We start from the raw sequence: 112,528 nt of genomic DNA, 5'->3' as shown, positions 1-112,528 counted from the left end.
CAGGCACTTATTGAAGAGAAGCCCCGAGCACAGTGTGTTCGGGGCTTTTTGTTGTTTATCAGGTCAGGATTTGTGTCAAAATGCAGTGCTCAAGGAGGAAGACTATGGCACAGATGCACTGGGATCGGCTGCTTTCCCCGCAGCGGATTCACGATAAACGTTCTGGAAGTACGCGGGAAAAGCTTTTCATTAGCGCTTAGGCGCTTGGAATGTGTGGCTTGGAGAGCGAGAGGGGTATCTATATTAAGCGGAGGCGTTAATGCGGCCTGGTTGAGCATCATTGCGCCCATCAGGCTTATAGAGAGTTTTTTCGGCAATTTGTCGGATATAGTCCAACATTTCTTGATTGTGTTTCATCCGAAGTGAAAGCATCTGTCCTGTTAGCATGTTCATTCGGGCGGCGCGCTCACTTTTTTCCAGTAGAGTTTCCCAGGCAGCTTCGCAGTTTGCATCAGTGGCGGCAGTGATCGCTCCAGTGGCACCGTCACTGTAACCGAGGCGCTTCTGTATGCCACGCCGCAGCGTTTCAATACGCTCCAACTCGTTGAGCAAAGCCTGCTTTTTTTGTGCTATCTCAGTGAGCACTGCACCATCAATATCCCCTTTCGTCAGCTGTGCTTGCTCGCTGGAAAGTAGAGATATCAATTCATCAAGGCGTTGCTGTTGGTCAAAAAGCAGACGAGAAAGGCCCATAACTGGTCTCTTAAGACTCTTTTAAATTAGCAATTAGGCTGTCCGCAATGCGCTCGGCACGTATTTCAAGCCGTCCTTCGCGAATAGCATCACGTATCTCTTCAACTTTCGCCATATCAATGTCTTGGGAGTCATCAACACGCGACTGGCTAAGTTGCGTGGACTCTTGTGTACTGCCTGGCTCAGGTGGCTTTGCTCCGCTCACCTTCTGTGTATCATCATGCTGATGCGCTTGATTGGAGCGTAACAGTGGATTGATGTTGTCAATTTTCACTTTGTGTGCCTCATCGTCAACGTTGGGGCGTCATGCGCTATGGATATTAACTATCGGCCTGAACGGGGAAGACTTTAGGCAACACGTCAAAAATCTACCATTAGAGTACCTTGGCCGGTAACGCGCGCCGATACTATTTCACGGGTATCGAAACGTACCCGAATGCGTTCGCCCTGGGCGCCATTCTCAAGGGCCTCCCCTTCGCGTGATACACGAAAACCTGCCCCTTCTGCAATGACAGTAACACGCTGCCCTCGTTCCACAAGATGGGGGGCTTGAAGGAAATGAGCCTGGAAGGTACTGCCACTTCTAATTGGGCGTTGAGCGACCATGCCAATAATTTCCTCCTGGCTGGTCAGGGCTTGGGCGGCGAGATCTCCAAGATTCCCTTCACGCTGACTAAGCATGTCACTCGTTATCACTGTGCCTCTATTTATATCCCGACTGGCGACCATATAGCTGCCAATGATATCAATTTGTGCCTGGATATATCGAACCTGTCGACGGTTTTCACCACAACGAACGCCTACAGAGACCCGCCCAATAGGTGATTGGTTCGCATTAGGGAAAAAGGGCTCTGGTTCTATACAGGTGGGTAAGTGAGGAGAGGGTGGGGAGATATCGATGAGTACCTCTTGGCCGACTGCCTGGGACTCCTGATAAAGAAACTGGTGTACGGCCTCCACAAGTGCCTGGTCATTGGCTTGCGCGGGCAGGGTGGTGAAAAAACAGAGAAGGCAAAAAAGCACAAAATGCTTGAAGATTGCCAAGCAGCATAATGCTGGACGCGGCAAGTAGGGCATGGATGAGTCGCTCAATCGAAAGGCAGATGATAAACATCGGTTATAAAGTCTAATGCAAAAGCACCTTGAGCATCATATGAAATACTGGTGTAAACGGCGGTTGTTCCATGCTTTAGGCTGACGTAGCGGTGTCTATTATTCATTATCAACAATCTCTGTTTTGTTTTTGCCTCTCAGCGAGCGAGGGACGGCATGATTGACCAACTCGAATCCGCCTTTAATTTTCACCAGCAGGCGCTGAGCTTGCGGCAAGCGCGTCATGAGGTCCTGGCTGCCAATATTGCTAATGCCGATACGCCGAACTATAAGGCACGCGATATCAATTTTGCCAGTGAACTAAAGAAAGCAGTAAATAATGGTCAGGCAGAGTCCGGGAAAAGTGGTGGAGTAGCATTGGCGCGTACCTCAGAACGCCACCTGGCTGGCCAGGGGCCCGCCTGGCGTAGTGCAAGCAGTACGGATCTACTCTACCGGATTCCCGATCAGCCAAGCTTGGATGGCAATACCGTCGATATGGATCGTGAACGAACGCAGTTTGCCGATAATGCCGTTCGCTACCAAGCTGCGTTGACGATTCTAAATAGCCGTATTCAGGGACTGAAAAACGCGATGCAGTCTGAATAACCTTGCAACAGGAGACAATGATCTATGTCGATGTTTTCAGCCTTTGATATTGCCAGCTCTGCGATGAGCGCCCAGGCGCAGCGAATGAACGTAACGGCTAGCAATATGGCCAATGCCGATAGCATTGCAGGCCCTGATGGAGAAACCTATCGGGCCAAGCAGGTTATGTTTCAAACCCAGGCACAAAATAATCGTTACGGTGTTGGCGGTGTTCGTGTTACAGACGTGGTGAATGATGATTCTCCGCTGCGCCTTGAGTATATGCCAAATCACCCTGCTGCCGATGAAGATGGTTATGTTGCCAAACCTAATGTCGAGCCAGTTCACGAAATGGTTAATATGATCTCTGCCTCGCGCTCTTATCAGGCGAATGTTGAAGTGTTCAATACAACGAAGCAGATGATGATGCAGACACTGTCACTGGGTGAGGGCTGAACATGAATATTGATACCAGCGTATTGAATAACGTCAATGGCGGTGGCAGTACGCTTTCCGCGCGTCAATCTGATGAGTTGCGCGAAAGCTTTATGACGTTACTGATCACACAATTGCAGAATCAGGACCCGCTTAATCCGATGGAAAATGCGGAGATGACTTCTCAATTAGCCCAAATCAATACGGTCAGCGGAATCGAAGAATTAAATGACACGCTGAACGGAATTACCCAGCAAATGGATGCTGCAAAGGCGCTTCAGGCGGCAGGTCTTATTGATAAGGCCGTGTTGGTACCTGGTAATAACGTTATGGTGAGTAACGATGCTGAAAACGGTGTTTATGCCACTCCGTTTGGTATCGAGCTAGCCGAGCCGGCCGAAAAAGTAGAGGTCATTATTACCAGTCAGTCGGGTGAGGTAGTGTATACCAACGATCTGGGAGCGGTATCTGCAGGGGTTGAATCGTTCAGTTGGGGAGGCATTAGCAATACTGGAGAGGCTGTGCCAGAGGGAGCTTATCGGGTGAACTATCAGGCATTCGATTCGGAAGGAAAAGAGCTTGATACTCAGACCCTGAATTATGCATTGGTACAAGGGGTGTCGCCCGGCACAGGAGGTGATGATGTGCGCTTAGATCTTGGGGCAGTATATGGTCAGGTGTCACTTGATCAAATTAAACAAATTCTCTAATTATTCGCTAAACGTAATGTTAAGCAGGGGGTAGCATGAGTTTTTCGCAGGCACTCAGCGGTTTAAGCGCACAGCAGCAGAAATTGGGAGCGATTGGCAATAATATCGCTAACTCTCAAACCGTCGGATTTAAAAGCTCTGATGTTCAGTTTGCCGATGTATTTGCTACTTCTCGTATCGGGCTGGGGGTTCGTACATCAACAGTGCTGCAGAACTTTAATCAGGGCAATATTGAGTCTACCAGCCGCAACTTGGACTTAGCCATTGCTGGCGAGGGCTTCTTCCGCTTCCAGCAGACCAACGGTGAGATTGGCTATTCACGCAATGGCCAGTTAACGATGACCGCAGATGGCCGCCTTGTAAATGCTCAGAGCGCACAAATCATGGGTTATCCGGCGGATGCAGAAGGCAATGTTCAGGTAGGTGGCAACGTAGTGCCTTTGCAGATTCCACCTGGTGATTTAGAGGCCAATGCTTCAACGCAGCTTAACGTGTCGCTGAACCTGGACGCAGGGCAGCCTGTTATTACGGCATCATTCGATGCCAACAATGCCAATACTTACAATTATTCTACTAATGCCACGGTATTCGACTCACAAGGCAACGCACGTAATTTATCCATTTATTTTACGAAAACTGCCAGTAATGAGTGGGATGTAAATGGCCGGTTATCCGGTGGGCCTTCCGATGGTGGAACCTATGATGTTGATTTAGGCAGCTTGGTCTTTACCCAAAATGGTACCTTGCAGGCGGATAATACGGTACCTGCGCTCTTCAACACGGACGAGTTTGGTGATGGGAACCCCTTGGCTACCTTGGATATTGATTTGAGCTTTGAAGGCTCAACACAGTTTGCAAGCCAGTCAACAGTCAACGATACCACCCAGGATGGCTATACCTCAGGCGCATTAGTGGGCATTACCATCGAAGAGGATGGAACCATCATGCGTAACTACTCAAATGAAGAATCCCGGGCAGCAGGTCAGGTGGCGCTCGTTACTTTCCGTAATCCAGAAGGCCTGCGTCCTGATGGTGATAACCTGTGGGCTGCCACTGGAGCATCTGGTCAAGAACTAATAGGCGCTCCAGGAGCTGGTCTGCGTGGATTGATCCAGCCTAGTGCTATTGAAACATCCAATGTGGATATGGCAAGCGAGCTGGTTGACATGATTATTGCCCAGCGCGCTTATCAGGCGAACTCGCAGAGCATCAGCACTCAGGATGAGCTTCTGCAGACCATTATTAACCTTTAATAGTGGCGCCTCGCCTAAGGAGTAAGTTTTGGATCGGATGCTGTATACCGCCATGAGCGGCGCCAAACATACGATGGATCAACAGGCAGTGGTCAGCCAAAACCTGTCGAATGTATCCACAGCGGGTTTCCGCGCCCAACTGCAAGCGGCACGTTCCGTGCCGGTGCAAGGCGATGGGGCACTTGCTACGCGTGTATCGGCGGTTACTACCACGCCCGGCACGGATTTCTCGCAAGGCCCGATTGAGCGTACTGGTCGTACGCTCGATATCGCCATGCAGGATAATGCATGGATGGCTGTATTAGCTGATGACGGTACCGAAGCTTACACACGAAGAGGCGATCTTCAGCTGGATAATGATGGTGTGCTATTAAGCGTTGGTCGGCCAGTGATGGGTGAAGGTGGCCCGATAGCACTTCCCCAGGGGGCACAAATTTCTATTGGTGCGGATGGTACTATCAGTGCCATCCCCCAGGGCGAAGGGCCTGCCGCTTTGGTGGATGTGGGGCGTATTAAGCTCGTTACACCCGATGAGCAGATGTTTTCACGGGGTGATGATGGCCTATTTCGGGCGCCTCTTAATGAAGAAGGTATAGCCGTCCCGCTACCGGCAAACGAAGAGGCGCGGATGGTTAGCGGGGCACTTGAAGGCAGTAATGTCAGCGCTATAGACGCCATGGTCTCCATGATTGATGTGGCCCGCCGGTATGACATGCAGATGAAAGTGCTCAGTACGGCAGATGAAAACGCTCAGCGGGCTAATAGTATTCTATCCATTCAGGGCTGATAGCAGCCTCTCAGTTTAAGGGAACACGAACATGATTAAGTCTTTGTGGACCGCTAAGACGGGGCTGGAGTCTCAGCAAACAAAACTTGATGTTATTTCAAATAACCTGGCCAACGTCAGTACCAATGGTTTCAAACGTTCCCGCCCGGTGTTTGAAGACTTGCTATACCAAAATATGCGCCAGCCGGGTGCGCAGAATAATATTCAGGACAGGCTCCCGTCTGGTATGCAGATAGGCACTGGCGTGCGTGCGGTGGCCACGGAACGTTTGCACACTCAGGGAGGCCTTGAAGAGACTGGCAATTCCCGGGATCTGGCCATTAATGGAGAAGGTTTTTTTCAGGTGCTGCTGCCTGATGGCACGGTTGGTTATACCCGGGATGGTAGTTTTCAGTTAAATGAAAATGGCCAGATGGTGACAGCCAATGGCTACCCTCTAGAGCCTGCTATCTTTATTCCGTCCAACGCCCTTTCTGTCACCATAGGTGAAGATGGCACGGTAAGTGTTCGCCAACCTGGTATTGCCCAGGATGCTGACATTGGCCAAATTAATGTGGCCTCGTTTATTAATCCAGCGGGCCTGGAAAGTATCGGTGGCAACCTGTATCTGGAGACAGGTGCTTCAGGAGCGCCTAATCAGGATGTACCAGGTAATAATGGTGCTGGCAGGCTGTTTCAGGGTTATGTGGAAACATCAAACGTGAATGTAGTTGAAGAAATGGTCAATATGATCCAGACCCAGCGTGCTTACGAAATTAATAGCCGTGCAGTCTCTACAAGTGATGAGATGTTGGCGCGCTTAAGTCAGCTCTGACACAGTTAACAAATAGGGCTTACTAATAGGTTGTATCATGCCGGAATTGCACACTATGTATCGTCGTTTAACGCTAGTTGGTTTGGCATTGTTTATTGTGCTAGCGGCAGGGTGTGCGCAGATTCCCCGTGCTTCTGTGGTGGGTGAGCAAGAGCAGATCAATATTGTTGATCGGCCGCCTCCCATCCCCAATGGCTCTATTTATCAGGCACGACACGGCTATCAGCCACTGTTTGAAGATCGTCGCCCTCGTTCAATTGGCGATATTCTGACCATTGTGCTTGATGAAGAAGTTAGTGCCAGCAAAAGTTCGCAATCCAATGCTAACCGCTCGGGTTCTGCGGGCCTTGATGTTGCTCAGATCCCTGACATTATCGATTTCCTTGAAGACTTCGGTTTTGATGTCTCATCAGAGAATATTTTTTCTGGTGGCGGCGGATCACAGGCCAGTAACTCATTTACAGGCACCATTACGGTCTCCGTTCTTGAAGTCATGAATAACGGTAATTTGCGGGTGCGTGGTGAAAAGCAGATTGCGATCAACCAGGGAACAGAGTTTATTCGCTTCTCTGGTGTCGTGAATCCTCGCACGATAACCGCACAGAACACCGTGCCCTCTACCCAGGTGGCTGATGCGCGTATTGAATACGTTGGTGATGGTTATATCAACGAAGCGCAGCATATGGGGTGGTTGCAGCGCTTCTTCCTAAATGTGTCGCCGTTCTAGGCGCGTTTCAAGGCCCGGCATTAGAGGCTTAAAATGGCAATGCAGTTAAGCGGTGATCAAATATACAAGCGGTGGGCGCTGCGATTGGTAATACTGATTGCACTATGTTTGTTGGCCACAACAGCCGCTGCCGAACGTGTGCGTGAGTTAGCCAATTTTGCAGGTGTGCGTGATAACCAACTTGTCGGCTATGGCTTGGTGGTTGGTTTGGACAGCACCGGTGATCAAACCACTCAGGCGCCCTTTACCAGCCAAAGCCTAACCAACATGTTGTCGCAATTAGGGGTTACGGTGCCGCCAGGTACTAACCTGCAGTTGCGCAATGTTGCCGCCGTTATGGTCACGGCCGATTTGCCCCCTTTTTCGCGTCCGGGGCAGCGCTTGGATGTGGTGGTCTCTTCCATCGCTAATGCTCGGAGCCTGCGTGGTGGAACGTTATTAATGACTCCGCTGAAAGGGGCGGATGGCGATACCTATGCGATTGCTCAGGGCAATATGCTTGTGGGCGGCGCTGGTGCTCAGGCCGGCGGCAGTAGTGTTCAGATCAATCAGCAGGCCTCGGGGCGTATACCCAATGGCGCGCTGGTCGAACGCGAGGTGCCCCTTAATTTGGGTGGGAATGGGGGCTTATTGGAGCTACAGCTCAATGACTCTGATTTTGGAACAGCGCAACGTGTGGTAACCGCCATTAATAACGAGTTTGGACAATCGGTTGCCTATGCGCGCAACGGGAGGGTGATTGCGCTGGATGGACCCATGGATGCCAATGAGCGAGTAAGCTTTATGGCTCGGGTGGAGAATGTTCAGGTGACACCCATGGAGGCTGCCGCGCGTGTAGTGCTCAATTCCCGCACTGGCTCTGTGGTAATGAATAGTGCTGTTACGCTACGCCAGGCAGCGGTTGCGCACGGTAACCTCTCAATTATGATTAACACCCAGTTTGGGGTTAGCCAGCCTGCTCCCTTTGGGCAGGGTGAAACGGTGGTGGTGCCTGATACGGATATTGAAATTGAGCAGCAGGAGGCTTACCTTCAAATAGTCGAAGGTGCTCAGCTCAATGAAGTGGTCAATGCACTTAATGCCTTAGGCGCAACTCCTCAAGATTTGATGTCCATTCTAGAAGCGCTCAAAGCCTCTGGTTCGCTGCGTGCTGAACTGGAGGTTATTTAATGAGCATGGGTGATATGACCAGCCAGTTTGCTTTGGATATGAGCGGTTTTCAGCGACTACAACATAGTGCGCGTGTGGACCCGGAAGCTGGCGTACATGCTGCTGCACAACAGTTTGAAGCATTATTTATCCAGATGATGGTAAAGAGCATGCGTGATGCCACACCTACCTCTGGATTATTAAACAGTCGCGATACGAACTTCTATCAGTCCATGCTTGATCAGCAATGGTCACAGGTGATGGCTTCCAGGGGTATTGGCTTGGCGGATGCGCTGGTGGAACAGCTCCAGCGGCAAGGAGCGATAGGTGATGCGGCTAGTAACGCGGATCAGGAGCTGCAGGCGCTAATCGCTGGCATCCCGCGTGGAACACCGCGGGTATTGGATGGCGCGCTACAGCCGCAGGATGAGCGTGTCGCGAACTCGGTAAAAGGGCATTTCCTGTCGGAGCTGGAAACGATAAGGCAACAATCCACAGCTGAAACAGACGGGCCGACAGCCTCAGAGTTTTTAGCTGCCAACAAAGCGCCTGACCATGTTAAACGGTTCATGGCAACACTGACTGCACCCGCCCAGGCTGCTAGCCGGGCCAGTGGCGTGCCTGCTGAGTTGATTCTTGCGCAAGCTGCGCTGGAAACGGGCTGGGGGCGCCATGAAATTGCCACCCGTCAAGGGGGTAACAGCCACAACCTTTTTGGAATAAAAGCAGGTAGCTATTGGCAGGGTAAGACCACTAATATTGTCACTCATGAATATATTAATGGTCGTCGAACCCAGTTGGTTGATACATTTCGTGTCTATGACTCTTTTGAGCATGCGTTTACTGATTACGCCAACTTGATTGGTAACAACCCTCGTTATGCAGGTGTTGTTCAGGCTGCCAGCGCGGAACAGGCTGCTTACGAGCTGCAGCGAAGCGGTTATGCTACCGACCCTCTGTATGCCGATAAGCTGGTCGCTGTCATGAATACCATGGGGCTATTAGATGCTGGGCACGGACTCCTGGCTGATGCACGTTAACGCAATTGGGGATTCAAGTTCTTCTGCGCACTGCCGATAATCTCATTATCGGCCAAAGGAAGTGAACCATGAGCATGTTTTCGATCGGCTTGAGCGGCCTTAATGCGGCGCAGAATGCCCTCAACACCACCAGTAATAATATTAGTAATCTTTATACGCCCAGCTACAATCGGGAGCTGACTCAACTGGGTGAAGGTCGGGTAGGGGGAGGCGTTAGCGTTGATGCCATCGAACGTCAATTCAATACTTATGTCGCCAACCAGCTCAATAATGCCAAAACTCAATCGAGTGCACTGGAGACCTACAATAATCAGGTCTCGCAAATCGATAACCTGCTGGCCGACCGGGCGGCTGGCTTATCGCCGTTGATGCAAGAGTTTTTCTCTTCGCTAGAAGATTTGGCTAGTTCACCTTCGGATCCGGCTGCCCGTCAGGGGGTTTTGGGTACGGCAAGCACGTTAAGCGCACAGTTCCGCTCTTTTGATGGCTATTTGCAAGATATGCAGAGCAATATCAATAGCCAGATTGAAGATGAAATAACTCAGATCAATAACACCGTTGAACAGATTGCGGGTCTGAACCGTGAGATTGCCCTTGCCCGTGCCCGTACGGGGGAAGCGCCCAATAGCCTGCTTAACCAGCGCGATTTCTTGGTTTCTGAACTCAATGAGCGTATGGATCTGCGCTTAAATGTGCAAGATGGTAAAACCTATAATATCAGCCTGCCCAACGGCCAGCCGTTAGTTACTGGCACCAACTCCTTTAAGCTGGAAGCCATGCAGGCGGATAATGATCCCCAGCGTACCATAGTGGGCTATCGGGATGGCGGTGGTAACTTGGTAGCATTAGACGAGTCAACTATCCAGGGGGGCACTTTGGGAGGGTTGATGTCTTTCCGTTCCGAAACACTCGATAAGACACAGAACCAGATTGGTCAATTGGCGGTGTCACTTTCCGTTGCGTTTAACGAGCAGCATCGCCAAGGAGTGGATCTGGATGGTTTACAGGGCGAGGACTTCTTTAGTGTACGTGCGCCCCAAGTTTATAGTTATGAAGATAATAGCGCTGTGACCATTGAATCCGCTGCGTTTGACGCTGATACCATCGACCAACTGCGTGCGACGGATTACACCGTTAGCTTTTCTGGTGGTAACCCGGTTGTAACGCGCAATGATAATGGAGCGACAGTGGATATTGGGGATGGTTGGGACGCAGGAAATAATACGCTGACGTTTGGAGGTATATCACTGACGTTCAGCAATATACCTGCTAATGGTGACCGCTTCGAAATCCAGCCTGTGCGCCGAGCGGCGAGTGGTATGGACGTAAACATTGCCGACTTGGATAAGATTGCTGCCGGGCAACCTGTGAATCCTGATGATGGCCCCACCGACTGGGTGGCAGCAGGTGCTGGCGATAACCGTAACGCGTTGGCGCTTCAGGACCTGCAAAGTAAAAACATTGTGGGTGGTAGCGCGTCGGTTAGTGGTGCCTATGGTGCCATTGTGAGTGATGTGGGTAATCGTACCAACATTACCCAGGTCAATTTAGACGCACGCCAGGGACTCACCGATCAGCTACGTGCCGTTCAGCTGTCGGAGTCGGGTGTTAACCTGGATGAAGAAGCCGCTAATTTAATTCGTTATCAACAGTTCTACCAAGCGAATGCCCGGGTGATTGATACGGCGGGCGCTATTATGGACACTATCTTAAACTTACGGAATTAATGAGGAGCTCAGGCGATGCGTGTTAGTACAGTCACCATGTTCGAGCAGAGTACGGCTTCTATTAACCGTCAGCAGAATGAGTTTTTGAAAGTAAGCCAGCAAATTGCCAGTGGTCGTCGGGTGGTGAATCCTTCGGATGACCCGCAGGCGGCTTCTCGCGCAGTGGGCGTGGATCAATCCAAGGCCATGACGCAGCAGTATGCCGATGCACGTGTCTCTGCTCGCAATTCGCTTGCGCAAACGGAAAGTATCTTAAACAGTATTAGTGACGCGGTGACCAGCGCCAAAGCGCTACTCATACAAGCCTCCAGCGATACGCTAAGCGACGCGGATCGTGAGTCGATCGCCAGTGAGCTAAAAGGGATTTACGAAACCATGCTGGGCCAGGCGAATGCAACGGATGGTAATGGCCGCTATCTGTTTGGTGGCTACAAGGATAACGCCCCTCCGTTTGTCAAATCCGCCGATGGTAATGTGGAATACACTGGCGATGTGAGTGCCAGAGAGCAGCGTGTCGACTCCTCCCGCTTGATGCCCGTTAATGAAAATGGCGTAACAATTTTTCAAAGTGTACCGAGTGGCGCCGGTTACATTGCTGAGGCGAGTGTCGATAATCAGGGTAGTGTGACCTTCAGTGGCCCACAAATTGTCGATGTTAACGACGCTGGCTATGGGGAAAGCTATCGTATCGTCTTTAATGAAGATAATACAGTGGAAAGCGGCTTTAGCTATCAAGTGCAGCGCTTCGAAGATGGCGCCTGGCTGGAAGATGATGCTGATCTGGTGGCTTCGGGTGAATACACCGGTGAAGGCCAGCAGCTCAATTTTGGGGGAGTTAATGTCACCCTAAGCGGCACTCCGGCAGAGGGTGACGAAATATTGATTACCCAGGCGGGCAGCGATGAGCGTGGTGCGGATCTTTTCCGCACCATGGAAGCCGCTATCCGTGTACTGGAAACACCAGCGGAGAATGATACTCAGAAAGCCGCGCTGCGCAATACGCTTAATACCTCAATGCGGGATCTTGATAACGCGTTGGATAACGTGCTTACAGTGCGCGCATCTGCGGGTGCCCGCCTCAATGAGCTGGATGTTATTGATGCAGTGGGCAGTAACCGCATGCTCAACTATGAGCAAACATTATCAGACTTAGTGGATCTGGATTATGCTGCCGCTATTTCTGAATATAGTTTACGTCAAGTGGGATTACAGGCAGCACAACAGGCGTTCGTGAATATTAAAGGTATGTCTCTGTTTAATTATATGTAAGCGCTACCCTTAAATAGCACTAATGAGAAGCCCCTGTGCCGCTTAGGTGCAGGGGTTTTAGCTTAATGGAGCCATGGTTTCAATTAAGCTTTGCATAAAGGCTAGCCCCTGACTGAACAGCCGCTGTAAAAAGCGGCCAATATCGGTCATTAACACCATTAACAGGGTTAGACCAACAGTCAGCGAGGTAGGGAAGCCGATATTAAACACGGTGAGCTGAGGTGCTGAGCGGTTGAGAATGCCCAATGACAGGCTAATAATCAGCAGTGAGCCGGCTAGTGGCAGGGCCATCAACATTCCCGAAGCGAAAATGGTGCCTGCATAGCGTGCCAAAAGTTCAAAGGCATTGGGGTTCAATGTGCCGATGCCAATTGGTAGGGTCTGAAAACTCATGACCAGCGTTTCAAGCACCATCAAATGACCATTGAGGGCAAGAAACATAAGCAGTGTAATCATATAGAGGATACGTGATAACACCATAATGTTGGTGCCGCTGGAGAGGTCAAAAAAGCTTGCAAACGCCAATCCCATCTGTAAACCGATAAACTCCCCTGCTGCCTGCACCACCGCAAATATAATATGCATGACCAAGCCGATTGCCAAGCCAATCAGCAATTGTTCAACTATAATGCCGACGCCCGCCCAGGACATAATGGGCACATCCGGCATCGCTGGTAACAAGGGGGCAATGACAATAGCGACCAATGCCGCAAGGCCTACCTTCGCCTGGTTCGGAACGCTTGAGTGGCCCCAAAGCGGCGAGGCCGCCATAAAGGCTGTAATGCGCGCAAAAGGCCAGAGGAAGGCCACTAGCCAAGCGTGTAACTGGGCAAACGTAACCTCCACCATCGATTACATTACCATGTTAGGAATATTGGTAAACAAACGATGGGTAAAATCTGTAATGAGGCCTAACAGCCACGGCCCAGCCAGGACTAGAACGGCAAACACGGCCAATATTTTGGGGATAAAAGTCAGCGTCATCTCATTAATTTGCGTAGCCGCCTGGAATAAGCTGATCAGAAGTCCTGTAAAGAGCGCTGCAAGCAGCATGGGGCCAGCAAGGAAAAGCGTTACACGCATGCCCTGGTAAGCAATACTCATTACCATTTCAGGGGTCATGATTTTCTCCTGGTCGCTAAGGCGACAATTAAATCATGTAAAAACTTTCTGCTAATGAACCAATAATCAACTGCCAGCCATCCACAAGTATGAACAGCATTAGTTTAAAGGGAAGAGAGATAGTAATAGGAGGAACCATCATCATCCCAAGTGCCATCAGTGTACTGGCAACCACCAGGTCGATAATTAAAAAGGGAATAAATATAGTAAAGCCGATCTGAAATGCTGTCTTGAGTTCACTGGTAACAAACGCAGGCAGTAATACTCGCATTGGCAGATCTTCAGGGCCTTGCATGGGACCAACGTCGGCTAAACGTACAAATAGTGCCAGGTCCGGCTCCCGGGTTTGTGCCAACATGAACTCGCGGAATGGCTCCTGGGCGAGTAATAAAAATTCTTCGAAGTTAATGGCTTCGTCTGTCAGAGGTACCCAGGCCGTGTCATACACTTGGGCAAGTACCGGGGACATAATAAAAAAAGTGAGAAAAAGCGCGATACCTAAAAGCACTTGGTTAGGAGGTGTTGCCTGGGTTCCCATCGCAGTTCTAAGCAAACTCAGCACAATGATGATGCGTGTGAAGCTGGTCATCATCAGCAGCAGCGCGGGAAGAAATGCCAGTGAGCTTAAAAATAGCAGTGTTTGCAGCGAAAGTGACCACTGCTGGCCCCCGTCCTCTAAGGGCTGTGATACCAAACCAGGGAGCTGTTGTGCATGAACGGGAGCCGCCGCCAATAAGCAACAGACAAGAAGGGTACCAAGAAGCCACCCACGGTGCTGGTTAAGCCAGGCGAGGTGCATCGCATATCTCATGGTGTTTGATGTGGATCGGAGGAAGAGTCTTCACTGCGCTGTTTGCGGCGGTTGTTGGCCAAAGCGTGTGCCAAACGCTGTGAAAAACGTGAAGGTGTTTCAGGTGGCGGTGAGGTTGGGCGCCCTTCCGGTGCGGGCCGCTCATGTAATTTGGTAATTCGACCACCGCTGACGCCCACTACCAGCCATGTGTCCTCAATTTCAACCACCACGATACGCTCGCGGCTACCCACTGCGGTGTTTCCCACAATACGCAAATGGGCACCCTGGTGGTGGCGTATATTTTGCCAGCGTTTTAGCACCGCCGTGCATAGCAAAATAATCGCTATTACCAGCGCCAGCGCTGCTGCTGTTTTGCCCAGCACGGCCATACCAATCAGAGCATCGCCGCTGCTGCCCAGGGCGTCAATAGACGTACCCTGTGTGGAAGGGGTCGCGACGCTCATCGGTTGAGTTTATGAATGCGCTCAGAAGGAGTAATGATCTCAGTGATACGAATGCCATACTTATCCTCGACTACAACCACTTCACCCTGGGCGATTAAATAGCCATTGATCAGAATATCCATGGGTTCACCAGCGAGACCTTCCAGCTCAATGACAGATCCTTGGGCAAGCTCCAACAGCTGTTTAATCGTGAGCTTGGTGCGGCCCAGCTCCACGGTTAGCTTAACCGGGATATCCATGATCATTTCGAGATCGCGGGACGGGGCAGTGCCTCCCTCAGAGCTCAGAGGACGAAAGACTTCATCACTTGCTGATTTTGCAACAGGGGGCTCCTGTTCGGAGGTTTTTTCACTTTCCTCTTCTGTCTGTTCGGCAGCCTCTTGTTCAGCCATAGCCGCCGCCCACGGGTCTTCTTCATTAGCATCCTCAGCGTTGGGCATCGGCTCTTCTTGCTCAGACATGGCATCCGCCCAATCATCATCTGAAACTTTTTGATCGGGTTTGTTAGGATCAGTCATGCTTTGGGTTCCTTGGCTTTCTGTCGCGTTGAACCTTTAATAAAGTCCTTGGACGATACGTTATTCAGAGCGGCATGGTCGATCATACGCAGCACGCGTAAAGCGCGCTGTTGACGTTGGTTGCCGTACTCGCACTCCATCACAGGGACTCCATCTACGCGAGCGGTGATCGTATTCGGAATGTCTATGGGCAGTACATCACCCTTTTTCAGGCCCATTACGTGGGCAATACGGCTGGGTATCTGGGCAAACTCTGCTACCAGCTCAATTTCTGACTGGCGCAACTCACTGGCCATGCGTCGTGACCACGTGCCGTCATGGTCATGATTGCTATCGTTGATAGGGTTGGCCAGCAGGTCGCGTAGCGGCTCAATCATTGCGTAAGGCATACAGATCTGAAAATGACTGGAAAGATTGCCAACTTCAATATTGAACTTAGTGTTCACCACGATTTCATTGGGTGAATTGGTGATATTGGCAAATTTAGACTGCACCTCAGAACGCACAAAATTGACCTCCAGAGGATAAACAACTTTCCATGCCTCCTGGTAAGCATCAATAGCCAGATTGAGTAAGCGATGGATAATACGCTGCTCGGTATTAGTGAATTCACGACCATCGGATTTGGTGACAAAGCGACCATCACCCCCAAACAGGTTATCCACCACCATAAAAACAAGGTTGGGTGGGAACACTACGAGGGCAGAGCCTCGCAAGGGCTTCATCGACACAATATTCAAATTGGTTGGTACAGGCACATTGCGTGAAAACTCACTGAAACTTTGATAGCGGACAGACTCAACGGTGATGTCGGCACTACGCCGAATCAGGTTAAACAAGCCGTTACGAAAGTGGCGTGCGAAGCGTTCGTTAATAAAGTCAAGTGCGTGTAAACGCTCACGTATGACCCGGTGCTGCGTGGTGGGGTCATAGGGGCGAATACGTGTTTCATCTGGAGAATGAGACGTTGAGGGTGAAGGCTCATCATCTCCACTGACGCCTTTCAGTAAGGCGTCAATTTCTTCCTGGGACAGTAGATCGTCCTGCGACATGAACGGCTCCAGTTCCCGAGGTTATTGCACAATGAATTCAGTGAATAAGACTTCACGTAAATCAAGCGGCGGCTGATTTTCTGTCAAAGGTACACTAAGCCGATTGATAATCGCCTGAGCAAGCGCTTCCTTGCCCTCAACAGAGGTCAGTTCACTGGCCTGCTTTCCGGATAAAAGAATCAGTAGGCGACTGCGCACCTGAGGCATATGTTCTTCAATAATGGCTTTACTTTGCTCGTTACCAACTCGGAGGGTAATGCCTGTATAGAGTAGGCGAGAACCGTAGCGATCATCTGCCAAATTGACGGTAAAAGGGTCAATACGGGTAAATACCGGCGCAACATGTTCAACTACCTGTTGAGCTTCGTTGCCTTCAGTGCCTCCGCGTTGGTCAAGCACCATGTAAATAGCTGCCGCCGCGCCTGCAGACGACAGCACTACCAGAATAATCATTATCCAAAGCAGTTTTTTGGATCCGCCGCTTGATTCTGCCATTTGCTGTTCCCGTGATCTTTATGCATGACGCTAGCCAAGCATTATGCCTAACGCGAGTGCTGATGATGAAGTGAACAGGCTCGATTGGAGAGCCTATCTTTTGGTTTAGCTAACTCATACCCACGGTATCAGCGCTATCATACTGGCGCTCAAGGCGCGGTTTACGCATATAGATCGACACGTCCATCAAGTGTTAAAAGGTCGCTATCAGCCGTTGAAGGGGCAGCTGTTTCCCCCTGGTCCTGAATACCGTTATCACTATTGGTGGAAGCCCCAGAGCCTTGCTGGGCAAAAGCCTGGTCATGAGGGTTGTGCTGTTCACCAACAGAGGTTTCACCGAGTGATATTCCTTGTTCGGCGAGGGCCTCGCGTAACTGAGGAATCGCCAGTTCAATCACCTGTCGTACTTGGGCTTGGGCCGATAAAAAATGTGCTTGTGTGCCTTGTTCACTAACTTTAAGTGAAATGGACAGGGGGCCCAATTCAGCAGGATGTAGCTGCATTTGAACATGTTGCTCACCACCGCGCTGGGCAAACTGGACCAGTTGTTGACCAAGCTGGGAGGGCCAGGCGGGGCTGTTCACTGGCGTACTTAGCGCTGCTGTTGTGGTCATCACGCTGGCTACTGTTGTCGAAGATGGTGGCGTGGCAAGAGGAGTCAAGGGGGACTCTCCACCTCGGCTGGGGCTGGAAACCGCCTCAGTGACTATTCCTGGGGCAGGAGGAACCTCGCTACCCAGCTGGATTGAACCGGTGCTTAGATTAAGTGGCAAGGGGGTACTACTGTTTCGTGATGCAGTGAGCAGTGAAGGGTCTGTGGAAACCAGGGGTGCCCTATGCCTATTTGTCTCGTCTGGTGAGTGAGCCAATGGGGATAGCCCATCACGCAGCACATTGAAGGTATTGACTAATTCGATGACGTTACTGGTGCTGATATTGAACTGTTTGGCAATAGCGCCTATTTGTGGTGCTGATTGCAGATCTATGGGAGCGGCGGAAACAGCAGCCGGGGGATCAGAAAAGGATGCAACCAGCGATAAACGCGCTGCAATTTCATCAAGCGGTGAGAGAGGGGTCTCAGTCAACTCATCAAGATCAACATCTGGGTGTGCTGATGGCTGTCCGACGCTCTGCAGTTGCACCATTAATTCAGCCAACGCTTGATCATCAAGTTCAATACCTAACGATGTTAGCAACTCAGTTAAAGTGCTGAGTTGACCGGAGGCGGAGTCATCAGCAGGCATGTCTTTTAACAAACGTGGTGGTGCATCAGCTGCCTGTATCAGTGCTTGTCGGAAAGTGTCTTGCGACACACTCTGTGAGCCAGAGATTTGCTGGTATGGCAAGGAGGTGGAGCCTTGGCTCTGAGTTGCTGATAGCAACAGCTGAATATTCATAAGTACAGTTCCCCGGCGCGACGCTAATTCGGTTTATCAGTCGATTGGCGAGCCAGACGGCTGGTGACAAACTCATCACTGGCTTTTTGCTCATGACGCTCTTGGCGGCGGTGCTCCTCTAATAACCGGCGCGATGCCAGTGTATCGTAGGAAGAGAGTTTACGCTGCTCTTGTTGCCAATGTTGCTGGCTTTGCTGTACGCGTTTCTGTTGGGCGGCCAGCGCTTGTCGGGCGCGGCTAAGCGCAGCATCAAGCGAGGCTAGAAACTGCTGATAGTTATACATTGTAGCGGGGTCGATACCATCACGCATTGCCTGCTGTAAACGTTCAGCATACTCTGCGCGATATCGGTTGAGCGATTGTAGTTGCGCTTCTGTCTGCTGCTGGGTTTGGCGCTCTTCCGCCAGCAGTTTGCCTGCTTGATCTCTGGCATCGCGGGCTAAGCCGGTCAGCATATCGAGCTGTGAATGACTCATTGTTAGCCTCCCACTACTGCGTACAGTGCTTGGAGTGAATCTTCAAACGATGCACATTCATCAATATTTTGTTGAAGGAAACGCTCCAGCTCAGGAAAACGATTAACCGCCTCATCCAGCCTTGGGTCGTGCCCAGGGCTATAGGCACCTACACTAATGAGGTCACGATTGCGCTGGTAGCGTGAAAAAAGCTGTTTAAAGGTGCGCGCTGCCTGCAGTTGCTCCGGTGTTGCTATGGCCGTTATTGCCCGGCTGATTGATGCCTCAATATCGATGGCGGGATAGTGACCCGCCTCAGCAAGATTACGTGATAACACAATATGACCGTCTAGAATTGCCCTCGCGGAGTCCGCAATAGGATCTTGCTGATCATCGCCTTCGGTCAGCACCGTGTAAAAAGCAGTGATGGAGCCGCCTCCTCGCTCTGCATTACCTGCTCGCTCGACCAGGCTGGGTAGCTTGGCAAACACGGAGGGTGGATAACCTTTTGTGGCGGGTGGTTCGCCAATTGCGAGGGCAATTTCACGTTGTGCCATGGCATAGCGGGTTAATGAGTCCATGATGAGTAACACATTGCGACCAGCATCACGGAACCCTTCCGCGAGGCGCGTTGCATAAGCTGCCCCCTGAAGACGTTGGAGTGGTGAGGTGTCTGCCGGTGCCGCCACAACAACCGAGCGTCTTCGACCTTCCGATCCTAATATATTATCAATAAAATCCTGTACTTCTCGGCCCCGTTCGCCAATCAGGCCCACCACGATCACATCCGCCTGAGTATAGCGCGCCATCATTCCCAGCAAAACGGATTTACCGACTCCTGAGCCTGCAAACAGCCCCATACGTTGCCCCCGGCCAACACTCAGCAGTGCATTAATAGCCCGGATACCAACATCGATCTGTACGTCAATCGGCGCGCGGGACAGAGGGTTTAAAGGCGTTGCCTTAAGGGTTGCCCGTGGTACCTCATCAATACTTTCCCGGTCATCAAGCGGGAGGCCATTGCCATCCAGCACCCGACCCAGTAACTCATCGCCAATAGGAAAGCGGCGAGCGCTATGGCCCTTACCATCAGTGAGGGGGGATACTCTGGCACCTGGCATTAACCCTGAGATCTCTTCCAGTGGCATAAGGAACAGTTTATCGCCAGAAAAGCCCACGACTTCCGCCTCTGCATGCCGGTCACTGTCATTTAGCCGTCCATCTGCTCCTGGCAATTCGATACGGCACGTACTTCCCACGGCTACCCGTAATCCCACCACCTCAATCACCATACCAGTCGCACGAATGACTCGGCCACTTTTCCGGTGATGGGGCAGGCAACTGACGCGTTGTGTCGTGCGATGCAGTGCTTTACGCCAGCGGTGTTGGTGTGGGCAGGTTGCGTTGCTCATTGCATTACCTACGAAGAAGGCGAAGTGTTGCTGCTATGATGTCGCTTACGCAGTTGGGCACAGACAGTCTGCCAGCGGCTTTCAAACGTAGCATCCAGTTCGCCCTGGGCGCTGGTAACACGGCAGCCACCACGGGCTAACTGGTCGTCAGGCTGGAGCGTCCAGTTGGCGGCGCTAAGCTCGCTGCCCATGTGCTCTTGTACCAGTTCATGGTCTTTTGGGTTTAACCATAAGCGCTGCTGCCCAACCAGTGGTGGCTCGGTATGCAGAAGGTCGCGCACAATGTCCAGAATTTGCTCCGGGCTTTCCTGGATAGCTTTGGCTGCCAACTGCTTGCCCGTGGCAAGAGCAAGCTCAACCAGGTCGTGGGCAACAGTGTCATCAATTCTTTCCAGTGCATCCGAGAACTGTTTCGCTAATGAGTGCAGCGGCGCGACGGTTTGGCGAACTTGCTGTTTAAGCTCTTCTTCTGCCTGGGCATGACCCTCTTTAAGGCCTTGTTCAAGGCCCTCCTGGTGCCCGCGGGCCAGGCCTGCCTGATAACCCTCTTCTTCTGCTTGCTGACGAATACGCTCATAAAGCGCTTGGCGCTCCTGTTGCTCACGCTGGCGTGCCTGTTCAGCAGCGCGTTGCGCGGCAGCCACTTTGCGCTGTTGGGCAGAGGGTGCGCCTGAGTGAGGGCTAGCGCTGTCTGCCGCCAGCTCATCCATCTGCCAGCGCCGCCAGTTGCCATGACGGTCAAATTCAGGTGCATGAGTATTAGACATACTCATCGTCTCCACCCGCCAGGACAATTTCACCAGAATCCGCTAAGCGGCGAACCACCTGCAAAATGGCTTTTTGCTCTGTTTCCACCTGAGAAACCCGTATAGGACCCCGGGCTTCCATATCTTCGCGTACAAGATCCGCTGCCCGTTGAGACATATTACGTAGGAATTTGTCGACCAGAGCATCCTGGGCACCTTTGAGTGCCACCACCAGAGAGTTGGTCTCAACTTCTTGAAGCACCATTTGAATCGCGCGGTTGTCCAGATCGAGCAGATTCTCGAACAGGAACATTTCGTCGATAATTTTTTGGGCAAGATCTTCGCTGTGAGAGCGAACGGTTTCGATGGCCACTTCTTCCTGAGCAGAGTTCATCAGGTTGAGAATTTCGGCAGCCGTTCTTACGCCGCCCATTTTGCTGCGCTTGAGGTTCTGGCCATCCAGCATACTGGTAAGCACTTCGGTGAGCTCTTGCAGTGCTGCTGGCTGAACACCACTAAAGGTTGCAATACGCAACACCACGTCGTTACGTAGTTTTTCCTCAAACAGCTCAAGAATATCCGCAGCCTGATGTCTGTCCAGATGTACCAGAATAGTCGCAATGATCTGCGGGTGCTCATCACGAATCAGTTCCGATACCATGGACGCTTCCATCAGGTTCAGGGTGTCGATACCTGAGTTCCCACCTGTGCTTTCAAGAATATCTTCAATAAGACTGGTAGCGCGTTCGCTGCCAAGTGCCTTGGTAAGCACGGAGCGAATATGTTCGCTTGAGTTGAGGTTAAGGGCCACAAACTCTTCTGTCTCTTGATGGAATGCCTCCAGTACGGCTTTCATATCTTCATGAGATACTTGATGCAGGCGCGCCATTTCCATACTGATTTCTTGCACTTCATTGGCGCTGAGAAACTTAAACACCTCCGCGGCGCTATCCTCATCAAGAGCAAGCAGGAGAATGGCGCTTTTACGGGCGCCGGTCATTTCGGCAATCAGGCTACTCATTTGCATTCATCCAGCTGCGAATAATCATCGCGACCATACGGGGGTCCTCCTGAGCCATTTCCCGTAAATCGTTAAGATTGTGTTCGTATAAAGACGTCTTACGTCGCCGCGTGGGTTTGCTGCTATAAGTATCCTCTTCCTCAACAGAGTCTGCGACTTCCTGATCATCCTCTTCGCCGCCGATCTGAGTGCTGAAAGTGCCGCCAGGCATAGCCGTTGCCAGGGCAGGAGGCTGTGTGTAGCGCTTGATAAGTGGGCGCAGAATCAGCAAGTAAAGCAGTAGTGTTGCAATCGCCACGACTAGGTAGCGCCCCAGTGTTGACGCAATGGACAGTGTATCGGGCTGTTGCCACCAAGCGGGTTCTGAGCTGTCATCGTCTATGCTGGCAAAAGGCGTATTAACAACTTCAACCTGGTCACCCCGCGCTTGGGAGAAGCCCATGGCTTGCTGTACCAGGCGCTCTAGCTGCGCGACCTCTTCATCAGTGAGGGCAACTTGCTCAATTTCGCCTTCGTCATTGATAATACGACGGAAATTGACGACGACGGCTGCAGATAAGCGCTGAATCTGCCCAAGCCTATGTTGGATGTGCTCAATACTGCGGTCAACCTCGTAGTTAATAACATCATCCTGGCGCAGGTTACGTAGTGCGTTATCGGGTACCTCTGTGTCTCCATCCTCCGTCTCTTCCTGATTAATAGGGGAGGGGGCCGCGCCTGGGGGGGTATTACTCAAAGCCCCGGGTATACCGGTTGCCAGTGGGTCTTCGCCATCGAATGCAAGGCTTAGCTGGCGGCTGCGCACAGAGGATTCATTCGGTGCCTGATTAGGGCCGTAGCGTTCAGAGGTTTGTTCACGACGGGAAAAATCGATTTGGGCTGCGACCTGTGCACGAACATTTTCACTGCCCAAAATGGGCGAAAGAATGTTCTCTATACGGCGCTGGTAAGAGCGCTCTACCTCGGCTATATACTCTAATTGAGTGCCATCCAGATCATTGCCCTGACGGGACTTGACAGAAAGCAATCGACCATTTTGATCGACGACGGTGACATCTTCGACAGAGAGTTCAGGAACGCTACTTGAAACCATATGTACAATAGCGCTGACTTGACCTTCACCCAATATCCGGCCAGGTAAGAGTGTCAGTACCACAGATGCCTTGGCAGGCTCACGGTCGCGGATAAAGACAGAAGGCTTGGCCATTGAAAGGTGGACACGCACCCTTTCAACCGGGCCTAGGGATTCGATAGAACGCGCCAGCTCGCCTTCCAGGCCACGCTGGAAGTTCACCTGCTCCGCAAACTGGCTGATACCGAAGGCCTGATTATCCATCAGCTCAAGGCCAAGATTGCCACCGCGAGGTAATCCCTGTTCGGCAAGTTGCAGCCTAAGCATATGTACCTGATTGCTTGGCACTAAAAGTGCCTGTCCGCCCTCGCTGAACTGGTAAGGAATGCCTCGGTTATCCAGTTCGGTGATGATGCGCCCGCCATCGGCCTCGCTTAGATTGCTATAAAGAACGCGATATTCCGGGCTACTGGCCCACATGAATAGGGCTGCAATAATTGCGATGGAAGCAGCTGCAGCGATCAAAAGCACCACTAATGGATTGCCACGCAGCTGTTGAAGCACGCGCTCAATCGTCAAGGTGCTTTTTGAGTCACTGTCTGTTGTGCCACTGCGTGGGGCTTTTGGGGGCGTACTGTTCTGACGGCCTGCCGTAGCACCAGTTTCACTCATGCGCTCCTCCAGGAGAACAGGCAAAACCGATGTCGGCCCAGGCGCATCACCAAAGAAGGCATAGGCTATATCCGTCAATCGCGGTTATCCGCAGAAAAAATAAAGCGGAATTGTGATGAAGATCATTATCCCGGCGGACGTCGACCATAAATGAACGAAAAGCTTGGCTTTTCGTGTCTATTTGTTCGTATGAGTCTTGTGCAACCAGTGGTAGGCTGTTGGTATTATTTTACTTTTATGCGAATGAGGCATGCGTATGAGTTCACCTTCCATACAGTCAGCGCTGCAGCAAATGCAGGGCTTGGCATCCCAGGCGGCTCAGCCTGCTAAAGGCGAGCATGTCTCTACCACTGTTGGTCAAAGTGGCTTTGGTAGTGAGCTTCAGGCCTCAATTCAACGTATTAACCGCTTGCAGCAAACAGCGAATTCGAAAGCGATGGCATTTCAGGCGGGAGAGCCTAACGTCGAGTTAAATGACGTGATGGTGGATATGCAGAAAGCGAGCGTTGCCTTTCAGATGGGCCTGCAAGTGCGCAATCGCCTGGTTACTGCGTATCGTGATGTCATGAATATGCAGGTGTAACTTTCGCGAGCGTGTTACTCCGCGTGGAGTGGATCTCATGCATGAGAGTGGCGAACGCTAGCGGAATTCATCACTTGCTTTCCTGCTGAGTGTGGGGTGCTTTTAAGCGTTCGCTCGCAATTGACTGTTTATTTTGATTATGCCTCCAGCGAGATCAAGCGACCCTGTATTTCTTCTAACCGTTCGGCGACCAGCAATACCTCTTCTGCTGGTATTTGGCGAATGACATCTCCTGTTTCCCGATCAATTACCCTGGTAATAATGCGTGCGGATTGTTCGCTGATATCAAACTCAAGGCCGCGGGGGCGCAAAACGTCATTAATACGCTGTACTGGCTCAACAAGTTCCGCTTGCGTTATTGCGCTGTTGGAAGGCGCCGGTTGTTCCTCTGTCACTAAGAGATTGAGTTTGTTCTCAAGCTCCTGGCGTAAGGAGAGAGTTGTTGGCGAAGATGTTGGCAGCGTTGTAGATGTGCTGTCTATTGGCAGTGGGCCCATAAATGACGTTCCTCCAAAGATAAGCCTGATGGCTAGGTAGCGTAGCAGGGTGCAAAGGCATAGAGACCGACAAGTGCTTGGACATGGAAAGGGGGTCTCTCCATAGCTATCGGCGGATGCATGACAAACTTTATTTTTTGCTTTCTTGGATGGACTCTATAACTATAGCAGCAGTATCGCCAGGGCGATGCTGTATCGCTTCAATGATAAATAAAAAGAACAGCGTGATTAGGTCTGCGGGTGTAACGGCTTGTGATAAGCACTTAGTATGCTCTGACGCTTTGTGGTAGGCGTCATACAATAACTGTGGTAGGGGACAGAGAGGCGAGCATGTCAGTCCAGCAAGGTGAATATGAACGCGTTACTAGCCCCGTGGCAATCAGTACTCTTTTGAGGGTCATGATTGAGAGTGGTGGGGTGTCGCTTTGTTTGGCATCCATGGAGGGGCGTCCAGAACCTGTTGTATTGATGGAGCAGTACGAAGGGGAAACCCTTGTGATGGATTTATCTTCTGTCAACTATCTTTTGAGTCGCCTGCAGCAGGGAGAGCAGTTTTTTTTACGTGGTCAGTCGCAGGGCAAAGTTGTGCGCACGTCGCTACTCTCTTTGACAGAAACGCGCCGCTCGGGTGGGCGCTTTCTATGTTGTAGTGACTATCCTGTTTCTGTCGATGTGTTGCAGCGGCGTGAGTCGTTTCGAGCAGAGCTGCGTATGGGAATGGTGGTTTCCACTGCAGTTTTTAGCGAAAGCGATAAAAGTATTTCAGGTGAACTGCGCGATCTTTCCCAGAATGGCTGCCAGATTGAGCTGCCCTTGATGGCAAGTGGCGTCCTTGCTGAGGCGGATCAGCCGCTGAAACTGGCGTTTACCTTTCCTAACGGCACTTACTTTGAATTGAGTGGGGTAGCCCGTCACCAAAAGATGGATCCTGAGCGACACCTTCTGCGCGTTGGGTTTCAGTTTGTTAATGGTACTGTCGAGCAGGCGCGGCAGATCTGGTACTTCGTGTGTGAAATAGAGCGCGAAGCAGCACGCTATAAAAAAGAAACGCAAGATGACCGACACTCCTCACCGCTTTTTGAGCAGCCTGGCAAGCGAGCCGCTGACACTGAGCGCTTGGGGCGCCGCGATATAAGGCGATACGCAACTTCCATGGCGCGGCGCCTTGTGAAGGTAGCGGCTTACTTGGATGCTCAGTTGCTGTTGCTACAGCAGGGTGGCGATATTGATTCGCGACAGCTTTCGCGTAACGCAGACCGGTTGCTGGCTCTCCACGAAGAAGATCGCCAGGCATTGCTGTTTGCAACGCGCTGTCTGGCGCCGGAGCCTCTGCTGGTACGCCACGGCATTGCGGTTGCAGTGCACTTGCTTGATCTGGTGGGAGATAATATGCCCCATGATGTTCGAAAAGCAATTGTGGCGAGTGGCCTGATACATGATTTAGGTAAAGCACTTGTCCCTCAAGTGATCTTTAAAGCCCCTGATTTTGAGGCCAGCCATCGTCAAGCGATGAGCGAGCATGTGACATTGCTTATGAGTCGGCTGCAAGGGTGCCAATGGCTCTCTGCCACGATTGTCCAGGCGGTTATCGGTGGAATAAACGAGCGATTGGATGGCAGTGGTTATCCAGCAGGTTTAACGGGGAGCGATATTAACGAGCTGGCTAAAGCCAGTGCAATTGTCGATGTAGTAGAGGCGATGCGCCGCGACCGCGTAGATCGACCGGCAAGAACCATTCAGCAGATTTATCGGCATTTGCTGAGCCATTCCCATCAACTTGACCCGCGTTGGATCAAGCGTTATATCGAGCATTTTAAAGCACTGCCGGTAGGTTCGCTTGCTCACTTTTCGAGCGCACAGTTAGCCTGGGTAGTGCGTCTTGACGGCACTGGAGCTCCGTCTGAGGTAGTGCTTACGGAGCGGGCTGAGCCGCCTATGCGTGATACGCTGGGTGCGACCGTAAGCGGCGATGTTTTTGAGCGCTTGGGGAGGCCTATCAAGGAAGTGGCTGTGTCTACGTAGGAGGCAGTGAGTTGGGAAGGCATTTTTTCTCCATGAAAGCGTATGCAAACGTTAAAGTCTGCTTCTCAGGCGCCGATATACATGGGTAGCTGAGCTTACAAAGCTCATTTTTGAATCGAAAACAGCATGTGTTGGCTGTGCTGCCTCAGCTGTTGTTTTATCACTGAAGGATGCCCGCTTATGACATACTCTCGCGGTAGCGCAGCCTATGGACGAGGTGCCAAGGCCTATGCGCGTGTTGGCGTAGAAAGTGGCGTTATGTCGGCTGACCCTCACCAGCTCATTGTTATGCTATTTGATGGTGCCCAGGCGGCCGTCCGTGCAGCGCGTATACATATGCAGGCAGGCCATACTGCCGAGAAAGGCAAGTCGATTTCAAAAGCGCTGGATATTATCAATAATGGCCTGGCAGCGGCGCTTGACCAGGAAAAAGGTGGGGCGATTGCCGAACGACTCGCTTCACTTTATGACTACATTGCTCGCTTATTATTAACCGCTAATCTGCGCAATGACGAAGAGAGTCTGGATCAGGCAGAGCGGCTTCTGGAAGATATCGCCTCTGCATGGCGTGAAATCGGTCAACAGCAAAGTGCGTGAGGCAATACATGTCGGCTTCTGAAACTGCCCGTGAGAAGGCCCAGCAAACGCTGTTGGAGGCATACGCTAAGTTACTCGCTCGTGCTACACATATGCATGAGCTGGCCAAAGCAGAGCAGTGGGCAGAACTCATTGAGCAGCGCACCCAGTATGTAATGCTGGTCGAGGAGCTTCGCGAGCTGGACACGCTTGTGGAGCTGGATACTAGCGGCAGAAAGGGTAAGTCTGACCTGCTTGAGAGTATTCTGGAGCACGATGTGGAGATTCGACGGTGTTTGGTGGCAAGGCGCGATGAACTGGGCAAGTTGATTGGTGTTTCGCAGCGGCAGCGTGACTTGTATCGTGCTTATGCGCCCCAGCAGGGGAATTATGAAATGTTCAATGTGAACGGTTCCCCTGATGAGGGGGCTACGTGAGTGGCATTACGCCGCTTATCGACACCCTCTTGCATCAGGTGCTTGGGCGTCAGGGGGAGGTGTCTTTACAGCGTTCCCTGAATGCGCCCATACAGCCAATCCCTCCTGGTGAAGGGCCTCGAGCGCTACAGGGTGATGCTAAGCTGGATGGGCGCCCAATGGCGCTGCCGTTAGACGACTTAAAGCGCTTACCACCCTCCCCTGACGGGCAGCGATTGCCTTCGCAAGGCGGCCAGAACGGAGAGGCTCCTGGTTCAACACAAACTCATTTTAGTCCCGCCGCACGCACTATTGCAGACGTTTTGCTGCGCTTTCCTGCACCACCCGCCGTTTTACGCCCTGAAGTGCCGCTGATGAGTCATCAGGACGCGCCTTCTTCCTCTATTCTTGCCAGTCGCCTGGAAGCCAGTATCCGAGATAGCGGACTCTTTTACGAATCCCATTTAAAGCGTTGGTTCCAGGGTGATGCGTCGCGCCAACAGCTGTTGCGCGAGCCGCAAATGCAACCAGGCCCCAGGCCCTTGTTGCCCCCCAGTGCGATCTCAACTGCTGTATCTCTCACTCCCGCTTCGCCATCCGCTTCTGCTGTTGGCAACATGTCAATTTTGCCCAATACGCTGCTGGTGCCCGTCACCAGCGACAGGCCGGTACCCGAACGCACTGGAGGGGGAGCTGGCAATATGTCAAATACGAATACCTCGCCACTTGCGGAAGTGCGAGCATCAGGGCAGGCAAGTGTTGAGCTTAACGGAGCGCGTGAACTGGCCGAAGTAGCTGCTATGCGAGGACGGCGTGAAGTTGTTCATGAAAATTTACAAAGTCTGGTGCGTCAGCAGCTTGAGATGTTGGTAATGCCGGTCATACGCTGGGAAGGTGATGTGTGGGCTGGTATTTTTCTGGCGCTAGTCATTAACTTGCCTGCCCGGGAAGAGGGGCGGGAAGATGGCAATGACGCGGATTCCGAGCGAGGGTGGTACTCTGAAATGCAGCTAGAAGTACCCAATGTCGGGGCTTTTAGTGTTTCTGTAAGGCTTTATCAGTCAGTGCTAAATATTGATCTGGCGACAGATAGCCTGTTTACACATGGGCAGCTAGAGCAGGGGCTGGGCGCTCTTGAGCAGCGCTTGAGTGCTTTAGATTTTCGTAAAGTACAGTTAAGGGTCAGGCATGTGGCACTGGAGGAGCATCATGACGGTGTCGGATGAGCGTCGCCGCCAAGCTGTCGCACTTGCCTATCAGGAGGGGGAGCGGGCGCCCCGTGTCGTGGCTAAAGGTTATGGGGAGTTAGCGGAGCGCATCATGGCGGAAGCTCAGCGCCAGGGAATTTATGTGCATGATGCTCCTGAACTGGTGGCTTTGCTCATGCAATTGGATCTAGATGATGAAATCCCTGCCAGTTTGTACCAGGTAGTCGCTGAGCTGCTGGTTTGGGTATTTGAGCTATCGGTGGATGGGCTGAATCAGCGTGAAAAGCTCAAGTAGCCAATGCATACGTTGTATGCAACCATGATGCTGGGTAAAAAAGTCATCAATGGCGTCAGTACAATGGTCACAAAGTAGCGCCTGTGCCGTTCAATGGGAAACTATGAGTCAAACAAGCTTTCTCGATGAAATTCAAGAAATTAATTTGGCGTTTCTACTTCTCGCCCAGCGTCTGCTTAGTGAAGATCGTGAGGCGGCCATGTTTCGCTTGAAAATTGATAGCGAACTTGCAGATTTGCTCGCCTCACTCAATGCACGGCAACTGACGAAGCTTGCGCGTACCAATCAGTTGGTATGTCGGTTTAGCCAAGCCAGTGGTCAACGACTGCGACAAATCATGGAAAATCCCAGGGATCAGGGGCTTTCAGGATTGCACGCATCGCTGTTATCAGCTTGCGAGCAGTTCGAGACATTACCAACAGGAGAGGCGGAGTGAGCCAGAAGAGCTTGGTTGATGAAATGCACCAAGTACAGCTGGCAATTGAGCTGATTGAATTAGGTGCGCGTTTACAGGTACTGGAGACTGAAACGGATTTAAGCCGCACTCGCCTAATTAAGCTTTATAAAGAGGTGAGGGGCATGTCGCCACCAAAAGGTATGTTGCCTTTTTCGACCGACTGGTTTGTTACCTGGCTGCCGAATGTGCACTCATCACTTTTTTATAATATTTATGCAAGTTTACAAAAGGATACCAGCTGCGAGCGTATTGATGCGTTTGTAAAGGCGTACCGCCTGTATGAAGAACAGATATCGCTTGAGGGTGTGGAGCCGGTGCTGGGCCTGACACGCGCATGGACATTAGTGCGCTTTTTTGAAAGTGATCTGCTGCAGCTTAACGCGTGCACACGCTGTGGAGGGCGTTTTGTAGCACATGCGCATAGCCCCATGCATGACTATGTGTGTGGCATCTGCCAACCGCCTTCGCGTGCAGGGAAGACACGTAAAGCACAGCGCTGAACCCTTGCAATTGTCGCACTCGCTTCGGGTAGGCACAGAATCAATAAAATAATCTTTTTAACGCATAGATAACGTTAAAAGGCGGCGGTACTTTTCAATTAAACACTGCCTACGCCTTAGTATGATATTGCTAAGCTGCGTTTGGGATGGGGCTTTCCTGTGTCTTCATAATGAAGCAGAGGGTGAAGTTCCGTTGATAAAAAAACTGATATCGCAAGGACACTGCTTGTGCTGATTCCCTTAGGTTATGTCGTCGTACTGCTATCTGTGTTCGGCGGATTTGTACTGGCAGGCGGCAGTTTGGGTCCGCTATTCCAGCCAACAGAGCTGTTGATGATTGGCGGTGCTGGGGTAGGGGCGTTTATTGCAGCCAATAATGGTAAAGCGATTAAAGCAACCTTTAAAATATTACCCAAGCTTAAGCGGACTAAGAAATATAACAAAGCGCTATATATGGAACTGATGGCGCTTCAGTACAAGCTGCTGTCGAAAATTCGTCGCGAAGGTATGCTGGGCATTGAGCGTGACATCGACAACCCCCAAGACAGCTCCCTGTTCCAGGAACACCCGACGGTTTTATCTGATCCCCACATTATGGATTTCCTGACCGACTACCTGCGGCTGATGGTGAGCGGTGGCATGGAGCCCATGGAAATTGATGAGTTGATGCTGCATGAAATTGAAGCGTTTGAGCAGGAGGCTCATATCCCTATTGATGCGATAGCAAAGGTGGGTGATGCGATGCCTGCATTTGGTATTGTCGCAGCGGTAATGGGGGTGGTGAAGGCACTGACATACGCTGATGCAGGTCCAGATCAAATGGGCGAGATGATCGCCCATGCGTTGGTAGGTACCTTTCTGGGGATTTTGATGGGCTACGGATTCATTAGCCCTATTGCCAGCTATGCGGATCGCCAGGCCAAGGAAGCAGAAAAGATGCTCCAGTGCATCCGCGTCACTCTTCTGGCGAGCTTACATGGCTATGCGCCTCAGCTAGCTGTGGAGTTCGGACGTAAAGCACTGCATACCGCTGAGCGGCCAAGCTTTTCAGAGCTGGAAGAGTACGTGCGCGGTGCAAAAAAGGCCGATAATGCATGAGTAAAGGCAGTGATAAGCGCCCAATAATAATACGGCGCAAAAAAGTGGTCCATGCCCATCATGGTGGCGCATGGAAAATTGCATTGGCTGACTTTATGACAGCGCTAATGGCGCTGTTCCTGGTGTTGTGGATTTTGAGCGCGGCGAGTGACGAGCAGCGCCGTGGTGTAGCCGAGTATTTCAGCACGCCGCTGATCACTGCGGTTACCGGTGGCGATCAATCCGGGAGCACCAGAGTCATTCCAGGTGGTGGTGCTGACCCGACCCACAGCGAAGGTGAACGTGCACGGATAGATATATCGCAGCATACGCGTCCAAGTATGCAAGAGCGGCGATTCTTTACTGATTTACAGGCACGCATAGAAGGTGCTATTGAGATGGATCCAGAGTTGCGCCAGTTACGTAATCAAATGCGGTTTGACCTTACCCGCGAAGGATTACGCATTCAGTTGCTGGATACGGATCAGCGTCCGATGTTCGAGCTTGGCAGTGACCAGGTGGCGCCCTATATGCGCAACTTGCTGAGGACGATGGCCCCTTTGTTGAACGAGCTACCCAATGACTTAAGCATCAGTGGACATACTGATAGCGTTCCCTATGCGGGCGGGTATCGGGGTTACAGCAACTGGGAACTCTCCAATGACCGTGCCAATGCATCGCGTCGGGAGTTGGTGGCGGGAGGACTTGATCCAGGTCAGCTATTGCGCGTATCAGGCTTTGCTGACCGTGTCTTGCTACCTGACACTCCCCCCACTGACCCTATTAATCGACGTATTGAGCTTGTTGTCCTACTGCCGGAAATTGCCGCTGCAATACGTAACCCAGGGACTCTTGGCGCTGATGACCAATCGCCCGACGACGAAGCGTTAGAAGAGGCTTTACCACAAACTATGCCACAGGCCGACGTAGTCGAATGAGCAAGGCTTGTCACTAAAAATATGACGTTAACGTGGAGCGTTGCATGGATATAGCGGATTTTTTTGACACCTTTTTTGAAGAGGCGGAAGAGCTGCTGGCCGATATGGAGCAGCACTTATTGGAACTGGATGTCGATGATCCGGATAGCGAGCAGCTAAATGCTATTTTCCGCGCGGCCCACTCTATAAAAGGCGGTGCAGGAACCTTCGGATTTAGCGTGCTACAGAAGACCACGCATATTTTCGAAAACCTGCTGGATCATGCGCGCAAGGGAGAATTGACGTTGCGTGCTGACCTCGTTGATACCTTTTTAGAGGCTAAAGATATCATGCATGAGCAACTCAATGCCTATCGCAGCGACGAGGAGCCGAACCAAGAGGCGTATGAGCGGATCTGCCAGACACTGCAGCAGATCGCGTTGGAAGAAATAGGCCAAACCCTTGAGGCTCCCGTGACGCCCGCTCCGGTGGTTGAACAGCCAGCGACAGTCACTGATAACGGAGAGACCCCCGCAGCGGATGAAGCGCATCTGTTGGTTACCTTGCTAAATGTGGGTGAGAAGGACCGTACACTGCTGGTCGAAGAGCTTGAGCAGCTTGGTGACATCCAATCGCAGTCAGGGGATGAGAAGTGTTACGAAGTTATTCTTAAAGGAAGTGTCAGTGCTGACGATATTGAAGCCGTGATGTGCTTCATTATCGAACCGGAACAAATCAACATCAGCGAAGTGGCGGCAAAAGCCCCTGTTGAGAAAGCACCCAATCCCGCCGCCGCCCCTACAGCAGATAGTGTTGCCTGTGAGGCTGACGTTGCCACTGTCACTACCCCTCCCCCGCAGGGCGAGAAAAACACCCCGGTACCAGCCAAAGAGAAGCCTGCCAGGGCAGCCTCTAAAAAAGCAGCGAGTGAGTCCTCCTCAATCCGTGTTTCTGTCGATAAAGTCGACCAAATTATCAACTTGGTGGGTGAATTGATTATCACCCAGTCGATGTTAGATCAAACGGTCAGCGATCTTGGCGACCAATCGGTTGGTAACAGCTCGCTTCAAAACGGTATGAGTCTGTTGCAACGTAACGCCCGTGACCTCCAGGAAGCGGTCATGTCAATTCGCATGATTCCGATGGAATTTGTATTTAGCCGTTTTCCTCGCGTAGTACGTGATACTGCAGGCAAGCTGGGTAAAGAAATTGAGCTGATTACCGAAGGCAAGTCGACTGAACTGGATAAAAGCCTGGTTGAGCGTATTACTGACCCGCTGACGCATCTGGTGCGTAACAGCTTGGACCACGGCATCGAAATGCCGGATGAACGGGAGGCGCTTGGTAAGCCCCGAATGGGCAAACTGGTACTGTCAGCCCGCCACCAGGGGGGCAATATCCTCATTGAGGTACGCGACGACGGTGCTGGGATGGATCGTGAGAGACTGTTGGCCAAAGCCCGTGAAAACGGTCTTAACGTCTCCGATACCATGTCTGATGAAGACGTTTATCAACTGATTTTTGCGCCCGGTTTCTCGACAGCGAAAGAAGTTACCGATGTCTCGGGGCGAGGCGTTGGAATGGATGTGGTGAAACGTAATATCCAAGGGATGGGCGGGCGTGTCGAGATACAGTCCAAAAAAGGTGAAGGTACCAATACGCGTATCGTACTGCCGCTGACCCTGGCTATTCTTGATGGTATGTCGATTAAAGTGGGCAGCGAAACCTTTATCCTGCCGCTTTCCACGGTACTTGAGTCACTCCAGCCCACCAAAGATGATATGTACGCCATGGCGGGCGACGACGTCGTACTCAAGGTCCGCGACGAATACCTGCCAGTGATCGCCATCCATGAAGTTCTGGATGTCGAAAATGCAATTACCGATCCCACCAAAAGCATTGCCGTTATTGTACAAGGTGAAGGGCGTCGCTATGCCATGCTGGTTGATGAGTTGATCGGGCAGCAGCAGGTCGTTGTCAAAAACCTGGAAGATAATTACCGCAAAGTACCGGGTGTGTCGGCAGCTACTATCTTGGGGGATGGTAGTGTCGCATTAATTTTGGATATCACTGGCTTGCATCGCTTGAGCCGTGCCAAAAAAGAAGCAGGGAAAGTAGTGAGCAATCCACATCTCTCTTATTACAAGGAGGCTGAGCCGTCATGAGTCAAGCAACCAATGAGTCGGTGCTAGCCGCTGCAGAAGCGGAAAATCGCGAATTCCTGGTGTTCTCTCTAGGGGACGAAGAGTACGCTATTGATATCCTCAAGGTGCAGGAAATTCGTGGTTATGAAAATGTCACCCGCATTGCCAATGCCCCTGATTTTATTAAAGGGGTCACCAATCTGCGTGGCGTTATTGTGCCCATTGTCGATCTCCGCATTAAGTTCCACCTTGAGACGGTTGAGTATGGCGGTCAAACCGTTGTGATCGTGGTCAATGTTGCCGATCGTATAGTAGGTATTGTGGTGGATGGTGTGTCAGATGTAATGACGCTGATCCCCGAGCAAATCAAACCAGCGCCGGAGTTTGGTGTAACGCTTTCCTCTGACTTCCTCAGTGGGCTGGGGAGTCTGGATGATCGCATGCTGGTGTTGGTGGATATCGACAAGCTTCTAACCAGCGAAGAAATGGCATTAGTGGATAGCACCAGCAACCGCTGATGGATTTCCCGTCAGGCACAGGGAGTGTGCTTGTTTCGAACCAACAACAAACTCGCCACTGTGCGCGATGGAGCGCATCGGTTAGCAGTACTGCGTGGAGTAATGCGTGTGTCACAGTTAGTACGGCAAGTGATGGGCAATATGACCGTTCGACTAAGTTGGGGGCTGGTACTCGCCACCTTTTCACTATTGGTTGTTCTGGCCTGTAGTATTGGCCTCTATGCGCTTCATTATGGTGCAGCCATCGTCCAGGCAGCCAACGATTTACAGGAACAGCAGGCAGCATTTACACAGTTTGCAGCCCATATACGCTGGGTCTTAATTGGTGTGGTCATTATGACGGTGCTCACTGTCGCTGTGGTGATGTGGGGAGTGACGGTTAATGTGCTGCGCCCCCTTGACCGCCTGGTAGGGTACTTTGAACGGATGGCCCAAGGGGACTTGAGTCAGCGAATTAGTGCACCGGGTAATAATGAAATTGGTCGGCTGTATAGTGCCATGGCGCATATGCAGGACTCACTATCTGAGACTGTGGGGGTGGTGCGCCAGAGCGGCACATCCATCTTTGACCGTTCCCAGCATATTGCCAGTGGTAACAATGACCTCTCCTCACGCACCGAGCAGCAAGCCTCTTCACTGGAGGAAACCGCCTCCAGCATGGAGCAACTCGCTTCCACGGTGAGTCATAACGCAGAAAATGCGCTCCAGGCTAGTCAACTGGCAGGAGATGCTACTTTAACGGCACGGCGTAGTGGTGAGGAGGTGGGCAACATTGTTGAAACCATGCAAGATATCAGTGCCAGCTCGCATCAGGTGGCCGACATTATAACGGTCATCGACAATATTGCTTTCCAAACCAATATTCTGGCTCTGAATGCGTCTGTTGAGGCAGCCCGTGCCGGTGAGCACGGTAAAGGGTTTGCTGTGGTGGCCCAGGAAGTGCGCAGTCTGGCCAGCCGCAGCGCGAATGCGTCGAAAGAGATCCGGTCGCTTATCGATATGTCGTTAGGAAAAATCGATATGGGAACGCGACGGGTTAATCAGGCAGGGCAAACCATGAATGACCTGGTCGCAGCGGTGCAGCGCGTCAGCGATATCATGGATGAAATTGCTGCGGCCTCTGAGGAGCAAAGCAACGGTATTAGCCAGGTCAACCAAGCCGTTGCCCAAATGGATCAGGTCGTTCAGCAAAATGCTCAGCTAGTGCAGCAGGCTGCACGGAGTGCCAATGAGCTGGAGAGTGAGGCGGCGCGTTTAAGAGAAGCGGTAGAACGCTTCCGGGTTGCGGGGGTTGGTGGAGCCTCAACTACTGCCAAAGCCGCTCTACCCAGCGCTACTCATCGCTCCTCTAGCTCAGTTACACCTAAATCAGCAGTAGAGGAGTGGGAAGCTTTTTAAAAACAGTTTACTCATTTGGCTAATTCAGCGGCTCCAGCGCCCCAAGCACCGTCGTGATGAAATTGGTCTGCTGCTGGACCCGCTGAATACCATGCGCAAAAGCCTGGGTAGCAATTAGCGATGTGAAAAGCGGGGTTAGTGTGGTCACTGCTGTTGTGCAAGGCATCGCCAACGGTAATGAAGAGCTGTCATCCCGAATAGAACAGCAGGCTGCATCGTTGCAACAAGCCGCTTCCAGCATGGAAGAGATGACGACGACTGTGCGTCAAAACAGCAATAACGCTCAAGAAGCGCGCCGCCTAGCCGATAATAATACAATACATGTTACGCAAACGGGCGATCTTATGGCGCAGCTGGTCGACAACATGCAGCGAATTACCCAGAGTTCGCAGAAGATGGCCGACATTATCGATGTGATTGACTCGATTGCATTCCAGACCAACATCCTCGCATTGAACGTATCCGTGGAGGCGGCCAGAGCGGGAGAGCATGGGCGTGGCTTTGCGGAGGTGCATCAGGCTGTTACGGAAATGGATCGGGCGACACAGCAGAACACTGCCCGGGTTCAGGAAACAGCGCGGGCAGCGGCTGTACTGGAACAGCAGGCAGGCTCACGGGCGTTATTGGTTGAGGCTAATAGCCAAGGGGCGTTACAACCCTCCATGGCCCCACATGCGACTCCAATCGCTGCGCCTTCGTCCGCCGCGCAATCAAATAATGCCATACTGCCAGCGTCACCAGTGAAGCGGCCAGTGGCCTCTATAGAGGAGTGGGAAGAGTTTTGACCGACCAACGCGAACGGGGGGATGCCAGCCAATGGGCGTCTAGTGGTCAGATTGAACGTGATCTGGTGCTGACCGATGCCGATTTTGCACGAATCAGAGAACTGATTTACCAGCGTGCCGGTATCGTGCTGGCCGAGCATAAGCGTGAAATGGTCTACAGTCGGTTGGCGAAGCGGTTACGCCATCATGGTATGACGCGCTTTACCGACTATCTATCGCGACTGGAGCGTCAGCCTGATGCTAAAGAGTGGGAGGCATTTACCAACGCTCTTACCACCAATCTCACGGCTTTTTTTCGTGAGGCTCATCACTTTCCTCTCTTGGCTGACCACCTCAAGCGCAAGCAAGAAGCTGTCGCCGTTTGGTGCTCAGCAGCATCCACTGGCGAAGAGCCTTACTCGATTGCCATGACGCTGCTGGAAACCCTGGGTCCAAAAGCCTCGCAGGCCAAGGTGATTGCGACAGATATTGATACGGATGCATTAAGTAAAGCGCGGGCCGGTATCTATCCCCTGGAGCAGGTGCGCAAACTGGATGAGGCGCGGGTGAAGCGTTTTTTCCAGAAAGGGACCGGCAACCATGCCGGGCTGGCGCGCGTACGTCCAGAAGTATCGGCATTAGTGGAGTTTTTGCCTCTTAACCTGCTGGCGCCCCAATGGCCGGTCAAGGGGCCGTTCGACGCTATTTTTTGCCGGAACATCATGATTTATTTTGACAAAGAGACCCAGGCAAAAATTCTGCAGCGGTTTGCACCGCTCATGAAGCCAGATGGGCTGTTATTTGCAGGGCATTCTGAAAACTTCTCGTATATCAGTGATGCGTTTAAGTTGCGTGGGCAGACGGTATATACCCTCGCCAAAAAATAAATCGGTTTACGTGCATTTAGCTCCGTTGTATGGCGACCGCCGAACGGCAGCGAGATAGCATACCAGGTAGCTACCGCAAGAGGAGGTGTGCTTTGAGCGCCGCCAAGATCAAAGTGTTATGCGTCGATGACTCGGCGCTGATTCGTGATTTGTTGACTGAAATCATCAACTCACAGCCAGATATGGAAGTCGTGGCCGTAGCGCCTGATCCTATAGCTGCCAGAGACCTGATTAAGCAACATAATCCTGATGTACTTACTCTGGATGTGGAAATGCCGCGCATGGATGGGCTGGATTTTCTTGAGCGGCTTATGCGCTTGCGTCCTATGCCGGTGTTAATGGTCTCCTCCCTGACCCAGAGCGGCTCAGAAATAACCTTGCGGGCATTAGAGTTGGGGGCCTTGGACTTTGTGGCCAAGCCGAGTCTGGGGATTCGCAGCGGTATGATGGAATATGCTAACGAAATCGCTGAGAAGCTGCGTGCCGCAGCGCGCTCCCGGCCACGCCAGGCGCGCCATAAAAACACACCGCCACCCACGCAGCTGAAAGCTCCTCTGATCACCAGTGAGAAGTTGATTATTATCGGCGCCTCCACTGGGGGGACAGAAGCAATACGAGCTGTACTTGAACCCCTGCCAGCCAATGCGCCTGCCATTTTGATTACACAACATATGCCCGGCGGCTTTACCCGCTCCTTTGCTGAACGGCTGGATAGGCTGTGCCGGATTACCGTCAAGGAAGCGACGGATGGCGAGCGGGTTCTGCCTGGGCATGCCTATATTGCACCGGGGGATCAGCACCTTGAGCTTGCCAGGAGCGGTGCCAACTATGTTGCACGTTTAAACGATGGTCCCCCCGTTAACCGGCATCGCCCATCGGTAGATGTGTTGTTTCATTCAGCGTCAAGGCATGCGGGTAAAAACTCCATTGGCGTGATTTTAACGGGCATGGGTAAAGATGGTGCTGCGGGGCTGCTGGAAATGCGCCAGGCAGGTGCACCTACCATCGCGCAAAACGAAGAAACCTGTGTGGTATTCGGTATGCCCAGAGAGGCGATAGCGGTAGGGGGGGCGGTTGAAATTGTGGCTCTGGACGAGATTCCATCGCGGCTTATGGCGCTGGTTGCTGCTTCTGGGCGTGCCCAGCGGGTATAAAAATGACAAACGATAATAACGTTTGAAAGGGGAACTGACATGGCACGTTTGTTGCGTAATTTAAGTATTCACATCGCCGTTATCGCCTCGCTCATTAGTTTTGTTTCGCTGATATTAATGCTGGCAGGGATTAGTTTTGTGGGTGATCGGAATGCACAAGACAATCTAGCCGCGCTAAATCGTATTAGTAATGAACAGTTAAACGAGATGAATCGTGCAGACTCGTTACTTAATCAGGCGATGCTGGCGATGGAAACGGCGTCAAATTTTTTGATGGTAGGCCAGACGAGTCAATACAATGAGCAGGTGGATGTTGCTGTCAACCGTATTGAGCGCGCCGAGCGTCGCTTTGAGATTTTTTCTCAAACGCTGCATGCGTCCCAGGAGGAAATGCCTGGTAATACCCTGGTTGAAGACTTTCGTTTGGTATTGGATCTGGTGAAACAGCAACATGCCACATTTGAATATATGGATATCACGGCTTATAACCGGCTACGGGAGGAAATGATTGAGCCCATTAGTGCTCTGGCCGAAAGTACCACCGCGTTTACTGCCTTTGGTTTTCAGCGGGTGGATACCATTCGTGAGAATGCCGAGTCACAAGGCGATGTTTTTGCTTTAATCAATATCGTTGCCGTTGGGTTTGCGCTGCTGGTTACTCTGGTGCTTTACATTGGGCTGCGACGTACTGTGATTGCACCGCTAAACGATGCGGTACGTCGTTTGGATAAAATTGCCGATGCGGATTTAACCGAGCCATTACCTGCCGCAGGTAAGAATGAAGTGGGCCGCCTCTTTACTGCCATGGAGACTATGCAGCAGAACCTGACCGCTATCGTGGCCAGAGTGCGCGAAGGCAGCAGTGAGATCCATCATGGTACCCGTGAAATTGCCAGCGGTAATGCGGACCTCTCGTCGCGCACCGAGCAGCAGGCAGCTTCTATTGAAGAAACAGCTGCCAGTATGGAACAGATGACGGCGACGGTTAAACAGAACGCGGATAATGCCCGTCAAGCCAGCACACTCGCCGCAGATGCATCGACCACCGCAGAACAAGGTGGCCATGTTGTAGAGCAGGTAGTGCAAACCATGCATGGAATCTCCACCAGCTCCCAAAAAGTGGCAGATATTACCAGTGTGATTGACTCCATCGCATTTCAAACCAATATTCTCGCGCTTAATGCCTCGGTAGAGGCCGCACGGGCTGGTGAACAAGGACGTGGCTTTGCCGTTGTGGCTGGTGAAGTGCGTAACCTTGCCAGTCGTAGTGCCGATGCTGCCAAAGAAATCAAGACTCTGATTGATGAGTCGGTTACGCAAATCAAGCAAGGATCGACGCTGGTAGAGCAGGCTGGGACGACGATGACCGATGTAGTAAAGGCCGTTCGTCGGGTAACCGATATTATGGATGAGATTTCTGCAGCATCTCAGGAGCAGAGTGACGGCATTGAGCAAGTGAGCCAGGCCGTTGGCCAGATGGACCAAGTAACCCAGCAAAACGCCGCTCTGGTACAAGAAGCCTCGGCGGCGGCCTCCTCGCTTGAAGAGCAGGCAAACAGGCTGGAGGAGGCGGTCGCCGTGTTTAAACTGCTAGGCATTCAGGAGCAGCAGCGCCATAGCCTGCCGCAAAGAGCAGTGCCTTCACCAACGTCGGTTGCTCCGCCTGCGGTATCGACACCGGCTGTACGAAAGGGGCAACAGCCTAGCCACCAAGACGAGTGGGAAGAATTTTAGTACTAAAAACCCTGACTGAGTTTCCAGTCGCCCCAAGCCATGTATTTGATGAGAGGATGACCAATGGCCGATAAGAACATGAGTTTCCTGGTGGTTGACGACTTTCCCACGATGCGTCGGATTGTGCGCAGCCTGCTAAAGGAGCTTGGTTTTACCAATGTAGATGAAGCAGAAGATGGGCAAGATGCGTTAAACAAGCTACGGGCTGGTAACTTCGAGTTTGTTGTTTCCGACTGGAATATGCCTAATCTAGATGGTTTGGAGATGCTGAAAGAGATCCGTCAGGACGAGGCGCTGAAAGATTTGCCGGTACTGATGGTGACCGCAGAAGCCAAAAAAGAAAACATTATTGCGGCCGCACAGGCGGGCGCTAATGGCTATGTCGTCAAGCCATTTACTGCCGCTACTCTCGAAGAAAAGCTGAATAAAATCTTCGATAAGATGGGAAAATGAAGTGGCTGAGTCCAGGTGCTCGGTTAACGAGGAGACAACACAATGAGCCAGAATGAGCAGGCGGATTCTGCCCGACTGTCTGAAGATGCCGCAGAAGACCTTATTCATCGCATCGGCAAGCTTACTCGCATGCTGCGCGACAATATGCGGGAGTTGGGCTTAGATAAAGAGATCGAAAAAGCGGCGGAAGCCATTCCGGATGCCCGTGATCGTTTGCACTATGTGGCAACCATGACGGAACAGGCTGCGGACCGTGCGCTGAATGCCATCGACCGTGCTCAACCGCTTCAGGATCAGCTTTCTGACCGCGCTGAAGCGCTGGATAAGCGCTGGGATGAGTGGTTTGAAGCGCCTCAGGAACTGGACGAAGCAAAGGCGCTGGTGAAAGAAACCCGTACTTACTTGAGTGATGTGCCAACGATTGCCGCAGCGACGCAAAAAGAGCTGCTGGACATCATGATGGCGCAGGACTTTCAGGATCTCACTGGCCAAGTGATCAAAAAAATGATGGATGTGATCCGCGAGATCGAACATCAGCTGGTACAAGTGCTCATTGATAACGTGCCTGGTGCCCAAGCGCGTGAAAATATGCAGCGCAAGGCCGAAGATCAGTGGAAAAACGATAACGCACGGCGTAACGAAGAGCTTTTGAATGGCCCGCAAGTGAAGGAAAATGCCCCTGATATCGTGACGGGCCAGGACCAGGTAGACGACTTATTGGACGAATTGGGCTTTTAATGCGTTGTTATTAAGACATTGTACAAGGCGTCATCTGGCAATATGGGTACTTCGTTCAGCCGTCCTTTGGGGCGGCTGAATTTATGGGAAGCCGCGCACGACTAGCCGGATGGCAGCATGGCAGATAACGACAGCGATCAGGAAAAGACCGAAGAAGCCACACCCAGACGCCACGAAAAAGCGCGTGAAGAGGGACAGGTGCCCCGATCCCGAGAACTGACTACATTTCTGCTGCTGCTAGGTGGCGTGATCGGGTTGTGGAGTATGGGGCAAATGCTCTATGACCAACTGGGTATGGTAATGGAGCAGGCGTTTTTGTTTGAGCGTCGGCAGGTGATGGAAAGCACCCCCATGCTGGTTAACGCGCTTGATCTTGGCCAGCGCACACTGTTTGCAATGATGCCGCTATTTTTATTGCTCGCGGTGATTGCCTTGGTGGCACCCGCCCTGTTGGGTGGCTGGTTGGTATCGGCAAAATCGATGCAGCCCAAGTTCTCAAAGCTAAATCCGATTAAAGGAATCAAGCGCATATTCTCCTCCCAGGCACTGATTGAGCTGGCAAAAGCGATTGCCAAGTCAGTATTGGTAGGAAGCGTTGCGGCAGCATTTTTATATTTTAATATCGGCAGGTTTTTGGGGCTGATGGATCAGCCCGTGCAACAGGCGCTGGCCAGTGCACTCAATATGGCGGCATTGGCGGCAGGGCTGATCATATTGTCGTTAATTGTGGTTATTCTCATCGATGTTCCTTTCCAGCTGTGGAGCAACGCCAAAAAGCTGCGTATGAGTAAGGAAGAGGTGAAGCGGGAGCATAAGGAATCGGAAGGTGACCCTCATGTGAAAGGCCGAATTCGTCAGCAGCAACAGGCAATGGCCCGGGGCCGTATGATGAGCAAAGTCCCTGATGCCGACGTGATTATTACTAACCCTACCCACTATGCGGTGGCCCTGGTGTACCAGGAAGGGCGTATGGGTGCCCCTCGGTTAGTGGCCAAAGGGGCTGATGCCGTTGCAGCGCGCATACGTGAAATAGCGGTGGAAGCTGGTGTGCCGCGATTGGAGGCAGCGCCGCTGGCCCGTGCCCTGTATCATCATGTGGACTTAGAGGCTGAAGTACCTGCAGAACTGTATACCGCCGTGGCTGAAGTCATGGCCTGGGCGTATCGCTTAAAGCATGTTGCTCAACAAGGAGGCGAGGTGCCCCCAACCCCTGATAATTTGCCGGTTCCTCCGGAAATGGATAGTCCTGGCCGCGGTGCCGGTGGCAGTGAGGCGCAATCATGAAAGGCTTAAGCCAATTGATCAATCAGCGCGACTGGATGAGCGATGTACGCATGAAGCTGCTCGCTGGGCCGCTGCTGATTCTGATGATATTGGGCATGATGATCCTGCCCTTGCCTCCCTTCGCGCTAGACTTGCTTTTCACCTTTAATATTGCGTTGGCCATCATGGTACTGCTGGTCAGTATGTTTGCGGAAAAACCGTTGGATTTCGCGGCTTTTCCTGCTGTTCTGCTGTTCACTACCCTGCTACGCCTATCGCTCAATGTTGCTTCTACGCGTGTGGTGCTGATGGAAGGGCATCAGGGGGGCGATGCGGCCGGTAAAGTCATCGAAGCCTTTGGCACCTTTCTGGTAGGGGGGAATTTTGCCGTTGGTCTGGTTGTCTTTTTGATCCTGGTCGTTATCAACTTTATGGTTATTACCAAGGGTGCTGGCCGTATCGCCGAAGTGGGCGCACGCTTTATGCTTGATGCCATGCCTGGTAAACAAATGGCGATTGACGCGGACTTGAATGCGGGATTGATTGGCGAAGAGGATGCCAAAAAGCGCCGTGCAGAGGTGGCCCAAGAGGCGGATTTTTACGGCTCAATGGATGGTGCCAGCAAATTTGTGCGCGGTGATGCCATGGCCGGTCTGGTTATTATGGTGGTCAATCTTATTGGTGGCCTGCTGATCGGCATGATGCAGCATGGAATGGGGTTTGGTGAAGCTGCCCGTACCTATACGCTGCTCACCATTGGCGATGGTTTGGTAGCTCAAATCCCTGCGCTGGTGATCTCCACAGCGGCAGGTGTGACCGTATCCAGGGTAAATACCGAACAAGACGTTGGCCAGCAGATGATCAGCCAGCTGTTCGTTAACCCTCAGGTGATGATTTTAGCGGCTATCGTGATGGGGCTGCTTGGCATGGTGCCGGGCATGCCTAACCTCGTATTTCTTATCTTTACAGCATTACTATTAGGCTTGGCCTGGTTCCTGGTGCGTCAGAAGGATCAAGCGCTGGTGAAGGAGGAGATCTCAGCGGCACCACCACCGCTACAGGAAACGCCTGAAGCGAGCTGGGAGGACGTACAACTGGTGGATACCCTGGGGCTTGAGGTCGGCCACCGGCTGATTCCTCTCGTGGACTCCCGGCAGAAAGGCGAATTGCTTGGCCGCATTAAAAGTGTGCGCAAGAAGTTTGCCCAGGAAGTCGGCTTCCTTCCCCCCGTGGTACATATACGTGACAACCTGGAACTTCCACCCAATACCTATGTGCTGTCCATGAAAGGTGCAGAGATTGGGCGTGCCGAGGCGCAGCCAGGCAAGTGGCTGGCCATTGACCCAGGGCAGGTGTCCGGTGAGCTGCAAGGGACCCCAACCCAAGACCCCGCCTTTGGCCTGCCAGCCATTTGGATTGAAGCCAGCCAGCGGGAGCATGCCCAGGTCTATGGCTACACGGTGGTTGACGCCAGTACAGTGATTGCCACTCACTTAAATCACTTGCTGCACCGGCATTCGCCGGAAATGCTGGGACGCCAGGAAGTGCAGAAGTTGCTTGATAAACTTGGTGACGATCAGAAATCGCTGGTAGAGGAAGTGGTTCCGAAGGCGATTTCTCTGACGGTCTTGCAGCGCATACTGCAAAATCTGTTGGAAGAGGATGTCTCTATCCGTGATATGCGTACCGTGCTGGATACGCTGGCAGAGTTCGCGGGACAGCAAAAAGACCCTAACGAGCTCACTGCGCTAGTACGCATTGCATTGGGCAGAGCCATCACTCAGCAATGGTTTGCTGGTCAGGAAGTATTGAACGTGATGGGGCTGGATGCCCAACTGGAGCAAGTGCTGGTTCAGGCGATGAACGGCAATGGGGCTATGGAGCCTGGCTTGGCGGATACGCTCATGAGTCAGGCCCAACAAGCGCTGGAGCGCCACGAAACCAGTGGAGAGCCTCCTGTATTGGTGGTACAGCATTCGCTACGCGCGGTACTATCCCGGTTCCTGCGCCGCCGTATGCGCCATCTGGTGGTGATGTCCCAGGCTGAAATTCCTGACGACCGGACGCTGAGGGTTTCGACGTTGGTTGGTGGGCGATAATGAGTGTTTGCGGAAAACATGGTAGCCATTCAAGCAAGAGGCAAAAGGTAAAGCATGAGTGTTAGACGTTTTGTCGGAGCGAACAGCCGTGATGTAATGCGCCAAGTGCGTGAGACGTTGGGTGATGACGCCCTGATTCTTGCAAACCGTCGTACAGAAGGAGGCGTTGAAATTTTGGCCATGGCGGATGAAGCGGTTGATCATTTTGATCCTTCCTCCGCACCCGTACCGCCTGATACATCTTCCTCTGTATTCTCATTGCCTGTAAAGGACCCGCTTGAGGCAATGAGTGAGCGCTTACTTCGTGAGATGCAGGATATGCGGGAACTGCTGACTCGCCGTCAGCCAGCGCCTGCCGTTGAGCCTGAACACGCCAGTGATACGCCTACACGTCTATACCATTTGCTACTGAGCGTGGGTTTCAGCGAAGAGCTGAGCGGGGAAATCCTTGCAGGCCTGCCAGCATCGCTGACGGAAGCGGGTGTTGACAGTGATCAGCCCCTTGCCTGGTTACGCGAGCAACTTATGGCGCGTCTTGCTGTGCTAACGGAAGAAAGCAGCTTTTTTGAACAAGCGGGCATTGTCGCTTTGGTTGGTCCAACCGGAGTGGGTAAAACGACGACGACAGCAAAGCTGGCAGCCCGTTTTGTGATGCGTCATGGCACACGGCCGGTGGCGCTGGTTACCACGGATAGCTTTCGGATAGGCGCTCATGAGCAGTTGCGTATCTATGCCCGACTGCTCGATACACCTATGTACGCACTGGATCTTGAGCAACCTATTGATGACCTGTTAGGACGTTTACAGGGCAAACAGTGGGTGATTATTGATACCGTGGGAATGAGCCAGCGGGACCAGCGTGTTATTGAACAAATCGCTCAGCTTCAGGGTGGTCGATCGACCGTACGCCTGGTACTGCTGCTAAATGCCGCCAGTCAGCCTGAAACTCTCGAAGAGGTTGTTCTACGCTATCGGCAAGCGGCCCGGGCAGCGGGTGCGGAACTTGACGACTGTATTATTACCAAGCAGGACGAAGCTGGGCGATTAGCGCCGGTACTTGATATCGTAATGCGTCATGGCATGCGCGTTCTGTTTGGTTCCCACGGTCAGCAGGTACCCGAAGATATGGCGGTTGCCACTCCCGCCGGACTTATCGACCAGGCGCTCAGCAGCCAGCCTTCGCCGACTCATCGATCTGCCGCTGCACCGGTAAGTCTGCCACGCTGGTCTCGGGATGTGCTTGGCCAGGGGCGACGGCTCTCGTCAGTGCTCACCCGCCTGCGTCAACGTGTGGCAGGTTTTGCCCATCTGGAATCCATCTGGGATATCGCTGCTCTGCCTGGTGGGATACAGGATGAGCGTCTGGACCGCTTACTTGATGATGTCCGCTCGGCAGACCACGCTTTGGGAATGGCGTGGTCTGCCCGGCGTAACGAGCGCGGCTGTGATTGGTCAATGCCGGATGTTGGGTTAGACGCAGACGGGGCCTGGGTGGCGCTACCTCACTTGCAGCACCGGCACCCCGCCGGCTGGCAACCTCGTCTGGCAGCCCAAAGTGATGCACATGGCATTGCCGTACACCTACTGCCTTCTCTTCCTGAACCCGATGTACTGGCATGGCTGGAAGCGCAGCATTTGACATGGGTCAGTCTTGTGTCGGCCAGTCAGCGGGTATACTTTCAAGGAGAACGTTATACCCAGCGCCAGCTATTTATCGATAGTACCTTAACGCATCACATTAGTGTGCGTTTTCGTGGGCAAACCATGCAGTTATGGAGTGCTTACGCAGAGGTTCAGGACACGGCAGGCAATGCGCTGCTGGCCTGGTACGGTGAGATTCGTGACCCAGAAAGTGCCAAGCGGGTGGGACGACGCTACTGGCTGACGCCTGCACGGCTGGGGACGGATGTCATTACCTTATTGGTCACGCAACTGCAAAGCGAAGGCTTGGCAGCGTTAACCAAGCGTGCCTGGCAGCAGCTAAAAGATGCCGACAGTGGTGACGTCAGCACGGAAATACGCTTGCTTATGGCCAGCGGCGCGGCAGCGGTGGCAGGACATTTGGATACTATCGATGACGATGATGCTTTGGCCCTTCGTACTGACTTGGTCAGGTTGCTAGGCACACAACGAAAACGGCGTGACACGGCCTTACTGGATGGGTTGGTACATGTTTTTATGGCCCGTGATGCTATTCGGCAGCTAAGTAGTGTGAGCCGTGAGGGGCTGCTATGAGCGGCCAGGATCAGGCTGCGGGATTGCGTAAGTGGGCGGATCTGCAACGCCAGCAGCGGTTAGAGGAGCCAGAACAGGCACCAGCAGTGGAACCATTCACCGCTGCAACGACTACACTTCACCAGGATGACGCCTTGGCGCCAGGCGTCACTCCATCAGCAGCGACAGCAACACTCAAACCGCTAATGGTCGTTGGCCTGCCGACACAGCATCGCCACGTGGATAAGGTAAAGCGCCGGTTAGAGCAGTGGTCAACCCTTGGCCGCCGCTGGGCTGGTGCTCCTGATGACTGGGACATCCAACTGGTTGACGTTGCCCGGGAAGACCTTGCTCAGTTGGCAGCGCACACCGCGCGCTGGGCACTGTGGGTCAATAGTGATGCGGAGGCTTTCATTCACATGTATCGGGTTTTGCGACAATTACATGATAATGGCGGTCCGAAGCGCCTGCTGGCTTTGCATGAGCCGCACTTGCCCCGGCAAGGATTACTCGATAACTTGCGGGAAGCAGCCGCGGGTTATTTGGATATAGAACTACTGTTACTGGCCCGGTGAATGAGCAACACTACGAAGAGTGATACGGGTTGTAGTGGTAGTCAGCACTCGCTTTGGAAATACTAATGCACTTATTCAGCTGGTGTAAGGGAGCCGTACTCGCCATTGTAATAGGCAGCTCCGGTGGCCTGCAGGCGGCAACCGGCAGTTGGAGCAGTCAAGTGCCCAGCGTGCTTGTGGTGATGAGTGACCGGCCTATCAGCAGTCGTCCGGTTGTTGCTCCGCCTGGGGCGGCGAATGTTGAAAATGCGGTTATAGAGCGTGTCCAATGGCGTTTTGAAGCACCGCCAGCAGCGCTGGTCAACGCTTGGTTATGCCACCCTGAACAATGTGTATCCCTAAGCAGTATGCGGGGTACGACAATGGCACTGGCCGGTAAGCGTGCAGATCTACCCCTGCACTTTCGTTTTGCGCTAGCCCCTGGCATACGGCCTGTGCGGGTACAGGGGCTGCAGGTGATAGTGAACTACCAGTGAAGAATGTATAGCCGCGAGGCATGAGGATGTATACAGCACAAGGCAGGATCAAACAAAGTGAGCTGTTAACCCAATACATGCCATTGGTGAGACGCCAGGCCCTAACGCTGCAGGTAAGGCTACCCGCGAGCATAGAGCTCGATGATCTTATTCAGGCGGGTATGGTGGGTTTATTGGAGGCCCTTGGACGTTTTGATGCAGCTCAGGGCGCGACATTTGCCACTTTTGCGAGTCAGCGTATCCGTGGTGCCATGATGGACGAGCTGCGTACGCGAGACTGGCTTCCCCGCAGTGTGCGGCGCTCAGCGCGCGCAATGGATGATGCTGTTCGGCGGCTGGAGCAGCAGCTGGGGCGCCCTCCTGAAGAGGGTGAAATTTCCCGTGCGCTGGGCATACCGCTCAGTGAGTACCAACAGCTGCTCAACGATACCAACAGTGGACATTTGCTACCGTTTGAAGAGCTTGTGGCCGATAGTGGCGAGCCCGCTCCTGAGGATACAGCTAACCTGCCGTTCGAACAGTTGTTGGATACTCAGCAGCGCCAGACGCTCATTGCCGCGATAGAAGCGTTGCCTGAGCGGGAAAAGCTGCTCATGGCGTTGTATTACCAGGAAGAAATGAACTTAAAGGAAGTCGGCGCTGTGTTGGGTGTTACTGAATCCCGCGTATCGCAGATGCATAGCCAGGCCGTTAGCCGTTTACGCGCCCGCTTGCATGACACTGCGTAATGTCCGTCTCAATCACTTGCAACCGGCGAGGAGCCGTTGATGAATCCATCTACGCTGATCGGTATATTTGCCAGCATGCTGCTGCTGGTAAGCGTGCTGTTTTTTACCGCAGAGTCCCCAGAAAGCTTTATCAATTTCCCCGGCCTGGCGATTGTCATCACCGGTACTCTAGCGGCTACGTTTATCAGCTATCCGCTGAAAGAAGTCGTACGTGTGGTACGTTTGGTAGGTTTGGTATTTCGGCGTGAAAACACTTATGTAAGGGACGATATTAACGAACTCGTCTCCATGTCCCGCCTTTGGTTCAAAGGTGATGTTCGAGCGGTGGAAAAAGAACTTGAGCATACCCGTAACCCTTTTCTGCGCACGGGTATCCAGTTAGTGATTGCCAACACCAAAGAGGATGAAATTTTTGATATGCTGCGTTGGCGTATCGCACGGTTAAAAGCGCGCGAACATGCAGAAGCGCAAATCTTCCGCACCATGGCGACCTACGCTCCTGCCTTTGGCATGATTGGAACGCTGGTAGGGCTGGTCAATATGCTGGAGGTGATGGAGGCTGGCGATCTGGACGTGATAGGCCCCCGTATGGCAGTTGCACTGCTGACAACGTTCTACGGTATTCTGCTCGCTAATCTGGTATTCAAGCCCGTTGCAGTAAAGCTGGAGCGGCGCACAGAAGAGCGCTTAATTACCATGAATATGGTGCTTGAAGGTATTTCACTGATCACCAAGCGCCGCCTGCCGTCCTTTATTGAAGAAACGCTGAACTCCTTTGTTGCCAACTATCATGATGAAATACGGGATGCCACTGTAAAACCTCGGCCATCGGCCAGCTCCTCGGTAAAAGGGTAGTGTGATGCTGGATCGTGATTCCCGGCAGGCTCTGGAGCTTCCCGCTGCTGCAGGGGAGGGTGATGAAGGATGGCTGACAAGCTATTTAGATGTTTTAACGCTGTTGATCACGCTCTTTGTACTGTTGCTTGCCTTAACGCCGCCGGGTGGCGGTGCAGCCTTTGATAGTGACAGAATGCGTACAGCAAGCGCCATTACGTCACTCCCTCTGGCTAGTCTGGCCACGGGTATACACCCACGCCATAGTGGCTTGCAGCCGCAGATGACGGAAGTGAATATCCCAGGCGTCAGCGTCTCCCAGGGGCAGGAAGGGGTGACGTTACGCATTGATGATAGTCTTTTGTTCCCAAGTGGTGATGCAGTGCTAACGCCCCAGGGGCAAGATGTGTTAGAAAGCCTGATATCAGTATTAGAGGCCTTTGATGGTCAGATTTCAGTGGAAGGGCATACGGATAATATTCCCATCTCTACTGCCCGGTTCCCGTCTAATTGGGAGCTCTCGGTGGGGCGCGCAATAGCCGTTGTGCGACACCTGGAGCACCAGGGGATTGCTATTTCACGCATGCGGGCGGTCGGTTATGCCGATACCCAACCCATGGAAAGTAACGCTACATCGGACGGGCGAGCCGCCAACCGACGCGTTGAACTGTTGCTCAGGCAACAGGTCGAGGGGTGAATAGATTTATCGAGGCTATCTTCGTGTCGAAGCATCACCCGCTACTGCAATCGTTTGGCGCCTTGATGGTGCTTGATGCCGATAGTCGGCGCATCCAGGCAGTCAGTAGCAACTTTGCTGCATTACTTGGCCTTATAGTAACCGAAGAGGGTGATCAGACGCTCTCGGGCTTACTAGGCAAGCGCTTAAGTCAGCGTGTGCGCCGTGAATTACAGGGGCAGCAGCGCTTGCCTGGTCCACTGACTTTCTCCCGCCCTTTTAACGCTACCCGTTTTCAACTCCATGCTTATCGAGCGGGAGCGTATGTGGTGATTGAAATTGAACCCTTGAACCCCTTGGGTAAACGACGCTTGTTGGGCACCGTGAACGAGCGGCTGATGCATCTCGCAGAGGCGACCCATCAAGAAGAGCTACTCGATAATCTGGTGACAGCGGTTCAGGAGTTAACCGGTCACGACCGCGTTTCCATCTGCCACTTTGACAGTGATTGGCACGGGCTGATCGTTGCGGAGGCCCGTGGAGGGCGCCTGGCACCTCTGCTGGGGCAGCGCTTCCCTGCCAGTGATTTCCCCCTGGCGCTACGGCGCGCATACGAACGCCATCCGGTGCGGCTCATTCAAGATGTGTCAGGGCCTACCGAGCGGTTAATTCCAGATGACTGTAGCGTGGCACTCAATGATAGTTTCCTGCGTGCGCCAGCCTCAGAGCAAAGCCATTATTTACAGCGCCTGGGCGTACGCGGTGCATTAAGCATTGCCATGCAGGGAGATAGCGGACTTTGGGGGCTACTGTTTTGTCACTCGGCCATGCCACACCCGGTGACACCGTCAGTACGGGATGCGGTGCGTACTCTGGTACAAATGGCCACTCAGCGTTTATTACTGCTGCGGGCGCGCCAGGAGGCGCGTTATTTGCAGCGTGTGCAGGATAGTCTGGTGCTATCCACCAATGCCCGTTTTGAGCCACAAAGCCCACATCAGCTACTATTTGAGCAGGCGGATACGTGGATGGCGCTATTCAGGGCTCACGGTGTCGCACTATGGTTGAAGGGAAGTATTTATCAGTCAGGTAATACGCCTACTCCAGAGGCGATCAGTCAACTCATTATGCGGCTGGAAAAAGCCCATGTGCATAGTGGCCCCTGGTGTACCCGGGATGTGACCAAAGAGCCGCTGACCGCATCTCTGGCCATGCCTGAGCAGTGTGGTGTTCTGGCGGTGCCGCTACCAATGAGTTCTGCCCAGCGTGGGTGGTTGGTTTTTTTCCGCCCAGAGCAGGTCGAAACCCTCTATTGGGCCATGCAGCCAGCGACGGCTCACCAGCCTGGGATGATGGCGTCACCCTCTGCGGCATGGTATGAAGAAGTGATCGGTAAAAGCGAGGCTTGGCAGCGGGTAGAGCGTCTCGCAGCGATGGATTTAGGCGAAGACCTGACATTGGCAATCTCCGCTTACGAAATCAGCACGCTTAACATGCATCTGGAGCGCGAACGTAAAGCGCTGGCTGAGGCGAATCAGCGCCTGGAACAGCTGGCACATTTTGACCCCCTGACCCAAGTATGGAACCGGTACCGTATTGAACAAGCTATTGATGCAGAGTTAGTGGCTGCAAAGCGCTATGGTGCGGCCTTCGCGCTGCTGCTGTTTGATGTGGATCACTTTAAACAGATCAATGATACCTATGGGCATTCCCTGGGTGATGATGTTCTGGTATCTCTGGCGCGCCTTGTTGAAAGTTCTCTACGGGGTTGCGATAACCTGGGGCGTTGGGGAGGTGAAGAGTTTGTGGTATTAGCCACTCACTCTGATCTGGAGGCTGCCGTGGGGCTGGCGGAGCGGTTGCGTAGCCTGGTGGCTACGCTTCATGTGAACGGTCTTGAACAACTGATAACCGTTAGTATTGGGGTAGCAATATGGCGCCCAGGCGATAGCTGTAAAAGCTTAATGGCCCGTGCTGATGCGGCGATGTACCGGGCAAAACGCAGTGGACGCAATCGGATTGAAATAGCCGTCGAGCAAATGCAATAAACCAAGTCCCTCAGCACCCAGGTATGGATGGGCTACTCCCTTTCTGGAGCATTACACAGTGTTTGCATACGTTCGATAGCTTTATCTGCGCCTGCCAGACTAAACGTCATATACCAAGGCTCTCTGTCTTGCTGGTCGAAGCCAATAAACAGCTGTTCGCCCTGGCGCATGTCGCTCATCAGCGTTTGTATATCGCTGAGATAGAAGTGAGTGTAAAAACCATCATCACCGCGCTCGGTAATAAATTCAGCCATGGTATCTATCATTGGCTGCTCATCCACTCTCAGTCTGGTCGGCACCAGATTAATCGCACGGCTTTTACTCTGTTGCTGATCCAGGGTGACCCGCATCTCCAGCCAGGGTAAATCACACACGCCTTGAGTGGCATTAAGGCTCAAAGTAGCATCCGAGTAACTCTGGATCTCAACGGCACGGAAGTGACGTTCATTACCCAGCGTCAGCACCAGCGACTGCCAGTGATCATGCTCTTCGATCTGGTCGGTGTTAAAAGTAACCGCGACTGCTATGGGTGCCGCTGCCAATAAGGCGCAGCCAATGGCGAGATAAGATAAACGTTTAATCGTCTGCATAAAGCCGTACCGCCTAGGAAAACCCATAGCCTATAGCGAGTTTGACGCCAGCAAAAGGGTAACGCGCTGATTTTCCTATATCTGGTAGTGGATTCGAAAAAAAACGCCGCATATAGTGTGAAGTCAAGTCTATACTTCGTGTTGGCACGGCGTATAATCGCACTGTTTTGGGCGCCACATTCACCCCGTTGTGAAGGAGTTTTGTGATATGAGCACCGCTGAAAAGGCTATGAAAACCTCTAACGATGTCCCGCTACAAGCTCCTTCTCGGGAGATATGGGATGCCAAATATCGTCTAAAGGATCGCCATAGTCGCCCTGTTGATCAGGACGTCGGTGCTACCTTTGAACGCGTTGCGCGGGCGCTGGCTGCCGTTGAGGGCGATAAGGCCAATGAGTGGTTGCCCAAATTCCGCTGGGCATTGGAAAACGGCGCTATTCCCGCTGGGCGGATTCTATCCAACGCGGGCGCTGAAGAGTACAAGCCTGCTGTAAGCCTGATTAACTGTACGGTATCCCGTACTATTCATGACTCCATGCGCGATATTTTGGGCTCAGTTGTCGATGCCGGTATGACGCTGAAATCCGGCGCGGGCATTGGTTACGATTTCTCGACGCTACGCCATAAAGGTGCCTTTGTATTTGGTGCCGGTGCTGGCACCAACGGCCCACTGGCGTTTATGGATATTTTCGACAAGATGTGCTTTACCGTAGCATCTGCAGGTGGTCGCCGTGGCGCTCAAATGGGCACCTTTGATGTGGGGCATCCGGATGTGCGTGAGTTTATTCAAGCCAAACGGGAAGCCGGCCGCCTGCGCCAGTTTAACCTTAGCCTGCTGATCACCGATGAGTTTATGGAAGCGGTGAAACACAATGCTGACTGGCCATTGGCGTTCCCGCTGCATCCCGGCGAAAAAGACGATGTCAACGCCGAGGATCTGATTTACCGTGACTGGCCGGTAGTGGAAGAGGGCTATACGGTTGATAACGAAGGTCGCGTTGCCTGCCGTATCGTTGAAGTGATTAAAGCGCGTGAGCTGTGGGACACCATTATGTCCTCCACTTACGACTACGCCGAGCCGGGTTTTATTCTGATTGATCAGGTCAATCGCATGAACAATAACTGGTTCTGCGAAGATATCCGTGCCACGAACCCCTGCGGCGAGCAGCCGCTGCCACCAGAAGGCGCCTGCCTGCTGGGTTCAGTGAACCTGACCAAGTTTGTGATAGAGCCGTTTGGCGATAAACCGCGTTTTGACTGGGAACGCTATAAGAAAGTGGTCGCAATCTTTACCCGCATGCTGGATAACGTGGTAGAAATCGCGGGTTTGCCACTGCCCCAGCAGCAGCGTGAAATCGAAGCCAAGCGGCGCCATGGTATGGGCTTTTTAGGGCTTGGGTCGACGCTGACCATGCTGAAGATTCCCTATGGCTCCAAAGCGTCGCTGGCATTTACCGAAGAAGTCAGTCGTCACCTTGCTCTTGAAGGCTGGAAGCAGGCGCTGGAGCTTTCCAAAGAGAAAGGCATGGCGCCGGTACTCGAACAAGAGCACACCATCACACCGAAAATGATGCGGGAGCGCCCTCAGCTTGCTAAAGATGGCTATGAAGTAGGCGACAAGGTACCAGGGCGTATTTTACATGCCCGCTATAGCCGGTACATGGAGAAAGTGGCTGGGCTTGAACCTGAGTTGGTGGCGGCGCTTTCAGAGCATGGGGCGCGCTTTACGCACCATAGCTCTATTGCGCCCACGGGGACTATTTCACTGTCATTGGGCAACAATGCCTCTAATGGTATTGAACCCTCGTTCTCGCATCGCTACTTTCGTAACATTATCCAGTCAGGTAAGAAGACCAAAGAGCAGGTAGAGGTTGTGTCGTTTGAATTGGCTGCTTACCGCCACTTTATTGCGGCGGAAGCGGTGGAAAGCGACCTGCCGGACTATTTTATTACCGCTGACTCGGTCACACCTGAACAGCACGTGGCTGTGCAGGCTGCTGCTCAGCAGTGGATAGACTCGGCGATTTCCAAGACCGTGAATGTGCCTACTGACTTTCCATTTGAGCGGTTCCAGGATCTTTACCTGCAGGCATACGACAGCCGCCTGAAAGGCTGCACTACCTTCCGTTTTAACCCTGAGGCTTTCCAGGGTGTACTGGTGCGAGAGGATGACCTTAAAAACACAACGTATGTGTTTGAGTTGGAAAATGGCGAAACCCTGGAGCTTTCCGGTGATGAGAAAGTGGTTTACGACGGTGAGGAGCACAACGCTGCTAACCTGTTTGATGCACTAAAAGAGGGCACCTATGGCAAATGGTAAGTATGGGCAACCTCTTTGAGAACAAAGCACATACACCTTTGCTAAATGGAGAACGTTATGGCCGTTGAAATTACCTCAAAAATTGTTGGTTATCGCATCAAACAGCCGGAGCAGGCTGTGGTTGCCCCAGAGCTGGCCGAAGAGAATCCACTGACGGTAAGGATTCCTTCTCGCCCTGAAGGCACTCTGGAAGCTGTTTCTGAAAAGATCTCTTATGTCGGCGCGGAAGGGCGTAAGAAAGTCTATCTGCTGGTCTCCTTCATGCCCGTTGAAGGTGTGATCAGTGGTCAGCGCGTTGTTATCGAACGCCCTGTCGAGTTTTTCTTTCCCTCTGGACAGCTTTCCAGTGAACACCAGTGGATTACTGCCACCATGCGCAGCCTGTCGTTGGCGGCACGTGGTGGCTATGTGACCCAGGCGGTAGCAGACCTGCGTAAAGTGGCCTGGGATAAAGGCCTGGTACGTTGTGGTATGAATCGTTGGAACAAACCGATGTTCCATGATTCAGAGGTGGCGGCCATTGCCTGGTCTATCCAGCAGATTCTCTATCGACGTGGTTTTCTTGATCAGGATGGTAATCAGGTACCTGTAGAAACACTGGTAGAGCGTTATGCGCATCGTATGCAGCACGGCTATGCGTGGCAGCCAGATGAGTCAGCCCTGAGCGATGCCATGGAACAGGGTGCTGTCGAACCGATTGGAGGAGCAGACACCACCGCAAAAAAGACACAAGGCAGTAGCCCTGCTTCCGTGGGAAACTGCCCTGAGTGCCGCGGTGAGTTAATTATGATGGATGGCTGCCCCACCTGCTATGCAGGCTGTGGCTGGTCTAAGTGTGGTTAGCTACAGCGCCTAGCGTATAAACGCCGCGTCAACCAAACACGCGGCGTTTTTTATGAGGAGTGATCACGCAGTGGCCTGACGTTATCGGTTAGATAGCAGTCGTCAAACTCCCCTTCAGCGGCGAGTGCTTTCAGGTTTGGGATAGTGACATGGTGGCGGTCCCGGAATACCAAGCCGTCTTCGCTGAGCGCACTAAAGGTACGGCTAACATGTACCGGGCTCAGCCCCAGAATATCTGCCAGCTGTTCCTGTGAAAGCGGTAAGCGAAACTGCCCGCTGATGTCATCGCTGGTCTGGCGCAGACGCAGGTACATTTCGTGTAAAAAGTGCGCCATCTTCTGCCGGGCGCTACGTCGGGCCAGGTTGACCAACCGTTCGGTCAGCAATGCCTGTTGTCGGCTGCTAATGGCAAATAGCACCGACGTCAATGTCAGTGACTGCTGGAACAGATCAAGCATACGTTTATGAGGGAAGTGGCATATCACTCCATCGGAGATCATACGCACACTTTCCAACCGCTGTGCAAAGGCAAATTCACGCAGACCAATAATGTCGCCGGGCAAAAAAACTTCCAATATCTGCCGATCACCATTCTCAAGATGACGGTAGGAGTATGCCCATCCGCTCTTAAGTGTACAGAATTCATTAGCTGGGTCGCCCATTTCCCAAAGTAACGAGTTTGCTTTGATCTCGGTCGGGCTGTCTTCCAGTGAGTTCAGTAATTGTTTTTCTTCTTTGGTCAGCGAGCAGTAGTGGCTAAAATGCTGAATAATGCAGCTTTTCTCCTGGTTCACAGCGTCCTTTCTCCTTGAGAGTTAACAACAATTATTAAACTACAATGCAGATTAATATAAACAGAACTGGCAAGTGTTGCCTGGGCAAGTGGCAATAATATGCCAAGTTGCCCAGGCGAGCAGTGCTCTGTACTCAACTCTCTGAGCTAGGCGTTGGCTTTCTGCGCCACACGATTACCCCGGGCCAGCAGTGGCGCTAGAAAGTGCCCTGTGTGTGAGACCTGCTGTTTGGCGATTTGCTCGGGGGTGCCTTCGGCAATGATTCGCCCACCGCCGGAACCGCCTTCTGGGCCCAGGTCAATAATCCAGTCAGCGGTTTTGATGACATCCAGATTATGTTCGATCACCACAATAGTGTTGCCATGGTCACGCAGGCGGTGTAGCACCGTCAGCAGTTGACGAATATCTTCAAAGTGCAGGCCGGTGGTTGGTTCGTCCAAAATATAGAGCGTTTTGCCGGTGTCGCGCTTGGCCAGCTCGCGGGCAAGTTTCACCCGTTGCGCTTCGCCCCCCGATAGTGTGGTCGCACTTTGCCCCAGGCGAATATAGGAAAGCCCCACATCCATTAATGTTTGCAGGCGCCGGGCGATGGCGGGCACGGGGCTAAAGAACTCCAGTGCGTCTTCCACCGTCATTTCCAATACTTCGTGGATAGTTTTGCCCTTGTAGTGAATATCCAGTGTTTCGCGGTTGTAGCGTTTGCCTTTACACACATCACAGGGCACGTAGATATCGGGCAGGAAATGCATCTCCACTTTGATCATGCCCTCCCCCTGGCATGCCTCACAGCGTCCACCCTTCACGTTAAAGCTGAAACGCCCAGGCTTATAACCTCGTGAACGTGCTTCCTGGGTGCCTGCAAACAGCTCACGAATCGGTGTGAAGATACCGGTATAGGTGGCAGGGTTGGAACGTGGTGTGCGGCCGATGGGACTCTGATCAATATCAATCACTTTATCGAGTTGGTTCAGCCCTTCAATTTTTTCATAGGGGGCTGGCGTCAGCGTCGTCGCTCGGTTCAATTCCCTCGCCGCAATCGGCATTAAAGTGCCATTGATCAACGTTGATTTACCAGAGCCAGAGACACCGGTAACCGCGATGAACAGGCCCAGTGGCAGGCTAAGGGTGACATTTTGCAGGTTGTTGCCCGTTGCACCGCGCACCACCAGTTGCTTTTCCGGATTACCTGGGATGCGGTAGGGAGGTACGGCAATTTCCCGCGTACCGGACAGATATTGGCCTGTGAGAGAGTTGGGGTTATCCATCACCTGCTGGGGGGTGCCCTGGGCCACAATTTCACCGCCGTGCACCCCCGCTCCAGGGCCGATATCCAGTACGTGATCAGCCGCGCGAATAGCATCCTCGTCGTGCTCCACTACAATCACGGTATTGCCCAGATCCCGTAGCCGCTCCAGGGTTTTAAGCAACCGGTCATTATCGCGCTGGTGCAGGCCAATGGACGGCTCATCCAGAATGTACATCACACCGACAAGACCGGCGCCTATTTGGCTTGCCAGGCGAATACGCTGAGCTTCGCCTCCAGAGAGTGTATCGGCGCTGCGCTCCAGGTTGAGGTAATCAAGCCCGACATTGACCAAAAACTCCAGGCGGGCATGAATCTCGTTGACGATTTTATCGGCAATTTCCCCTTTGCGGCCAGGTAGGCTCAAGTCGGCAAAGTAGCGCCAGGCGTCACCAATAGGCAGGTGTACAAGATCAGCGATATTGCGATCATCCACGTATACGTGGCGCGACTCCCTACGCAAGCGTGATCCACTACAGGTGGTACAAGGCTGAACGGCGATATATTTGGCAAGGTCATCGCGCACCATGTTGGACTCGGTTTCCCGGTAGCGACGCTGCATATTGGGCAGTACGCCCTCAAAGGAGTGTTCTCGAGTTACCTTGCGGCCACGGTCGCCCACATAGGTGAAGGGAATCTGCTCGTCACCGCTGCCGTTTAAAATAATTTCCCGTTCGTGGCGGGCAAGCTCCGCCCAAGGCGTTTCCAGCTCAAAGCGGTAGTGTTTGGCAAGGGCCTGCAACTGGGTAAAGTAGTAGATGTTGCGGCGATCCCAGCCCTTGATTACACCTTCGGCCAGCGATAGTTCGGGGTGGCTAATCAGCTTTTCAGAATCAAAGTATTGCTGTACCCCCAAGCCATCGCAGGTAGGGCAGGCACCGGCAGGATTGTTAAACGAAAACATGCGCGGCTCAAGCTCAGAGAGTGAGTAGCCACATACCGGACAGGCAAAGCGTGCCGAGAAGGTAATATCCTCCTGTTCACCGTCCATAAAGTGAATCATTGCCGTGCCGTCAGCCAGATTGAGTGCGGTCTCAAATGATTCGGCCAAGCGCTGGGCAAGATCCTCACGCACTTTGAAGCGGTCAACAACGACGCTGATATCATGCTTCTTACGCTTATCCAGCGGCGCAATATCGTCCAGCTCAAGTACCTGGCCATCAATCAGTACCCGGACAAAGCCCTGGGCGCGAAGTTCGGCCAATAGCTGCAGATGTTCACCTTTACGGCCTCTGACTACTGGTGCCAGCAACATCAGTTTGGTGCCCTCGGCCAGGTTCATTACCTGGTCGACCATTTGTGAAATGGTTTGGGCTTCAAGGTCTTCGCCATGCTCCGGGCAGCGCGGAGTGCCCGCCCGTGCAAATAGCAGGCGCAAATAGTCGTAAATTTCGGTAATGGTGCCAACGGTGGAGCGAGGATTGTGAGAGGTGGATTTCTGCTCAATAGAAATAGCTGGCGAAAGCCCCTCAATGTGATCCACATCAGGCTTTTCCATCATGGAAAGAAATTGACGCGCGTAGGTGGATAGCGATTCCACATAGCGGCGTTGCCCTTCAGCGTAGAGCGTGTCAAACGCCAGCGATGATTTGCCTGAGCCGGAAAGGCCCGTAATGACAATCAGCTTATCCCGCGGCAGTTCCACATCGATCTGCTTGAGGTTGTGGGTGCGGGCACCCCTGACCAGAATGCTGTCCATCAACACCTCGAATCGCGTGGCAAAAGCGTAATTATACGTTTGCTGCCCCCTCCACGGCAAAACTGCCTGTAGTAGGTGCTGGTGTTTGGTTGTTGCCTGACGTTTCCAGTATGAGCACAAAGCGCTAGAATGGACGGTCATCTCAGGCTGTTCGGCCTAACCACCAAACACAAGGGCATTATGCGCAAGGTTTCCGCACTGCTGCTGGCCGCTGAACGCCGTGCCATTAGTGGCCTGGCCGGGCTATATGCGTCTCGTATGCTGGGACTCTTCATGGTGTTGCCGGTATTGGCGCTGTACGCTGATGCACTGACGGGGGCTACACCACTGCTGATAGGTGTGGCGCTAGGTATCTATGGGTTAACCCAGGCGGCGTTACAAATACCGTTTGGCCTGCTTTCTGACCGCATAGGTCGCAAGCGTGTTATTGCCATGGGCTTACTCATTTTTGCCCTGGGTAGCATGGTGGCGGCAATGGCTGACTCTATTGCGGGCATTATCATAGGGCGTGCCCTGCAGGGCAGTGGTGCGATAGCAGCGGCCATCATGGCGCTACTGGCTGACCAGACCCGCGAGCAGGTACGCACCGCGGCGATGGCGACCATTGGGCTATCCATTGGCGTGTCTTTCGCGATTGCCATGGTGCTTGGGCCATGGCTGGCCGCATGGGCAGGGCTTTCAGGAATATTCTGGTTTACGGTTATACTGTCGATGGTTGGGTTACTGGTGCTTTGGCGCTGGATCCCTCCGGCGCCTCGCCGCTTGCGCCACCGTGATGTAGGCATGGACCGTCGGCAGTTTAAAAGTGTGATCACGCGCCCCGACCTGTGGCGCTTGGACGTTTCCATCTTTGCCCTGCATCTGATGCTCATGGCGATCTTTGTCGCCATCCCTTTTCGACTGCTCGATGCCGGGGTGGTGGCTGAATATCATGGGCTCGCTTACCTGGGGGTGATGGCCTTATCGTTTGTGGCCATGATCCCACTGATCATTGTCGCCGAGAAGCGCCAGCGTATGAAGCTGATCTGCCTGCTGGCCATAGGGGCCATTGTGGTCAGTTTGGGTAGTCTTGGCTTGCCACTCTCCCAGGGGAACTGGCTATTTGTATGGCTATTTGTATTTTTTACCGGGTTTAATCTGCTGGAAGCGACCCTGCCTTCCATGCTCAGTAAATTAGCGCCTGCCGGTGCCAAGGGCACTGCCATGGGGGTTTACTCCACCAGTCAGTTTTTAGGGGCGTTTTTAGGCGGCACCCTGGGTGGCTTGCTGGCTCATACCTGGGGGCTTAACGCTGTTTTCATCGGTTGCGCTATGCTGGCCCTGGTATGGTGGTTGGCTATGCTGCGTATGCCATCGCCGCCACCATTATCCAGTGAGGTGGTGGCGCTGCATGACACGCAGCCAGATGCACTGGACCTTTTGATAGAGCATTTAGCAGATGTTGTGGGCGTTGAAGATATCATGGTGGTGCCTGAGGAACGCCTGATGTACCTGAAAGTGAACCGTCAGCAGCTTGATCAGGCGGCATTGATGAAGTTGATTTCGCCCCCCAAGTCTTGATAGCGCTACGCCGCTTGGTATCAAGCAACTGGCAACGAAGTTGGTGATGCTGATGGTCACCGATATATGATCGATTATTAAAGGAGCAACCTATGGCGCGCGGAATTAACAAAGTCATTTTGATTGGTAACCTGGGGCAGGATCCAGAAGTAAGGTTTACGCCTTCAGGCACCGCAGTGGCTAATTTAAACCTGGCCACCTCCGACACCTGGATGGACCGTCAAAGTGGTCAGCGCCAGGAGCGTACTGAGTGGCACCGAGTGGTGTTGTTTAATAAAACCGCTGAAATTGCCCAGCAGTATTTGAAAAAGGGATCCAAGGTCTATATTGAAGGCCGCCTGCAAACCCGTAAATGGCAGGATCAGAACGGGCAGGATCGCTATAGCACCGAGATCGTGGCCAACGACATGCAGATGCTGGATAGTCGTGGTAGCGATTATCAGGGCGGTAATATGCCCCAGGGGGGATACCCGCAGGGTAACAGCCCACAAAACAGTTATGGACAAGGCAATCCTGGGCAGACTGCGCCTGCCCAGAGTGCCCCTCAGCCGTCAGGTGGTTACCCGCAGCAGGGTGGGGCGCCTAGCAACTACGGTAATGCAGCCCCTCCGCGTGGGCCTCAGCCTGCCCCTGCCCCCCAACAGCACCAGCCCGCGCCAAATAACCAAAACAGTAATTACGGTGCGCCTGATCCAGGCAACTTTGACGATTTTGACGACGAAATCCCGTTCTAGCGTGCTGGTGCGACTGCAAGCATGTTACTGGGGTGAGGGAGAGAGCCTGTCGTGAAATTGCTAATATTAGATGCAGGGCACTGCTTGAGCCTGGCTTTGGCCCGAGAGGCGAGTCGGCGTACGGATACAGAGCTTGTTATCGAGCAGGGCAGCACCGTCACGACCGAGCAACTACAGGCTATCACGCCAGATGCGGTGATTATTCCCCCTCTGGCGCATCCGTTAAGCATGACGCCAGCGGAGGTGAAAGCCCATGCGGATGCGGTGGATGTATGTGTGGATGCCTGCCAGGCCCAGGAGGTGGCGCTGGTATGGTGTGTCTCCGACCAGCTCTATGAAGAAGGGTTTGATATTCCCATTGATGAGCATGTGGTGCCCGCCCCGCGGGATGAGTGCCTGCGCCGCCTTGTACAAACGGGTGACCGTATCCGGGCTGAGTACCATCGGCATCTGATTGTGCGGCTGGGTCCCCTGTTTGCCCTTGAGGGCAGCCATGCCTGGTTAAGTGAGATTATCGACAGTCTCATTACGGGACACAGTGTTCGGGCAGCGGAGGATGTCATCTTTTGCCCAACATCAGCGGATGCTGTTGCCAGGGCATTAATTGGCATGTTGCAGCAGCAGACCTGCGGTGCCGATGCCTGGGGAGCGTATCATTTGGCAGGCACTGAGCCGGTCAGTGCCTTTACTTTTACCTCAATGGTACGGACGCAGTTGGCGACCCATTTAGAAGGGCGTGGTGAACACATCACGCTTGGCGATGTGCAGGCGCTCAATCATCATCACGATGCCAAGTTGCGCCGGGTTTTAAACTGCCGTCGTGTACTGGAGGTATTTGGTGTGCACCAAAAGCCGTGGCGACTGGAAGTAGGGCGGATGCTGGATGTGTGGTGTTTAACGCGTGACCACCAAAGTGGTATTGGGACAGGAGAAACGGCTTGATCAATGTGGTTCGCAGCCTGGTGTTTTACATCGGTTACTTTTCCGCCATGCTGATCATTGGCGTACTGTTTTTACCCATTGCACCTTTTCTGCCTCTCGCCGCCCGTTATCGGTTGCTCAACCTTTATAACTACTTTTTGATCATGTGGTTTAAAGTCGCCTGTGGTGTGCGTTATGACATACAAGGCCGGGAAAATATTCCAGACGAACCCTGTGTGATTCAGGCAAACCATCAGTGTGAGTGGGAAACGGTTTTTCTGCAGGTGATGAAACCTCCTGTGTGTACGGTTCTCAAGCAAGAGCTATTGAGGATTCCTCTGTTTGGCTGGGGGTTACGCCTACTGCGGCCCATTAGCCTGGATCGCTCGAAACCTGCCCGAGCCATGAAGCAGGTGCTTACCCAGGGGGTAGCGCGCCTGGGCGCTGGGCTTTCGGTGCTGATTTTCCCAGAAGGCACCCGTGTGGACCCAGGCATCCGTAAACGCTATAACAAGAGCGGGAGCGTGGTGGCCTGCCGGGCAGGCGTGGCGGTACTGCCTGTCGCCCATAATGCAGGCGAGCGCTGGCCGGGACGACATTGGGTAAAGCGTCCTGGGGTGTTAAGGGTGCGTATAGGAGCACCGATACAGACCTCTGGACGTACGCCGGATGAAGTCCTGGTCGATGTGGAAGCGTGGATTGAAGGGCAGTTGCAGGAGATCTCGGATATACCTCGGCCGGCAGTGTGAATAAGTGGCTCATCAAACATAAAAACAGCGCCAGATGGCGCTGTTTTTAGTCATGCTGGCGGCAGGCGTTTAGCTGTTGAAACGCTGGAACACCAGGCAGGCATTGGTGCCACCAAAGCCGAAGCTATTGGAGAGTATCCGCTCAAGAGTGACATCATGACGGCACGTGGTAACGATGTCGAAGCCATCTGCCTGCTCATCCAAATGGTCAATATTAGCGGAAGCTGCGACAAAGTTGTGTGTCATCATCAGTAGCGAATAAATCGCCTCCTGAACCCCCGTCGCCCCCAGTGAGTGCCCGGTGAGTGACTTGGTCGAACTCATGGCGGGGGTTGAGTTACCAAACACCTCACGAATTGCTTTGAGTTCAGCCACATCACCAACGGGGGTAGAGGTGCCATGGGTATTGATGTAGTCAATATCCCCTGACACAGTCGCCAACGCTTGATGCATACAGCGCTTCGCGCCTTCACCAGACGGCGCAACCATATCGTGGCCGTCAGAGGTGGCACCGTAGCCCACCAGTTCACCATAGATCCTGGCGCCACGGGCCTTGGCGTGCTCCAGTTCCTCTAGCACCAACATGCCACCGCCACCCGCAATAACGAAACCATCCCGGGCCTGATCGTAAGGCCTGGACGCTTTGTCTGGTGTTTCATTGTAATGGGTTGAGAGGGCACCCATGGCATCAAACAGGCAGGAAAGTGTCCAATGTTCTTCCTCGCCACCTCCGGCGAACACGACATCCTGCTTGCCGAGCTGGATTTGCTCCATAGCGCTACCGATACAGTGGGCAGACGTCGCACAAGCGGACGAGATAGAGTAATTGACACCCTTGATTTTAAATGGCGTCGCCAGGCAAGCGGAGACCGTGCTGCCCATGGTGCGCGTTACGCGGTAGGGGCCAACGCGGCGTAAGCCTTTTTCACGCATAACGTCTGCGGCCTCCACCTGGTTGGCGCTTGATGCGCCGCCAGACCCCGCGATAAGGCCAGTACGTTCATTGGAGACTTGTTCGGGGGAAAGCCCCGCATCTTCGATCGCTTGGGCCATGGAGATGTAAGCATAAGCAGCGGCGTCGCCCATAAAGCGGCGCAGTTTGCGGTCTATCAGTGCATCAAGGTCGATATCAACGCTACCCGCCACGTGGCTACGGAAACCACGCTCAGCGTACTCTTCCTTAAAACGAATACCGCTACGCCCGCTTTTGAGCGCATCCAGGACCTGAGTCTGGTCGTTGCCTAAGCAAGATACGATACCAAGGCCGGTGACTACCACTCGTCGCATGGGAGCCTCCTGTTAGAAATTCGCAGTGGAGGTGAATAGGCCGACGCGCAGGTCATTAGCCTGATAGATGTCGCGTCCATCGACGGACACTGTGCCGTCGGCTAAGCCTAGGATAAGCCGACGGGTAATGACACGCTTTATATTAATGCGATACGTGACTTTTTTAGCGTCGGGCATAATCTGGCCGCTGAATTTCACTTCGCCGCAGCCAAGGGCGCGCCCGCGTCCAGGATGGCCAAGCCAGCCCAGGTAGAAGCCTACCAGCTGCCACATGGCATCGAGACCTAAACAGCCGGGCATCACGGGATCACCAGGGAAGTGGCAATCAAAGAACCACAGGTCAGGGGTGATATCCAGCTCGGCGATCAGTTCGCCCTTGCTATGCTCCCCACCTTCTTCGTGAATGTGCGTGATGCGATCAAGCATCAGCATGTTAGGAGCCGGAAGCTGTGCATTTCCGGGGCCAAATAGCTCGCCGCGCGAGCAGGCCAGCAGTTCTTCGCGATCAAAGGAATGTTGCTTGGTCACTGAGTCGTTCCGAGTATCAAGATGGTTGTTGGCCGCGTGCGGCACCAAAAGCCGAGGCATAGCACCGGAGCATAGCGCCGAGGCACGGCCCGCAAGGCCAAGCCTAGTCTACTTCCCGAAACCTCTGAATGCACGTTGTTGACCACTTATCGTGTATTTCTACAGCTTTTTAACTAGATGCCGATAACGCGTGTTAAGGCATTGCGATGCTATGAGTAGCGAATTTGCACAATAAACGCCTTATTGACGTAATATGTAGGGTGCAAGTATTTAAAGCGGCATGGTGCGTATGTCTGCTACGCATTTCCTACCAAGTTCATTTATAGGACACAATAGATTTCCATGTGGCTGCCTGTTTCTCTTAATCGCCCGCTGGTCTGGATGGCGCTGATGGCGCTTCCTGCCTGTGTTTGGATATCCGATGCTGCACTGCGAATGGTGGCCGCCAGCATAGTGGCGTTTGGTTTATGGGATGCGTGGAACCAGGTGCGCCAGCAGCGCTTACGCCTGCGTCTTTCCCAGGATGCGATAGGGCTTGCAGGTGATGCCATGGTGATTAGCGATGTGCATAATCGCATCCTGGCTGTCAACCCTGCGTTTACGGAGATTACCGGCTATGACAGCCAGGAGGTGATTGGCCGCAAGCTGGAAACGCTGGCGGCTCCGCGCCACGATAAAACATTTTATCAAACTTTCTGGAGTACGCTGAAAGCGACTGGCCGCTGGGAAGGTGAGATGTGGAATCGTCGTAAACATGGCGATGAATATCCTGAGTGGCTTAAAGTGCGGGCAATCACCGATCAGCGTGGCAAAATCACCCATTTTATCAGCCTGTTTACCGATATCTCGGCGCAAAAAGCCCGCGAGCGTGACCTGCGCCGCATTGGTTATGAAGACCCTCTGACTGGTCTGCCAAATCGGCGCCGGTTGCATGACCTGATGTCGTCACGGCTGCGTCATCTGCGTGCGGGTGAAAGTCTGGATATGGCGTTAATTGATATCGATGGCCTGAAATCGGTAAACGATAGCCTGGGGGTTGAACAGGGGGATCGGTTGCTGGCGCGCTTCGCTCAACGCCTGGCAGGCTATATGGCGGGTAGCGTTGTAGGGCGTTTAGGGGGGGATGAGTTTATTGTGATTCGCACCACCACCTTTAATGATCATGATAAGTGGGTAGCTACCCTGCGCGATCATATGTGCCGACCGTTTGAAATTCATGATCAGTCATTGCGCCTGGGGTTGACGATTGGCAGCTGCCGGGCGCCAGAAGATGGGCGCGATTCAGGTGTGCTCTTTCAGCGTTTGGAGTCCGCGATGTATAGCGCCAAGCGGTTAGGGCGCAATCATAGCCAACGTTTCCGACCCGCGCTTGATAAGCAGGATAACCCACAGCTTGCCCTGGTAAGTGATCTTCGTGCGGCGCTGATTTCAGGTGACCAGTTGGAACTCCACTATCAAACCCAGCACCATCCCGGCAGCGGTGCATTGATGGGTATGGAAGCGCTGTTGCGCTGGCGCCATCCCCAGAACGGCATGATTTCTCCTGGGGATTTTATCCCCTTGGCAGAGCGGCACGGCCTGATGGCAGAACTGGGCAGCTGGGTGATCGAAAAAGCCTGTGCACAGCAGGCCCACTGGCAGAACAGTGGCATGCCGAAAGTCATCGTCTGGATTAATATCTCAGCACTCCAGCTTTTCCAGGGAGATTTGGAAGCCCAGCTAGCCACCTGCCTGGAGCGCTACCGGCTACGGCCCGCGCAGATTGGTCTGGAACTGACCGAGTCAGTGTTGCTGGATGAGCGGGCAGGGGATATGGGGCCACGGTTGCAGGTTCTGCGTGATTTGGGTTACACCGTTGCCATTGATGATTTTGGTACCGGCTACTCATCGTTGGGCTATTTAAAGCGTTTACCGGTAGATAAAATTAAGCTGGACCGGGCGTTTATTCGCGAGTTGCCCCATGACAAGGCTGATGCTGCCATTGTAACCGCTGTACTTGCCATGGCAGCAGGCATGGGCCTTGAGGTGGTGGCTGAAGGTGTCGAAACCCAGGAACAGTGCCAGTTTCTGATTAATGCGGGCTGTACGCTAGTACAAGGCTACTACTTCGCAAGGCCACTTCCCGCCGACGAGTTGGAGCAGCTTTGGGCACCACTGCCATTAGCCGAAGGCGCCAGCTGACGGGAAGTATATTCATAATAAGAGTTGTGTAGCCGCTCAAGGCCCCGCAAGAACAGCCCAAATAGCTGCTTGGGTTGGGGTTCGTAGGCTGTTTTACAAAACTAGTTGCTGAGTGCTTGAAAAGCATCTAAAGCGCGCTGGCGGGCAGCTTTGTGGTCAACGATAGGTGCTGGGTAATCAAGTTGAGTCAGCATGTCCTGAGGCGGCGCGTGGCGGGCTTTTGCCGGTAGGCTGTTAAGCTCAGGAAGCCAGTGGGCGATAAATTCACCCTCAGGGTCAAAGCGTGTTGACTGGGTGGTCGGGTTAAAAATACGAAAGTAGGGGGCGGCGTCGGTGCCGGTTGAGGCGGCCCACTGCCAGCCGCCGTTATTGGCGCAAAACTCGCCGTCTATCAGATGGCGCATGAAAAAGGCTTCGCCACGCCGCCAGTCGATGAGTAAGTGCTTGCTTAGAAACATCGCTGTCACCATGCGCAGGCGGTTATGCATCCAGCCAGTATTGACCAGTTGGTGCATTGCGGCGTCCACCAATGGATAGCCGGTGCGCCCTTCGCACCATGCCTGAAAGCCCTCATCATCGTTACGCCATTTAAGCTGCCTGGTATGCTCCTGAAAAGGCTGGTGGCGGCACACCTGGGGGAAACCTACCGCCACGTGCTGGTAAAACTCTCGCCAAATCAGCTCATTTACCCAGGCGGATAGGCCGGCATCGCCATCGGCCAGATGACCTCCGTTTTCACTTATCACGGCCTGTAGGCACTGACGAAAAGAGATCATTCCCATGGCTAGATAAGGGGAGAGCTCACTGGTGCCGCACACATTAGGGAAGTTACGCTGGTCTTGATAGTGTCGCCCGCGAAAGCGCAGGAAACGTTCGAGTCGGTCACTGGCAGCATCCTCACCCGCAGGCCACAGCCGTTCGTCAACCGGCGTGCCTTCCAGCGCTGGTAATGCGGGTAACGTGTCACTCTTGATAGCGAGTGGTGACTGCACCTCAGGTGTATCGCGCAGCGCCAACTGCCCCTGGGTGATCTGCTTGTGCCAGGCGTTGGAAAACGGTGTAAACACACCGTAATAATCGCCTTTGCCGGTTAATAGTGTGCCGGGAGGAAAGGCGATGGCATCGTGGTGGCTTTGGGCAGCAATGCCATGGTGCTTGAAGGCAGCCAACACTGCCTGATCACGGCGGCGCTCGTTCAGTGGGTACTCCACGTTGAAGTGCAGTTGTTCAATCTGATGCGCACGGGCGATATCGAGCAGCACGTTGGGGACTTCGTTATAGGATGCGATATCACGCAGCAACAAGGGGATATTGAGACCGTTGAGCGAGGTTTTGATGGCCGTCACGCCGCGGTTCCAGAAGTCGATTTTGTTGGCGCCGTGGCCATGGGATTGCCACTGCTGAACGCTGCGTAAAAAAACCGCCACCACGGGGCCTTTGGCAGCCGCCGCCGCGAGGGCTGAATTGTCATGAATACGCAAATCACTGCGCAACCATACGAGCTGTAAGTTCATTGCGCCTCCTGCACCGTGCTAAAAAATTGACCGCTGCCCCAATGGGTAAGCGGCCATATTCACTGCTGCTATCCTATACTACAGAATGCCCGATTCTCGTAGCAGCGGGCGTAGCCGGGCAATTGCCTGGGGGAGGTCATCTCCCAGCATATGGACAGGGCTGTCGCGCAATTCGCTCTCTCTGAGCCGCGCCACTTCACCGCATACACCAATGGGCACGTTTAGAGATTGCGCCGCCTGGGGGAGCGCCTGGCGAATATAGTGATCACTTTCCCGCTGTCCGCTGGAAAGCAGCACCATGGAAGAGTGCAGCCGTGCTACGGCCTGGGGGAGGTTGGAGAGTGCCAGGGCATGGTCAAACAGTTGAACCCGATAGCCTTGCTCGCTGGCCATTAGCGCGGCCATCAATACCCACAAAGGGCCAGGGTCGTCAGGCATGGCACTAAGTAAAATCAGCGGGCCCCGCGTGGTTTGGTTGGCATAGTGCAGACGAATACCAACCTGGCTGCGCAAAAAAGCTTCAAAGGTACGGCGAACAAGGTCATCAGGTTGAATGGCCCACTTCGCTTCCAGCGTTAGAATAATTGGCTGCCATAGTTCGTTTATGGCCACGCTAAGTGGGTAAAGCGCCAGACTCTGATGGTAAAGCGTTTCAAGCCTGGGCAGATCAACCCCTTCAATCGTGGCCTGCAACTGCTGGCGCTGGCTGGCCCAGTCCCCTGCAACCGGGGCAGGTGTTTCGATGGTTTCAGGCTGGTCCAGTAAATCAGCTACCTGACTAACGGGCACACCCCGGTTTAGCCACTGCAGAATGCGCTCTATACGCGTGATATCGTCTTGTGCATATAGCCGGTGGCCTTTCGGTGTGCGTTGTGGACGAATTAAACCGTAGCGTCGCTCCCAAGCGCGCAGGGTGACCGAGTTCACACCCGTTAGCCGGGAAACTTCCCGAATCGGATAGAGTGGGGTGTCGGGTGGGTGGGTCGCCTTGTTGCTCATGGGCGCCATTGCCTCTTGGTTGCCTGCTGCTGAATGCTGCAGGGGTCTGTCAGTAGATGCCGTGGCTAAGTGATTACGCCAAAAGAGCGTTGTGCCACATAATCGAATGAATAGTTGCACGCTATTATAGTCACCTTTGTACAACTTATGGCTGTTAGGTACAACCTTCGCGGTGTTCTGCAGCAATGGCTATGGGGCATGTGCTAATAAACCGACCGGCCTAATAGTACTGTTTCTCTGCTTATTTTCTGAACATGGAGCCCTTTCCACATAGTGACTGTCAATGCGCTCTTGCCGTACACCAGCCCCTTGTTGTTGTACAAGTATGACGGCGGCGCAGATTCACAGATATGGATACTCACTATGCGGTTGTCAGTCGTTTTCCACCAGCGCACCTGGTCAGCTCTGCTGCATCGAGTATGTTTGCAGATGATATTGGTGGTAAGGACAGCAGTTATCCGGTGATATCCTCAACGCGTTGTACCAACGGGGTAATGTTCATCCTGTCGTTGGTTGTCGCACAGCCGTATAAATTTCGTACAATTAAGTTGGCACGCAACTGCTAAGCTAATCGTCAGCGATGATTGTTAAACCACAGGAGCGACACGATGCGGGTATTAATCACCGGAGGTAGTGGCTTTGTAGGCCAGCGTCTCTGTCAGCAACTGGTAGCGCAAGGGCACGACGTTCAAGTGGTTTCCCGAACGCCTCATAAGGTGCGTGATCGGCTTCCTGAAGTGTGCGACATTCGCGAAAGTGCCCAGGCGTTTATTGATACTCCACCAGATGCGCTGGTGAATCTGGCCGGAGAATCGATTGCTGCCAAGCGTTGGTCCGATAACCAAAAGAAACGGCTGCTGAACTCGAGGGTGGAAAGCACCGCACAATTGGTGGCGTTATGCGAGCAATTAAACGCTAACAGCCAGCCGTTACCCCAGGTGATGGTGAGCGGTTCTGCCATGGGGTATTACGGCGATCAAGGCGATAAGGTGGTAGATGAAACCACCACGCCCACTGATGAGTTTGCCCATCGGCTATGTGCGCAGTGGGAAGCAGCCGCCAGGCCGGTTGAGGCATTAGGCATCCGGTTGGCGATTATCCGGATTGGCCTGGTGTTAGCAGCGGGAGGTGGGTCTCTGCAGAAAATGCTGCCGCCATTTAAGCTAGGGCTTGGTGGGCGTTTTGGTGATGGCAGGCAGTTTATGCCTTGGGTTCACCGTGATGACCTGGTGGCGGTAATTATTCTGCTATTAAACGAACCGTCGCTTTCCGGGGTATTTAACGCCAGTGCACCGCACCCCGTCACTAACGCTGAATTTAGCCAAACGCTGGCTCGCAAACTTAATCGGCCAGCGATACTTCCCGTACCCGCCTTCGTATTGAAGGCGGGCTTGGGGGAAATGTCGCAACTGCTGCTTAGCGGAGCGGATATGCGTCCTGCCCGTCTGCTGAAGGCCGGGTTTACTTTCCAATACCCGACACTCGATAAGGCGCTGGAAGCGATCCTCTAGCTTCCACAGGTTCAGGCGTTGGGGTCGACGGTAATAATTACCCGCACGGAGTCCAGCCTGAGGCGGGTATTTTCAATGGCATCGCTTAGTGCCTGACGCTCCTTTTTCAGGGCATCCAGCTCGTCATGGCGTACTGATGGGTTGTGCTCCGCGAGCGCGGTCAGCCGGGCAAGCTCGGCATCCAACTGTGCCCGCATACGAGTTTCAGCCGCCTCCACAATGCTCGGTAGTTCACGCTCTGCTTCGCTTTCACCCTGGGAGAGCAGGTCGCGTAACTGGTCGTGGCGGCTTTTGAGCAAATCCCGCGCCAGTGACTTATTAACCTTCTGCAGATTTTTGCCCAAACCCGTGAAGGATATTTTGCTGGTCAGGTTGGCGCCTGATTCATCCAGCAATACACGGACTGCTGTTGGCGGGAGAAAGCGGTTAAGGTGTAGCGATTTAGGCGCCGGGCAGTGGGTGCGGAACACCAGCTCCGTCATCAAACGGCCGCTGGGAATAGCCGGATGGCGCAGCAGGGCCAGTGCGGTGTTGCCCATGGTGCCGTCTAAAATACGCCCCATCATTTCCCGTAGCAGGGGGTGCTCCCAGGAGAGCCGCTGTACATCATCCCTTGCCAGGGCCTTGGCGCGGCTGTAGGTCGCTGAGAAACCCTCTTCTCCTTTAACCAGCCCTGGCAGGCCATCCAACATATGCTGGCTGGGCTGTAGGTGGAGTAGGCCATTGCCAATCTCCTGGCTGTCCACACCAAAAATATCCAGGGCACGCTCCACAAACCTCGGGAGTGCTGGGTCTTCGTCAAGCTCTCGCACCGCTTCGATAACCTGCCGGGCGCGATCTGGACGGCAGGCATTAAGTTCCAGCAGACGGTTGCGGCCAGCATTCCGTTCCGCCAGCTTGGCGCTAAACATTTCCCGGGTCTCGTCGATAATTTCATTGAGCATCTCATCGTCAAGCAGCGCATCGGCCAGGGCATCGCCAAAGGCATCAAAGAGGTCGCTGCCAATGCCGTGGGGGGCACTGAAGGCGTCCATACCCTCATGATACCAGCGCAGCAGCCGCTCGCCGGGGCTGCCCGTAAAGGTGGGGACATGCAGCTCTATGGCGTGGCGTTGCCCAATGCGGTCCAGGCGGCCAATGCGCTGCTCCAATTGATCCGGGTGCTGGGGCATATCAAACATCACCAGATGGCGGCAGAACTGAAAGTTGCGCCCTTCCGAGCCAATTTCTGAACATACCAGCACCTGGCAGCCATCCTCTTCGTCGGCAAATGCCGCCGCTGCACGGTCGCGTTCCACTAGCGACAGCCCTTCATGGAAAACGGGTGCATGGTAGCCGCCCAGTACCCTCAATCCTTCAGCAAGACCTTCAGCAGTTTCCCGGTGGTGGGCGATGACGAGTACTTTGTCGTTGGCAAAGCCACCCTCGCTATCATCGCTAAGCTTCTCCAGCAGCCAGTTAACCCGTGGGTCAATATGCCACCAGGACTCGGTATTAAGCGGGTCGTTGCTAAGCTCCCGGTACATGGCGTCCGGGTAGATCAGCACATCTGGATGGTCCATGCCGGTTTCGATCAGCAGCTCATCAAGATAGTCGTCATCGCGCTCTAAGCGGCGCAGTATCCGGCGGTAAGCGGAAGGTAGCTCAAGCGCCGCAAGGTGCAGACGGCGCTCGGGGAATCCTCCAACATGGCGGCGGCTGTTGCGGAACATCACCCGCCCTGTACCGTGGCGATCAAGCAGCGCATCGCGCAGCTGGCTGCGGGCGGCATCCTGCTGGGCGCTGCTGGCTTCGGGGTTACATAGGGTGCCCAACAGTGCTTGGCTATCGCGGTCATCGGCAACGCGCTCCACACGCTCACGGGAGGCCGCCGTGCCCGGTAGCTCATCCAGGGCGTCGATGGCGTTGGCAACGGCGCTGTAGTGGCGCTCTTCATCTTTAAAACGCTCTATATCGTGATAGCGTTCTGCATCCAGCAGGCGCAGGCGGGCAAAGTGGCTCTCAATGCCCATTTGCTCCGGTGTTGCCGTTAGCAGCAGCAGGCCAGGTATGACAGCAGCGAGCTGCTCAACACACTGATAGCCTGGGCCACTGCCTTCGGAGCGCCAGTCCAGGTGGTGGGCCTCATCAACAATAAGCAGGTCGAAGCGGCTGGCCAGTGCCTGCTCCTGGCGGTGAGCATTGGCAAATAGCCAGCCTTGGCTGGCCAGTACCAACTGTGCGCTTTCGAATGGATTAGCGCTGCCGTGAGCCTGGCTCTGGTGCTCATCAAGCAGGCTGACGTTAAGCGAGAAGCGGCGTAGCAGCTCTACCAGCCACTGGTGGGTCAGACTGTCCGGTACGAGGATCAGCGCCCGTTCCACCCGGCCTGCCAGCAGCAAGCGGTGCAGAATCAGGCCGGCCTCGATGGTTTTACCCAGCCCCACTTCGTCCGCCAGCAGAACACGGGGGGCGTGGCGGTTGGCCACCTCGTTGGCAATATAGAGCTGATGGGGAATCAGGTCGATACGCGGGCCAGCAAAGCCCAGGGCACTGTGCTGTTCAATTCGCTGGTAGTGGTGCAGGGTACGAAAACGCAGATCAAACCAGTCGTTGCGATCCACCTGGCCGGTTAATAGCCGGTCACGGGCCTGATCGAACTGCATGGTATCGGCCAGTTTCGACTCCGGCAGCTCACGCAGGTTGCCTTCGCTGTCTTCGCCGATATAGGTAATCAGGCCGTGAGCTGTTTTGCTGTCATCAACCATCATCTGCCAACCATCGGCGGATAGCACGCGGTCTCCGCTGCCGAACATGACGCGGGTTAACGGAGCCTGGCGTGTGTTGTAGGTACGGGTTTCCTGACTGGCACTGAACAAAATGGTAACGCTACGGGCGTCGCAGTTAAGCACGGTGCCGAGTCCAAGCTCAGCCTCGCCGTCGCTAATCCAGCGCTGGCCGGGGGAAAAATCGCTCATGATGCCTCAAGGATGTCTGCAAAACGGGTTGTTCGCCACCGGGCAGGTATCCGGTGGCAACAGGGCGGGGGATTCTAACGCAAAGCAGCGGGGGGATTAAGATCTATCGTGGTCAATCTGCCAACCAACGGTCCAGATGGGCACGGGTTAGCTCACCCACATGCACATCCAGTGTATTCCCCTGGCGATCAAACAGCACGGTGGTAGGTAAGCCGGGAGTTTTAAGCTGGACCATTAATGTTTGCTGGGGGTCGCGTAGCGCGTAGCGAAAATCCAGCGACTGTTCATCCAGGTAACGCACGATAGGCAGCAGATCCTCTCCCTGGTTGGCGATCACCACGCTGACGCCGTCGCGCTGGGCAGCTGCTTCGAGCAGCGGCATTTCCCGCAGGCAGGGTGGGCACCACGTGGCCCATAAATTGACAATAATCAGGTCGCCGCTGTGGGCGAGCGACGGCAGATGCACATCGTTACCGTCAATATCCTCCAGGGTGACATCGGGCAGTGCATCAATGGCAAAGTTATTACCCCAGGGAGCCAGAGTGATCATGACCAGCCAGAGGCTGGAAGCGCCTATCAGCATGGCCATGGCGCCGATCATTGACAGCAGCCGTTCGCGCAGCGCCCAGGCACTCCAGATCAAGCCTGCCAGCAGGCCACCCAGGCCATGGTAGCCGGGCTGCCACAGTTTGATGATATCCAGTGGCGCGGCGCTGTAACTCTCAAGGTTAAGAGCCACATGGGCGGCTCTTGCGCCCACCAGCCAGAAAATCAGTAGGCCGTTAATCCAGCGGCTGTGTTGACGGGAAGACAGCCCCAGTAAATAGCGGCTGGCGAGCAACAGCAACAGTGCACAGCCAAAGGCGTATAACCGGGGCAGCGAAATTAACAGTGGGCCGAGAGCAATCGCGTTCATCGTCTTCCCGTTAAGCAGGTACACTGGTAGACCATATCATGTGCGCTGGAAATTACGGAGATGTCTATGCTTCAACCTGCCTTCGATATGCTGCGTGCGCTGGCCATTGGGTCCCAGGCGCTAGGCTTGGTGCTTATCATTACCCTGGAAACCGTGCTAGGCGATGCCGCCCGCCCATGGCAGGGGGTGGTGTTGGCCGCGATGATTTCAACGGCGCTTACTATTGCACTGTTGAGGCTTTATCGCCGAAACCGTCTGCGCAAGCAGCAGGCACAGCGTTCTGCCGAGCACGAGGATGTCTGATGTTCAACGGGGTGTTTATTGGCTGTTGGCAGTGCTCTTCTGCAGTCTGCTGGTGGGTTGCAGTCAGGCGGTTGTGCGCGAACATCATGTGGCCCTTGGACTGGTGGAAGCGCGGAACACGTGGCTAGGTAACCAAGTGTCGCTGGCGTTAGCCGAACAAACAGACCCGGATGGGTTTGCGCTGTTGGCAAACGGTCAAGAAGCCTTCGCTGTACGGGTAGGGTTGATTCGTCAGGCTCAGCGTGAACTGGATATACAGACTTACCTGCTAGGGGATGGCCAGACCACGCGGCTGGTTTTTGCACAGTTGATTGAGGCCGCCGAGCAGGGGGTACGCGTAAGGCTGTTAGTGGATGATATCGGCGCTGTGGGGCAGGGGGCGCGCCTGGCTGCCCTGGCCAGTCATCCCGACATCCATGTGCGGGTTTATAATCCACTGCCGGTGGGGCGGGGGCACCTTGTGACCCGTGTTCTGGCATCGGTGGTCAACCCCTCCCAGCAACACCGGCGTATGCATAACAAACTTTGGGTTGCCGATAACAGCGTTGCTATTGTGGGTGGCCGTAACCTGGGCGATGAGTATTTCGATGCCAATGACGCTCGCAACTTTGCCGATCTTGATTTAGTTACCATTGGTGAGGTGGTACCAGCGCTGTCGAGCAGTTTTGACCTGTATTGGAATCATGGCCTGGCCCAACCCATCGAGCGCTACCATCAGGTAGCGGCTAATGCCTGGCAAGGGCTAAAAGCAGACTTGGATACCTGGCTGGATGACAACGCCGACTCAAGCTATTTCACTGGGCTGCGCCGCCAGCCCCGACAGACACCACCCTGGGAAACCCTGCACTGGGGAGAGGGTCTGGCACTATGGGATGCGCCGGGCAAGGTGGCTTACCCCGGCACACCCGATTGGCAGGCCACATTACTGGGTGATTTAACGGCGGCCACGGTGCTGAATGAACGACTGGTGCTGATTTCGGCTTACTTTGTGCCTACCAAACGCGGCGTTGAGCGTCTGGTGCAATTGGCCAACCAGGGTGTTGAGGTCGATATTATTACTAACTCGCTGGAGTCGACCGATGCTGCCGTGGTGCATGGAGCCTATGCGCCCTGGCGGCAAACATTGTTGGAAAATGGTGTCACCCTCTATGAATTGCGCCCTGAGCAGGAGGGAGCGTCATCGGCTGGCAGCGAAGAGATGCGGGTGCCCGGTGCATCGGCATCGGCGCTGCATATCAAAGCCATCAGTTTTGACGACCAGTTGTTTGTTGGCTCGTTTAACGTTGATCCACGCTCTATTTTCTGGAATACCGAGATTGGTGTGCTGGTACGCAGCGAGTCACTGATGGCGGCATTTGACGAGTTGGTGGAGGTGGGCCAGGAGCCCTCTATCAGTTATCAGGTGGTGCTGGGGGAGCGGGGTGAACTGAACTGGCAGTTTGAGCAGAACGGTCAGCCAGAAATACTCACCGACGAACCTGGAGGCCTGTGGCGACACTTCAACGCATGGTTGAGCCATACCCTGAGGCTTGAGCGGTGGCTGTAGGTAAAACGTCATGTGAGCGTTAGAAAGCGGTGCTTGTTTTTTTGGCGTTACGGTTCCAGATTAAGAAGAGTCCCGCGCTGGACAGTCGGGGCACTTATCAAACTGGGAGCGACAAATAATATGATTAATAAGCGCGTATTAGCCACCGCCGTTGCGGCCTCTTCACTCGCCTTGGCGGGTATGGCCCAGGCGGAGGTCAAAGTTGGCTTCTTGGGCGGCTTTACGGGGGGAATTGAGAGCCTGACACCGCCGATTTTTGAGGGCGCTCAGTTAGCAGTTGCACAAGTTAATGAGCAGGGCGGTATTTTAGGCGGGCAGACACTGGTAATGCCATCCGGGGACACCACCTGTTCGGATGCTTCAGCAGCCTCCAACGCGGCAGACCGCATGGTGAACTCTGAGCAGGTCACCGCCATTGTAGGTGCTCTGTGTACGGGGGCGACCATTGCCGCCGCCAATAATGCGGCGATTCCAGGGGGCGTGGTGATGGTCTCTCCGGCCTCTACCGCGCCTGCCGTTTCTGAGTTAGATGATAACGATCTTGTTTTCCGCACGGTTCCTTCGGATGCCTTCCAGGGTGAAATGCTCGCCAAGCTGCTGCTCGATAAAGGTATCGATTACGTCGCTGTCACCTATGTGAACAACGACTATGGTCGCGGGCTGTCAGACGCGTTTAGCACTGCCTTCGAAGCCGGTGGTGGTGACGTGGCGGAAAGCCTTGCTCACGAGGATAATCGCGCGGATTACCGCTCAGAGCTGGGGTCACTCTCTGCCAGTGGCGCCGATACCCTGGTAGTGCTGGCTTACGCTGACACCTCCGGCCAAACGGTGCTGCGCCAAGCCTATGAAAGTGGCATGTTTACCCAGTACGTGGGTGCCGACGGTATGGTGGGTGACAGCCTTATCCAGGCCATTGGTGCGGATGTGCTGGACGGTATGATTGCGACCCGCCCTGGTAGCCCTGATCTTCCCGGTACAGAGATTTTCAACGAGGCCGCTGAAGCAGCAGGCATAGACCCAAGCGCTGTCTTTGCAGCTCAGGCGTATGATGCTGCCTTCCTGCTGGCGCTGGCCATTGAGCAGAACGGTAGTGCTGATCGTGAAGGGCTTTCTGAAGCACTGCGTAGCGTTTCCAGCGCTCCAGGTGAAGTTATCCTGCCGGGTGAGTGGGAAAAAGCCGTAGAGTTGATCACAGCGGGTACCGAGATTAATTACGAAGGCGCCTCCGGTTCTCATGAGTTTGATGAGAACGGCGATGTACCCGGCGTGGTCGTGGAGATGGTGGTTGAAAATGGCACCTTTACCAGCAAAGGTCTGGTAGACCTGTAAGCGCGCACCGCTGCAGCAACGCATAGTCAGCGCTTAGTCTCAGAAACAGCCAAGTGCCCCGGTTCAAGCCGGGGCGCTTGTTATGGCGTTTATTTAGCCGTGGGTTTTGATCTTCTCTGGCAGTAGCCCTTTTGGCGCAAAGCGTAGTACCAGCGTGATAAGCAGCCCAATCACAAACACCCTTGCCTGCAGGGCGCGGCTCTCCAGGTTGCGTGGCGGCTCCCAGCCGAACCAGCCTTCCCCAATAAAGACTGCCAGTTGCATAAGGGCCAGTGCCAGTGGTTCCGACATAATCCAGATAATATAAACCGCCACAGCACCAAAAATTGTGCCGAGGTTATTGCCGGGGCCACCCAGGATGACCATCACCAGTACCAGAAAGGTGTGGTTGAGCGGTAGATAACCCTGGGGGTCAAACAGACTGTTAAACGTGGCCAGCATACCGCCGCCCAGGCCCATTAAGATGCAGCCCAGCACAAAGATTTCCAAACGGCGCTTATTGATATCCTTGCCCATTGCCGCAGAGGAGACTTCATTATCGCGAATAGCGCGTACCATACGCCCCCAAGGGGCATGGTACGCGCGGTGAAGCAGGAAGAAGATCACCGCGATAACCACCGCTGTGACGGAAAGGTAGAGCGCCCGGGCGAGGGTAAAGCCTAGCTCAGCCGGGCCGGGTGTGGGCCATGGCAAAGGGGATACGGTAGCAGTTCCACGGGTTAGCCAGTCCGAATTTTTCAAAAATGCCTTAATGATTTCTGCGATACCCAGCGTGGCAATGGCGAGATAGTCACTGCGCAGCCCCAGGCAGACGTGGCCAATAAAGTAGCCAACGCCGCCGGCCAGCGCACCGCCGACGATCCAGCCTGTCCATGCAGGCAGGCCGAAGCCACCTACAAAGCCCGCTTGGGACTGAATCTGGCCGGTCACATCGCGCAGCAGGCTAATCACTACCAGGTAAAGCACCACGGCCAGCACGACCGCGATAATGGTGCGTAGCTTGTTGGGAACACCAAACCGGTTAAGTTTGGTTACACCCACCACGATGAGGGTTGCCACGACACCGTAAAGCAACACGCGTCCAAGCTCACCGGGTAGCTCAGTACCCCAGAAAGCGTCGTTGACCGGCACACTGAACAGCATGGCACAGAAACCACCCAGGGCCACGAAGCCCATTACACCGGCATTGAACTGCCCGGCATAGCCCCACTGGATCGTTAGCCCCAGGGCAAGGATGGCGTAACAGGCGGCTTCCACCAGCATGCGCGTGCTGTAGGCGGCACCCATAAGGGCATAGACCGCCAGCACAGCGATTAACAGAGCACCGAATAGCACCAGTTCGCGCAGTGGGAACCGGCGCTGAGGGGTGGCATCTTTGGGCGTATAAGCTGGATTGCGTGTTCTTGTCGACTGGCTCATCAGATCACCTTGCCCTTAAACAGTCCGGTGGGGCGCCACACCAGGATGGCCACCAGGATAAAGAACGGCACCACAATCTTGTACTCTGTGCTCACAAAGGCGAGATTGGAAGGGAGTTCCAGCCAGGTAGGCAGGCTGTCGCGGAAGGGGCGCAACAGCACATGCCAGTTAAAGACGGCCAGTGTTTCGGCAAAGCCCACCACAAACCCTCCGGCAATGGCCCCGTATGGATGTCCAACCCCGCCCACAATGGCGGCAGCGAAGATAGGCAACAGCAGGAAGAAGCTGAGGTCGGGCTTGAAGGTTACATCCAGGGAGAGCAGTGTGCCTGCAATAGCGGCCAGACCACCGGCGATGACCCAGGTAACGGCCACAATGGTATTGGTATTAATGCCGGAGGCCTGGGCAAGCTCCGGGTTGTCGGACATTGCCCGCATGGCCTTGCCTAACCGCGAGCGGTTAAGGAACAGGTGCAACGCCACCACAGCGACCAGCGTGATCACAAACAGGTAGATCTGCGGCTCGGTGATAACGATGGGTGCCCGAACGCCTTCAATGGGTAGCGCAATGCGGAAAATTTCCTTACGGTCGTCCACATACAGGCTTTGCCCACCGGTACCCGAAAATAACCGGATAAGACCTTGAAGCATCAGTGTCACGCCTAGCGAGCCGATCACCATCACGATCGGTTTTACTCCATGGAAACGCAGTGGCTTGTAAAATGCTTTATCAATGCCCACCGCCAGTGCGGCAGTCAGCAGCATGGCCAGCGGCAACATCACCAGCGCCGTGGGAACACCAATGCTGGCGCCTGCGGCAGGGAAAAGCGTGGTAAGCAGCAGCACCATAAAGGCGCCAAACGTCATCATGTCAGCATGGGCAAAGTGGGCAAAGCGCATAATACTGAAAATCAGTGTGACGCCAATAGCGCCTATGGCATAAATGGAGCCGGTCACGCTGCCCGCAATCACCACATTATTGATAAAAAAGACCAGTTCGTTCACGCGTTTCTCCCCGGGCTAGCCGCCCAAAAAGCTTTTGGCGACGTCAGGGTCGGCAAGCAGTGCAGCCCCTGTGTCCGTAAAGCGGTTCTGGCCCGCCGCTAGCACAAAGCCTTTATCGGCAATGGCCAAGGCCTGCTTGGCGTTCTGTTCCACCATTAAAATACCGACACCAGCCGCGTTAATTTTTTTAACCCGATCGAAAATCTCATTCATATAGAGTGGCGACAGGCCTGCCGTTGGTTCGTCAAGCAGCAGCAGGCTGGGTTCCGCCATCAGCGCACGGCCCATCGCAACCATTTGGCGCTGGCCGCCGGAAAGCTCACCTGCTGGCTGGTGGCGCTTTTCCACCAGCGGCGGGAAAAAGTCGTACACCTGCTCCAGCATGCGCTTAACATTCTGGGGCTTGAGGTAGGCCCCCATCTCCAGGTTTTCCTTAACTGTTAAGCTGGGGAAGACGTTTTTCTCTTGAGGGACAAAGCCCATGCCCCGCTGGACCAACTGGTTGGGGGGCAGGTTATGAATGGGCTGACCGTTCAGCAGTATCTCGCCCTGATTAACGTTCAGCAGACCAAACACGGCTTTGAGCATAGTGGACTTACCCGCGCCATTGGGGCCTACAATCACCCCCACTTCGTCGGCATACAGGGCCATATTGACCCCGTTCAGGATATTCATACTGCCATAACCGCCGTGCACATCGCGTGCATCAAGCAGTGGCTGTGTTTCAGTTGATGACATAAAAGCGTCTCAGCAGTGTCGCCCAGGATGGAGGGTGACCGTGTTGCTTTGGTTATTTAGTAACGTCGTCGTCAGGCAGCATCAGTGCCGAAGTAGGCCTCAATCACTGCCGGGTTGTTTTGTATCTCTTCGATATGCCCTTCCACCATTACGCTGCCCTGGGCAAGTACGATTACCGGATCACATAGGCGGGCGATCATGTCCATATCATGCTCAATCACCAGGAAGGTGTAGCCCATTTCACGGTTAAGGCGCTCAATGTTGCCCATGAGGTCACCGAGCAGGGTGCGGTTCACACCTGCGGCAATTTCGTCCAACAGCACCACCTTGGCATCGGTCATCATGGTACGGCCAAGTTCCAGGAGCTTTTTCTGCCCACCGGATAGGTTTCCCGCCAGCTCATTACGCACATGGTGTAAGCCGACAAACTCGATGACCTCCAAAGCGCGGCGCCGTACGTCATCTTCCTGGCTGCGCACCAGTGAAGGCTTGAACCAGGTGTTGAAAAGGCTTTCTCCAGCCTGGTTGGGTGGCACCATCATCAAGTTTTCCAGGGCACTCATCTGGCTGAATTCGTGAGCAATTTGAAAGGTGCGTAATAAACCTTTGTGAAAGCGCTGATCGGCACTCAGCGAGGTAATATCCTCGCCATCCAACAGTATGCGGCCACTATCGGGGGTAAGTGCACCGGCAATCAGATTAAACAGAGTGGATTTCCCTGCCCCATTGGGGCCAATCATGCCGGTAATCGAGCCTTTTGCTACCCGAATCGAGCAGTCGTTGATCACGTGCAGCCCGCCAAACGCTTTGTTTACTTGTTGTACCTCGATAAGGGGTTTCATCGTATCCTCGCCGCAGGTGATGTTGCTGTCGCCTGTGTAGTCAGTGTTACTTTAAGAAGCGGATACGCGCATCCGTTGGCTTAAGGCAAACGCCCCTACAATAAACAGGGCGCCGAGTGTGGGAATAACGTAGCCATCTACCTGTGGGATAGTGCGCAAAAAAACGAACGATACTGCGGCAGGACCTACAAAGCGCACCAGAAAACGCCATGTCTTAAACCAGGTTTTATTGGTACCCAGTTCTTTCATGACCTCGCTTTGTGTCAGTGCCCAACCGGCAAAGAGTGCTATGAGCAGGCCTCCCAGTGGCATAAAAATATTGGTCAATAATTCGATAAAGTCGAAGGCGCTGCGCCCGAACAGGGTATGGAAAATAGTGCCTTCCGCCCATACGTTAAAGCTCACTACGGTCAGCAACCCCATGGCCCAGGCAGCCACGACCATAATGGTAACGGCCTGGGGGCGGGTCATATCAAAGCGCTCAACCAAAAAGGCTGCCACGGGCTCAATCAGTGAGATGGATGAGCTAATGGCAGCACCTAGCACCAGAATAAAGAATACCCCGCCCACCAGGGCGCCAAACGGCATTTCTGCAAAGGCCAGTGGCAATGTCACAAACATCAGTCCTGGCCCCTGGCCGGTCTCAAGTCCTGCGCCAAATACCAACGAGAAAATCGCCAGGCCTGCTACCATCGCCACGGCGGTATCCACAAATGCCACTGCAATAGCGGTACGGGTGAGCGATGCTTCGCTTGGCATATAGGCGCCGTAGGCCATGATGGCCCCCATCCCCAGGCTTAATGTGAAGAAGGATTGGCCCATCGCCTGTAGCCAGCCTTCCAGGCTGAGGTCACCGATATTGAAGGTAAACAGGAAGTTTGCTGCTGCTCCTACATCGCCGTTAATGATGCCGTAGATAAGCACCACCATGAGGATGATAAACAGCGCCGGCATCATGATGCGCAGGCCCGACTCAATGCCCTTGTGGATGCCCATGCCCACAATGAGTGCAGATGCAGCAATAAACAGTGTGTGATAAAACGTCATCAAACTAGGTGATGCCAGAAGCGTATCAAAACCGTCACTAATGGTTTGTGCATCCGCCCCTACCAGAGAACCCGTCAGCATTAACCAGGTGTAGTGCAGAGCCCAGCCGGCAATGACCGAATAGAAGCTTAAAATTAGAAATGCCGAAACAGCCCCTAACCAGCCAATTGATTCCCAGGCGCGGGAGGTCTTGTGGGTTTTGGTGAGATGCCGCATACCCATAATCGGACTCTGGCGGCTGGTGCGACCCAGCAGGGTTTCGGCAATTAGAATGGGAATGCCCACCGCAAAAATCGTTAACGCATAGATCAGAATAAAGGCGCCGCCACCGTTTTCACCGGTAAGGTAAGGGAAGCGCCAGAGATTGCCTAAACCGACGGCGGAGCCAACCGCCGCCAACAAAAAGGTACCTTTGTGAGTCCAGACGTTATGACCGCTCATGTGCAGGAGTGTCCATGTGCTGGTGGTCGGACGGGGGTAAGTATCCAAACACCTGTATAAATTGTAGCGTGTAGTAGGTTTAGTGATCGTGCTGAGATTAGCGTTACTGTGCGATAGAACATGCAAGCTTTCCAGCCTGCTAGCGTTTAGGCTGCGTTAACCGGGATGCTTGGCGATTGGAGCATAGCAACGTACACGCTCATGCGGGTGATAAAATAATGCTACTGGAAAGAAAAAAGCCCGCTTGCTAGCGGGCTTTATCGGCTTACTTCTTGCTGGAACGCTTACGCTCGTTTTCTTTGAGCAGCTTTTTACGCAGGCGGATAAAGCTCGGCGTTACCTCCACCAGCTCATCTGAATCCAGGAATTCGATGGCCTGCTCCAACGTAAACTTGACGGGCGGCGTCAGTACGATGTTTTCATCATTGCCTGAGGCTCGCATGTTATCCAGCTTTTTGCCTTTGGTTGGGTTAACCACCAAATCGTTGGCGCGGCTATGGATACCCACCAGCATGCCTTCGTAAACTTCTGTGCCGTGATCAATAATCAGTTTGCCACGCTCTTGCAGGGTATACAGGGCGTAGGCCAGTGCTTTGCCGTCAACCATTGAAACCATGACACCATTACGGCGCTCAATGGCAGCCTCGGGTTTCAGCGGGCCGTAGTGATCAAAACGGCTGGTGAGAATGCCGGTACCTGAGGTTAGGGTCAGGAACTGGCCGCGGAAGCCAATCAGACCGCGGGCAGGGATGATGAAGTCCAAGCGAACGCGGCCCTTACCGTCCGGGTTCATATTGGTCAACTCGCCCTTACGGTAGCCAAGCTCTTCCATGATAGAGCCCTGGTGCTGCTCTTCACAGTCGATAATGACCTCTTCGTAAGGCTCCTGCTTAACACCATCAATCTCTTTGATGATGACTTCCGGACGCCCAACCGCCAGCTCAAAACCTTCGCGACGCATGGTTTCGATCAAGACCGACAGATGCAGCTCACCACGGCCGGAAACTTTGAATTTCTCCGGTGTTTCGCCCTGTTCAACACGCAGCGCAACGTTGTGGATCAGTTCCTGGTCCAGGCGGTCTTTGATGTTACGGCTGGTTACGAACTTGCCGTCTTTACCGGCGAACGGCGAGTCGTTGACCTGGAACGTCATTGAAACGGTGGGTTCATCAACAGACAGCGGTGGCAGCGCTTCAACCGCGCTTGGGTCGCATAGCGTGTCGGAAATAGACAGCTCTTCAATGCCGGTGATACAGACGATATCGCCCGCCGTGGCTTCGGTGGTTTGTACCCGCTCAAGACCCATGTGGGTCATGACCTGACCGATCTTGCCTTTGCGGACTTTGCCGTCAACGCCAATGATCGAGATCTGCTGGTTGGGTTTCACCGAACCGCGCTTAATACGGCCAAGGCCGATAACGCCTACATAGCTGTTGTAATCCAGGGCGGAAATTTGCATCTGGAAAGGGCCATCAACCTCGACTTTCGGCGGCTCAACGATATCCACAATCGCCTGGAACATCGGATCCATATTCTCTGCCAGCTCTTCCGGGTCCATGCCAGCAATGCCGTTCAGTGCCGAACAGTAGATAATCGGGAAGTCGAGCTGTTCGTCGGTTGCGCCCAGGTTGTCAAATAGATCAAAAATCTGATCAATCACCCAGTCAGGACGTGCGCCGGGGCGGTCAATTTTATTGACAACCACGATCGGCTTGAGTCCTTGAGAGAACGCTTTCTGGGTCACGAAGCGGGTTTGCGGCATGGGACCATCAACGGCGTCTACCAGCAGTAGTACCGAATCCACCATAGACATAACCCGTTCGACTTCGCCACCAAAATCGGCGTGCCCAGGGGTATCCACAATGTTGATGTGGTAATCCTTACCACTGCCATCCTGCCACTGAATAGCGGTGTTTTTGGCCAGAATGGTGATGCCGCGCTCTTTCTCCTGATCGTTGGAGTCCATAACGCGCTCTTGGCCTTCAGCCTTGCGGTCAAGCGTGCCGGATTGGCTTAACAGCTTGTCTACCAAGGTGGTTTTGCCATGGTCAACGTGGGCAATAATGGCAATGTTGCGAAGATTATCAATTGACGGGGTGGTGCTCATAGGAGAACTCTATCGATTAGAATGGCACCTATGGATACAATTTTGAAGAGTCCCTAGGCGCGGTTAGGGAAAATGGGCGAGCATTGTACCCACTATGCTGCTGGCGGGATAGCTTCTTTGTAAGTTCGAAATCGGGTTAGCGCTTGTAATAGCGATAACGCCCTCTAAATAGGCTATTTGAGGGCGTTAAAGCAACGTTTATTTAGCTGTGCGGGTTAGTCATCTGAAGGTACACCACCCATTCGATCAAGCAGTTCACGGTAGTTTTCAGACTGTGCGTAGAGCATTTCTGTGGCTTCTTCTTCGCCGCGGAAGTGCACTGGCATCAAAATTCTCTCTTCGGTGATTTCGATAAAACGCTCATCCTGCGTTGCCGCTTCAAGCGCTTCAGCCAGCCGCTCTACGTTACTATCCGGTGTGTTTTTGGGGACGACCACGACACGAAAGTCTGAAGTATCAATATCATAGCCAGCTTCCATAACGGTAGGAGCATCGGGGTAAGCGAATAAGCGTTCACCATCCATGCTCAGCAGGACAGGCATTTCTCCGCTATCTGCGTAGCCAGAGTGAGTGCCGCCACTGTAGGCAAAATCAACGTCACCGGAGAGAATCAGTGGTGCCATACCACCACCGCCAGCGGTCGGTACGATGCGCAGATCAAGCCCTTCCTGTTCCATGATGTACTCGATAACCAGTCGATCCAGGGCATGTTGAGTGGCGTAGCTGGTTCCAGGATTTTCTTTGGCGTACTCGATCAAGTCTTCCCAGCTATCGCCAAACGGACGGTCTTTGCCGGTTACCAGGGCGTGTTGCACGGTGGTAATGCTGGCAACGTAGCGGAAGTCATCCAACGTAAAGCTCGTATCGTGGGCGTGTGGGGCAAACGTCAGTGTGCCGTTAGTGCCTGCATAAACAAACGTATGGCCTTCATCCTGATTATGCATCAGACGCGTTAGCGAGACGGCGCCCCCGGCGCCTGGCTGATTGACAACGTTGACAGGCTGGCCAAGGTTTTCTGACAAGACATTGGCCAGTACCCGTGCCTGAATATCGGTGCTGCCGCCGGCTCCAAACCCGACAATCAGCGTTAGCGGGCCAGAAGGAAAGTTATCGTCCGCCTGGGCGGAAAGACTCACCGTAAATGCCAGAGTGGCCGCAGCGGTAGCAAGTGTTTTTCTATTTAGCATTATGCATTTCCCCGTTATTAGTAAATAAAAGCAATGGCATAGCCAAGTGTTTATTAGCGATTTAAAGGCGTTGCTTAACGCCCTGCACTTTATAGTAAGCACAAAGTATGAAATGGCGACCTTAAAATAGGGGTTGACTTCGACGCTAAAAATAAGATTGGAATCTCAGTGCTTTCCGACACTTTTATATATCCGGTAAGATTGGTTTTTTTGGTAGGGCAAGCACATGACCATCGGTAACCTGATGCGTTTGTTGAGCGATGGCGAGGTTCACTCCGGTGAACAATTAGGTGGGGCGTTGGGCGTTTCACGGGCCGCCGTATGGAAGCAACTCAAAAAGCTGGACGCACTGGGCGTGGAGCTGGTGGCGGTAAAAGGTCGTGGCTATCGGCTTGCTCATCCTATAGAGCCGCTTGAAGGGGCAAAGATTGTTGAGCAACTACCTGCCCAGGCACGCCATTTGTTAGCAAGGCTGTTCATCGAGGATCAACTGCCTTCCAGTAATGAGTACCTGAGGGGGCGCTTTGCCCAGGGGGCGGGCCACGGTGAGGTATGTTTGGTTGAGTTGCAAACCGCAGGGCGTGGCCGTCGTGGCCGGGTATGGTCGACCCCGTGGGGTCAAAGCCTGATGTTGTCGCTTGGCTGGCGCTTTGAGTCAGGCGTGGCTGCCCTTGAAGGGCTGAGCCTGGCGGTGGGGGTGGTGGTCGCGCAGGTGCTGGAACAGTACGGAGTCTCACCCAGGTTAAAATGGCCAAATGATATTCTCCTGGCCGAGCAGGGCGATCAGTTGGGTAAACTGGCCGGTATTCTGATTGAGGTAACGGGGGATGCGGCAGGCCCGTGTGAAGTGGTTGTCGGGATGGGCATGAATCTCTCGCTACCCGATAGCCTGCGTGCCACCATCGACCAGCCGGTAGCCGCCCTGTTCGATGCCCAGGCGGGTATCTCACGTAATCAGCTGGCAGCTGATGTGGTGGCCGGGCTGCTGGGTATGCTGGCAGAGTTTGAGGGTGTGGGCTTCGAGCCGTGGCGTGAAGAGTGGAATAAGCGTCATGCCTTCGCCGGACTGCCTATTCGCGTTATCCAGGGAGAGCGCTCAAGTGACGCTGTCGCAGGGGATGTGGATGAAAGTGGTAACCTCTGGGTTACCGAAAATGACCACTCGCGACGCCTGTCGGGCGGTGAGATCAGTGTACGTAGGCGCCTATGATTTTGGATCTGGATATCGGCAACACGCTGTCGAAGTGGCGGCTTAAGGATGCCGAGAGCAGCGAGATACGCTCGCGGGGTGCTGTATGGACACGGGAGGAGTGGCGCCCAGGGGCAGATATACCTGACCTGGACGTGGTTGAGGCCGTGCGGATTTCAAGTGTTGCCCGGGCGGCGGTGTTGGATGAAACCGTAACGCTGTTGCGCCGTCAGGTGCGGCATGTTTATGTGGCACGCTCCACTCCCGAAGCCTTGGGTGTTGTCAATGGGTACGAAGAGCCGGGGCGGCTTGGCGTCGATAGGTGGATGGGCGTGCTGGCGGGCTATCAGCTGGCGGGCGGCTGCTGTGCCGTAGATTGTGGCAGCGCTATTACGATTGATTTCGTGCTTCCGGGAGGCGTTCATCTGGGAGGGTTTATTGTTCCCGGCCTGCGTCTAATGAAAGAGAGCTTAAAGCTGGGCACCCGCAATGTGGCGATTGACCCTGAGAGTGAGGCCGATGCGTTATTCGAACCGGGACGGCGTACGGCGGATGCGGTCAATCATGGCATTTACATGGCTGCTGTCAGTGCGATTAACCGGATTTACAGCGAAGTATGTGATCAGCAGGGGATTGCGTTGCCAATGCTGTTGACCGGAGGTGATGCCAGGGTTATTTCCCGGGGTGTTCAGGTGCCCCACGCTGTCTGGCCGGATATGGTCTATGGTGGGCTGGAAGCCAGCTTTCCGCTCACGTTTGCCGAGCGGGCGGGGAAAATGTCGGGTGCGCCGCGCGTACCTGAGCCGGTTTCCTTGGAAAAAATTCGTGCGGGCCTTGCATTCTCAATGTTGCTTTGACAGAATGCAGCGCGTTCCAAGGCGGCGAGCGATAAAATAAATATCGTAAGCCCTGATAAGTAAAGCGTTAGTTGAGTGAGTTTAAGTGACTAATGCATACTTGTTCTTGACACCGTTTTGGAGGCTGGCATAATATGCCGCCACAGCTGGAGAGGTTCCCGAGTGGCCAAAGGGAGCAGACTGTAAATCTGCCGCGAAAGCTTCGAAGGTTCGAATCCTTCCCTCTCCACCAGATTTATCAGGCAGTGATATTCTCACTGTTTGGGAATGAAGCGCCGGTAAGCGGGCATTAGCTATTGTTTCTCGTATTAGCGGGTTGTCATTCTAAAGGCAAGTTCTGCGGGCGTAGTTCAATGGTAGAACCTCAGCCTTCCAAGCTGATGGTGCGGGTTCGATTCCCGCCGCCCGCTCCAGTTTGATGTGTTTGGCTCATGTAGCTCAGGGGTAGAGCACACCCTTGGTAAGGGTGAGGTCGACGGTTCAATTCCGTCCATGAGCTCCATATTGCAGAGAAGGCGAGCGAAGCTCGCTTTTTTTGTCTGCGCCTCTGGTTGTGTGTGCCATGGGTGGGGTGTGGGGTTGTCAAGCGGTATTTTCTCCGCTAGAATGACGCCCGCTGTTGCGTAGGTGTTGTTGCGCTTGCGTATGTAAATGATACAGGCCAGTAGCTCAATTGGCAGAGCAGCGGTCTCCAAAACCGCAGGTTGGGGGTTCGATTCCCTCCTGGCCTGCCAGCCTTCCCCAGGTTGGTATGTCTTTCTAGAATTCCTTTGTCGCTCGCTGCACCCTGAGGAGTCTCGTTCTTATGAAGCCTAGTTCCGCAAAACATGGCGCAGAGGTGCAACAGTCGCGCCATGACGGGCTCAAGTGGGCGGCGGTTGTGGCGCTGCTTGCCGTTGCAGTCGTTGGTAATACCTATTTCGCCGATGTTGGCCTGCTCTACCGCGTGTTAGGTGTGGTGGCTTTGTGTGCGGTTGCTGGTTTGATCGCGCTGACCACAGCCAAGGGTCGCGATTTAGTAGAGCTTGCCGTAAGCGCCAGGAAAGAGATTCAGCGCGTTGTATGGCCGACTCGCCCCGAAACCATTCAGACCACTGCTATTGTGCTGGTCGCGGTGCTCGTGGTGGGTTTGATGCTGTGGTTGATTGATACTCTTCTTGGCTGGGCGATGTCCAGCGTCATTGGTTAGGAGCATTCATGTCCAAACGTTGGTACGTCGTCCACGCCTATTCCGGCTTTGAAAAGCATGTCATGCGCTCGTTGATTGAGCGCGTGAAAATGTTCGGCATGGAAGATCGCTTTGGCGAAATTCTGGTGCCAACGGAAGAAGTGGTGGAAATGCGTGATGGTAAGCGCCGCAAGAGTGAGCGCAAGTTTTATCCCGGCTATGTGCTGGTCGAGATGGAAATGGCGGATGAAACCTGGCATCTCGTCAATGAAACTCCACGTGTTATGGGGTTTATTGGTGGCACGAAAGAGAAGCCAGCGCCTATTACCACACGGGAAGCTGAAGCTATTCTGCATCGCGTGAAAGACGGCACTGACAAGCCGCGGCCCAAAACCATGTTTGAGCCGGGTCAGTCGGTTCGCGTTATTGATGGTCCGTTTGCTGACTTCAACGGTGTTGTTGAAGAGGTGAATTACGACAAGAGTCGTCTCCAGGTCAGCGTGCTGATCTTTGGGCGGGCGACGCCTGTGGAGCTTGAGTTCTCTCAGGTGGAAAAAGAGTAATCAGTTAAAGATACGGGCAGCACGCGTGGCGTACTGCCTGGGCTCATTGTAAGGCAGCTATGCGCTGCTTTGCGCGTACCGGGGAGCCGTAAGGCGTTATCACCCAACTGGAGTAAGTACCATGGCCAAGAAAGTACAGGCTTATATCAAACTGCAGGTTGCTGCAGGTAAAGCCAATCCAAGTCCGCCGGTAGGCCCTGCATTGGGTCAGCACGGCGTAAACATTATGGAATTCTGTAAGGCGTTTAACGCCGCGACTCAAGAAATTGAGCCCGGCCTGCCAACGCCTGTCGTGATCACTGTCTACTCTGACCGTAGCTTCACGTTCGTAACCAAGACGCCCCCTGCTGCCGTACTGCTGAAAAAAGCAGCGGGCATCAAGTCGGGTTCTGGTGAGCCGAACAAGAAGAAGGTCGGTACTGTGACTCGCGAGCAGCTCGAAGAGATCGCCAAGACCAAAGAGCCGGATATGACGGCTGCCGATCTTGATGCTGCGGTGCGTACCATCGCTGGCAGTGCTCGTAGCATGGGCCTAAACGTGGAGGGTCTCTGATCATGGCTAAACTGTCTAAGCGCGCGCAAGTTATTCGCGAAAAAGTAGACCCGAACAAAGCATACTCTCTGGAAGAAGCGGTGGCGCTGCTCTCTGAGCTGTCTACCGTTAAGTTCAAAGAGTCACTGGACGTTGCGATCAACCTGGGTGTTGATCCGCGTAAATCTGACCAGGTTGTACGTGGCGCTACCGTTATGCCTAACGGTACCGGTAAAGACGTACGCGTAGCAGTCTTCACCCAAGGTGCTAACGCCGACGCTGCTAAAGAAGCGGGTGCTGACATCGTGGGTATGGAAGAGCTGGCGGAGCAGGTCAAGAAAGGCGTGATGGACTTCGACGTTGTCATCGCTTCTCCAGATGCGATGCGCGTTGTTGGTCAGTTGGGTCAGATTCTTGGTCCACGCGGCCTGATGCCAAACCCGAAAGTGGGTACCGTAACGCCTGACGTGGCAACTGCGGTTAAAAATGCCAAGGCAGGTCAGGTGCGTTTCCGTACCGACAAGAACGGCATTATCCACACGACACTGGGTAAAGTTGATTTCGACGTAACTGCGGTTCAGGGTAACCTGGAAGCGCTGGTTACTGACCTGAAGAGGCTCAAGCCGAGTTCCTCTAAAGGTATCTACTTCAAGAAAGTCACCCTGTCCACTACCATGGGCCCGGGTTTGACTATCGACCACTCTGCGCTGGTATAAGCGAGTCGTCGTCAGTTTTTAAGTATGAAACCGAGCAAGAACTTTGCGGTCCCCTGTTTAGGCCCAGGTCAAGCGGGGCATCGTCAAAGACCGCAGGTGCCGCAGCAGTTGAGTGCGGCTTAATTGCCCAAAAAGCGCCTGCGCAGATGGTGTGGCCGCCAGTTGGTTAACGCTTTTTAGCACAACCGCTTTCTGGTGAGCACCATCCCCTAAGGCTTCCAGGTCGTTTGATAAACCTGGAAGAGATGGTAACCACCGGAGCCTTTTATGGGTTCCGGCACGAAGGAGTGATCACTGTGCCACTAGCACTTGAAGGCAAGAAAGCGATTGTTGCCGAGGTCAGTGAAGCGGCCAAGGGCGCACTCTCCGTCGTAGTTGCCGATTCTCGCGGCGTCACGGTCGGTAAAATGACCGATCTGCGTAAGCAGGCGCGTGAGAATGGCGTCCAGCTGCGTGTTGTTCGCAACACCCTGGCTCGCCGCGCCCTCGAAGGTACTCAGTGGGAGTGCCTGAACGAGAGCTTTGTTGGTCCTACTCTGCTGGCTTTCTCTACTGAGCACCCGGGCGCTGCTGCTCGTTTGTTCAAAGATTTTGCCAAAGATGAGAAGAACTTCGAAGTTAAGGCGTTGGCCTACGAAGGTGAGCTGATTCCGGCTGCTGACATCGACCGTCTGGCAACCCTGCCGACTTACGACGAGGCAATTGCCAAGTTGATGTCGGTAATGAAAGAAGCCTCCGCTGGCAAGCTGGTTCGTACTCTGGCCGCGCTGCGCGACCAGAAGCAAGAAGCAGAAGCTGCCTAAGCAGCGTTTCTTGCAGGTGGCGTGAACTGTTTGATCAGCGCGCTGCCTGAACCGGGCAATGAATCCTGAGTTCTCGGTAGACCGAGACTCCCGCAAAGTTAGGAATGAAACAATGGCACTGACCAAAGACGATATCATCAATGCGGTAGCCGACATGTCCGTAATGGAAGTTGTCGAGCTGATCGAAGCAATGGAAGAGAAATTCGGCGTATCTGCAGCTGCAGCCGTTATGGCTGGCCCGGCTGCTGGTGGCGATGCTGCTGCTGAAGAGCAAACCGAATTTGATCTGGTACTGGCTTCTGCTGGTGACAAGAAAGTTAACGTCATCAAAGCTGTTCGCGAAATCACCGGTCTTGGCCTGAAAGAAGCCAAGGGTGCTGTTGACGGCGCTCCGGCGACCATCAAAGAAGGCCTGTCCAAGGACGACGCTGAAGCAGCTAAGAAGAAGCTGGAAGAAGCGGGCGCAACCGTCGAGCTCAAGTAATTCTTGTGCTGATGGCTTTACGCGCTGCGTAAGCTTCCACGGCTGGCGGCGGGCATATCCCGCTGCCGGCCTTTTTCTGTTGTAATATGCTGTTCGGCAGCGTTATGACAGAAAAGCTGCAGGTGATGCAGCAAACACAGTAAGACCGTTGTTGTGAAGCGTAAGTGGTTGGTTGTGAAGCGTTAGCAGCACTGCTGTAACACTGTTATCTATCAAGATTTTTGACGGCGAGCTACCGATTTAGGAGCTTGCTGTCTGCGTCTGAAACGCCCGCGGGGCAGATGACCACGCATCGGTCACCCATGGTGAACAAGCTGGGGAATACAGATGGCTTACTCATATACTGAGAAAAAACGCATCCGCAAGGATTTCGGCAAACTGCCCCAAGTGATGGATGTGCCTTACTTGCTGGCCATCCAGCTTGATTCCTACTACGACTTTCTCCAGCAGGATCGTTCGCCTGATGAGCGTCACGAAGTCGGCCTGCACGCGGCGTTTAAGTCCGTGTTCCCGATTGAGAGCTTCTCTGGCAATGCGGCGCTGGAGTATGTCAGCTACCGCTTCGGCACGCCGGCGTTCGATGTGAAGGAGTGTCAGCTGCGTGGGGTGACCTATTCCGCCCCGCTGCGTGTCAAGGTTCGCTTGATCATCTATGATCGCGACTCCTCGAACAAGGCAATCAAGGATATTAAAGAGCAGGAAGTCTACATGGGGGAAATCCCCCTGATGACCGAGAACGGTACCTTTGTTATCAACGGTACTGAGCGGGTTATCGTTTCCCAGCTCCACCGCTCGCCCGGTGTGTTCTTTGATCACGATAAAGGCAAGAGCCACTCTTCCGGTAAGCTGCTCTACTCGGCTCGCGTGATTCCTTACCGTGGTTCCTGGCTGGACTTCGAGTTCGACCCGAAAGATAACGTCTTCGTCCGTATTGACCGCCGCCGCAAACTACCGGCATCGGTACTGATGCGTGCGCTGGGCATGAGCACTGAAGAGATCCTCGATGAGTTCTTCGAAACCAGTGTGTTCCACATTGAGCCATCTGGTTTCTCTGTAGAGCTGGTGCCCTCACGCCTGCGCGGTGAAACCGCCACCTTTGATATCAAGGATGGCGAAGGCGAGATTATTGTTGAAGAAGGTCGTCGTATTACCCAGAAGCACATTCGTCAGCTTGAAAAAGCGGGCCTTGAGCGTCTGGAAGTGCCGATGGAGTACCTGTTCGGCAAAACCCTGGCCAACGATCAGGTCGATACCAAGACAGGCGAACTGATCTGCCCATGTAATACGGAAGTCACTCCGGAACTGCTGGAGCGCATGGCTCAGGGTGGCATCCAGCGTATTGAAACGCTCTACACCAACGATCTTGATTGCGGTTCGTTCATTTCCGATACCCTGAAACTGGATACCACCGGTTCCCAGCTTGAAGCGTTGGTGGAAATCTACCGCATGATGCGTCCTGGCGAGCCGCCCACCAAAGAAGCTGCTGAGACGCTGTTCCATAACCTGTTCTTCACCGAAGACCGCTACGACCTCTCGGGCGTTGGCCGGATGAAGTTCAACCGTCGTCTGCGTCGTGAATCCGACACCGGCTCCGGTGTGCTGGATCGCAAAGACATCCTCGATGTGCTGCGCGAGCTGATCAATATCCGTAACGGTTTCGGCGACGTTGATGACATCGACCACCTGGGTAACCGACGCATTCGCTGCGTTGGCGAAATGGCCGAGAACCAGTTCCGCGTCGGTCTGGTACGTGTAGAGCGTGCCGTGAAAGAGCGTCTTTCCATGGCGGAAAGCGAAGGCCTGATGCCACAAGACCTGATCAACGCCAAGCCGGTGGCGGCGGCGGTGAAAGAGTTCTTCGGTTCAAGCCAGCTGTCTCAGTTTATGGACCAGAATAACCCGCTTTCCGAGGTTACCCACAAGCGTCGTGTGTCCGCACTCGGCCCCGGTGGTTTGACTCGTGAGCGTGCAGGCTTCGAAGTGCGTGATGTTCACGCTACGCACTACGGCCGCTTGTGTCCGATCGAAACGCCGGAAGGCCCCAACATCGGTTTGATTAACTCGCTGGCGACCTATAGCCACACCAACAGCTACGGCTTCCTTGAAACACCGTACCGTAAAGTGGTGGACAGCCAGGTAACCGATGATGTGGTTCACCTTTCTGCCATTGAAGAAGGTGACTTTATTATTGCCCAGGCTTCGGCGGCGGTGGATGAGTCTGGCAAGCTGATTGACGATCTGGTGCAGGTGCGCCACCGCGGTGAAACCACCTTTATGCGCCCTGAACAAGTGACGCTAATGGATGTTTCGCCCCGTCAGGTGGTGTCTGTGGCGGCGGCACTGATTCCGTTCCTGGAGCACGATGACGCTAACCGCGCCTTGATGGGGGCGAACATGCAGCGTCAGGCCGTGCCGACCCTGCGCGCTGATAAGCCGCTGGTAGGTACCGGTATGGAGCGTTTCGTCGCCCGTGACTCCGGCGTCTGTGCCGTGGCGCGTCGTGGCGGCGTGATCGACTCAGTCGATGCGCGTCGCGTGGTGGTGCGGGTGAACGAAGATGAGATCATCGGCGGTGAAGCTGGCGTTGATATCTACAATCTGACCAAATACACCCGTTCGAACCAGAACACCTGTATGAACCAGCGCCCCATTGTGCGTCCTGGCGATAGCGTGGCCCGTGGCGACATTCTCGCTGATGGCCCGTCTGTGGATATGGGTGATCTGGCCCTTGGTCAGAACATGCGTATCGCGTTCATGCCCTGGAACGGCTACAACTTCGAGGACTCCATCCTGCTGTCTGAGCGGGTAGTGCAAGAAGACCGTTTCACCACCATCCATATTCAGGAACTGACCTGTGTGTCCCGCGACACCAAGTTAGGGCCCGAAGAGATCACCTCTGACATTCCCAATGTGGGTGAGTCAGCGTTGGGCAAGCTGGACGAGGCAGGTGTTGTTTACATTGGCGCAGAAGTTGGCCCTGGCGACATTCTGGTCGGTAAGGTGACACCGAAAGGTGAAACCCAGCTGACACCGGAAGAGAAGCTGCTACGTGCCATTTTTGGTGAGAAGGCGTCTGACGTTAAAGACACCTCGCTACGTGCTCCGACCGGTATGAAAGGTACCGTCATTGACGTCCAGGTATTTACCCGGGATGGCGTTGAAAAAGATTCCCGTGCATTGGCCATTGAGCAAATGCAGCTGGATGAAGTGCGCAAGGATCTTCAGGAAACTTACCGTATTGCCGAAGATGCCACGTTCGAGCGTCTGAAGCGCACCCTGGAAGGTCAGGCGGTTAATGGTGGCCCGAACCTTAAGAAAGGCGATGTGCTGGATGCGGCATACCTTGATGAGTTGCCACGTCAGCAGTGGTTCAAACTGCGCATGCAGGATGAATCCTATAATGAGTTGTTGGCCCAGGCGGATGAACAGCTCGAAAACCGTCGTAAAGAGATGGACGAGCGCTTTGAAGATAAGAAGCGCAAGCTGACCCAGGGCGACGACCTCGCGCCGGGCGTACTGAAAATCGTCAAAGTCTACATGGCGGTGAAGCGTCGCATTCAGCCGGGTGACAAGATGGCTGGCCGTCACGGTAACAAAGGTGTTATCTCGGCGATCATGCCCATCGAAGACATGCCGTTCGACGAGAAGGGCGAGCCGGTGGATGTGGTGCTGAACCCGCTGGGCGTACCGTCGCGGATGAACGTCGGTCAGATTCTGGAAACCCACCTGGGCATGGCAGCCCGCGGCCTGGGGGTCAAGATTGACGCCATGCTGCGTGATGCACGTGGTCAGCAGGTCGCTGAGATTCGCGACTTCCTGGGTCAGGTATACAACACGCCGGGTACCCGCGTTGAGGACCTTGATTCGCTGAGTGATGAAGAAGTGATCGCGCTGGCGAAAAACCTCAAGGGCGGTGTGCCGATGGCAACGCCGGTGTTCGATGGTGCCAAAGAGCATGAGATCAAGCACCTGCTGAAACTGGCGGATATTCCTGAATCGGGCCAGATGGCACTGTACGACGGACGTACCGGTGATGCGTTTGACCGTCCGGTCACCGTTGGCTACATGTACATGCTCAAGCTGAACCACCTGGTCGACGATAAGATGCACGCGCGTTCTACCGGCTCTTACTCGCTGGTTACCCAGCAGCCGCTGGGTGGTAAGGCGCAGTTTGGTGGTCAGCGCTTTGGTGAGATGGAAGTGTGGGCGCTGGAAGCCTATGGCGCCGCCTACACGCTACAGGAGATGCTCACCGTCAAATCGGACGACGTCGAAGGTCGCACCAAGATGTACAAGAACATCGTGGATGGCGACCACACCATGCAGGCAGGCATGCCGGAATCCTTCAATGTACTGGTGAAGGAAATCCGCTCGCTGGGCATCGATATCGAGTTAGAGAGCTAGGAGCCGTCCAATGAAAGATTTGGTGAAAGTACTCAAATCGCAATCTCAGTCCGATGAGTTTGACGCGATCAAGATTACCCTGGCGTCGCCGGACATGATTCGCTCCTGGTCTTTCGGCGAGGTGAAGAAGCCCGAGACCATCAACTACCGTACCTTTAAACCGGAACGGGATGGTCTGTTCTGCGCCAAGATCTTTGGCCCAGTCAAAGACTATGAGTGTTTGTGCGGCAAATATAAGCGCATGAAGCACCGCGGTATTATTTGTGAGAAGTGTGGTGTTGAAGTTACCAAAGCTGCTGTACGTCGCGAGCGTATGGGCCACATCGAGCTGGCCTCGCCGGTGGCTCACATCTGGTTCCTGAAATCACTGCCGTCACGTATCGGCATGTTCCTCGATATGACCCTGCGTGATATCGAACGCGTGCTGTACTTCGAAAGCTTTGTCGTTATCGATCCAGGTATGACCACGCTGGAGCGTGGTCAGCTGCTCAACGATGAGCAGTACTTCGAAGCGCTGGAAGAGTTCGGCGACGACTTTGATGCCCGTATGGGTGCCGAAGCGGTGCAGGAACTGCTGAAAGATATCGATCTGGAAGAAGAGATTAACCACCTGCGCGAAGAGATTCCGCAGACTAACTCTGAAACCAAGATCAAGAAGCTCTCCAAGCGTTTGAAACTGCTGGAAGCCTTCTACCACTCTGGCAACGCGCCGGCGTGGATGGTTATGGAAGTACTGCCGGTGCTGCCGCCGGACCTGCGTCCGCTGGTACCGCTGGATGGCGGTCGTTTCGCGACCTCCGATCTTAACGACCTTTACCGTCGTGTGATCAACCGTAATAACCGCCTGAAGCGTCTGCTGGACCTTAATGCGCCAGATATCATCGTGCGCAACGAGAAGCGCATGCTCCAGGAAGCGGTCGACGCGCTGCTGGATAACGGTCGCCGTGGCCGTGCCATTACCGGCTCTAACAAGCGCCCGCTGAAATCCCTGGCCGATATGATTAAGGGTAAACAGGGTCGTTTCCGTCAGAACCTACTCGGTAAGCGTGTTGACTACTCTGGCCGTTCGGTGATCACCGTAGGCCCAACCCTGCGCCTGCACCAGTGTGGTCTGCCTAAGAAAATGGCACTTGAGCTGTTCAAGCCGTTTATCTATTCCAAGCTGCAGTCGCTGGGCCACGCGTCCACGATTAAAGCCGCGAAGAAAATGGTTGAGCGTGAGCTGCCAGAAGTGTGGGACATCCTCGCCGATGTTATCCGCGAGCACCCGGTACTGCTTAACCGTGCACCGACGCTGCACCGTTTGGGTATCCAGGCGTTTGAGCCGTTGCTGATTGAAGGTAAGGCGATTCAGCTGCACCCGCTGGTATGTGCGGCCTACAACGCTGACTTTGACGGTGACCAGATGGCGGTACACGTACCGCTAACCCTGGAAGCCCAGCTCGAAGCCCGTGCGCTGATGATGGCCACCAACAACGTGCTGTCACCAGCTAATGGCGAGCCGATTATCGTGCCGTCACAGGACGTTGTTCTGGGTCTGTATTACATGACCCGTGAAAAGATCAACGCCAAAGGCGAAGGCATGGTGTTCTCTGACCTCAACGAGGTAGAGCGTGCTTTCGGTACCCAATCCGTATCGCTTCACGCCCGCGTTAAAGTGCGCCTGGACGAAGTGGATATCGACGAAGAGACCGGTGAGCGCTCTGAGCACCGTCGCCTGTATGACACCACTGTTGGTCGTGCGCTGCTGTTCCGTATTCTGCCGGAAGGCGTTCCCTTCGCGCTGATTGATCAGCCGATGAAGAAGAAAGCGATCTCCAGCCTGATCAACGAGGTATACCGCCGTGCGGGTCTGAAGCCCACGGTTATCTTCGCTGACCAACTGATGTATACCGGTTTCCGTCTGGCGACCTGGTCTGGTGCCTCAATCGGTGTTAACGACTTCGTTATCCCGGAAGCCAAAACCGAGATCGTCGATGCCGCGGAAGCGGAAGTTAAAGAGATCGAAGACCAGTTCTCTTCCGGCCTGGTAACCGCGGGTGAGAAGTACAACAAGGTTATCGATATCTGGTCGAAGGCCAACGATAAAGTTGCCAAAGCCATGATGGTCGGCATCTCGAAAGAGACCGTTATTGACCGTGAAGGCAATGAAGTTGAGCAAGACTCCTTCAACAGCGTCTTCATCATGGCTGACTCCGGTGCCCGTGGTTCTGCTGCCCAGATTCGTCAGTTGGCGGGTATGCGTGGCCTGATGGCCAAGCCGGACGGCTCGATCATCGAAACGCCGATCGTGGCAAACTTCCGTGAAGGTCTGAACGTACTTCAGTACTTCATCTCGACCCACGGTGCGCGTAAAGGTCTGGCGGATACGGCGCTGAAAACCGCTAACTCCGGTTACCTGACCCGTCGTCTGGTTGATGTGGCCCAGGATCTGGTGATCACCGAGACTGACTGCGGCACTGAAAACGGTCTAACCCTGCACCCGATTATTGAGGGTGGCGACATTATCGTACCGCTGTCCCAGCGTGTACTGGGTCGCGTAGTGGCAATCGACGTAGTTGACCCCGGTACCGATGAGGTATTGATCCCGCGTGGCACGCTGCTGGATGAGAAGTGGTGTGCAGAGCTGGATACCATGGGGGTGGACGAAATTATCGTTCGTTCAACCATCACCTGTGATACTGCTCACGGTGTATGTTCCTCCTGTTACGGTCGTGACCTTGCTCGTGGCCATCAGGTCAACATCGGTGAGTCTGTCGGTGTTATCGCCGCACAGTCTATCGGTGAGCCGGGTACCCAGCTGACCATGCGTACGTTCCACATCGGCGGTGCGGCATCGCGCTCTTCTGCGGTAGACAGTGTTCAGGTCAAGCACGGTGGTAAAGTGCGCCTGCACAATATCAAGCACGTTGAGCGTGCCGACGGCAAGCTGGTCGTGGTCTCCCGCTCCAGTGCCCTGGCCGTTGCCGACGACCATGGTCGTGAGCGTGAGTACTACAAGCTGCCTTACGGTGCAGAGCTTTCTGTACGCGATGGCGATGTGGTAGATGCCGGTGCGGTGGTTGCCAAATGGGACCCGCATACTCACCCCATCATTGCCGAAGTGGAAGGTCAGGCGCAGTTCATCGATCTCGACGAAGGTGTCACCATGCACCGCAGCGTCGATGAGATGACTGGCCTGTCGTCGATTGAAGTTATCGAATCGGCCGCTCGCCCGATGGCGGGACGCGACAAACGCCCCATGGTGATGTTGAAGGATGCAGCAGGCGAATATGTCTCCGTATCCGGCTCGAACACCCCGGTGCAGTACCTGTTACCCGGTAACTCCATTATTTCGGTGGACGATGGCGTTACGATCGGCGTGGGTGAAGTGGTTGCCCGTATCCCGGTAGAAGCCTCGGGTAACAAGGATATTACCGGTGGTCTGCCCCGCGTCGCCGACCTCTTCGAGGCGCGTAAGCCGAAAGAGTCCGCCATTCTGGCCGAAATCAGTGGCGTGGTGAGCTTTGGTAAAGAGACCAAGGGCAAACGTCGTCTGACGATTACTCCGGAATCCGGCGACCCGTTTGAAGCATTGATCCCCAAATGGCGTCAGATCGCTGTGTTTGAGGGTGAAACTGTCGAGAAGGGCGAAGTGATCTCTGACGGTCCCAGTAACCCCCACGATATCCTGCGCCTATTGGGTGTGGCGGAGTTGGCCAAGTACATCACTGCTGAAGTGCAGGACGTTTATCGTCTGCAGGGTGTCGGCATCAACGATAAGCACATCGAAGTTATCGTGCGTCAGATGTTGCGCAAGGTAGAGATCACCGACTCCGGTGACTCTGACTTTATCACCGGTGACCAAGCTGAGCTTGTGCGTGTGCTTGAGCAAAACGCACGGCTTGAGAAAGAAGGCAAATTCCCAGCCAAGTATCAACGCTTGCTGCTGGGTATCACCAAGGCCAGTCTGGCCACCGAGTCGTTCATTTCAGCGGCGTCGTTCCAGGAAACGACCCGCGTACTGACCGAAGCGGCGGTAACCGGCAAGCGCGATTACCTGCGTGGCCTGAAAGAGAACGTGGTGGTTGGGCGTCTGATTCCGGCAGGTACCGGTCTGACTCACCACGCAGAGCGTCGTCGCAAACGCGAAGACGTAGAGCGTCTGTTCAATCCCTCGGCTACCGAGGTAGAGCAGGAGCTTGGTGCTCAGTTAACCGCCCTTGATTCAGACGACGATCTGTAAACCAAAGGCCGCTACAACGGGCAATAACGAGTCCCTGGCCCTTATGACGCAGTCTTGCCGGTAAAACCGCCGGCAAGACTTGACGCCAGCTAGGGTCAGCCATTAGAATGCGCAGCCTTTAACAGTGGGGCGGGTGCGTCCGCAGCCGCTGCCAATACTTGTTAAAAGGCTACTTGTTGAAAAGCAAGGCAACCATTGGAGTCAGCTAAACACCATGGCAACGATTAATCAGCTAGTGCGCAAGCCGCGCAAGCGCCCTGTCACTAAAAGTGACGTGCCTGCGCTTCAGGCATGCCCGCAAAAGCGCGGCGTTTGTACGCGCGTTTACACCACCACCCCGAAGAAGCCGAACTCGGCCCTGCGTAAGGTTTGCCGTGTGCGCCTGACCAACGGTTTCGAAGTCTCTTCTTACATCGGTGGTGAAGGTCACAACCTCCAGGAGCACTCTGTTGTTCTGATCCGCGGCGGTCGTGTAAAGGATTTGCCAGGTGTGCGTTATCACACCGTCCGTGGCGCCCTTGACACCTCTGGCGTACAGAACCGTAAGCAGGGTCGTTCCAAGTATGGTACCAAGCGTCCGAAGTCTTAAGACGGCTTGTTACGGTGCCGTAGTGCACCGTCGTTGTTACCTTTAATACGAATATGACGGTCTGATAAGAGTAAGGTCGGGCAGCGCTTGCTAAAACGTTAGTCCCGGGTTTACCTGAAGGATCCTTAATTGAGGGCTTATCATGCCTAGAAGAAGAGTTGTAGCCAAGCGCGAAATCCTGCCGGATCCCAAGTTCGGAAGTGAGCGTCTGGCGAAGTTCATGAACCACCTGATGGTCAGCGGCAAGAAGTCCGTAGCTGAGCGCATCGTTTATGGTGCGTTGGACAAGGTTGCCGAGCGTAGTAAAGAAGAGCCGTTGGAAATCTTCGACAAGGCGCTGGAAACCATCCAGCCGATGGTCGAAGTAAAGTCGCGCCGCGTTGGTGGTGCGACCTATCAGGTGCCGGTTGAAGTTCGTCCGTCGCGCCGCCAAGCGCTGGCAATGCGCTGGCTGGTAGACGCTGCGCGTCGTCGCGGTGAAAAAACGATGGTTCAGCGCCTGGCAGGTGAAATGCTGGATGCCGCTGAAGGCAAGGGCTCTGCTGTTAAGAAGCGTGAAGACGTGCATCGCATGGCAGAAGCCAACAAGGCCTTCTCTCACTATCGTTTCTAAGCTCGGCGTTTCTAAGTTTGTGTTGTCTTCTGCCGGTTGCGCTGGGTTAAAGATTTTTTTCGCCATGCTGCAACACACCGCCGCTATCGTTGCCGATGGCGGCGGTGGCTTAAGCAGAAATCGCACCGCTGGATTAACGAGCATCGCCAACTAACGGGAGTTTCACCGTGGCACGCAAGACTCCACTGAATCGTTATCGCAATATTGGTATCGTTGCGCACGTTGACGCGGGTAAAACCACGACAACCGAGCGTGTACTGTTCTACACCGGCCTTTCCCACAAAGTGGGTGAGGTGCATGATGGTGCGGCGACCATGGACTGGATGGAACAGGAGCAGGAGCGTGGTATTACGATCACCTCAGCTGCAACCACCTGTTTCTGGCAGGGCATGGCCAAGCAGTTCGACGAGCACCGTATTAATATCATCGACACCCCAGGGCACGTTGACTTCACCATCGAAGTTGAGCGTTCACTGCGTGTGCTCGATGGCGCGGTCGTTGTACTGTGCGGCTCCTCCGGCGTTCAGCCGCAGACCGAGACCGTATGGCGTCAGGCCAACAAGTACGAAGTACCGCGTATGGTCTTCGTCAACAAGATGGACCGTACCGGCGCTGACTTCTTCATGGTCGTTGACCAGCTGAAAGAGCGCCTGGGTGCGAATGCCGTGCCGATCCAGATTAACTGGGGTACGGAAGAAGATTTCAAAGGTGTTGTCGACCTTATCGAGATGAAGGCTATCTTGTGGGACGAAGAAAGCCTGGGTATGAACTTTGAGCTTGTGGATATTCCGGCTGAGCTGCAGGAAGCCGCTGAAGAGTACCGCGAGCAGATGGTTGAGGCGGCTGCCGAAGGCTCTGAAGAGCTGATGGACAAGTACCTTGAAGAAGGTGAGCTGACCATCGAAGAGATCAAGGCAGGTCTGCGTGCTCGTACGCTGGCTAACGAAATCGTCCTGGTTACCTGTGGCTCTGCGTTTAAGAACAAAGGTGTTCAGGCGGTTCTGGACGGCGTTATCGAGTACATGCCTTCGCCGACTGAAGTTAAGGCGATCGAAGGTGAGCTGGACGACAAAGACGGTACCGTTGCTACGCGTGAAGCGGATGACAGCGCACCGTTTGCGGCGCTGGCGTTCAAAATCGCCACCGACCCCTTCGTTGGTACCTTGACGTTCATCCGTGTTTATTCGGGCGTTCTGAAATCTGGCGACGGTGTTTATAACTCCGTTAAACAGAAGAAAGAGCGCGTTGGCCGTATCGTTCAGATGCATGCCAACTCCCGTGAAGAGATCAAAGAAGTACTGGCAGGCGACATCGCCGCCTGTATCGGTCTTAAGGACGTTACCACTGGTGACACCCTGTGCGACATCGATAACAAAATTGTTCTCGAGCGTATGGAGTTCCCGGATCCGGTAATCTCGGTTGCCGTTGAGCCGAAGTCCAAAGCTGACCAGGAAAAAATGGGCGTTGCACTGGGCAAGCTGGCTCAGGAAGATCCCTCCTTCCAGGTTAAGACCGACGAAGAAACCGGCCAGACCATTATTTCTGGTATGGGTGAGCTGCACCTGGACATCATCGTTGACCGTATGCGTCGCGAGTTCAAGGTGGAAGCGAACATCGGTAAGCCTCAGGTTGCCTACCGCGAAACCATTCGCGGCAGCGTAGAGCAGGAAGGTAAGTTTGTACGTCAGTCAGGTGGTCGTGGCCAGTACGGTCACGTGTGGCTGCGTATCGAGCCGCTGACTGCTGAAGAGAAGGGTGAAGGCGAAGAGGAAATCTTCTTCAAGTTCAACTCTGAGATCGTGGGTGGTGTGGTTCCCAAGGAATACGTACCTGCGGTTGAAAAGGGTGCTTTCGAGCAGCTGCAAAACGGTGTCATCGCCGGTTACCCGATGATCGACGTCAAAGTATCGCTGTTTGATGGTTCCTACCATGACGTGGACTCTAACGAGACTGCGTTCAAGATTGCTTCTTCTATGGCAGTGAAAGAAGGTGCCAGGAAGGCCAAGGCCGTGCTGCTGGAGCCGGTGATGAAGGTCGAAGTCGTGACCCCCGAAGAGTTTATGGGTGACGTCATGGGCGACCTGAACCGTCGTCGCGGCCTGGTGCAGGGCATGGATGACTCCTCTTCCGGTAAAGTCATTCGTGCAACGGTGCCACTGGGTGAGATGTTCGGTTACGCAACCGATCTGCGCTCACAGACCCAGGGCCGTGCGAGCTACTCTATGGAGTTCGCGAAGTACGAGGAGGCGCCCTCCAGCGTCGTTGAAGCCGTCATCAACCAAAACGGTTAACCGTTAGCTAACGTAAAGAGGTTATAGCAGTGGCTAAGGAAAAATTCGAACGTTCCAAACCGCACGTCAACGTCGGCACCATCGGTCACGTCGACCACGGTAAAACGACTCTGACAGCGGCCCTGACCCGTGTATCCGCCGAAGTTTTCGGTGGTGACTGGCGTGCATTTGATACCATCGATAACGCTCCTGAAGAGCGTGAGCGCGGTATCACCATCGCCACGTCTCACGTTGAGTATCAGTCAGAAGAGCGTCACTACGCCCACGTTGACTGCCCAGGACACGCTGACTACGTCAAGAACATGATCACCGGTGCTGCGCAGATGGACGGCGCAATCCTGGTTTGTTCTGCTGCTGACGGCCCGATGCCGCAGACACGTGAGCACATCCTGCTGTCTCGTCAGGTTGGTGTACCGTACATCGTTGTGTTCCTGAACAAGGCGGACATGGTCGATGACGAAGAGCTGCTCGAGCTGGTCGAAATGGAAGTGCGTGAACTTCTGAGCGAGTACGACTTCCCGGGTGACGACACTCCGATCATCATCGGCTCCGCGCTGATGGCGTTGAACGGTGAAGATGAGAATGGTCTGGGTACTACAGCCGTTACCAATCTGATCAAAGCTCTGGATGATTACATTCCTGAGCCGGAGCGTGCTATCGACCAGCCGTTCCTGATGCCGATTGAAGACGTATTCTCTATCTCTGGCCGTGGTACTGTTGTTACCGGTCGTGTAGAGCGCGGTATCGTTAAAGCCGGTGAAGAAGTGGAAATCGTCGGTATCCGCGACACCACCAAAACCACCGTTACTGGCGTGGAAATGTTCCGTAAGCTGCTCGACGAAGGTCGTGCCGGTGAGAACGTTGGTGCGCTGCTGCGTGGTACTAAGCGTGATGACGTTGAGCGTGGTCAGGTACTGGCTAAGCCAGGCACCATCAACCCGCACACCGTTTTCGAAGCTGAAGTATACGTACTGTCCAAAGAAGAAGGTGGTCGTCACACGCCTTTCTTCAAAGGCTACCGTCCTCAGTTCTACTTCCGTACCACTGACGTAACAGGTACTTGTGAACTGCCGGAAGGTGTTGAAATGGTCATGCCGGGTGACAACGTTAAGATGGTTGTTACTCTGATCGCTCCGATCGCTATGGACGACGGTCTGCGCTTCGCGATTCGCGAAGGTGGTCGTACCGTTGGTGCTGGCGTTGTGGCCAAAATCGTCAAGTAAGCTCCTTGCTTGATTGATCAAGGGGGCTCTGTTGAGCCCCCTTTTCTGCGCACCAACAGCAAATGTTTGACATGGGCTTTTGGCGTGCCTATAATGCGCATCCTTTGAATGCGTGGGTAGGCGGCTCGCGCCGTCGACATCCATTGGAGTTTAGGGCAAATGCAGAACCAAAAGATTCGCATTCGGTTGAAAGCGTTCGACCATCGCCTGATCGATCAGTCCACAGCGGAGATTGTAGAAACCGCTAAGCGTACTGGTGCTCAGGTTCGTGGTCCGATCCCGCTGCCGACCAACCGCGAGCGCTACACCATCCTGATTTCACCGCACGTCAACAAAGATGCGCGTGATCAGTATGAGATTCGCACTCACAAGCGTGTGCTCGATATTGTTGAGCCGACTGAGAAAACTGTTGATGCGCTGATGAAGCTCGACCTCGCCGCTGGCGTTGACGTGCAAATCAAGCTCGACTAATTACACTAGACACTTCGCGGCCCAGCGCTCATCTGTTTTTGCATGAGCAGCAGCCGCCGCGCCGTGAGGCGCCACACAATGTGCTAGTGGAATGCTCTGGAAAGGGCAGCCATAGCGGGTGATAGCCCCGTACACTATAGGAGACTGAGTATGACTATCGGTTTAGTCGGTAAAAAGGCCGGGATGACCCGTGTCTTTACCGAAGATGGCGCATCTGTGCCCGTGACCGTTATTGAAGTGGATCCTAACCGTGTTACGCGCGTCAAGACTGTCGAGTCTGACGGTTATGCGGCGGTTCAGGTCACATCTGGTTCTCGTAAAGCCAAGCACCTCACCAAAGCGCAAGCTGGTCAGTTTGCCAAGGCGGGTGTTGAGGCTGGTCGTTCGCTGATGGAATTCCGTCTTGCTGAAGGCGAAGAAGCTCCTGAAGTGGGTGGCGAACTCACCGTATCCCTCTTTGAAGCTGGTCAAATGATCGACGTGACCGGCACTTCCAAGGGTAAAGGCTTCCAGGGTGCTGTTAAGCGCTGGAACTTCCGTACCCAAGATAACAGCCATGGTAACTCCCTGTCGCATCGCGCGCCGGGTTCTATCGGCATGTGTCAGACTCCGGGTCGCGTATTCAAAGGCAAAAAAATGGCCGGTCAAATGGGTAATGCCCGTTGCACCGTACAGAGCCTTGAGATCGTCCGTGTCGACGCCGAGCGTAACCTGCTGCTGATCAAGGGCGCTGTACCGGGAGCAACCGGTAGCGACGTTATTGTTCGCAGCGCCGTGAAAGCTGGCTGAAGGGGATAATTACCAATGAATCTGAATCTTGCTGCAGGCACGGGTACCGTTGAAGTAGCCGACGCCACTTTTGGCAAAGAATTCAACGAAGCGCTGGTTCACCAGGTTGTCACTGCCTATCTGGCTGGTGGCCGTCAGGGTACTCGCGCTCAAAAGAACCGTTCTGATGTACGTGGTGGTGGTAAGAAGCCCTGGCGTCAGAAGGGTACCGGTCGTGCACGTGCCGGTACTATCCGCTCTCCGCTATGGCGCAGCGGCGGCGTAACTTTCGCGGCGCGTCCCCAGGACTACACCCAGAAAGTTAACCGCAAAATGTACCGTGCGGCGATGCGTTCCATCCTGTCTGAGCTGGTACGTCAAGAGCGCCTGGTCGCTGTTGAAGAGTTCAGCGTTGAAGCGCCGAAGACCAAGCAGGTAGCTGCCAAGCTGAAAGAGCTCAACCTTGAGAAAGTGTTGATCGTCACTGAAGAAGTTGACGAAAAGCTCTATCTGGCCGCACGCAACCTTCCCCACGTTGACGTGGTGGATGTCGCTGCAGCTGATCCGGTGAGCCTGGTTGCCTTTGATAAGGTCCTGGTCACCGTCTCCGCCCTGCGTAAATTCGAGGAGAAGCTGGCATGAACCAGGAACGCGTATTCAAGGTTCTGCTTGGACCGCACGTGACCGAAAAGGCCGCGATGGCAGCCGAGCGCAACCAGTACGTTTTCAAGGTGGCAAGCGATGCTACCAAGCCCGAGATCAAGAAAGCCGTTGAAGCTCTATTCGGCAAGAAGGTCGGCAGCGTTCAGGTGCTGAACGTGAAGGGTAAAACTAAGCGTACTGCTCACGGCGTTGGCCTGCGTAAGGGTTACCGCAAAGCGTATGTGACCCTGGCTGCGGGTGAAACGCTCGAAGACTTCTCTGGCGCCGAATAAGGGCAGGAGTACGGATAATGGCAATCGTCAAGACCAAACCCACATCCGCCGGTCGTCGCCACGTCGTCAAGATCGTTGGTGAGGAACTGTACAAAGGTCGTGCCTATGCACCGCTTTTGGAAAAGCAGTCCAAGTCCGGTGGCCGTAACAACTATGGCCGCATCACCACCCGCCACGTGGGCGGTGGGCACCGTCATCACTATCGGTTGATCGACTTCAAACGCACTAAAGATGGCATTCCTGCCACTGTTGAGCGTCTGGAGCACGACCCGAACCGTAGTGCACACATTGCACTGCTGAAATACGCTGATGGCGAGCGTCGTTACATCATTGCACCGAAAGGTGTCAGCGCGGGTGACGTGCTGGAATCTGGTGTTAACGCTCCCATCAAGAAAGGCAATGCCTTGCCGCTGCGCAACATTCCGCTCGGTTCTACCGTTCACGGTATCGAACTGAAGCCGGGCAAAGGCGCGCAGATTGCTCGCAGTGCCGGTACTAGCGCCCAGCTGGTCGCTCGTGAAGGTAACTATGCCACACTACGTCTCCGCTCCGGCGAAATGCGTAAAGTGTTGGCCGAGTGCCGCGCGACCTTGGGTGAAGTGAGCAACTCTGAGCACAGCCTGCGTCAACTTGGCAAGGCCGGTGCGAAGCGCTGGAGAGGCGTGCGTCCGACTGTTCGCGGTGTCGCGATGAACCCAGTCGATCACCCACACGGTGGTGGCGAAGGCCGCACCAGTGGTGGTCGTCACCCGGTATCCCCATGGGGTGTGCCGACTAAGGGTCATAAGACGCGTAAGAACAAGCGCACCGACAAGCTGATCATTCGTCGTCGTAATAAGACGCGTTGATCTAAATTGCCAAGACATTAAGAGGTAACGGCTGTGCCACGTTCACTAAAGAAAGGTCCCTTCATTGACCTTCATCTTTTGAAGAAGGTAGAGGCTGCAGTGGAGAAGAACGACCGTAAACCGATCAAGACCTGGTCGCGTCGTTCGATGATCCTGCCAAATATGGTAGGCCTCACAATCGCTGTCCATAACGGTCGCCAACACGTCCCGGTGCATGTCTCCGAGGAAATGGTTGGTCACAAGCTGGGCGAATTCGCTGCCACTCGCACTTATCGCGGGCATGCGGCGGACAAGAAAGCCAAACGGTAAGCCAGAGAGGATTGAGAGATGGAAGTCACAGCTAAGCTGCGTGGCGCTCGTTTATCCGCCCAGAAGGCCCGTTTGGTGGCTGACCAGGTGCGCGGTAAACCGGTCGCCGAAGCACTCGACCTGCTGACCTTCTCACCGAAGAAGGCTGCCAAGCTGGTTAAGAAAGTGCTGCAGTCCGCCATTGCAAACGCGGAAGAAAATAACGGCATGGATATCGACGAGCTGCGTGTCTCGACCATCTGCGTCGATGAGGGCATGACGCTCAAGCGTATCAAGCCGCGTGCCAAAGGGCGTGCGGATCGTATCTTGAAGCGCACCTGCCACATCACCGTCAAGGTAGCCGAGAAGTAGGAGTCGACCAGATGGGTCAGAAAGTCAATCCAACAGGCATTCGACTGGGCATCGTCAAAGACCATGCTTCTGTCTGGTATGCCGAGCGCGGCGCCTATGCCGATAAGCTCAACAACGATCTCGAAGTGCGCAGCTTCCTGGAAGAGCGTCTGAAAAACGCCTCCGTGAGCCGCATTCACATCGAGCGTCCGGCTAACAATGCCCGCATCACCATTCACACTGCCCGTCCGGGTATCGTGATTGGTAAGAAAGGTGAAGATGTCGACCGTCTGCGTCGTGATCTGACCGAGATGATGGGTGTTCCGGTTCATGTGAACATCGAAGAAGTTCGCAAGCCGGAGCTGGATGCCAAGCTGGTCGCTGCCAACGTGGCGGGTCAGCTTGAGCGTCGCGTGATGTTCCGTCGTGCCATGAAGCGCGCGGTACAAAACGCAATGCGTCTTGGCGCTGGCGGCATCAAGATTCAGCTGTCAGGTCGTCTTGGTGGTGCCGAAATCGCCCGTACCGAATGGTATCGCGAAGGTCGCGTTCCGCTGCACACGTTGCGTGCGGACATCGACTACGCCACTTACGAAGCTCACACCACCTACGGCGTCATCGGCGTCAAAGTGTGGATCTTCAAGGGCGAAATCCTCGGTGGTATCGAGGAAGTACGTGCCAAGGCTAAGCAACAGCCTGCCGGCAACGCGCCCAAGAAGAAAGGTTCCAGGTAAGGGGAGAGCGAGTCGATGTTACAGCCCAAGCGTATGAAATTCCGCAAGATGATGAAAGGCCGCAACCGTGGTCTGGCGCATCGCGGAAGCAAGATCAGCTTCGGGGAGTACGGTCTGAAAGCTACCGGTCGTGGCCGCATCACTGCGCGTCAGATCGAAGCTGGCCGTCGTGCGATCACACGTCACGTTAAACGTGGCGGTAAAATCTGGATCCGCGTTTTCCCTGACAAGCCGATCTCCAAGAAGCCGCTCGAAGTTCGTATGGGTAAGGGTAAAGGTTCAGTTGAGTACTGGGTAGCCCAGATCCAGCCGGGTCGGGTCCTGTACGAAATTGAAGGTGTGTCCGAAGAGCT

Annotated in this window: 105 protein-coding genes, 4 tRNA genes and 1 pseudogene (1 of these 110 running past the window's edge); 77 read left to right on the top strand and 33 right to left on the bottom strand. The window is 53.9% G+C overall.

Translation table 11 applies throughout. The features are described from left to right. Window positions 1-243 precede the first annotated feature (243 nt). The 3 genes from HP566_RS19955 to flgA form a co-directional block, all read right to left on the bottom strand. Complete coding sequence (locus HP566_RS19955) at window positions 244-693, bottom strand: flagella synthesis protein FlgN (protein WP_249979043.1); 450 nt, start codon at window positions 691-693, stop codon at window positions 244-246. Window positions 694-703: 10 nt separating this feature from the next. Further along, a complete protein-coding gene (gene flgM, locus HP566_RS19950) occupies window positions 704-967 on the bottom strand; it encodes a flagellar biosynthesis anti-sigma factor FlgM (protein WP_249979042.1) in 264 nt (87 codons plus the stop codon). A gap of 86 nt (window positions 968-1,053) precedes the next feature. After that, on the bottom strand, window positions 1,054-1,770 hold the full coding sequence (gene flgA, locus HP566_RS19945) for a flagellar basal body P-ring formation chaperone FlgA (protein WP_249979041.1): 717 nt from the start codon (window positions 1,768-1,770) through the stop codon (window positions 1,054-1,056). 192 nt (window positions 1,771-1,962) lie between these two features. Between flgA and flgB the strand changes: the two genes are divergently transcribed. The 11 genes from flgB (at window position 1,963) to flgL (ending at window position 12,284) form a co-directional block, all read left to right on the top strand. After that, a complete protein-coding gene (gene flgB / locus HP566_RS19940; protein WP_249979040.1) occupies window positions 1,963-2,394 on the top strand; it encodes a flagellar basal body rod protein FlgB in 432 nt (143 codons plus the stop codon). A gap of 24 nt (window positions 2,395-2,418) precedes the next feature. Continuing rightward, window positions 2,419-2,829, top strand: a complete 411-nt coding sequence (gene flgC / locus HP566_RS19935; RefSeq protein WP_249979039.1) for a flagellar basal body rod protein FlgC — start codon at window positions 2,419-2,421, stop codon at window positions 2,827-2,829. Between the two features lie 2 nt (window positions 2,830-2,831). Continuing rightward, the gene (locus tag HP566_RS19930) at window positions 2,832-3,518 is read left to right on the top strand and encodes a flagellar hook assembly protein FlgD (RefSeq protein WP_249979038.1); all 687 of its coding nucleotides are present in this window, start codon (window positions 2,832-2,834) and stop codon (window positions 3,516-3,518) included. A 35-nt stretch (window positions 3,519-3,553) separates the two neighbouring features. Then, entirely contained in the window at window positions 3,554-4,771 is a 1,218-nt protein-coding gene (flgE, locus tag HP566_RS19925; RefSeq protein WP_249979037.1) for a flagellar hook protein FlgE, read from the top strand. Between the two features lie 28 nt (window positions 4,772-4,799). Then, window positions 4,800-5,558, top strand: a complete 759-nt coding sequence (locus HP566_RS19920; RefSeq protein ID WP_249979036.1) for a flagellar basal body rod protein FlgF — start codon at window positions 4,800-4,802, stop codon at window positions 5,556-5,558. Between the two features lie 31 nt (window positions 5,559-5,589). Further along, window positions 5,590-6,372: a flagellar basal-body rod protein FlgG gene (flgG, locus tag HP566_RS19915; protein ID WP_249979035.1), complete on the top strand. Its 783-nt coding sequence runs from the start codon at window positions 5,590-5,592 to the stop codon at window positions 6,370-6,372. A gap of 37 nt (window positions 6,373-6,409) precedes the next feature. Next, window positions 6,410-7,099: a flagellar basal body L-ring protein FlgH gene (locus HP566_RS19910; RefSeq protein ID WP_249979034.1), complete on the top strand. Its 690-nt coding sequence runs from the start codon at window positions 6,410-6,412 to the stop codon at window positions 7,097-7,099. 33 nt (window positions 7,100-7,132) lie between these two features. Beyond that, window positions 7,133-8,269: a flagellar basal body P-ring protein FlgI gene (locus tag HP566_RS19905; protein ID WP_425348216.1), complete on the top strand. Its 1,137-nt coding sequence runs from the start codon at window positions 7,133-7,135 to the stop codon at window positions 8,267-8,269. Continuing rightward, window positions 8,269-9,288: a flagellar assembly peptidoglycan hydrolase FlgJ gene (gene flgJ / locus HP566_RS19900; RefSeq protein ID WP_249979033.1), complete on the top strand. Its 1,020-nt coding sequence runs from the start codon at window positions 8,269-8,271 to the stop codon at window positions 9,286-9,288. Before HP566_RS19905 ends, flgJ begins: the two co-directional genes overlap by 1 nt. Before the next feature lie 68 nt (window positions 9,289-9,356). Further along, on the top strand, window positions 9,357-11,015 hold the full coding sequence (gene flgK, locus HP566_RS19895; RefSeq protein WP_249979032.1) for a flagellar hook-associated protein FlgK: 1,659 nt from the start codon (window positions 9,357-9,359) through the stop codon (window positions 11,013-11,015). A gap of 15 nt (window positions 11,016-11,030) precedes the next feature. Further along, window positions 11,031-12,284, top strand: a complete 1,254-nt coding sequence (gene flgL / locus HP566_RS19890) for a flagellar hook-associated protein FlgL (RefSeq protein WP_249979031.1) — start codon at window positions 11,031-11,033, stop codon at window positions 12,282-12,284. Window positions 12,285-12,341: 57 nt separating this feature from the next. On the opposite strand, the gene fliR is transcribed toward flgL, so the two are convergent. The 13 genes from fliR to fliF form a co-directional block, all read right to left on the bottom strand. Next, complete coding sequence (gene fliR / locus HP566_RS19885; RefSeq protein WP_249979030.1) at window positions 12,342-13,133, bottom strand: flagellar biosynthetic protein FliR; 792 nt, start codon at window positions 13,131-13,133, stop codon at window positions 12,342-12,344. Between the two features lie 3 nt (window positions 13,134-13,136). Next, window positions 13,137-13,406 carry a flagellar biosynthesis protein FliQ gene (fliQ, locus tag HP566_RS19880; RefSeq protein WP_249979029.1) on the bottom strand — a complete coding sequence of 90 codons (270 nt, stop codon included), beginning with the start codon at window positions 13,404-13,406 and terminating at the stop codon, window positions 13,137-13,139. A gap of 28 nt (window positions 13,407-13,434) precedes the next feature. Beyond that, window positions 13,435-14,205, bottom strand: coding sequence for a flagellar type III secretion system pore protein FliP (fliP, locus tag HP566_RS19875; protein WP_249979028.1), 771 nt, complete (start codon window positions 14,203-14,205; stop codon window positions 13,435-13,437). 8 nt (window positions 14,206-14,213) lie between these two features. Beyond that, window positions 14,214-14,663: a flagellar biosynthetic protein FliO gene (gene fliO, locus HP566_RS19870; RefSeq protein ID WP_249979027.1), complete on the bottom strand. Its 450-nt coding sequence runs from the start codon at window positions 14,661-14,663 to the stop codon at window positions 14,214-14,216. After that, window positions 14,660-15,181: a flagellar motor switch protein FliN gene (gene fliN, locus HP566_RS19865; RefSeq protein WP_249979026.1), complete on the bottom strand. Its 522-nt coding sequence runs from the start codon at window positions 15,179-15,181 to the stop codon at window positions 14,660-14,662. Before fliN ends, fliO begins: the two co-directional genes overlap by 4 nt. Next, on the bottom strand, window positions 15,178-16,233 hold the full coding sequence (gene fliM, locus HP566_RS19860) for a flagellar motor switch protein FliM (protein WP_249979025.1): 1,056 nt from the start codon (window positions 16,231-16,233) through the stop codon (window positions 15,178-15,180). The genes fliN and fliM overlap by 4 nt, the downstream gene beginning before the upstream one ends. Before the next feature lie 21 nt (window positions 16,234-16,254). Then, complete coding sequence (gene fliL / locus HP566_RS19855; RefSeq protein WP_249979024.1) at window positions 16,255-16,728, bottom strand: flagellar basal body-associated protein FliL; 474 nt, start codon at window positions 16,726-16,728, stop codon at window positions 16,255-16,257. Between the two features lie 161 nt (window positions 16,729-16,889). After that, the gene (locus tag HP566_RS19850) at window positions 16,890-18,125 is read right to left on the bottom strand and encodes a flagellar hook-length control protein FliK (protein ID WP_249979023.1); all 1,236 of its coding nucleotides are present in this window, start codon (window positions 18,123-18,125) and stop codon (window positions 16,890-16,892) included. A 23-nt stretch (window positions 18,126-18,148) separates the two neighbouring features. Next, window positions 18,149-18,601: a flagellar export protein FliJ gene (fliJ, locus tag HP566_RS19845; RefSeq protein WP_249979022.1), complete on the bottom strand. Its 453-nt coding sequence runs from the start codon at window positions 18,599-18,601 to the stop codon at window positions 18,149-18,151. A 2-nt stretch (window positions 18,602-18,603) separates the two neighbouring features. After that, window positions 18,604-19,992 (bottom strand): flagellar protein export ATPase FliI, encoded by a 1,389-nt coding sequence (gene fliI, locus HP566_RS19840; RefSeq protein WP_249979021.1) that lies wholly within the window; start codon window positions 19,990-19,992, stop codon window positions 18,604-18,606. Between the two features lie 8 nt (window positions 19,993-20,000). Then, window positions 20,001-20,759, bottom strand: a complete 759-nt coding sequence (gene fliH / locus HP566_RS19835) for a flagellar assembly protein FliH (RefSeq protein WP_249979020.1) — start codon at window positions 20,757-20,759, stop codon at window positions 20,001-20,003. After that, window positions 20,752-21,759 (bottom strand): flagellar motor switch protein FliG, encoded by a 1,008-nt coding sequence (gene fliG / locus HP566_RS19830; protein WP_249979019.1) that lies wholly within the window; start codon window positions 21,757-21,759, stop codon window positions 20,752-20,754. The genes fliH and fliG overlap by 8 nt, the downstream gene beginning before the upstream one ends. Further along, complete coding sequence (gene fliF / locus HP566_RS19825) at window positions 21,752-23,503, bottom strand: flagellar basal-body MS-ring/collar protein FliF (RefSeq protein ID WP_249979018.1); 1,752 nt, start codon at window positions 23,501-23,503, stop codon at window positions 21,752-21,754. Before fliF ends, fliG begins: the two co-directional genes overlap by 8 nt. Before the next feature lie 256 nt (window positions 23,504-23,759). On the opposite strand from fliF, the gene fliE reads away from it, so the two are divergent. Further along, window positions 23,760-24,086 (top strand): flagellar hook-basal body complex protein FliE, encoded by a 327-nt coding sequence (fliE, locus tag HP566_RS19820; RefSeq protein ID WP_249979017.1) that lies wholly within the window; start codon window positions 23,760-23,762, stop codon window positions 24,084-24,086. Between the two features lie 137 nt (window positions 24,087-24,223). On the opposite strand, the gene HP566_RS19815 is transcribed toward fliE, so the two are convergent. Next, window positions 24,224-24,583: a flagellar protein FlaG gene (locus HP566_RS19815; protein WP_249979016.1), complete on the bottom strand. Its 360-nt coding sequence runs from the start codon at window positions 24,581-24,583 to the stop codon at window positions 24,224-24,226. Between the two features lie 330 nt (window positions 24,584-24,913). Between HP566_RS19815 and HP566_RS19810 the strand changes: the two genes are divergently transcribed. The 27 genes and pseudogenes from HP566_RS19810 (at window position 24,914) to HP566_RS19680 (ending at window position 52,754) form a co-directional block, all read left to right on the top strand. Further along, window positions 24,914-26,605 (top strand): HD domain-containing phosphohydrolase, encoded by a 1,692-nt coding sequence (locus HP566_RS19810; protein ID WP_249979015.1) that lies wholly within the window; start codon window positions 24,914-24,916, stop codon window positions 26,603-26,605. A gap of 180 nt (window positions 26,606-26,785) precedes the next feature. Further along, entirely contained in the window at window positions 26,786-27,202 is a 417-nt protein-coding gene (gene fliS / locus HP566_RS19805) for a flagellar export chaperone FliS (protein ID WP_249979014.1), read from the top strand. An 8-nt stretch (window positions 27,203-27,210) separates the two neighbouring features. Then, the gene (fliT, locus tag HP566_RS19800; RefSeq protein WP_249979013.1) at window positions 27,211-27,618 is read left to right on the top strand and encodes a flagellar protein FliT; all 408 of its coding nucleotides are present in this window, start codon (window positions 27,211-27,213) and stop codon (window positions 27,616-27,618) included. Continuing rightward, window positions 27,615-28,823, top strand: coding sequence for a flagellar hook-length control protein FliK (locus HP566_RS19795; protein WP_249979012.1), 1,209 nt, complete (start codon window positions 27,615-27,617; stop codon window positions 28,821-28,823). Before fliT ends, HP566_RS19795 begins: the two co-directional genes overlap by 4 nt. Then, window positions 28,807-29,100, top strand: a complete 294-nt coding sequence (locus HP566_RS19790; protein ID WP_249979011.1) for an EscU/YscU/HrcU family type III secretion system export apparatus switch protein — start codon at window positions 28,807-28,809, stop codon at window positions 29,098-29,100. The genes HP566_RS19795 and HP566_RS19790 overlap by 17 nt, the downstream gene beginning before the upstream one ends. Window positions 29,101-29,203: 103 nt before the next feature. After that, on the top strand, window positions 29,204-29,536 hold the full coding sequence (gene flhD / locus HP566_RS19785; RefSeq protein ID WP_249979010.1) for a flagellar transcriptional regulator FlhD: 333 nt from the start codon (window positions 29,204-29,206) through the stop codon (window positions 29,534-29,536). Beyond that, window positions 29,533-30,057 carry a flagellar transcriptional regulator FlhC gene (gene flhC / locus HP566_RS19780; RefSeq protein ID WP_249979009.1) on the top strand — a complete coding sequence of 175 codons (525 nt, stop codon included), beginning with the start codon at window positions 29,533-29,535 and terminating at the stop codon, window positions 30,055-30,057. Before flhD ends, flhC begins: the two co-directional genes overlap by 4 nt. Before the next feature lie 228 nt (window positions 30,058-30,285). Then, entirely contained in the window at window positions 30,286-31,155 is an 870-nt protein-coding gene (motA, locus tag HP566_RS19775) for a flagellar motor stator protein MotA (protein WP_249979008.1), read from the top strand. Beyond that, window positions 31,152-32,072 (top strand): flagellar motor protein MotB, encoded by a 921-nt coding sequence (gene motB / locus HP566_RS19770; protein WP_249979007.1) that lies wholly within the window; start codon window positions 31,152-31,154, stop codon window positions 32,070-32,072. Before motA ends, motB begins: the two co-directional genes overlap by 4 nt. Window positions 32,073-32,116: 44 nt before the next feature. Continuing rightward, complete coding sequence (cheA, locus tag HP566_RS19765) at window positions 32,117-34,216, top strand: chemotaxis protein CheA (protein WP_249979006.1); 2,100 nt, start codon at window positions 32,117-32,119, stop codon at window positions 34,214-34,216. Next, window positions 34,213-34,713: a chemotaxis protein CheW gene (gene cheW / locus HP566_RS19760; RefSeq protein WP_249979005.1), complete on the top strand. Its 501-nt coding sequence runs from the start codon at window positions 34,213-34,215 to the stop codon at window positions 34,711-34,713. Before cheA ends, cheW begins: the two co-directional genes overlap by 4 nt. A 132-nt stretch (window positions 34,714-34,845) precedes the next feature. Next, complete coding sequence (locus HP566_RS19755) at window positions 34,846-36,111, top strand: methyl-accepting chemotaxis protein (protein WP_249979046.1); 1,266 nt, start codon at window positions 34,846-34,848, stop codon at window positions 36,109-36,111. A 40-nt stretch (window positions 36,112-36,151) separates the two neighbouring features. Then, window positions 36,152-36,896 (top strand): annotated as a pseudogene (locus tag HP566_RS19750) (methyl-accepting chemotaxis protein); the annotation flags it as partial. Continuing rightward, complete coding sequence (cheR, locus tag HP566_RS19745) at window positions 36,893-37,762, top strand: protein-glutamate O-methyltransferase CheR (RefSeq protein WP_249979004.1); 870 nt, start codon at window positions 36,893-36,895, stop codon at window positions 37,760-37,762. The pseudogene HP566_RS19750 and the gene cheR, both read left to right, overlap by 4 nt. A gap of 92 nt (window positions 37,763-37,854) precedes the next feature. Continuing rightward, a complete protein-coding gene (locus HP566_RS19740; protein ID WP_249979003.1) occupies window positions 37,855-38,916 on the top strand; it encodes a protein-glutamate methylesterase/protein-glutamine glutaminase in 1,062 nt (353 codons plus the stop codon). A 39-nt stretch (window positions 38,917-38,955) separates the two neighbouring features. Continuing rightward, entirely contained in the window at window positions 38,956-40,650 is a 1,695-nt protein-coding gene (locus HP566_RS19735) for a methyl-accepting chemotaxis protein (RefSeq protein WP_249979002.1), read from the top strand. Between the two features lie 63 nt (window positions 40,651-40,713). Next, on the top strand, window positions 40,714-41,103 hold the full coding sequence (cheY, locus tag HP566_RS19730; protein WP_249979001.1) for a chemotaxis response regulator CheY: 390 nt from the start codon (window positions 40,714-40,716) through the stop codon (window positions 41,101-41,103). 42 nt (window positions 41,104-41,145) lie between these two features. Continuing rightward, window positions 41,146-41,841: a protein phosphatase CheZ gene (gene cheZ / locus HP566_RS19725; RefSeq protein WP_249979000.1), complete on the top strand. Its 696-nt coding sequence runs from the start codon at window positions 41,146-41,148 to the stop codon at window positions 41,839-41,841. A gap of 117 nt (window positions 41,842-41,958) precedes the next feature. Further along, window positions 41,959-43,125, top strand: coding sequence for a flagellar biosynthesis protein FlhB (flhB, locus tag HP566_RS19720; RefSeq protein ID WP_249978999.1), 1,167 nt, complete (start codon window positions 41,959-41,961; stop codon window positions 43,123-43,125). Next, the gene (flhA, locus tag HP566_RS19715; protein WP_249978998.1) at window positions 43,122-45,203 is read left to right on the top strand and encodes a flagellar biosynthesis protein FlhA; all 2,082 of its coding nucleotides are present in this window, start codon (window positions 43,122-43,124) and stop codon (window positions 45,201-45,203) included. Before flhB ends, flhA begins: the two co-directional genes overlap by 4 nt. A 54-nt stretch (window positions 45,204-45,257) precedes the next feature. Continuing rightward, complete coding sequence (flhF, locus tag HP566_RS19710) at window positions 45,258-47,438, top strand: flagellar biosynthesis protein FlhF (RefSeq protein WP_249978997.1); 2,181 nt, start codon at window positions 45,258-45,260, stop codon at window positions 47,436-47,438. Next, entirely contained in the window at window positions 47,435-47,992 is a 558-nt protein-coding gene (locus HP566_RS19705; protein ID WP_249978996.1) for a hypothetical protein, read from the top strand. Before flhF ends, HP566_RS19705 begins: the two co-directional genes overlap by 4 nt. Window positions 47,993-48,057: 65 nt before the next feature. Next, window positions 48,058-48,468 (top strand): flagellar protein FlhE, encoded by a 411-nt coding sequence (locus tag HP566_RS19700; protein WP_249978995.1) that lies wholly within the window; start codon window positions 48,058-48,060, stop codon window positions 48,466-48,468. Between the two features lie 26 nt (window positions 48,469-48,494). Beyond that, complete coding sequence (locus HP566_RS19695) at window positions 48,495-49,196, top strand: RNA polymerase sigma factor FliA (RefSeq protein ID WP_249978994.1); 702 nt, start codon at window positions 48,495-48,497, stop codon at window positions 49,194-49,196. A 39-nt stretch (window positions 49,197-49,235) separates the two neighbouring features. After that, complete coding sequence (locus tag HP566_RS19690; protein WP_249978993.1) at window positions 49,236-50,051, top strand: motility protein A; 816 nt, start codon at window positions 49,236-49,238, stop codon at window positions 50,049-50,051. Window positions 50,052-50,055: 4 nt separating this feature from the next. Further along, window positions 50,056-50,727, top strand: coding sequence for an OmpA/MotB family protein (locus HP566_RS19685; RefSeq protein WP_249978992.1), 672 nt, complete (start codon window positions 50,056-50,058; stop codon window positions 50,725-50,727). 23 nt (window positions 50,728-50,750) lie between these two features. Further along, a complete protein-coding gene (locus tag HP566_RS19680) occupies window positions 50,751-52,754 on the top strand; it encodes a sensor domain-containing diguanylate cyclase (RefSeq protein WP_249978991.1) in 2,004 nt (667 codons plus the stop codon). A gap of 32 nt (window positions 52,755-52,786) precedes the next feature. Here HP566_RS19680 and HP566_RS19675 read toward each other — a convergent pair whose 3' ends face one another. Further along, a complete protein-coding gene (locus HP566_RS19675) occupies window positions 52,787-53,344 on the bottom strand; it encodes a hypothetical protein (RefSeq protein ID WP_249978990.1) in 558 nt (185 codons plus the stop codon). Window positions 53,345-53,552: 208 nt separating this feature from the next. Here HP566_RS19675 and HP566_RS19670 point away from each other — a divergent pair, with 208 nt between their 5' ends. Continuing rightward, complete coding sequence (locus HP566_RS19670; RefSeq protein WP_249978989.1) at window positions 53,553-55,664, top strand: adenosylcobalamin-dependent ribonucleoside-diphosphate reductase; 2,112 nt, start codon at window positions 53,553-53,555, stop codon at window positions 55,662-55,664. Between the two features lie 57 nt (window positions 55,665-55,721). Further along, window positions 55,722-56,507: a ribonucleoside-diphosphate reductase gene (locus tag HP566_RS19665; protein WP_249978988.1), complete on the top strand. Its 786-nt coding sequence runs from the start codon at window positions 55,722-55,724 to the stop codon at window positions 56,505-56,507. A 50-nt stretch (window positions 56,508-56,557) separates the two neighbouring features. Here the strand turns inward: HP566_RS19665 and HP566_RS19660 are convergent, their stop codons facing one another. Then, window positions 56,558-57,301 carry a Crp/Fnr family transcriptional regulator gene (locus tag HP566_RS19660; RefSeq protein ID WP_249978987.1) on the bottom strand — a complete coding sequence of 248 codons (744 nt, stop codon included), beginning with the start codon at window positions 57,299-57,301 and terminating at the stop codon, window positions 56,558-56,560. A 146-nt stretch (window positions 57,302-57,447) separates the two neighbouring features. After that, on the bottom strand, window positions 57,448-60,303 hold the full coding sequence (gene uvrA, locus HP566_RS19655) for an excinuclease ABC subunit UvrA (RefSeq protein ID WP_249978986.1): 2,856 nt from the start codon (window positions 60,301-60,303) through the stop codon (window positions 57,448-57,450). A 180-nt stretch (window positions 60,304-60,483) separates the two neighbouring features. Between uvrA and HP566_RS19650 the strand changes: the two genes are divergently transcribed. The 4 genes from HP566_RS19650 to HP566_RS19635 all read left to right on the top strand — a co-directional run bounded on the left by HP566_RS19650 (window position 60,484) and on the right by HP566_RS19635 (window position 64,267). Beyond that, window positions 60,484-61,863: an MFS transporter gene (locus HP566_RS19650; protein ID WP_249979045.1), complete on the top strand. Its 1,380-nt coding sequence runs from the start codon at window positions 60,484-60,486 to the stop codon at window positions 61,861-61,863. Window positions 61,864-61,955: 92 nt separating this feature from the next. Then, on the top strand, window positions 61,956-62,597 hold the full coding sequence (gene ssb / locus HP566_RS19645; RefSeq protein ID WP_249978985.1) for a single-stranded DNA-binding protein: 642 nt from the start codon (window positions 61,956-61,958) through the stop codon (window positions 62,595-62,597). Window positions 62,598-62,648: 51 nt separating this feature from the next. Continuing rightward, a complete protein-coding gene (locus HP566_RS19640; protein WP_249978984.1) occupies window positions 62,649-63,539 on the top strand; it encodes a sugar nucleotide-binding protein in 891 nt (296 codons plus the stop codon). Next, window positions 63,536-64,267 (top strand): lysophospholipid acyltransferase family protein, encoded by a 732-nt coding sequence (locus HP566_RS19635; RefSeq protein WP_249978983.1) that lies wholly within the window; start codon window positions 63,536-63,538, stop codon window positions 64,265-64,267. The genes HP566_RS19640 and HP566_RS19635 overlap by 4 nt, the downstream gene beginning before the upstream one ends. A 69-nt stretch (window positions 64,268-64,336) precedes the next feature. Here HP566_RS19635 and fabB read toward each other — a convergent pair whose 3' ends face one another. Continuing rightward, window positions 64,337-65,554, bottom strand: coding sequence for a beta-ketoacyl-ACP synthase I (fabB, locus tag HP566_RS19630; protein WP_249978982.1), 1,218 nt, complete (start codon window positions 65,552-65,554; stop codon window positions 64,337-64,339). A 12-nt stretch (window positions 65,555-65,566) separates the two neighbouring features. Beyond that, entirely contained in the window at window positions 65,567-66,082 is a 516-nt protein-coding gene (gene fabA, locus HP566_RS19625) for a 3-hydroxyacyl-[acyl-carrier-protein] dehydratase FabA (protein WP_249978981.1), read from the bottom strand. Between the two features lie 342 nt (window positions 66,083-66,424). On the opposite strand from fabA, the gene HP566_RS19620 reads away from it, so the two are divergent. Further along, a complete protein-coding gene (locus tag HP566_RS19620; RefSeq protein WP_249978980.1) occupies window positions 66,425-68,263 on the top strand; it encodes a putative bifunctional diguanylate cyclase/phosphodiesterase in 1,839 nt (612 codons plus the stop codon). Window positions 68,264-68,364: 101 nt separating this feature from the next. Here the strand turns inward: HP566_RS19620 and phrB are convergent, their stop codons facing one another. Together phrB and HP566_RS19610 are read right to left on the bottom strand one after the other, a co-directional pair. Continuing rightward, entirely contained in the window at window positions 68,365-69,777 is a 1,413-nt protein-coding gene (phrB, locus tag HP566_RS19615; RefSeq protein WP_249978979.1) for a deoxyribodipyrimidine photo-lyase, read from the bottom strand. 78 nt (window positions 69,778-69,855) lie between these two features. Continuing rightward, window positions 69,856-70,776: a MerR family transcriptional regulator gene (locus HP566_RS19610; protein WP_249978978.1), complete on the bottom strand. Its 921-nt coding sequence runs from the start codon at window positions 70,774-70,776 to the stop codon at window positions 69,856-69,858. Window positions 70,777-71,384: 608 nt separating this feature from the next. Here HP566_RS19610 and HP566_RS19605 point away from each other — a divergent pair. Then, window positions 71,385-72,287 carry a TIGR01777 family oxidoreductase gene (locus HP566_RS19605; protein WP_249978977.1) on the top strand — a complete coding sequence of 301 codons (903 nt, stop codon included), beginning with the start codon at window positions 71,385-71,387 and terminating at the stop codon, window positions 72,285-72,287. An 11-nt stretch (window positions 72,288-72,298) separates the two neighbouring features. Here HP566_RS19605 and rapA read toward each other — a convergent pair whose 3' ends face one another. Together rapA and HP566_RS19595 are read right to left on the bottom strand one after the other, a co-directional pair. Then, window positions 72,299-75,244, bottom strand: coding sequence for an RNA polymerase-associated protein RapA (gene rapA, locus HP566_RS19600; RefSeq protein WP_249978976.1), 2,946 nt, complete (start codon window positions 75,242-75,244; stop codon window positions 72,299-72,301). A gap of 112 nt (window positions 75,245-75,356) precedes the next feature. Then, window positions 75,357-76,160, bottom strand: coding sequence for a TlpA family protein disulfide reductase (locus tag HP566_RS19595; protein WP_249978975.1), 804 nt, complete (start codon window positions 76,158-76,160; stop codon window positions 75,357-75,359). 66 nt (window positions 76,161-76,226) lie between these two features. Here HP566_RS19595 and HP566_RS19590 point away from each other — a divergent pair, with 66 nt between their 5' ends. The 3 genes from HP566_RS19590 (at window position 76,227) to HP566_RS19580 (ending at window position 79,338) form a co-directional block, all read left to right on the top strand. Further along, window positions 76,227-76,463, top strand: a complete 237-nt coding sequence (locus tag HP566_RS19590) for a hypothetical protein (RefSeq protein WP_249978974.1) — start codon at window positions 76,227-76,229, stop codon at window positions 76,461-76,463. Beyond that, window positions 76,456-78,009 (top strand): phospholipase D family protein, encoded by a 1,554-nt coding sequence (locus HP566_RS19585; RefSeq protein ID WP_249978973.1) that lies wholly within the window; start codon window positions 76,456-76,458, stop codon window positions 78,007-78,009. Before HP566_RS19590 ends, HP566_RS19585 begins: the two co-directional genes overlap by 8 nt. A 120-nt stretch (window positions 78,010-78,129) precedes the next feature. After that, window positions 78,130-79,338, top strand: a complete 1,209-nt coding sequence (locus HP566_RS19580) for an ABC transporter substrate-binding protein (protein ID WP_249978972.1) — start codon at window positions 78,130-78,132, stop codon at window positions 79,336-79,338. Between the two features lie 93 nt (window positions 79,339-79,431). On the opposite strand, the gene HP566_RS19575 is transcribed toward HP566_RS19580, so the two are convergent. The 7 genes from HP566_RS19575 to HP566_RS19545 form a co-directional block, all read right to left on the bottom strand. Further along, window positions 79,432-80,757, bottom strand: coding sequence for a branched-chain amino acid ABC transporter permease (locus HP566_RS19575; RefSeq protein ID WP_249978971.1), 1,326 nt, complete (start codon window positions 80,755-80,757; stop codon window positions 79,432-79,434). Further along, window positions 80,757-81,761 carry a branched-chain amino acid ABC transporter permease gene (locus HP566_RS19570; RefSeq protein ID WP_249978970.1) on the bottom strand — a complete coding sequence of 335 codons (1,005 nt, stop codon included), beginning with the start codon at window positions 81,759-81,761 and terminating at the stop codon, window positions 80,757-80,759. Before HP566_RS19570 ends, HP566_RS19575 begins: the two co-directional genes overlap by 1 nt. 15 nt (window positions 81,762-81,776) lie before the next feature. Beyond that, window positions 81,777-82,499 (bottom strand): ABC transporter ATP-binding protein, encoded by a 723-nt coding sequence (locus HP566_RS19565; protein ID WP_249978969.1) that lies wholly within the window; start codon window positions 82,497-82,499, stop codon window positions 81,777-81,779. Window positions 82,500-82,570: 71 nt separating this feature from the next. Then, window positions 82,571-83,341 (bottom strand): ABC transporter ATP-binding protein, encoded by a 771-nt coding sequence (locus HP566_RS19560; RefSeq protein WP_249978968.1) that lies wholly within the window; start codon window positions 83,339-83,341, stop codon window positions 82,571-82,573. Window positions 83,342-83,392: 51 nt separating this feature from the next. Beyond that, the gene (locus HP566_RS19555) at window positions 83,393-84,829 is read right to left on the bottom strand and encodes a sodium-dependent transporter (protein ID WP_249978967.1); all 1,437 of its coding nucleotides are present in this window, start codon (window positions 84,827-84,829) and stop codon (window positions 83,393-83,395) included. Window positions 84,830-85,094: 265 nt separating this feature from the next. Then, a complete protein-coding gene (gene typA / locus HP566_RS19550) occupies window positions 85,095-86,936 on the bottom strand; it encodes a translational GTPase TypA (protein ID WP_249978966.1) in 1,842 nt (613 codons plus the stop codon). A 215-nt stretch (window positions 86,937-87,151) separates the two neighbouring features. Continuing rightward, on the bottom strand, window positions 87,152-88,123 hold the full coding sequence (locus tag HP566_RS19545; RefSeq protein WP_249978965.1) for a tripartite tricarboxylate transporter substrate binding protein: 972 nt from the start codon (window positions 88,121-88,123) through the stop codon (window positions 87,152-87,154). A gap of 226 nt (window positions 88,124-88,349) precedes the next feature. Here HP566_RS19545 and HP566_RS19540 point away from each other — a divergent pair, with 226 nt between their 5' ends. The 27 genes from HP566_RS19540 to rplP all read left to right on the top strand — a co-directional run. Continuing rightward, window positions 88,350-89,333, top strand: a complete 984-nt coding sequence (locus tag HP566_RS19540; RefSeq protein WP_249978964.1) for a biotin--[acetyl-CoA-carboxylase] ligase — start codon at window positions 88,350-88,352, stop codon at window positions 89,331-89,333. After that, complete coding sequence (locus tag HP566_RS19535) at window positions 89,330-90,169, top strand: type III pantothenate kinase (protein WP_249978963.1); 840 nt, start codon at window positions 89,330-89,332, stop codon at window positions 90,167-90,169. The genes HP566_RS19540 and HP566_RS19535 overlap by 4 nt, the downstream gene beginning before the upstream one ends. A gap of 148 nt (window positions 90,170-90,317) precedes the next feature. After that, a tRNA-Tyr gene (locus tag HP566_RS19530) sits at window positions 90,318-90,401 on the top strand. Between the two features lie 107 nt (window positions 90,402-90,508). Continuing rightward, window positions 90,509-90,582 (top strand) — tRNA-Gly (locus HP566_RS19525). A 14-nt stretch (window positions 90,583-90,596) separates the two neighbouring features. After that, a tRNA-Thr gene (locus tag HP566_RS19520) sits at window positions 90,597-90,671 on the top strand. Window positions 90,672-90,827: 156 nt separating this feature from the next. Further along, a tRNA-Trp gene (locus tag HP566_RS19515) sits at window positions 90,828-90,903 on the top strand. Between the two features lie 71 nt (window positions 90,904-90,974). Next, window positions 90,975-91,358 carry a preprotein translocase subunit SecE gene (gene secE / locus HP566_RS19510; RefSeq protein WP_249978962.1) on the top strand — a complete coding sequence of 128 codons (384 nt, stop codon included), beginning with the start codon at window positions 90,975-90,977 and terminating at the stop codon, window positions 91,356-91,358. Between the two features lie 8 nt (window positions 91,359-91,366). Next, on the top strand, window positions 91,367-91,900 hold the full coding sequence (nusG, locus tag HP566_RS19505; RefSeq protein WP_249978961.1) for a transcription termination/antitermination protein NusG: 534 nt from the start codon (window positions 91,367-91,369) through the stop codon (window positions 91,898-91,900). Between the two features lie 121 nt (window positions 91,901-92,021). Beyond that, window positions 92,022-92,453, top strand: coding sequence for a 50S ribosomal protein L11 (rplK, locus tag HP566_RS19500; protein ID WP_139527863.1), 432 nt, complete (start codon window positions 92,022-92,024; stop codon window positions 92,451-92,453). A gap of 2 nt (window positions 92,454-92,455) precedes the next feature. Further along, on the top strand, window positions 92,456-93,148 hold the full coding sequence (gene rplA, locus HP566_RS19495; RefSeq protein ID WP_249978960.1) for a 50S ribosomal protein L1: 693 nt from the start codon (window positions 92,456-92,458) through the stop codon (window positions 93,146-93,148). Window positions 93,149-93,444: 296 nt separating this feature from the next. Beyond that, window positions 93,445-93,951 carry a 50S ribosomal protein L10 gene (rplJ, locus tag HP566_RS19490; RefSeq protein ID WP_249978959.1) on the top strand — a complete coding sequence of 169 codons (507 nt, stop codon included), beginning with the start codon at window positions 93,445-93,447 and terminating at the stop codon, window positions 93,949-93,951. Window positions 93,952-94,063: 112 nt separating this feature from the next. Further along, window positions 94,064-94,435 (top strand): 50S ribosomal protein L7/L12, encoded by a 372-nt coding sequence (gene rplL, locus HP566_RS19485; RefSeq protein WP_249978958.1) that lies wholly within the window; start codon window positions 94,064-94,066, stop codon window positions 94,433-94,435. 327 nt (window positions 94,436-94,762) lie between these two features. Further along, a complete protein-coding gene (gene rpoB, locus HP566_RS19480) occupies window positions 94,763-98,839 on the top strand; it encodes a DNA-directed RNA polymerase subunit beta (RefSeq protein WP_249978957.1) in 4,077 nt (1,358 codons plus the stop codon). A gap of 10 nt (window positions 98,840-98,849) precedes the next feature. Then, a complete protein-coding gene (gene rpoC / locus HP566_RS19475; RefSeq protein WP_249978956.1) occupies window positions 98,850-103,064 on the top strand; it encodes a DNA-directed RNA polymerase subunit beta' in 4,215 nt (1,404 codons plus the stop codon). Between the two features lie 214 nt (window positions 103,065-103,278). After that, a complete protein-coding gene (rpsL, locus tag HP566_RS19470; RefSeq protein WP_009098973.1) occupies window positions 103,279-103,653 on the top strand; it encodes a 30S ribosomal protein S12 in 375 nt (124 codons plus the stop codon). Window positions 103,654-103,795: 142 nt separating this feature from the next. Continuing rightward, window positions 103,796-104,266 (top strand): 30S ribosomal protein S7, encoded by a 471-nt coding sequence (gene rpsG / locus HP566_RS19465; RefSeq protein ID WP_016915771.1) that lies wholly within the window; start codon window positions 103,796-103,798, stop codon window positions 104,264-104,266. A 167-nt stretch (window positions 104,267-104,433) separates the two neighbouring features. Beyond that, window positions 104,434-106,557 carry an elongation factor G gene (fusA, locus tag HP566_RS19460; RefSeq protein ID WP_249978955.1) on the top strand — a complete coding sequence of 708 codons (2,124 nt, stop codon included), beginning with the start codon at window positions 104,434-104,436 and terminating at the stop codon, window positions 106,555-106,557. 29 nt (window positions 106,558-106,586) lie between these two features. Beyond that, on the top strand, window positions 106,587-107,780 hold the full coding sequence (tuf, locus tag HP566_RS19455) for an elongation factor Tu (RefSeq protein ID WP_249978954.1): 1,194 nt from the start codon (window positions 106,587-106,589) through the stop codon (window positions 107,778-107,780). Between the two features lie 159 nt (window positions 107,781-107,939). Beyond that, the gene (gene rpsJ, locus HP566_RS19450) at window positions 107,940-108,251 is read left to right on the top strand and encodes a 30S ribosomal protein S10 (RefSeq protein ID WP_009098983.1); all 312 of its coding nucleotides are present in this window, start codon (window positions 107,940-107,942) and stop codon (window positions 108,249-108,251) included. A 150-nt stretch (window positions 108,252-108,401) separates the two neighbouring features. Next, complete coding sequence (rplC, locus tag HP566_RS19445) at window positions 108,402-109,040, top strand: 50S ribosomal protein L3 (protein WP_249978953.1); 639 nt, start codon at window positions 108,402-108,404, stop codon at window positions 109,038-109,040. A gap of 15 nt (window positions 109,041-109,055) precedes the next feature. Continuing rightward, a complete protein-coding gene (gene rplD / locus HP566_RS19440) occupies window positions 109,056-109,661 on the top strand; it encodes a 50S ribosomal protein L4 (RefSeq protein ID WP_249978952.1) in 606 nt (201 codons plus the stop codon). Then, window positions 109,658-109,954 carry a 50S ribosomal protein L23 gene (gene rplW, locus HP566_RS19435; protein ID WP_009723902.1) on the top strand — a complete coding sequence of 99 codons (297 nt, stop codon included), beginning with the start codon at window positions 109,658-109,660 and terminating at the stop codon, window positions 109,952-109,954. The genes rplD and rplW overlap by 4 nt, the downstream gene beginning before the upstream one ends. A 17-nt stretch (window positions 109,955-109,971) precedes the next feature. Then, a complete protein-coding gene (gene rplB, locus HP566_RS19430) occupies window positions 109,972-110,802 on the top strand; it encodes a 50S ribosomal protein L2 (protein ID WP_030074210.1) in 831 nt (276 codons plus the stop codon). A gap of 33 nt (window positions 110,803-110,835) precedes the next feature. Next, window positions 110,836-111,111, top strand: coding sequence for a 30S ribosomal protein S19 (gene rpsS / locus HP566_RS19425; protein ID WP_009098993.1), 276 nt, complete (start codon window positions 110,836-110,838; stop codon window positions 111,109-111,111). Between the two features lie 18 nt (window positions 111,112-111,129). Next, entirely contained in the window at window positions 111,130-111,462 is a 333-nt protein-coding gene (gene rplV, locus HP566_RS19420) for a 50S ribosomal protein L22 (protein ID WP_010626471.1), read from the top strand. An 11-nt stretch (window positions 111,463-111,473) separates the two neighbouring features. Then, entirely contained in the window at window positions 111,474-112,175 is a 702-nt protein-coding gene (rpsC, locus tag HP566_RS19415) for a 30S ribosomal protein S3 (RefSeq protein WP_249978951.1), read from the top strand. Window positions 112,176-112,190: 15 nt separating this feature from the next. After that, a protein-coding gene (gene rplP / locus HP566_RS19410; protein WP_007112000.1) for a 50S ribosomal protein L16 crosses the window boundary here: on the top strand, window positions 112,191-112,528 show its 5' portion. It continues 76 nt past the right edge of the window; only the first 338 of its 414 coding nucleotides appear in the window; it begins with the start codon at window positions 112,191-112,193; its stop codon lies beyond the right edge, outside the window.

The sequence above is a fragment of the Vreelandella olivaria genome (assembly GCF_023507745.1).
In the GTDB taxonomy this organism is placed as follows: domain Bacteria; phylum Pseudomonadota; class Gammaproteobacteria; order Pseudomonadales; family Halomonadaceae; genus Vreelandella; species Vreelandella olivaria_A.
This window is presented reverse-complemented; position numbering and strand designations above follow the sequence as displayed.

Excerpts from the sequence above, each read along its gene's own strand:
- HP566_RS19955 (WP_249979043.1), bottom strand. The coding sequence starts at position 693 with ATGGGCCTTTCTCGTCTGCTTTTTGACCAACAGCAACGCCTTGATGAA.
- flgA (WP_249979041.1), bottom strand. The coding sequence starts at position 1,770 with ATGCCCTACTTGCCGCGTCCAGCATTATGCTGCTTGGCAATCTTCAAG.
- flgB (WP_249979040.1), top strand. The coding sequence starts at position 1,963 with ATGATTGACCAACTCGAATCCGCCTTTAATTTTCACCAGCAGGCGCTG.
- flgC (WP_249979039.1), top strand. The coding sequence starts at position 2,419 with ATGTCGATGTTTTCAGCCTTTGATATTGCCAGCTCTGCGATGAGCGCC.
- HP566_RS19930 (WP_249979038.1), top strand. The coding sequence starts at position 2,832 with ATGAATATTGATACCAGCGTATTGAATAACGTCAATGGCGGTGGCAGT.
- flgE (WP_249979037.1), top strand. The coding sequence starts at position 3,554 with ATGAGTTTTTCGCAGGCACTCAGCGGTTTAAGCGCACAGCAGCAGAAA.
- flgG (WP_249979035.1), top strand. The coding sequence starts at position 5,590 with ATGATTAAGTCTTTGTGGACCGCTAAGACGGGGCTGGAGTCTCAGCAA.
- HP566_RS19910 (WP_249979034.1), top strand. The coding sequence starts at position 6,410 with ATGCCGGAATTGCACACTATGTATCGTCGTTTAACGCTAGTTGGTTTG.
- HP566_RS19905 (WP_425348216.1), top strand. The coding sequence starts at position 7,133 with ATGGCAATGCAGTTAAGCGGTGATCAAATATACAAGCGGTGGGCGCTG.
- flgJ (WP_249979033.1), top strand. The coding sequence starts at position 8,269 with ATGAGCATGGGTGATATGACCAGCCAGTTTGCTTTGGATATGAGCGGT.
- flgK (WP_249979032.1), top strand. The coding sequence starts at position 9,357 with ATGAGCATGTTTTCGATCGGCTTGAGCGGCCTTAATGCGGCGCAGAAT.
- flgL (WP_249979031.1), top strand. The coding sequence starts at position 11,031 with ATGCGTGTTAGTACAGTCACCATGTTCGAGCAGAGTACGGCTTCTATT.
- fliR (WP_249979030.1), bottom strand. The coding sequence starts at position 13,133 with ATGGTGGAGGTTACGTTTGCCCAGTTACACGCTTGGCTAGTGGCCTTC.
- fliQ (WP_249979029.1), bottom strand. The coding sequence starts at position 13,406 with ATGACCCCTGAAATGGTAATGAGTATTGCTTACCAGGGCATGCGTGTA.
- fliP (WP_249979028.1), bottom strand. The coding sequence starts at position 14,205 with ATGCACCTCGCCTGGCTTAACCAGCACCGTGGGTGGCTTCTTGGTACC.
- fliO (WP_249979027.1), bottom strand. The coding sequence starts at position 14,663 with ATGAGCGTCGCGACCCCTTCCACACAGGGTACGTCTATTGACGCCCTG.
- fliN (WP_249979026.1), bottom strand. The coding sequence starts at position 15,181 with ATGACTGATCCTAACAAACCCGATCAAAAAGTTTCAGATGATGATTGG.
- fliM (WP_249979025.1), bottom strand. The coding sequence starts at position 16,233 with ATGTCGCAGGACGATCTACTGTCCCAGGAAGAAATTGACGCCTTACTG.
- fliL (WP_249979024.1), bottom strand. The coding sequence starts at position 16,728 with ATGGCAGAATCAAGCGGCGGATCCAAAAAACTGCTTTGGATAATGATT.
- HP566_RS19850 (WP_249979023.1), bottom strand. The coding sequence starts at position 18,125 with ATGAATATTCAGCTGTTGCTATCAGCAACTCAGAGCCAAGGCTCCACC.
- fliJ (WP_249979022.1), bottom strand. The coding sequence starts at position 18,601 with ATGAGTCATTCACAGCTCGATATGCTGACCGGCTTAGCCCGCGATGCC.
- fliI (WP_249979021.1), bottom strand. The coding sequence starts at position 19,992 with ATGAGCAACGCAACCTGCCCACACCAACACCGCTGGCGTAAAGCACTG.
- fliH (WP_249979020.1), bottom strand. The coding sequence starts at position 20,759 with ATGTCTAATACTCATGCACCTGAATTTGACCGTCATGGCAACTGGCGG.
- fliG (WP_249979019.1), bottom strand. The coding sequence starts at position 21,759 with ATGAGTAGCCTGATTGCCGAAATGACCGGCGCCCGTAAAAGCGCCATT.
- fliF (WP_249979018.1), bottom strand. The coding sequence starts at position 23,503 with ATGAGTGAAACTGGTGCTACGGCAGGCCGTCAGAACAGTACGCCCCCA.
- fliE (WP_249979017.1), top strand. The coding sequence starts at position 23,760 with ATGAGTTCACCTTCCATACAGTCAGCGCTGCAGCAAATGCAGGGCTTG.
- HP566_RS19815 (WP_249979016.1), bottom strand. The coding sequence starts at position 24,583 with ATGGGCCCACTGCCAATAGACAGCACATCTACAACGCTGCCAACATCT.
- HP566_RS19810 (WP_249979015.1), top strand. The coding sequence starts at position 24,914 with ATGTCAGTCCAGCAAGGTGAATATGAACGCGTTACTAGCCCCGTGGCA.
- fliS (WP_249979014.1), top strand. The coding sequence starts at position 26,786 with ATGACATACTCTCGCGGTAGCGCAGCCTATGGACGAGGTGCCAAGGCC.
- fliT (WP_249979013.1), top strand. The coding sequence starts at position 27,211 with ATGTCGGCTTCTGAAACTGCCCGTGAGAAGGCCCAGCAAACGCTGTTG.
- HP566_RS19790 (WP_249979011.1), top strand. The coding sequence starts at position 28,807 with ATGACGGTGTCGGATGAGCGTCGCCGCCAAGCTGTCGCACTTGCCTAT.
- flhD (WP_249979010.1), top strand. The coding sequence starts at position 29,204 with ATGAGTCAAACAAGCTTTCTCGATGAAATTCAAGAAATTAATTTGGCG.
- motB (WP_249979007.1), top strand. The coding sequence starts at position 31,152 with ATGAGTAAAGGCAGTGATAAGCGCCCAATAATAATACGGCGCAAAAAA.
- cheA (WP_249979006.1), top strand. The coding sequence starts at position 32,117 with ATGGATATAGCGGATTTTTTTGACACCTTTTTTGAAGAGGCGGAAGAG.
- cheW (WP_249979005.1), top strand. The coding sequence starts at position 34,213 with ATGAGTCAAGCAACCAATGAGTCGGTGCTAGCCGCTGCAGAAGCGGAA.
- HP566_RS19755 (WP_249979046.1), top strand. The coding sequence starts at position 34,846 with ATGGGCAATATGACCGTTCGACTAAGTTGGGGGCTGGTACTCGCCACC.
- HP566_RS19735 (WP_249979002.1), top strand. The coding sequence starts at position 38,956 with ATGGCACGTTTGTTGCGTAATTTAAGTATTCACATCGCCGTTATCGCC.
- cheY (WP_249979001.1), top strand. The coding sequence starts at position 40,714 with ATGGCCGATAAGAACATGAGTTTCCTGGTGGTTGACGACTTTCCCACG.
- cheZ (WP_249979000.1), top strand. The coding sequence starts at position 41,146 with ATGAGCCAGAATGAGCAGGCGGATTCTGCCCGACTGTCTGAAGATGCC.
- flhB (WP_249978999.1), top strand. The coding sequence starts at position 41,959 with ATGGCAGATAACGACAGCGATCAGGAAAAGACCGAAGAAGCCACACCC.
- flhA (WP_249978998.1), top strand. The coding sequence starts at position 43,122 with ATGAAAGGCTTAAGCCAATTGATCAATCAGCGCGACTGGATGAGCGAT.
- flhF (WP_249978997.1), top strand. The coding sequence starts at position 45,258 with ATGAGTGTTAGACGTTTTGTCGGAGCGAACAGCCGTGATGTAATGCGC.
- HP566_RS19705 (WP_249978996.1), top strand. The coding sequence starts at position 47,435 with ATGAGCGGCCAGGATCAGGCTGCGGGATTGCGTAAGTGGGCGGATCTG.
- HP566_RS19700 (WP_249978995.1), top strand. The coding sequence starts at position 48,058 with ATGCACTTATTCAGCTGGTGTAAGGGAGCCGTACTCGCCATTGTAATA.
- HP566_RS19695 (WP_249978994.1), top strand. The coding sequence starts at position 48,495 with ATGTATACAGCACAAGGCAGGATCAAACAAAGTGAGCTGTTAACCCAA.
- HP566_RS19690 (WP_249978993.1), top strand. The coding sequence starts at position 49,236 with ATGAATCCATCTACGCTGATCGGTATATTTGCCAGCATGCTGCTGCTG.
- HP566_RS19685 (WP_249978992.1), top strand. The coding sequence starts at position 50,056 with ATGCTGGATCGTGATTCCCGGCAGGCTCTGGAGCTTCCCGCTGCTGCA.
- HP566_RS19675 (WP_249978990.1), bottom strand. The coding sequence starts at position 53,344 with ATGCAGACGATTAAACGTTTATCTTATCTCGCCATTGGCTGCGCCTTA.
- HP566_RS19670 (WP_249978989.1), top strand. The coding sequence starts at position 53,553 with ATGAGCACCGCTGAAAAGGCTATGAAAACCTCTAACGATGTCCCGCTA.
- HP566_RS19665 (WP_249978988.1), top strand. The coding sequence starts at position 55,722 with ATGGCCGTTGAAATTACCTCAAAAATTGTTGGTTATCGCATCAAACAG.
- uvrA (WP_249978986.1), bottom strand. The coding sequence starts at position 60,303 with ATGGACAGCATTCTGGTCAGGGGTGCCCGCACCCACAACCTCAAGCAG.
- HP566_RS19650 (WP_249979045.1), top strand. The coding sequence starts at position 60,484 with ATGCGCAAGGTTTCCGCACTGCTGCTGGCCGCTGAACGCCGTGCCATT.
- ssb (WP_249978985.1), top strand. The coding sequence starts at position 61,956 with ATGGCGCGCGGAATTAACAAAGTCATTTTGATTGGTAACCTGGGGCAG.
- fabB (WP_249978982.1), bottom strand. The coding sequence starts at position 65,554 with ATGCGACGAGTGGTAGTCACCGGCCTTGGTATCGTATCTTGCTTAGGC.
- HP566_RS19620 (WP_249978980.1), top strand. The coding sequence starts at position 66,425 with ATGTGGCTGCCTGTTTCTCTTAATCGCCCGCTGGTCTGGATGGCGCTG.
- phrB (WP_249978979.1), bottom strand. The coding sequence starts at position 69,777 with ATGAACTTACAGCTCGTATGGTTGCGCAGTGATTTGCGTATTCATGAC.
- HP566_RS19610 (WP_249978978.1), bottom strand. The coding sequence starts at position 70,776 with ATGAGCAACAAGGCGACCCACCCACCCGACACCCCACTCTATCCGATT.
- HP566_RS19605 (WP_249978977.1), top strand. The coding sequence starts at position 71,385 with ATGCGGGTATTAATCACCGGAGGTAGTGGCTTTGTAGGCCAGCGTCTC.
- rapA (WP_249978976.1), bottom strand. The coding sequence starts at position 75,244 with ATGAGCGATTTTTCCCCCGGCCAGCGCTGGATTAGCGACGGCGAGGCT.
- HP566_RS19595 (WP_249978975.1), bottom strand. The coding sequence starts at position 76,160 with ATGAACGCGATTGCTCTCGGCCCACTGTTAATTTCGCTGCCCCGGTTA.
- HP566_RS19590 (WP_249978974.1), top strand. The coding sequence starts at position 76,227 with ATGCTTCAACCTGCCTTCGATATGCTGCGTGCGCTGGCCATTGGGTCC.
- HP566_RS19585 (WP_249978973.1), top strand. The coding sequence starts at position 76,456 with ATGTCTGATGTTCAACGGGGTGTTTATTGGCTGTTGGCAGTGCTCTTC.
- HP566_RS19580 (WP_249978972.1), top strand. The coding sequence starts at position 78,130 with ATGATTAATAAGCGCGTATTAGCCACCGCCGTTGCGGCCTCTTCACTC.
- HP566_RS19575 (WP_249978971.1), bottom strand. The coding sequence starts at position 80,757 with ATGAGCCAGTCGACAAGAACACGCAATCCAGCTTATACGCCCAAAGAT.
- HP566_RS19565 (WP_249978969.1), bottom strand. The coding sequence starts at position 82,499 with ATGTCATCAACTGAAACACAGCCACTGCTTGATGCACGCGATGTGCAC.
- HP566_RS19560 (WP_249978968.1), bottom strand. The coding sequence starts at position 83,341 with ATGAAACCCCTTATCGAGGTACAACAAGTAAACAAAGCGTTTGGCGGG.
- HP566_RS19555 (WP_249978967.1), bottom strand. The coding sequence starts at position 84,829 with ATGAGCGGTCATAACGTCTGGACTCACAAAGGTACCTTTTTGTTGGCG.
- typA (WP_249978966.1), bottom strand. The coding sequence starts at position 86,936 with ATGAGCACCACCCCGTCAATTGATAATCTTCGCAACATTGCCATTATT.
- HP566_RS19545 (WP_249978965.1), bottom strand. The coding sequence starts at position 88,123 with ATGCTAAATAGAAAAACACTTGCTACCGCTGCGGCCACTCTGGCATTT.
- HP566_RS19540 (WP_249978964.1), top strand. The coding sequence starts at position 88,350 with ATGACCATCGGTAACCTGATGCGTTTGTTGAGCGATGGCGAGGTTCAC.
- HP566_RS19535 (WP_249978963.1), top strand. The coding sequence starts at position 89,330 with ATGATTTTGGATCTGGATATCGGCAACACGCTGTCGAAGTGGCGGCTT.
- secE (WP_249978962.1), top strand. The coding sequence starts at position 90,975 with ATGAAGCCTAGTTCCGCAAAACATGGCGCAGAGGTGCAACAGTCGCGC.
- nusG (WP_249978961.1), top strand. The coding sequence starts at position 91,367 with ATGTCCAAACGTTGGTACGTCGTCCACGCCTATTCCGGCTTTGAAAAG.
- rplK (WP_139527863.1), top strand. The coding sequence starts at position 92,022 with ATGGCCAAGAAAGTACAGGCTTATATCAAACTGCAGGTTGCTGCAGGT.
- rplA (WP_249978960.1), top strand. The coding sequence starts at position 92,456 with ATGGCTAAACTGTCTAAGCGCGCGCAAGTTATTCGCGAAAAAGTAGAC.
- rplL (WP_249978958.1), top strand. The coding sequence starts at position 94,064 with ATGGCACTGACCAAAGACGATATCATCAATGCGGTAGCCGACATGTCC.
- rpoB (WP_249978957.1), top strand. The coding sequence starts at position 94,763 with ATGGCTTACTCATATACTGAGAAAAAACGCATCCGCAAGGATTTCGGC.
- rpoC (WP_249978956.1), top strand. The coding sequence starts at position 98,850 with ATGAAAGATTTGGTGAAAGTACTCAAATCGCAATCTCAGTCCGATGAG.
- rpsL (WP_009098973.1), top strand. The coding sequence starts at position 103,279 with ATGGCAACGATTAATCAGCTAGTGCGCAAGCCGCGCAAGCGCCCTGTC.
- rpsG (WP_016915771.1), top strand. The coding sequence starts at position 103,796 with ATGCCTAGAAGAAGAGTTGTAGCCAAGCGCGAAATCCTGCCGGATCCC.
- rpsJ (WP_009098983.1), top strand. The coding sequence starts at position 107,940 with ATGCAGAACCAAAAGATTCGCATTCGGTTGAAAGCGTTCGACCATCGC.
- rplC (WP_249978953.1), top strand. The coding sequence starts at position 108,402 with ATGACTATCGGTTTAGTCGGTAAAAAGGCCGGGATGACCCGTGTCTTT.
- rplD (WP_249978952.1), top strand. The coding sequence starts at position 109,056 with ATGAATCTGAATCTTGCTGCAGGCACGGGTACCGTTGAAGTAGCCGAC.
- rplW (WP_009723902.1), top strand. The coding sequence starts at position 109,658 with ATGAACCAGGAACGCGTATTCAAGGTTCTGCTTGGACCGCACGTGACC.
- rplB (WP_030074210.1), top strand. The coding sequence starts at position 109,972 with ATGGCAATCGTCAAGACCAAACCCACATCCGCCGGTCGTCGCCACGTC.
- rplV (WP_010626471.1), top strand. The coding sequence starts at position 111,130 with ATGGAAGTCACAGCTAAGCTGCGTGGCGCTCGTTTATCCGCCCAGAAG.
- rpsC (WP_249978951.1), top strand. The coding sequence starts at position 111,474 with ATGGGTCAGAAAGTCAATCCAACAGGCATTCGACTGGGCATCGTCAAA.